We start from the raw sequence: 115,343 nt of genomic DNA on the forward strand, positions 1-115,343 counted from the left end.
TCTATGTCAAGGAGGGTGTCTACGGGCAGTGGTTGACGCTGGCCGGGGGCGGGCAGGTGCGGGACATCGCGGTCAGTGGTGACCGGTTCGCGTTCGTCAATTCGGCGGGGGTGTTGTACGCGAAGGACGGCCTGTACTCGTCGTGGCAGGCGGTGAACTCGGGTGGGGCGACGAAGGTCGTGCTCTCCGGAAACCGGATCGGCTGGGTGCAGGGCGGCAACTTCTACGCCAAGGACGGCATCAACGGCGGGTGGCTCACCCTGGCCGAGGGTGGGCAGGTCAGCGACGTCGCGGTCGGCGGCGACGACTGGTTCGCGTTCGTCGGCGGCGGGAACTTCTTCGCCAAGCAGGGCATCTACGCCGGGTGGCTGACGATGGCCGGCGGCGGGCAGGTCGGCGACGTCGACATCGCCACCTGACGGGCCGCGCCCGCCGAACGGGCGGTGCGGGCGAGGTCGTGCCCGCACCGCCCGGCCGTCGCGCTGCCGGCCCTCCTGCCGGGCCACCGGGGAACGCGGAGCGCCGGGCCCCGGTGTTTGCGGGCGGCCGGGATCGGAGACATTAGCCCGGTATGGCTGACAGGTGGTACTCGGAGGCGGTCGTCTACTGCCTCGACATCGACACGTACGCGGACTCCGACGGCGACGGGGTCGGCGACATCCGGGGGCTCATCGGCCGGCTGGACTACCTCGCCCGGCTGGGCGTGACCTGCCTCTGGCTGCACCCCATCCACCCGTCGCCCAACCGGGACGACGGGTACGACGCGACCGACTTCTACAACATCGACCCGCGCTTCGGCACCCTCGGCGACTTTGCGGAACTGCTGCACCAGGCGCAGAACCGCGGCATCCGGGTGATCATCGACCTGGTCGTGAACCACACGTCGAACGAGCACCCGTGGTTCCAGTCCGCCCGCTCCTCGCCGGACTCGCCGTACCGCGACTGGTACGTCTGGGCCGACCACGAGCCGAGCGACCGGCACCAGGGCATGGTCTTCCCCGGCGAGCAGCACGAGACGTGGACCTACGACCGGACCGCCAAGGCCTGGTACTACCACCGGTTCTACAAGTTCCAGCCGGACCTGAACTTCACGAACCCCGCCGTCCGCGAGGAGATCAAGAAGATCGTCTCGTTCTGGCTCCAGCTCGGCGTCTCCGGCTTCCGGATGGACGCGGTGCCGTTCATCATCGAGCTGACCGAGGCGGGCAACCCGAACTCGCCGAAGGACTTCGAGTTCCTCACCGAGCTGCGCCAGCACGTGCAGTGGCGCCGGGGCGACGCCGTCCTGCTCGCCGAGGCCAACGTCGAGCCCGACCAGCTGCCGACCTTCTTCGCCGACAGCGGCGGCTCGGGCAACCGGCTGCACATGCTCTTCGACTTCATGCTCAACGGGCGCCTGATGCTGGCCCTGGCGCGGCAGGACCCGGAGCCGATCATCGAGGCGCTGCGGGACACCCCGGCGCTGCCCGAGGGCGGGCAGTGGGCCACCTTCCTGCGCAACCACGACGAGATCGACCTCTCCCGGCTCACCGCCGAGCAGCGCAACCAGGTGTACGAGCAGTTCGGTCCCGACGAGAACATGCGCATCTACGACCGGGGCATCCGCCGCCGGCTCGCCCCGATGCTCGGCAACGACCGCCGCCGCATCGAGCTGGCGTACGCGTTGCAGTTCTCGCTGCGCGGCACGCCGGTGCTGCGCTACGGCGAGGAGATCGGCATGGGGGAGGACCTGTCGCTGCCCGGCCGGGAGGCGATCCGCACCCCGATGCAGTGGTCGTACCAGCCGAACGCCGGCTTCTCCACGGCCGACCCGGAGAAGCTGATCCGCCCGGTGATCGACAAGGGCGAGTTCTCGTACGAGAAGGTCAACGTGACCGCCCAGCGCAGCGACCAGAAGTCGCTGCTCGCCTGGTTCGAGCGGATGATCCGTACGCTGCGCGAGGCCCCCGAGGTGGGCTCGGGCTCGACCACCCACATCGACGTGGCGATGCCACCCGGCGTGCTGGCGCACCGGGCCGACGGGCGGACCGGCACGATGCTCTTCGTGCACAACCTCGGCACCACCGACGCCGAGGTGGACCTCAGCATGCTGGAGCCCGAGGCGGACCTGCCCATCGACGTCCTCGCCGACCGCAACTACGGCGACGTCGGCAAGCTCGACCGGCTCAAGGTGGCCGGCTACGGCTACCGGTGGATCCGCCTCTGCCGGGGCCGCGGCTTCTGACCCGGCCACCACGTCGACGGCCGTCCGCCCCACCCCGGCGGACGGCCGGTCACTCCCGCCAGCCGGCCAGCTCGACCCCCTTGGCGATCTCGACCCGGAAACCCATGGCGATCTCGCCGCTCTCGCCCGGCCCGAGCCGGAGCCGCCAGGTCAGCTCGCCCAGCTCGGTGCGCTCGGCCGGCGGCGGGACGAGGGTGGACTCCCGCACGACCACCGCCTCGTCCCGGGACACCGGCAGCTGGTCGCGCACCTCCACGCTCGCCGGGCGGGGCGTGTGGTTGGCCACGCTGATCCGGTACTCCACGTCCCGCCGCCGGGTCGAGCCGAGCGTGGCCCGGGTGTCGGCGCGCCGGCCCAGCTTCCGCTCCACCCGTACCCGGTCGTCGACGCCGAGCGCCAGCTCGGTCTCCTCACCGGGCGCCCACACCGGCAGCCGGGTGGCCGCGACGAAGTCGGCGCCGTGGAAGACCGCCGCCGGGCCGGGGAGCAGCGTGTGCTCCGAGGTGTTGCGGACCGTCGCGCGCAGGTGCGCCTCGGTGGCGCGGACCGGCACGGTCACGTGGTCCAGCCGGGCCGGCAGCTCCAGCACGGCGATCGTGGCCCGGTGGGCGCTGCCGTCCGCCGGTACCGCGACCGGGCGGGCCGGCCGGTAGGTGGCCGCCGTGACCCCCTGCTCGACGGTGGCCACGCTCTCGCGCATCTCGGGGCGCGGCGCGCCGGACCGGGCCACGGCCCCGGCGGGCGGACCGTCGGGCGCCGCGGGGGCCGGCATCGCGCCGAAGCTGGCCGCCCTCGGCATCGGCGGCGGCACCGGCCGGAGCCGGTCGAGATACCAGGGCGTCAGTTCGGGTACGCGGGTCGCCGCCGCCGGCCGGGCCGTCGAGAGTTCGAGTACGCACTCCGGCCAGTCCTCGCCGGTGTCCTGGCTGACCAGCCCGAACCAGGTGACGGTCATGGTGTCGTCGACCAGCCGCAGGTCGTAGGAGGGCTGCCAGCGGGCCCCGTCGACCAGGTAGCTCAGCTCCAGGTCCAGCTCGTCGTCGTCGGCGTCCACCGACACGGTCACCTCGGCGACCAGCTGGTCCGGTCTCCGCTTGCCGCGCGTGGCGTCCAGTTGCCGCTCGACGGCCGCCAGCTCCTCGGTCAGGTCGGTACGCTGCCGGGCCAGCGCGCGACGGCGGCGCTGGGAGTCCGCGAGCTGACCGGCGACCGAGTCGGCGAAGGTGGCCACGTCGGCCGGGGCGGCGTCACCGGAGGCCAGCGCGCGGGCATACGTGCCGCCGGCCCGGTCGGCCAGCCGGGTGAGGAACTGCCCCCGCTGCGCCTCGACCTCGCACGCGTCGTCGACCTCGGCCAGCGCGTCGGCAAGTTCCCGGCTCCGCTGCTCCAGCTCACGGACCTGCCCGTCGGTGCTGCGCGGCTGCCGCCACGTCGTGACGTCCACGCCGAGCACGGTGGCGGCGCCCCGCCCGCCGACCCGCAGCGAGTCCCGCCGCAGGCCCATCGGCAACGGCGCGACGCGTACGCGGTGCTCACCTGCGGCCAACCGGGTGCTGCCCCGGCGCGTGACCCGGGCGCGGTCCGGATAGACGGTGACCCCGACGACGGGTGCTTCGATCTCCACTGCCTCCACGGCGGCGAGAGTAGCCGGGCGATGCTCGTGACCGACGTCCCGCGCCGGGCCGGCGTCGGCGTACGGCTGGGTTAAGCTCCTTCGATCGAGCGTAAGTTACCGGGAGGTAGGCATGTCGGAGGAGCAGCGGGTCGCCATCGTCACGGGCGCGGCGCGGGGGATCGGGGCGACCACCGCCCGGCGGCTGGCGGCCGACGGCCTCGCGGTCGCCGTGGTCGACATCGAGGAGTCGGCGACGAAGGAGACCGTGGACGCGATCGTGGCGGCCGGCGGCCGGGCGCTCGGCGTCGGCGCGGACGTGTCCGACCGGGCCCAGGTCGAGGCGGCCGTGGCGCGGGTCGCCGCCGAGCTGGGCGCCCCGACGGTGCTGGTCAACAACGCCGGCGTGCTCCGCGACAACCTGCTGTTCAAGATGACCGACGCCGACTGGGACACGGTCATGGGCGTGCACCTGCGCGGCGCGTTCCTGTTCAGCCAGGCCGCCCAGAAGCACATGGTCGAGGCGAAGTGGGGCCGGATCGTCAACCTCTCCAGCACCTCGGCGCTGGGCAACCGGGGCCAGGCGAACTACGCCGCCGCGAAGGCCGGCCTCCAGGGCTTCACCAAGACCCTCGCCATCGAGCTGGGCCCGTTCGGGGTGACCGTCAACGCGGTCGCGCCCGGCTTCATCGTCACCGACATGACCGCCGCCACCGCCGCCCGGATGAAGGTCGACTTCGAGGCGCTCCAGAAGCACGCCGAGTCGGAGATCGCGGTACGCCGGGTCGGCCGCCCCGAGGACGTCGCGCACAGCATCTCGTTCCTGGCCAGCGAGGGCGCCTCCTTCGTCTCCGGCCAGGTGATCTACGTGGCCGGCGGCCCCAAGGACTGAGGTGTGAGGAAGGGCCCCTTCCTGACGCAATGCGTTAGGAAGGGGCCCTTTCCTTACACCTTGGGCGGCGCCCGCCGGGGTCAGGCCGCCGGGGCGGGGCGGGTGCGCCAGAGCCAGAGCAGGCCGAGCACCGGCAGGACCAGCGGGATGTAGCCGTACCCGCTGCCGAACTGCGACCAGACCGTCTCGTCGGGGAAGAGCTCCGGGTCGGCGAGACTGAGGGCCCCGACGCCGAGCACCCCGACCAGCTCCACGGCGCAGCACGCGAGGGCGACGCGCCGGCCGGCGGCGCCGGCGCGGGCCAGCCCCACCGCCGCGACGATGTAGATGGCCGCGGCGAGCGCCGAGAGCAGGTACGCCACGGGCGCCTCGTCGAACTTCGTGGCGATCTGGAGGCCCGCGCGGCTCGTCGCGGCGATCGCGAAGAGCAGGTAGACCGCGATCAGCAGCCGCCCCGGGCCGGCGTTGGTCCGCGTCGCCTCCGGGGCACGTACGTCAGCCACCCAGCACCTCCCAGGTCTGCTGGAGCCGTACGACGACCACCGGCGTGACCAGGCAGACCGCGCAGACGATCGCCGAGCCCCAGCGCGTCGGCTCCATCCGGGCCAGCACCCAGGCCAGCGGCGGCAGGCAGACCACCGTGGCGACGTACCCGAAGAAGGCTCCCGGCTCGCCCGGTCGCTCGCCGCCGCCGATGGCGACCAGCGCCACCGCCGCGAGCGCGAGCAGCGCCACCTCCAGCACGGCCAGGCCGGCGAACTGCACCCGGTCCGGTGCGCGGTGCCGCAGCGTGGCGACCAGCGCCCACGCAGCGACGAGGAGCGACAGCACGATCGAGGCGGTCGCGAGGAGCCCGTCCACCGGCGAACCCGCCGACGCCGCGCTGGTCATCGGGGTCGTCCGGGGTGTGTCTCGGTCACCGGCACAGCCTACTAACCCGCGTAGTACACCCCGTCACCCGCCGCCTCCTGTCAGGGGTCCGCCGGCGGTCCGTCCCGGCTCCCGGTGGTCCGACGGCGTCGGGCCGGTGGGCGTGGGAGCGTGTTCCGCCGAGGCGGCAACGAATGTCGCCAGAGGACAGTGGGGTACCCCTATTGACCCCTACTCGCGGGTAAGCGGAATGTCGCGGACCGTTATTCTCGGGCCATCGTCGCCACACTCGGACGGCACGTTCGTCTGACGGAGAGGATCGCCATGTCGCTGCCCACCATCCCCCCGGCGCTGAGCGTGGTGATGCCGACCTACCAGGATCCGCAGTGCCTCGCGCTGACCCTGCGGGCGCTGACCCGGCAGACGCTGCCGCCGGAGCGCTTCGAAGTGATCGTGGTCCGGGACGGTGGATCGTCCGACGGGTACGCCGAGGCCCTCGCCGAAGGCGCCGGCCTCCGCCTGCGCGTGGTGGAACTCCCCCGGCGCAAGGGCCGCTCCACCGCCCGCAACGAGGGGGCGCGGGCTGCCACCGCACCCCTGCTCGTCTTCCTCGACGCCGACTCGTGGGCCGTGCCCGACCTGTTGGAGAGGCACCTGGCGTGGCACGACACGCCCGGCAACGCGGCGGTGCTGATCGGCCGGCGGGACGAGATCGGCCTCGCGGACCTCCCGGCCGTGCTGGCCGGCGAGTCGGACACGATCGCGCGTGCCTTCCCGCACGGTGGCGACCTGCGGTTCGCGACGGGACTCCCGGACGACGGCGGCGACTGGCTGCGGGCCGGCTGGGTGATCGCCTACACGCACAACATCTCGCTCTCCACCGCGCTCTTCACGAAGGTCGGTGGCTACCGCGAGGCGTTCGGTCTCAGCTACGGCGTGGAGGACGTCGAGCTGTTCTACCGCGTGGACCGGAGCCTGCCGGACGGCGTCAACTTCGGCTACGACGACGAGGCCCGGGTCGTCCACCTGCCGCACCACAAGAACATCACCCGCAACTGGATGGAGATGAAGGCCAACTTCCAGCAGGCGGCCAGGTTGTACCCCTGCCTCGAATGGGAGTTTCTCACCGCGGTCATGGGGTACGAGGCGATCCGGCGGATCCTGTACTACCGGTCGCTCGTCGACGAGTGCGTCGAGCACTCGGCCTGCGCCATCGGACCCGCCGTCGCGCGCCTCGCCGGCAAGTTGCGGGGACCCAAGGCGCTCTGGATCGGCACCGGCCGCGCCGAGGCGAGGCTGCCCGCCTCGGCCCTCACCTACGACTACTCCGCTCCCGTCGGGCCGGCCAACTTCCACCTGCTCGGCGTGGCCCCACCCATGCCGGCGGGCAGCATGGACGCGGTGGTCAGCGTCGACTTCTGGCGGTACCTGCTGTGGCCGGAGCTCTGCCAGTTCATCTCCGCCTCGGTGCAGCTGGCCGGCGAGGTCCACCTGGTCGCCACCGCCGACGCGACACCGGGGATGTGCGCCGCCGACCCGCAGACGCTGGACTACCTGCGCCAGGCACAGGCCGCCGAGTACGTGGCCGAGCTGCGCGCGGTCGAGGGGCTCGGTGACGTGTTGACGCTACGGGCCCGCCAGCCCGTGGCCGGCGTCACGCGCCGGGTGCCCGGCCAGGTTCCCGCCCGGGCACGACCCACGGCACAGGCGCCGGGGCGTCCCCCGGCGAGGTAGCAGATCGACGGTGCGGCCGGGCCCGACGTGCGGGCCCCGGCTCGCTGCACCGTGCCCGGATCCGTCGCTACAGCCGGAAAGGCGAGCATCTTGCGCGTACTGTTGTCGACCCTCGGGTCGCGTGGCGACGTCCAACCACTGGTGGCGCTGGCATCGCGGTTGACAGCTCTCGGTCTGCAGGTTCGCCTCTGCGCCCCACCGGACTTCGCCCGGTGGGTGGCCACCTTCAAGATCCCCTTCGTGCCCGTCGGTCCGCCCTGGCGCAGGTCGGCGGCGCCCAGGCCGCGGGCCGCCGTACCCCGCCCGTCGCCGGCGCAGGTGCGTCAGCTGGCGGAGTCCTCCATCGGCATCCAGTTCGAGGTGTTGTCGGCGGCGGCCCGGGACTGCGACGCCGTCGTCGCGTCGACCGGCCTCCAGATCGCCGCCCGCACCGTGGCGGAGAAGCGGGGCATACCGTACGTCTTCACGGCATTCTGCCCGGCGGCCCTTCCCTCGCCGCACCACGCTCCGCTGCCGCTGCCCGCCCTCGGGGAGGTGCCCGCGCCCGCGTCGGCCGACAACGGCGAGCTGTGGGCCGCCAACCAGCGGCACGTCAACGACACCTTCGGCGCGCCGCTCAACGCGCTCCGGGCGACGATCGGACTGGGTCCGGTCGAGGACGTCAGCGCCCACATCCACACCGACCAACCGTGGCTGGCGGTCGACCGGACGCTGGCGCCCTGGCCGGACGCCGCCGACCGGACCGTCTACCAACCGGGCGCCTGGCTCCTGCCGGACGAGCGGGCGCTGCCGCCCGAGTTGGCGACCTTCCTGGACGCGAGCGACGAGCCGTGCGTCTACGTGGGATTCGGCAGTGTCGCCGCACCCCCCGGCCTGCTGGAGACGGCCGTCAAGGCGGTGCGCGCGGTCGGCTGCCGACTGGTCGTCTCCCGGGGCTGGGCGCCCCTCTCGCTGGCCGTCCGGGCGCCCGACTGCCTGGTCGTCGGCGAGGTGAACCAGCAGGAGCTGTTCAAGCGGGTGGCCGCGGTGGTCCACCACGGCGGCTCGGGCACCACGACCACGGCCGCGCGGGCCGGGACGCCGCAGGTCGTCATCCCGCAGGTCTACGACCAGCACTACTTCGCGCGACGCGTGTCCGCACTCGGCATCGGCGGCGCGCACTCCGGCGCGGTACCGACCGTCGAGTCGCTGACCGCGGCTCTCAGCGCCGCACTGCGGCCCGAGGTGGCCGCCCGCGCCCGGGCGTTCGCCGCCGCCATCAGCACCGACGGAGCCCAGCTCGCCGCGGAACGGTTGACCACCACCCTGCGGAGCTGAGGCACGCGACCTTCAGGATCGCCGTCCGGACAGGAGGAGACCCGACGCGACGGCATGTCACCGGCGGATGGTCCGCGACGACCCAGCGGCGGGGGTGGGCACGTGCCGGCCGGGCGGCACGGGGAAGGGAGCGGCGCGCGGCCGAATCAGCCGCCACCTGACCACCGCGCGGGCGCGCCGACGACATCAGGCACAGGGTCCGGTGTGGCGTATGGCCACGGGTACCGTGGTGTGACGCGACGACGGTGGAGGTGCTCGTGGTGCGGTTCGGGTTGTTCGGCACCGGTCACTGGGCGGCCGAGACGCACGCCGCCGCGCTGCACGCGCACCCGGGGGTCGCGTTCGCGGGCGTGTGGGGCCGGGACCCGCGCAAGGCCGCGGCCCTGGCCGAGCGCTACGGAGTGCCGGCGTTCGACGACGTCGACGCGCTCATCGACGCCTGCGACGCGGTCGCCGTGGCTCTCCCGCCGGACGTCCAGGCCGGCATCGCGGTCCGCGCGGCCACCGCCGGCCGGCACCTGCTGCTGGACAAGCCGCTCGCGTTGAGCGTCGCCGAGGCCGACCGGGTGGTCGACGCCGCACAGGCGGCGGGCGTCGCCTCGGTGGTCTTCTTCACCGGCCGCTACCGGCCGGACATCGCCGCCTTTCTCGCCTCGACGGCCGCCGTCGGCGGGTGGCACACCGCCAAGGCGATCCGGTTCGCCTCCATCTTCCGGCCCGGCAGCCCCTACGGGGCCTCGCCCTGGCGCCGGGAGCACGGCGCGCTGTGGGACATCGGCCCGCACGCGCTGTCGCTCGTCCTGCCGGTGCTCGGCCGGGTCACCCGCGTCGCCGCGATGGACGGGCCGCGTGGGCTCGTCCACCTGCTCCTCACCCACGACGGGGGCGCGACCAGCACGGTGTCGCTGACCCTGGACGCCCCGCAGGAGGCGGTGAGCCAGGAGTTCGTCTTCTACGGCGAGCACGGCGTCGAGACCGTGCCGGCCGGCGAGGGCGACGCGGCGACCGCCCTCGGGGTGGCGATCGACCAGTTGCTGGAGGAGATCGGCTCGGGCACCCGGGACCACCGCTGCGACGTGCGCTTCGGCCGCGAGGTCGTGGCCGTGCTCGCCGCCGCCGAGACCGCCCGCGCCGAGGGCCGCACCGTCGACCTGCCGGGCTGAGCTCAGGCCAGCGTGTTCAGGGCCTCGCTCAGCTCGGCGGGGGAGTCGAACTCCTCCGCCGGCAGGGCCCGGAGCGTCTGGAGCATCGCCGTGCTGACCCCGTTCTCCTGGCCCCAGCGGACCAGGTCCTCCCGGGAGACCGGGTAGTCGAGCCCGGCCAGGTACTCCTGCAACTGCACGCCGGTGACGGTCATGTCGGCGGCCTACCCGCTCAGCCCGCCGGCACACGCCCGCCGATCGACGTTCGGCGGTTTGCCCCGGCGGCGCGCCGGGTAGCCGCCGGCATGCTGGTTCAGCGGCTCGGCGCGCCGAGCGACTTCGACCCGTTGCTGGAGCGCGTCCGGGACGCCCGGATCGTGATGATCGGCGAGGCGACGCACGGCAACTACGACTACTACCGTCTGCGCGAACAGCTCACCCGCCGGCTGATCGCCGAGTGCGGGTTCTCCTTCGTGGCCGTGGAGGGGGACTGGCCCGACTGCGACCGGGTGCACCGCTCGGTGACCGCCGCCCCGGGCGGGGCCGCCGACCCGCGCGTCGCGCTGGAGCGCTTCGAGCGCTGGCCGACCTGGATGTGGGCGAACGCCGAGGTGGCCCGCTTCTGCTCCTGGCTGCGGGCGTGGAACGTGGAGCGGCCCCAGGACGCCCGGGCCGGCTTCCACGGCCTGGACGTCTACAGCCTGTGGGAGTCCATGCAGGCGATCTTCGACTACCTCGGCGAGGAGGACCCGGGATCGCTGGAGGCGGCACAGGACGCGTACCGCTGCTTCGAGCCGTACGGCAAGCGGGTCGAGGAGTACGGCATGGCGAGCCGGTTCGTCTCCGCCCGCTGCGAGGAGGAGGTCGTGCGACTGCTGGCGCGTACCCGCGAACAGGCCGTCGCGGACGGCCCGGACAGCTTCTCGGCCTGGCAGAACGCGGAGGTGGTGGCCGGCGCGGAGCGCTACTACCGGTCGATGGTGGGCGGCGGGCCGGAGTCGTGGAACATCCGGGACACGCACATGACGGACACCCTGGACCGGCTGCTGGAGCGCTACGGCCCGGGCGCGCGGGGCGTCGTCTGGGCGCACAACACGCACGTCGGCGACGCCCGGGCCACCGACATGGCCGCCGACGGGATGGTCAACATCGGCCAGTTGGCCCGCGAGCGGCACGGCGCCGACGAGGTGGTCCTGGTCGGCTTCGGCGGCTACCGGGGCACGGTGATCGCCGCGCCCCGCTGGGGTTCGCCGGCCGAGGCGATGGTGGTGCCGCCGGCCCGCCCCGGCTCGGTCGAGCACCGGCTGCACGAGCTGATGCCCGAGCGGGCCGTGCTGGTCTTCGGCGGCGACGACCAGCCCGGCTGGGTCACCGGAACCGCCGACCACCGGGCGATCGGGGTGGTCTACGACCCGTCCTTCGAGTCGTGGGGCAACTACGTGCCGACCCGCCTGGGGGAGCGCTACGACGCCCTGATCTGGTGCGACGAGACCACGGCCCTGCACCCCCTCCCGGCCCTCACCACCCCGGGCGAGATGGAGACCTACCCGGCCGGCGTCTGACCCGGGCCCACCCAGGTCCCGGCGATCATGCAGTCGTGGTGCCCGTTCCAACCGGGCTCGCCGGTTGTGCGGGGCACCACGACTGCATGATCGACTCAAGGTGGTGACGCAGCGCGATGCGCATCTGCACAACACGCGGGAGAGCGGTGGGGTGGGTCAGGGGTGGGCGGGGGACTTCTCGTCCAGGTGGGCGCGGAGGCCCTCGCCCTCGATGTCGACGTTGGGCAGGATCTTGTCCAGCCAGCGGGGGAGCCACCAGGCCCGCTTGCCGAGCAGCGACATCACGGCCGGCACGATGGTCATCCGGACCACGAACGCGTCGATGGCGACGCCGATGGCGAGCGCGAAGCCCATCGACTTGATGACCGGGTCGTCGAGGAAGACGAAGCCGCCGAACACCGAGATCATGATCAGCGCGGCGGCGGTCACCACCCGGGCACCGTGCCCCATCCCGTTGATGGTCGCCTGCTGCGCGGTGTCGCCGTGCACGAAGTCCTCCCGCATCCGGGAGACCAGGAAGACCTCGTAGTCCATCGCGAGGCCGAACAGGATGCCGATCAGCAGGATCGGCAGGAAACTGACCAGCGGGCCGGGCGTGTCCAGGCCGACCAGGTCGGCGAGGTGGCCCTGCTGGAACACCGCCACGGTGATGCCGAAGGTGGCGGCGACGGTGAGCAGGAAGCCCAGCGCGGCCTTGACCGGCACCAGCAGCGAGCGGAAGACCAGCATCAGCAGCAGCACCGACAGCCCCACCACCAGCAGCAGGTACACCGGCAGCGCGTCGGAGAGCTTCTCGGAGACGTCGATGCCGATCGCGGTCGCCCCGGTCAGCAGCACGTCGACGTCGGGGAACCCGCCCACCTCCGCGCGGACGTCGTTGACCAGGGTCTCGGTGGCCTCGTCGGTCGGGCCGGTCTTCGGCACCACCCCGAGCAGCGCGGTGCGGCCGTCCGGGCTGAGCTGCGGCGGGGCCACCGCGAGGACGTTCTCGGTGCGCTGGATCAGCGCGGTGACCTGCGGAATGGCGGCCGAGGTCGCCTGCGGGGTGTCACCGGCGACCACCACCGCGAGCCGGCCGGTGAAGCCGGGCCCGAAGCCCTCGGTGATCACGTCATTCGACTCCCGGGCGGCCGAGCCGACCGGCGCGGTGCCCGCGTCCGGCAGCGCCAGCCGCATGTCGGGCGCGGGCAGGGCGAGCAGCCCCAACCCGATCAGCCCGACCAGGATGACCGGCACCCGGAACCGGGTGACGAGGCGCGCCCAGCGGAACCCGAAGCCCGACCGGTCCTCGGCGGGCGGAGTGACCGCGTCGGCGGCGTCGCCCGCCCGGTCGTCCGCGGCCGGCGCCGTCGAGCGCAGCTTGCGGGGCAGCACCCGGCGGCCGGCGAAGCCGAGCAGGGCCGGCTGGAGAGTGATCGCAACCAGCACCGCGATGGTGACCGTGCCGGCGGCGGCCAGACCCATCACCGTCAGGAACGGGATGTTCACCACGGCCAGCCCGGCCAGCGCGATGACGACGGTGGCGCCGGCGAAGACCACGGCCGAGCCGGCCGTGCCGACCGCGCGGCCCACCGCCTCGTCCGGTGGCAGCCCCTCCATCAGGTTCTGCCGGTAGCGGGAGGTGATGAAGAGCGAGTAGTCGATGCCGACCGCGAGGCCGAGCATCAGGGCGAGGATCGGCGCGGTGCTGCTCAGGTCGACCACGCTGCTGATCGCGAACAGACCCGCCATGCCGACGCCCACGCCGATCAGCGCGTTGAGCATCGTCATCCCGGCCGCCACCAGCGAACCGAAGGTGACCACCAGGACGATCGCGGCGACCGCCACGCCGATGGCCTCAGTCGAGCCGACCTCCGGCACGCTGCTGAGCACCTCGCCGCCGGGCGCGACCTCCCAGCCCTGGGCCTCGGCCCGCTCGCCGACCTTCTCGTACGCGTCGCGCTGGGCGTCGGTCACCTCGTCGGCGCCGGTGGCGAACTGGACCTGGACCAGCGCGTACCGGCCGTCGGGGGAGACCGCTCCCACCTGGAACGGATCGACGGCGCCGACGACGCCGGGCAGCGTGGCGGCCTCCTGGGTGAGTTCCTTCACCACGGCCTGCCCCTGCGGGCTGGCGAGTGCGCCGTCGGCCGGCGCCTTGAGCGCGATCGTGCCGGTCGCGCCGCTCGCCGCCGGGAACTGCTCGGCGAGCAGGTCCAGGGCGCGCTGCGACTCGGTGCCGGGCATGGTGAAGTTGTCGGCTATCGGGCCGCGCAGGGTCGCGGCGGCGAGGCCGAGACCGACGAGTACGACGAGCCAGATCGCCGCGACGAGTCGCCGCCGGCGCATCGAGCCCCGGCCGAGCCGGTAGAGCAGGGTGGCCATGAGTTCCTTGTCCTCGGTCGTGGATGGTTGGGTGGGAATCAGTCGACGGGCTCCAGTGCCCGCCGGGCGAGCGCCAGCAGGGCGGCGCGCAGCTCCTCGTCGGGTACGTCGGCGAACTCCCCGCAGGTCTCGGAGATGCCGGCGAGCAGCACCAGCGCCACGATCCGGGCGGACGGGCGTTCCGGGTGCCCGGCGAGCGCGTCGACCAGTCGCTCGGACATCCGCTGGATGTGTGCGAAGGCGGGCTGCTTGAGCAGCTCCGGGAACTCGCCCCGGAGCAGGGCGATCTCGCGGCGGAAACGGACCGCGAGGTCGACGAAGCCCTCGGCGGCGACCCGTTGGGCGTCCGCGCCGCGATGCGCGCGGATCCGCTCGTCGAGCGCCTGGAGGACGTCGATCGCCGGGGCCATCAGCTCGGTGAGGATGGCCTCCTTGTTGGCGAAGTGGTAGAGCACCGCCGCCTTGGAGCAGCCCACCTCGCGGGCGATGTCCTGCAACGAGGTGCCCCGGTAGCCGGTCGTCGCGAAGCGTCGGGCCGCCGCCGCAAGGATCTCGTCGTGCGTCTCCGGAACCATCCGCGCCATGCCGGCCCACCTCCCCGACCAGCATGCCTGACCGATCGGTCAGACCCTGACCGATCGGTCAGATGAAGGGCGTGGCGTTCCCCACACGCGGCGGGGGTTTACCCCTGCGGGCCGGGCGGAAGGTCCCCGTCGTGCGCCCGGTCGTACCTGGCCCGGGCGTCGGCGATCGCGCTGCGGTGCCGTTCCGCCCAGTGGGTCAGGGCCACCAGCGACTCGTGGAGTTCCAGCGCGATCGGGGTGGCGGTGTACTCCACCTTCGGCGGGACGGTCGGGTGGACCTTCCGGTGCAGCAGCCCGTCGCGCTCCAGGTTGCGCAGGGTCAGGGTGAGCATCCGCCGGCTGATCCCCTCCACGCGGCGTTCCAGCTCCGTGAAGCGCACCGGGCCCTGGGAGGCGGCCACGAGGATGCCGATGCTCCACTTGCCGCCCACCCGGTCGAGCACCTCGCGGACCGTGCAGGCCGTGGCCTGGCCGGGGGCGGAGGACCCGTCGACCGCCCCGCACCCCTCGGACGCCCGCCCGCCGGTACCGTCGCTGTTTCCCTGCGGCACGCCCATGCCTCCTCACGCTCCGCCCTCATGGTCACAGAGGGTGTTCCCCGCCGACAAACCGCGTCGCCCGTGCGTCGTCGGCGGCGGAAGCGGCAAGGTCCGTCGACACGGAACGGGGCTGCGCCCCGGGCGCCGGTCCGCCGAGAATCGCCGTATGACCGACGACCTCGCCGTCCGGGCGGCGGCGCTGCGCACGCTGCACCGGCCCGGTGACCCGCTGATCCTGCCCAACGCCTGGGACGCCAGCTCCGCCCGCCAGGTCGCTGCCGCCGGCTTCCCGGCCGTGGCCACCAGCAGCAGCGCCGTCGCCGAGGCGCTCGGCCACGCCGACGGCGAGGCCACCCCGCCGGGGGAGATGTTCGCCGCCGTGGCCCGCCTCGCCCGCGCCGTCGCCGTCCCCGTCACCGCCGACCTGGAGCGGGGGTACGGGCTGCGCCCCGCCGAGCTGGTGGAGCGCCTGCTCGACGCCGGTGCGGTCGGGCTCAACCTGGAGGACTCCGACCCGCGTACCGGCCGGTCGGTCGACGCCGGTGCGCAGGCCGACCTGCTCGCCGAGGTCCGGGCGGCGGCCGACGCGGCCGGGGTGCCGGTGGTGCTCAACGCCCGCATCGACGTCTTCCTCGCCGGCGGCGGCGAGCCCGCGGCCCTGCTCCCGGAGGCGGTCCGGCGGGCCACCCGCTACCTCGCGGCCGGCGCGGACTGCGTCTACCCGATCCTGCTCGCCGACCCGGCGATCCTGTCCGAGCTGGTGGCGGCCGTGCCCGGGGCGGTGAACGCGCTCGCCCGCCCCGGCGCCCCCACGGTGCCGGAGCTGGCCGCGCTCGGGGTGGCCCGGGTCAGCTACGGCGGGGGCCTGTACGCCGCCGCCCGCGGGCACACGCAGCGGATGCTCGACGTCGTCCGGGCCGGCGGCGATCCGTTCGCGGCGGTTCGCCCCGCCGCGTCCGGTTGACCGTTGGCCCCCGGGCCGCGAAGGTGGTCGGATGAGTGGCGCTGACGAGACCCGGGACGGGGTGTCGCTGACCAACCTCGACCAGCCGTTGTTCGACGGCGCCGACGCGACCAAGCGGGACCTGGTCGACTACCTCGACGCGGTGCACGAGCGGATCCTGCCGCAGCTGCGCGGCCGGCCGCTGTCGGTCATCCGGGTCCGGCCGGGGCAGCCGCCGTTCATGCAGAAGAACCTGCCGAAGTACACGCCGGACTGGGTGGCCCGCACCCCGGTCTGGGCCGAGGCGTCGCACCGCGAGATCTCGTACGCGCTCTGCGACGACCGGCGTACCCTGCTCTGGTTCGCCAACCAGCGCGCGGTGGAGTACCACCCCACCCTGGCCACGGTCGACGACCTGCACCGCCCCACCCACCTGGTGCTGGACCTCGATCCGCCGGAGGGGGACTCCTTCGCGCTGGCGGTCGCCGCGGCACTGCTGGTCCGGCAGGCGCTCGCCGACGCGGGGCTCGCCGGCGCGGTCAAGACCAGCGGGGCCAAGGGCGTGCACGTCTTCGTGCCGGTCGCGGAGGGCGCCACGGTGGAGGACATGGCCGCCGCGACCCGGGCGGTGGCGGCCCGCGCCGAACGACTCGATCCGGCGCTGGCCACCACCGCCTTCATCCGCGAGGACCGGGGCGGCAGGGTGTTCGTCGACTCGACCCGGGCCGGCGGGGCGACCGTGGTGGCCGCCTACAGTCCCCGGCTGCGGCCGGGCGTGCCGGTCTCCTTCCCGGTCGACTGGGCCGACCTGGGCGACGTGACCCCGGCCGACTTCACCATCCGCACCGCCCCGGCGCTGACCGCCGGACGCGACCCCTGGGCCGAGCGGCTGCCCGCGCCGCAGCGGCTCCCGGCGGACCTGGTCGCGGAGGGGCACACCATCCCGGTGGCCCGGGTGCAGGCCATGCACGAGGGCAAGCGCCGGGCCCGCGCCCGCCGCGCCGCCGGCTGACGTACGCGCGCCAGCCCCGCCCGTCACCGTCGGCCCTGCCGGTGTCGCCACCGTCGGCCCTGCCGATGCCCGTCACCGTCGCCGTCGCTCGTCCCGTCGTCCGTCGCTCATCGTCTGTCGCCCGTCGCCCGTCCGGGCTACGTCGGGAGGCGACGGCCGGCCGCGCGGACGGGCGACCGGCCCGCACCGCCGTACGTCCACAGGCGACCCCGCCTTCACGCCGTCGGACGGCAGACGGGCCGCGGCGGCCGACCTAGCGTCGACGACGACCCAGCGGACGGCGCCGGGACGGCCCGGCCGACGGCGCCGGGACGGCGCCGACGGATCGGCAGGAGGACCCATGACCCGTGACAGGCTCACCTGGACGGTGCTCGTCGTTCTGGTGTGGACGGCGATGATGTCGTTCGGCGGCGTCGCCGCCGAGACCGTGATGCTCTACCCGAACATCTTCGGGGACCCGCCGGCGTCGCTGGACCGGGCCCGCGAGTTCCTGGTGGCGGGCGGCCCGAGTGACTACTTCCCGCCGCTCGGCGCGACCGTCGTGCTCGCCTGCCTCGCCGCGGCGGTGCTGACCTGGCGCGACCGCCGGCTGCGCTGGTGGGTCGCCGGCGCGGCCGTGGTCTTCGTCGCCTGCGAGTTCCTGTTCTCCGTGTTCTTCTTCTGGCCGCGCAACGAGATCATGTTCGTCGACCCGGTCGGCACGCACTCACCGGAGTACCTGCGGCAGGTCGCGGCCGAGTTCGTCGCCGGGCACCGGGTGCGTCTGGTGGGCGGGGCGGTGACCGCCGCGCTGGCGTTCGTCGCGCTGCTGCGCTGGGCGGGGCGGCCCGGCACGGACCCGGCCGACCGGGCGGGACGGCGCGCCACGGCGCCGGCCGACCAGGTGGCGTGACCCCGGGCCTGCAAGGAAACGAACATTTCTCCGGCGATGTTGACGATCTCCTGCGGATCTCGGCGAGATGTGCAGGAGATCGCTGGTTCGGCGGTCGTGGCCCATGCCACACTTCCCGGCATTTCCCGCGCCCGTCGGAAGGACCGCACCCATGCCATCGCCGACCGCCAACGAACCCGCCCGTCTCCCGATGGACCGCCGCCGTCTGCTCGGCCTGGGCGTCGGCGCGGTCACCGCAGCGGCCACCGGCGCCACGGTCGGCGCCGCGCCCGCGACCGCCGGCCGGCCCGCACCCCGAACCGGTGGGCCCTGGTCGCCGGGGTTCGCGCTGCTGGGCGACACGCAGATCGACGTGGACCTGCCCGAGCGGACCGAGGGCGTGCGCTGGACGTACGAGCAGATCGCCGCCCGGAACCCGGAGATCGTGTGCCACGTCGGGGACATCGTCGAGCACGGCTCCGTGGCCGAGTACGACACCTACCTCGACACCATCCCGGCGGCGCTGCGACCCCGGATCCGGCACGTGCCGGGCAACCACGACTGGCGGTGGGACAGCACGGCCGGCGAACGGTACGGGTCGCTGTTCGGGCCGAGCCGGTACTCGTTCGACCACGACGGCCTGCACTTCGTCGCGCTGGACCCGAGCCACCTGCTCCAGGAGCCGGGCGGGTTCGGCGAGTCCGGCATCCGGTGGCTGACCCGCGACCTGGACCGGGTGCCGCGCGGCGTGCCGATCGTCATGCTCTGCCACTTCCCGTTCGGCGGCGACAACTACTACGTCTCCGACCAGGAGCGGCTGCTGCGGCTGCTCGACCGCTACGACGTACGGGCCATGTTCGCCGGGCACGTGCACGCCGAGCAGGTGCAACGCTTCAACGGGGTGACCCAGTTGGCGGTCGACGACACCCGCGGCTCGGCGATCTACTACTGGGTGCAGCGCACCGACGGGCCCGACGGTGAGGTGCTGAAGGTCACGGCCGTGCAGCGGGCCGCCGACGGCAGCGCCGAGTCCCGCGCGGTGCTGGACATCCCGATCGCCGGCCCGCGTACCGCCGCCGCGCAGCGACCCCAGGCGGTCTCGCTCGACCCGGCGGGCGCCGCGCTGGCGGTGTCCGTGCGGCTCGCCCCGCACGCCCGCACCGCCAACGTGAAGGCCCAGCTCTATCCGCAGCACACCTACGGGCTCAAGGACGACGGCCAGTGGCGCAACCTGGCCCCCGACGGGGCCGGCCGCCGCTACACCGGCGGGCTGGACCTCACGTCGCTCCCGCCCGGCGAGCACCGGATGACCGTACGGGTCACCGACGCCGACGGCGCATGGCACGAGCAGACCCGCACCTTCGCCCTCCCCGACAACGCCCGGCGGCTGCGCTGGAGCGAGCAGCTCGGTGCGCCGGTGCAGGCCGGCCTGGCGGCCCGGGACGGCCTGCTGGTCGCGGCGACCACCGGCGGGAACGTCCTCGGCGCCCGGCCCACCCGCCGGGGACTGTCCCGCCGATGGCAGACGCGGATCGGCGCGGTGTACGGCCGGCCGGCGTTCGCTCCCGACGGCGGGACCGTCTACGTCCCCTCCGACGACCACCGCCTGCACGCCCTCGACGCGGCCACCGGCCGGCGCCGGTTCACCCACGACGCCGGTGCCCCGGTGCTCGGCAGCCCGCTGGTCACCACGGTCGACGGTCGTACCGTCGTGGTGATCTCCGCCGGCGAGACCCGGCAGGCCGTCGACGCGCGCACGGGCGACCCGGTGTGGCGGGTGGCCGGGAAGGGCATGTTCGCCGGGCGCGCCGCCAGCGACGGCACCCGGGTCTACGCCGGCGCAGGCGACGGCAACGTGTACGCCCACGACGCCCGCACCGGTGCCATTCTCTGGTCCTTCTCCACCACTACCCGCACCACCGCCTACAGCCGTCTCATTTACGGCCCCTGGGCGGACAACCTGGAGGTGCTGCCCACCGGGCTGGTCCTCGTGTCCACCGTGGCCAGCGCGTTCGCGCTGGACCCCGCGACCGGGGAGCCCCGCTGGTCGGTGGCCGGCTCCTACGTCTACGCCCCGAAGCTCGTGCTGGACGGCGGCGACGTGCTGATGTTCGACGACGGCGGTCGCACCGCCTCCCGGGTGGACCCGGCCACCGGCCAGGCCCGCTGGACAGCCGGGCTGGGCGCCCGCCCGGTCAGCACCGGCGCGGCGATCCACGACGGCGTCGCGTGGACCCCGACGACCACGGGACTGCTGGTCGGGCTCGACGTGGCCACCGGGGCCGTCCGCTCCCGGTTGCAACTGACGACCAGCGCCTACTGCTACAGCCCGCCGGTCGTCATCGGCGACCTGCTGCTGGTCGGCGACCAGGACGGTTTCCTGCACGGCCTCGCCGCCGACTGACCCCGTGGCGGTGCGGCACCGCCGTCTCCTCGATGCGGTGCCGCCCGCCCGCACTGCTTCCGGCCGGTGTCCGCGCGGACGGCGGCTGTGGGCGCGACGGCGGTCCGGGTGACGCGCCACCCGGGCCGCAGCAGTACGTGACCACGGCGACCTGGGTGCGCGGGCCGGGCCGGCTGGGTGGTCGGTGTTCGCGCGCGGGACGGGGTGCCGGACGGGCTCGAACGGCGTGCGTCGAAGGCCACCCGCGTCGCTGCCGGGAACGGCCTCGCCGCAGCCCTGGTACACGGAAACGCCCGACGACACCTGTCGTCGGGCGTTTGTGTGGTCGTCTTCGTTCGAAGATCGACGGAGGGAACAGTCAACGTCGGATGAGCGATGCGTTGACTGGGTGTGGTGTGGTGCCCCCGGCAGGATTCGAACCTGCGCCCCCGCCTCCGGAGGGCGGTGCTCTATCCCCTGAGCTACGGGGGCTCAGCGACTGGAGAAGACTAGCAAACGTCTCCGCGGAACGCCGAATCGGTATCCGGTGCGCGCCCTCGTGTCGCCCGCCCTGCTGGTGCCGGTCGCCGGAGGGCCGGTGACGGGTGCCGCCCCGTTCCACCTGCGTCGAATGTTGCTGCCGGGAAGTCCTCCGGCCGGCACGAGTGGAACCTCACGGGTGTCTCCGGGCGCCGGATGCACCCCTGACGTTCCACTCGCCGGTGCCGCTGGCTGGTGCGGCCAACTGGTGCCGTCCGTCGGTACGGTTGGCCGTGTCGCCGGGTGGTGTCGCCGGCCGTTGGGGCTGGGTGGTGTTGCCGGCCGAGGTGGCGGGCTGGTGCGACCGGCCGGCTGGGAGCGGTCAAGGAAGTGCCGGGCGGTGTGGGCCGGTCGCCATTGGGGCGGGCGCGGGGGTCAGGCGGCGACGGCGCGGCCGCAGCTCGGCAGCGGGTGCAGCACGATGCGGCGGGGCAGGCGTCGGGGCCACTCGTTGCGGGGCCAGGAGCCGTCGACGATCAGGTGCACGGTCCGCTGCTCCTCGCCGCTGAGCCGCAGCACGAAGTCGCGCGGCAGCGGCGGGTCGACCGACGGGGTAGTGATCATGAAGCGCACCCGGCCTCGGGAGGAGACGGCGGAGATGACGTCCGCCGCCGGCATCGTGCCCCGCAGGCGTACGCGGCCGATCCAGTAGACCTCGGCGAGGTGTTCCTGCGCCGTCCGGGTGATGGCGGGGTACTCGCTGCGCACCCAGCGTTCCACCGCGCCGACGCAGAGGCCACAGGCCCTTTCCCGGGGCTCCCGGGGGCCCAGCCCCCAGGCCCGCAGGTACGCACCCACCGCCCCGGCGTCCATGGACGGCTCGAAGCGGTGCTGGATGAGTGTGTGCAGGCTCTGCCGCGTCCACAGCTCCTCGTCCAGGCCCAGCTCGTCGGGATGGACGCCCCGCAGGACGTCGATGAGTTCGAGCTCCTGTTCGCGGCTGAGCGTTCCCGGCTCGCCCTGCCGCTGTCCGCGACGGACGGCTGCCACCGCCCCGTCACCGCCGATGGTGTGGCGCCGGCACCAGCTGGTGACCGAACGCCGCGCGTCTCTCAGTGCAACCCCCACGTCCTGCGCAACGAGCCCGAATCGCAACTGGTCACGATATGTGTGGAGAAAACTCTCTTAGTGTCGCAATAGGGTAGATCGTTCACGATGCCGCTTACCGCGCAAAGCGGACAGAGGCGTGGGGTGGTCGTGTCGCTGAGGGGACGTCGGGATGGCGAGAGGTCCGCGTCGGCCGGACGAAGCGGCGGCGACGCGGACCTCTCGATCGGGCGACGTGCGGTGGGGGCGGGGTCAGCCGCCCAGCCGCTTCAGCGCGTTCTGGAGATTGGTGAGGTCGTTGCGCTGGGTGTTCTTCATGGTCTGCGCGGTCCTGACGACGTCGGGCTCGTCGCTGACGTCGAGGATGCCGTCGATCATGTGGATGCCGCCCAGGTGGTGCTTGATCATCAGTTGCAGGAAGAGGACGTCCAGCTCCCGGCCCTCGGCCGCGTGCAGCTTCGCCATCTCCTCGGGGGTGGCCATGCCCGGCATGAGGCCGTTCCTGACCAGGCCGGAGCCGTCGGACATCCACGACATCGGCGGCTCGCTGCCCGCCGGGTCGAGCCCCCACGAGCGCAGCCACGTGTGCATGGTGCCGATCTCGCCCTGCTGTGAGGTGGCGATGTCGCCGCCGATGCTGCGGACCTCCGGGTCGCTGCCCTCGTCGAAGGCGATCAGGCCCATCTCCACCGCCTGCGCGTGGTGGGTCAGCATGTCCCGGGCGAAGCCCGCCTCCGCCGAGGCGTCGCCCGGCCGGGTGAGCCTGGGGGTCAGCATGCCACCGGCGTACCCGAGGAGCAGCCCGACCACGACGGCCAGGGCCAGCGCGGCGGTGCCCCAGCGGGCCGGCGACCGCCGCTCCTCCGGAGCCGGGCTGGCCGGCTCGCTGGTCGCGGTCATGGTCGGGATGCTCATCGCTCTCCTCAGCCCTGCGGCATCTGCTGGGCGTCGTCGCGCGGCTTGGTGCCGGTGGCGGTGATGCCCTGGCTGCACAGCGCGGTCGGCCCCTCGATCGAGGCGTTGACCCGCAGCGTCTTGATGAACTCGTCGATGCGGCCGTCGTCGGCGTTGTCGACCTTGAGCTGGTAGCCCCACGCCTGGAGCGAGATCGGCTTGTCCAGCCCCTCGAACGGGCTGAGCATCAGCTTCTCCTTGCCCCGCACCTTGTCGGCGAGCTTCGTCACCTGGTCGGCGGGCAGGTCCGGGCGGTAGGTGATCCAGACCGTGCCGTGCTCCAGGCTGTGCACCGCGTGCTCGTTGGCGATCTGGGCGGGGTAGACGTCACCCATGCAGTTCTGCCAGGCCGCGTTGTGCGGGCCGGCCACCGGCGGGAGCACCGTGTAGGTGAGGGGCCCCGTCTTGTGGTTGCCGCCGGACACGAGGTCCTTGTCCTTCTCGCGGTAGTTGACGATGCCGTCGATCGCGTCCGCCCGGTCCTCCCAGGGCTTGGCGCCCTGGAACGTCGCCCAGGCGCCGTAGCCGATGATCGCCACGGCCAGCACACCCACGGCGACGAAGAGCGCGATCGGCCCCCACGAGCGGCCCTGGCTGACCTTCACCGGGGCGATGGGCTTGCGGCCCTTGCCCCCGGCGCCGGGGCGGGTGCCCGTCGGCTTGCCGGATCCGGCCTTGGCGCTGGTGGAACCGGTCTTCGCGCCGGTGGAACCGGGCTTGGCGCCGCCGGACCCGGTCTTGGCGCCTGCTGCCGGCCGGCCCGCTGCCGGCTTCTTGCCGGTGCTGACCACGTTCGGGCGCCGCTCGGGGCCGCCACCCGGTGTGCTGATGCTCATCGTGCCTCGTCAGGTCGGTCGGTCAGGGGATCCGGCGGGCCGGTCTCACACACTGGGTCGCCGCCGCGGGTGCCGAGTCTACCCCCGATAACATGGATCAGTGACTCCCGCAGAACTCGCCGAGGTCGTCCTATCCGCAGCCCACGCCGTCTTCACCGAGCGTGGCCTGGATCGCTCCGCCCTGCCGGAGCGGACGGCGGTCGAGCGACCTCGCAGCCCCGAGCACGGCGACTACGCCTCCACGCTGGCCCTCCAGCTCAGCAAGAAGGTGGGCGTCCCGCCGCGCGAGCTGGCCACGGCCCTCGCCGAGCAGCTCGGCCGGGCCCCGGGGGTCAAGTCGGTGGAGATCGCCGGCCCCGGCTTCCTCAACATCCGGCTCGACGCGGCCGCCGCCGGCCAGCTCGCCCGCACGATCGTCGAGGCGGGCGAGGCGTACGGGCGCAGCGACCGGCTCGCCGGGCAGCGGATGAACCTGGAGTTCGTCTCGGCGAACCCGACCGGCCCGGTGCACATCGGCGGCGTCCGCTGGGCGGCCGTCGGCGACGCGCTGAGCCGGCTCCTGCGCGCCACCGGCGCCGAGGTCGGGACGGAATACTACTTCAACGACGCGGGCTCCCAGATCGACCGGTTCGCCCGGTCGCTGCTCGCCGCCGCGAAGGGCGAGCCGGCCCCCGAGGACGGGTACGCCGGGGCGTACATCACCGAGATCGCCGACGCCGTCCGGGGCGTCCGCCCCGACGTGCTGGAGCTGGACGACGCCGCCGCCCAGGAGGTTTTCCGGGTCGAGGGCGTGCAGCTCATGTTCGCCGAGATCAAGTCCTCGCTGCGCGGCTTCGGGGTGGAGTTCGACACCTACTTCAACGAGAAGGACCTGCACGACCGGGGCGAGCTGGACCTGGCCCTCCAGCGGCTGCGCGACCAGGGCCACCTCTACGAGTCGGACGGCGCGACCTGGCTGCGCACCACCGACTTCGGCGACGACAAGGACCGGGTGCTGCGCAAGTCCAACGGCGAGTGGACCTACTTCGCCGCCGACTGCGCCTACTACCTGGACAAGCGGGAGCGCGGCTTCGACCGCGTCGTGATCATGCTGGGCGCCGACCACCACGGCTACATCGGCCGGATGAAGGCGATGGCCGCCTGCTTCGGCGACGACCCGGAGCGCAACCTGGAGATCCTGATCGGCCAGCTGGTCAACCTGGTCCGCGACGGCGCCCCGGTCCGGATGAGCAAGCGGGCCGGCACGGTGGTGACCCTGGAGGACCTGGTCGACGCGATCGGCGTGGACGCCTCCCGCTACGCGCTCGCCCGCTACTCCAGCGACTCCCCGATCGACATCGACGTCGAGCTGTGGACCCGGGCCACCCGCGACAACCCGGTCTACTACGTGCAGTACGTGGCGGCCCGGACGGCCAGCGTGGGCCGCAACGCCGCCGAGGTGGGGCTGACCCGGGGCGACGCCGAGGCGTTCCGCCCCGACCTGCTCGGCCACGAGAAGGAGAACGAGCTGCTCAAGGCGCTCGCCGAGTTCCCCGCCGTGGTCGCTGCGGCGGCCGAGCTGCGCGGCCCGCACCGGGTGGCCCGCTACCTGGAGGAGCTGGCCGGGGCCTACCACCGGTTCTACGACGAGTGCCGGATCCTGCCGCGCGGCGACGAGGAGACCACCGACCTGCACCGGGCCCGGCTCTGGCTCAACGACGCCACCCGCACCGTGATCGCCAACGGCCTGCGCCTGCTGGGCGTCTCGGCCCCGGAAAGGATGTAGATCGCTGATGCGTGCTCACGAGGCCGGTGCGCTGCACGGTGACATCGGCAGCCGGGGGCCGTCCTGGCTACGTACCCCGGTCGACGTCAACGCCCTGGTGCCGCAGCTGTGGCCGCGCAACGTCGCCCGCGACGGCGACGGCGTGCTCACCGTGGCCGGCCTCGGCGTCCGCGACCTCGCGGCCGAGTTCGGCACCCCGGTCTACGTCCTCGACGAGGACGACCTGCGGTCCCGGGCCCGGGACTTCCGCACCGCCTTCGACGGCGTCGACGTCTACTACGCCGGCAAGGCGTTCCTCTGCCGGGCCGTGGTCCGGATGATCGCCGAGGAGGGCCTGCACCTCGACGTGTGCACCGGCGGCGAGCTGGCCACCGCGCTGTCGGCCGGGATGCCGCCCGAGCGGATCGGCTTCCACGGCAACAACAAGTCGGTGACCGAGCTGACCCGGGCGCTCGACGCCGGGGTCGGCCGGATCATCCTCGACTCGTTCGACGAGATCGGCCGCCTCACCGCGCTCGCCCGCGAGCGGGGCGTCCGCCCCCGGGTGCTGATCCGGGTCACGGTCGGCGTCGAGGCGCACACCCACGAGTTCATCGCCACCGCGCACGAGGACCAGAAGTTCGGCTTCTCCCTCGCGGGCGGGGCGGCGGCCGAGGCGGCCTTCCGGGTGCTCGACGAGGGCGTCCTGGAGCTGCGCGGCCTGCACTCGCACATCGGCTCGCAGATCTTCGACGCCAGCGGCTTCGAGGTCTCCGCCCGCCGGGTGCTCGGCCTCCAGGCGCAGATCCGCGACGCGCGCGGGGTGGAGCTGCCCGAGCTGGACCTCGGCGGTGGCTTCGGCATCGCGTACACGACCCAGGACGACCCGGCCGCCCCGCAGGACCTCGCGAAGCGGCTGCGCCGGATCGTCGAGGCCGAGTGCGCCGCCGAACGGCTGGCGGTCCCGCACCTGTCGATCGAGCCGGGCCGGGCGATCGTCGGGCCGGCCGTGTTCACCCTCTACGAGGTCGGCACGGTCAAGGACGTCGATGGGATCCGGACGTACGTGAGCGTCGACGGCGGGATGAGCGACAACATCCGCACCGCGCTCTACGACGCGTCCTACTCCGCGACGCTGGCGTCCCGGGCGTCGACCGCCGAGCCGATGCTCGCCCGCGTGGTGGGAAAGCATTGTGAGTCCGGGGACATCGTGGTGAAGGATGAATTCCTGCCCGCCGACGTGCAGCCCGGAGATCTTGTCGCGGTGCCGGGCACCGGTGCCTACTGCCGGAGCATGGCCAGCAACTACAACCACGTGCCCCGCCCCCCGGTGGTCGCGGTGCGCGACGGCCAGGCGCGCCTGATCGTCCGGCGGGAGACCGAAGAGGACCTGCTGGCATTGGACGTGGGATGACATCACCTGTGCGCCTGGCACTGCTCGGCTGCGGCACGGTCGGTAGCGAGGTGGTCCGGCTGCTGCACGAGCAGGCGGCCGACCTCGCCGCCCGGATCGGCGCCCCGCTGGAGATCGCCGGCATCGCCGTACGCCGTCTCGGCCGCGACCGGGGCGACCTGCCCGTCGACCCGACCCTGTTCACCACCGACGCGCTCGGCCTGATCAAGCGCGACGACGTGGACGTGGTCGTCGAGGTGGTCGGCGGCATCGAGCCGGCGCGGGGCTGGCTGGTGGAGGCGCTGCGGGCCGGCAAGAGCGTGGTCACGGCCAACAAGGCGCTGCTCGCCGAGGACGGCGCCGCCCTGCACGACGCGGCGGCCGAGGGCGGCGGCGACCTCTACTACGAGGCGTCCGTGGCGGGGGCGATCCCGCTGCTGCGCCCGCTGCGCGAGTCGCTGCACGGCGACCGGATCAACCGGGTCACCGGCATCGTCAACGGCACCACCAACTTCATCCTCTCCGCCATGGACGCCACCGGCGCCGGCTTCGCGGAGGCGCTGGAGGAGGCCACCGAGCTGGGCTACGCCGAGGCCGACCCGACCGCCGACGTGGAGGGCTTCGACGCGGCGGCCAAGGCGGCCATCCTCGCCTCGCTGGCCTTCCACACCCGGGTCGGCGCGGCCGACGTGCACCGCGAGGGCATCACCGAGGTCACGGCGGCCGACGTGGCCAGCGCCAAGGCGATGGGGTGCACCATCAAGCTGCTCTGCATCGCCGCCCGGGGCGCCGACGCCGCCGGGCGGGAGACGGTCAGCGTGCGGGTGCACCCGGCGATGATCCCGCTGGGCCACCCGCTGGCCAGCGTCGGCGACGCGTTCAACGCGGTCTTCGTCGAGGCCGAGGCGGCCGGGCCGCTGATGTTCTACGGCCGGGGCGCGGGCGGCGCGCCGACGGCCAGCGCGGTGCTGGGCGACGTGGTGGCGGTCTCCCGTAACCGGCTCGCCGGGGTGCGGTCGGCCAGCGAGAGCGCGTACGCCGACCTGCCGGTGCGGCCCATGGGGGAGGCGCTGACCCGTTACCACATCAGCCTCGACGTGGCCGATCGGCCGGGTGTGCTGGAGGCGGTGGCCGGCGTGTTCGCCCGGCACGACGTGTCGATCGCCACCGTGCGGCAGGGCCCGGCGGGCGGCGGCGCGGCCGGCCGGGGCGAGGACGCCGACCTGGTCATCGTCACCCACGTGGCGCCGGACGCGGCGCTCGGCGCCACCGTGCGGGAGCTGCGCGGGCTGGACATCGTCCGCTCCGTGGCGAGCGTGCTGCGGGTCGAGGGCGGGCTCTGAGCGGTCCGCCCGCAGGGCCCGGTGACGCGCGCCGGACCGCCGGCGGTGCGGGCCGGGCGGACCGGGGTCCGTCCGCCGCCCCCGGCCGGCGGGGCGAGCGCTTCCGCGTCTCGCCTGATGGTTAACTGCGGGTGCGCCGGCGGGCACACGGCGAGACTGGTCCAGGCTGGAGGCGTGCCCGACTCGGCGGGACGGTAGAGGCGAGGGAGAACGACATGTGGCGGGGTCTGATCGACGCGTACCGGGACCGGCTGCCGGTCACCGACGCCACCCCGGTCGTGACCCTGCACGAGGGGAACACGCCGCTGCTGCCCGCGCCGGTGCTCTCCGCCCGGCTCGGCTGCGACGTGCACCTGAAGGTGGAGGGCGCCAACCCGACCGGCTCGTTCAAGGACCGGGGCATGACCCTCGCGGTCTCCAAGGCGGTCGAGGCCGGCAACAAGGCGATCATCTGCGCCTCCACCGGCAACACCAGCGCCTCCGCGGCGGCGTACGCGGCCCGCGCCGGCCTGACCTGCGCGGTGCTCGTGCCGCAGGGCAAGATCGCGCTGGGCAAGCTGGCCCAGGCGCTCGTGCACGGGGCGAAGCTGCTCCAGGTCACCGGCAACTTCGACGACTGCCTGTCGCTGGCCGCCAAGCTCGCGCAGGACTACCCGGTCGCCCTGGTCAACTCGGTCAACATCGACCGGCTGCACGGCCAGAAGACGGCCGCGTTCGAGATCGTCGAGGCGTTGGGCGACGCGCCCGACATCCACTGCCTCCCGGTCGGCAACGCCGGCAACGTCTCCGCCTACTGGATGGGCTACTCGGAGGAGCTGCGGGACGGCAACGCCACCCGGGCCCCGAAGATGTACGGCTTCCAGGCCGCCGGCGCCGCCCCGATCGTCACCGGGGAGGTGGTCCGCGAGCCGTCCACGATCGCCACCGCCATCCGGATCGGCAACCCGGCGAGCTGGACCAGGGCGCTCGACGCCCGGGACTCCTCGGGCGGGCTGATCGCCGCCGTCACCGACCGGGAGATCCTGGCCGCGTACCGGCTGCTGGCCCGCGAGGTCGGGGTCTTCGTCGAGCTGGGCAGCGCGGCCAGCGTGGCCGGCCTGCTCCAGCAGGCCGCCGCCGGTCGGGTCCCGGCCGGCTCGACGGTGGTCTGCACGGTCACCGGCCACGGCCTGAAGGACCCGGAGTGGGCTATCTCCACCGCGCCCGTGCCCACCACCATCGCCAACGACCCGCTGGCCGCCGCCCGCTGCCTCGACCTCGCCTGAGCCGCCAGCGGATCGTCCTCGCCTGAGCCGCCGGCGGATCCGCCTTGCCTGAGCCGCTGCCGGATCGGCGCCGGTGGAGTCGACGGGAGGAAAACCGGGGCGGCGCAGGCGAGTCCTGTGCATCGGACTGGGGCAGGGGCGAGCGGGGCCGGTCGGGCCGGGTGGGGGAGAATCCGTACCCCCGCCAATCGCCTTTTTCAGGAGTGAGTCACGCCGATGTCGCTGCTCGCCAGATTCAGCCTCGCCAACCGAGGGCTGATCGCCCTCATCGCGGTGGTGACCACGCTGTTCGGGGCGTTCGCCGTACCGTCACTGAAGCAGCAACTCCTGCCGTCGCTGGAGTTCCCGGCGGCCTTCATCGTGGCGGTCTACCCCGGCGCCGGGCCCGAGGTCGTCGAGTCGCAGGTCACCGAGCCGATCGAGAACGCCCTCCAGGGCATCCCCGGGCTGGACCAGGTCACCTCGACCTCCCGCGAGGGCTCCACGACCGTCCAGGTCCAGTACGAGTTCGGCACCGACCTGGACGACGTGGTCAACAAGATGCAGACCGCGCTCAACCGGATCGACGCGCAGCTGCCCGAGGGAGTCGACCCGCAGGTCATCGCCGGCAGCACCGACGACCTGCCCGCGGTGGTGCTCGCCGCCTCCGGCGGTGACGACCAGCGCGTCCTCGCGGAGAAGCTGCGCGCCACGGTGGTGCCCGAGCTGGAGGCGATCGAGGGGGTGCGTACGGTCGACCTCACCGGCGCCCGCGACGACGTCGTGGTGGTCACCCCGGATCCGGCCAAGCTGGCGGCGGCGAAGCTCCAGCCGACCGCCCTCGGCGCGGCGTTGAAGACCAACGGCGTGACGGTGCCGGCCGGCGCGGTGACCGACGGCACCCGCGCGCTCCCGGTACAGGTCGGCACCCGGCTCGCCACGCTGGACGACCTCCGGGGCGTCGTGGTCGCGCCGGCGACGGGCCGGGCGGCCCCGGTCCGCCTCGGCGACGTGGCCACCGTCGAGCAGCAGCTCGCCCCGGCCACCGCGATCACCCGCACCAACGGCAAGGACAGCCTGGGCATCGCGGTCACCGCCTCCCCGGACGGCAACGCGGTGGAGATCTCCCACGAGATCCGGGACCGCCTCGCCGACCTGCGGGAGGCCTCCGGCGCCGAGCTGACCGTCGTCTTCGACCAGGCGCCCTTCGTCGAGAAGTCGATCGAGAGCCTGACCACCGAGGGCCTGCTGGGCCTGGTCATGGCCGTCATCGTCATCCTGGTCTTCCTGCTGTCGGTCCGCTCCACCGTGGTCACCGCGGTCTCCATCCCGCTCTCGGTGGTGGTCGCCCTGATCGCCCTCTGGATCGGCGACTACTCGCTCAACCTGCTCACCCTCGGCGCGCTCACCATCGCGGTCGGCCGGGTGGTCGACGACTCGATCGTCGTGCTGGAGAACATCAAGAGACACCTGGAGTACGGCGAGCCGAAGCGGCAGGCGATCCTCGCCGCCGTCCGCGAGGTGGCCGGCGCGGTGACCGCGTCCACCCTCACCACGGTCGCCGTCTTCGCGCCGATCGCCCTGGTGGGCGGCTTCGTCGGGCAGCTCTTCGCGCCGTTCGCGATCACCGTGACGGTGGCCCTGCTCGCCTCGCTGCTGGTCTCGCTGACCGTCATCCCGGTGCTCGCGTACTGGTTCCTGAAGCCGCCGAGCGGCACGGCGGACGACGCCGCGGTGCGCCGGGCGGCCGAGGAGAAGGAGCTGCGCAACCCGTTGCAGCGGGCGTACCTGCCGGTGATCGGGTTCGCCACCCGCAAGCGGGCCACCCGGTGGATCACGCTGGGGCTCGGCGTGCTCGTGCTGTTCGGCACCTTCGGCCTGTCCCGCCAGCTGGAGACCAACTTCATCGACGACTCCGGCCAGGACACCCTGAGCATCACCCAGGAGCTGCCGGCGGGCACCGGCCTGCTCGGCACCGACGCGGCGGCCAAGCAGATCGAGGCGGTGCTGGAGCGCACCGAGGACGTCGAGACGTACCAGGTCACGGCGGGCGGCGGGGACAACCCGTTCGGCGGCGGCGGCAACAACGTCGCCAACTGGTCGCTGGCCCTCGGTGACGGGACCGACGCCCAGGAGATGCGGGAGAAGCTGCGCCGGGAGTTCGACGCGCTGGGCCCGGCCGTCGGTGAGGTCAGCTTCGGCGCCGGCCAGGGCGGGGCGGCGGCCAACCAGATCGAGGTGGTCGTCCAGGGCACCGACCCGGAGGCGCTGACCCGGGCCGCCGAGGAGGTCCGGTCGGCGATGGCCGGGCTGGCGGGCGTCGAGGACGTCTCCACCAGCCTCGCCACGCGGGTGCCGCGCGTCGACGTCACCGTCGACCGGGTCGCCGCCGGCCGGGTCGGGCTCACCGAGGCCGCCGTCGGCCAGGTGGTGGCCCAGGCGTTCCGTGGTTCGCCCCTGGGGCAGGTCACGCTCGACGACGGGCAGCGGGACGTGGTGCTGCGGTTCGCGGGCAAGCCGCCGACCACGGTGGAGGAACTGCGCGCGATGCGGGTCGGGCCGGTGAAGCTCGACGACATCGCCGACGTCACCCAGACCGAGGGCCCGCAGCAGGTGAGCCGGATCGACGGCGAGCGCAGCGTCTCCGTCACCGGTACGGCCACCGGCTCGAACCTCGGCGCCATCACGCAGGAGTTGCAGAAGAAGCTGGACGGCATCGACGTGCCGGGGGCGACCTTCGCCATCGGCGGCGTCAGCGCCGACCAGGAGGAGGCCTTCGCCGACCTGGGCCTGGCCGTGCTCGCCGCCATCGCGATCGTCTTCCTGATCATGGTGGCGACGTTCCGGAGCCTGGTCCAGGCGCTGATCCTGCTGATCTCCATCCCGTTCGCGGCGACCGGCGCGATCGGCCTGCTGCTGGCCACCGGCACCCCGATGGGTGTGCCGGCGCTGATCGGCGTGCTCATGCTGGTCGGCATCGTGGTGACAAACGCGATCGTGCTGCTGGATCTCGTCAACCAGTACCGGGCCCAGGGCATGGGGGTCCAGGAGGCGGTGGTCGAGGGCGGCCGGCGCCGGCTGCGGCCGATCCTGATGACGGCGATCGCCACCATCTTCGCGCTGCTGCCGATGGCGCTCGGCCTCACCGGGGAGGGCGGCTTCATCTCCAAGCCGCTGGCGATCGTGGTGATCGGCGGGCTGCTCAGCTCGACGCTGCTCACCCTGATCCTGGTGCCGACGCTCTACGCCATGGCGGAGAACACCAAGGAGTCGTTCCGTGTCCGCCGGGCCCGCCGCTCCGGCGGGGTGGCCCCGGCCACCGGCACGGGCGACGGCGACCCGGCCGGCGACGACGGTGGGACGCCCGCCGCCGAGCCGGTCCCGGTGCCCGCCGCGGGTGCCCCGTCCACCGCCGGCACGGAGGCCACCGACGCCCCGGCGTCCCGGCCTACGCCGTCGGGCGCGCTGGTGGACGGCACCGACCAGTTCGAGGTGCTGCGGCTGCCGAAGAGCCGCACGTCCCCGCTGCCGCCGGCCGAGTAACGGCAGTGCGCGAACACCCCCGACGGGTCCCCACCCGCCGGGGGTGTTCGCGTTCGGTCAGGTACCCGCCGTACGCCCGGCCCGCCGGTCACCGCCCGGTAGGGTCCCGGACGTGCCGTCCACCGTCTCGGTCCTCACCCGCAACCGCAACTTCCGTAATCTGTTCCTCGCGGAGCTGGTGGTCTTCGGCGCCGACTGGTTCGTCATGGTGCCGCTGCTGGTGCTGCTGCCGGACCTGACCGGCAGCGGCGTGTGGGGCGCGCTGGTGCTCGCCGTCGACACCGGGATCGTGGCGCTGCTGCTGCCGTACACGGGCACGATCGCGGACCGGTTCGACCGGCGCAAGATCATGATCATTTCGAACGTCGCGGCCCTGCTCGGCGTGCTGCTGCTGCTCGGCGTCCGCAGCGCGGGGACCGCCTGGCTGGCGATGGCCGGGATCGGCGTGGTGGCGGTCGCCAAGGCGTTCTACTCCCCGGCGGCCCAGGCGGCCCTGCCCAACGTGCTCGACCCCGACGAGCTGGCCGCCGGCAACGCCGTCGCGGGGTCGGCCTGGGGCACCATGACCGTCGTCGGCGCCTCCCTGGGTGGCGTGCTCAGCGCCGCTGTCGGCCCGTACGCCTGCTTCTGGGTGGCGGCGGTGGGCCTGGTGGTCGCCGCGGGCCTGGCCACGCTGATCCGCCGGCCGTTGCAGGCGCCCCGCGACGCGGAGCTGCCCGTGCAGCGGACCTGGCCGGCGATCCGGGAGGCGCTGGGCTACATCGGGCACCGGCCGAGGGTGCTGGCGCTGGTCACCGTGAAGTCGGCGGTGGGCCTCGGCAACGGCGTGCTGACGGTGTTCCCGCTGCTTGCGGCCGTGTACGGCGTGGGCCCCGTCGGCACCGGGCTGCTCTTCGCGGTCCGCGGGGCGGGGGCGCTCGTCGGGCCGATCCTGATGCGCCGGGTGCTGACCAACCGCGCCTGGCTGCTGCCCGGGCTGGCGCTGTCGATGTCCCTCTACGGCCTGGCCTACCTCGGCACCTCGGTCGCCAACTGGTTCCCGCTGGTGCTGGCCCTGGTCTTCGTCGCCCACTTCGCCGGCGGCAGCAACTGGGTGATGTCGAACTTCGCCCTGCAAGGGGAGGTGCCGGACCGGCTGCGGGGCCGCGTCTTCGCCACCGACATGATGCTGGCGACCCTCGCCGTCTCGGTCAGCCAGCTCGCCGTGGCCGCGGTGGTGGACACCGTGGACGAGCGGGTGGTGCTGGCCAGCTGCGGCCTGGTCACGGTGGTCTACGCGGTCGGCTGGCGGATCGCCACCCGCCGGCTCTCGCTCACGGACCCGGCCGCGCAACCGGCCCCGAGCGCCGCCCGCTGACCCGCCCGGCGGTCAGGGTTGGTCCGTCCCGGCGCCCGTCGGCGCGTCCGGCCGGGAACGACCGCCCCACTGCGCCGGCACGTCGCCCCCGCCCCCCACGGTCCATCCCGGCTCGGCCGGCGGCACCGGCTGGGCGGCGGGCACCGGCGCGGTGGTCGGCACCGGCCCGCCGCCGGCGAGCGGTCGTCCGCCGAACGGGCCGGCCGCCGCGCCGCCCGCCCGCCGCCCGACCAGCACCGCCGCGATCAGCAGACCCGTCCCGATCGGGTACGCCAGGGCCTGCACTCCGCCGTAGGCCAGGTTCATGAGCCGGAAGTTCGAGTAGCCCCAGTCGAAACTGAACGCGCGGGGCAGCAGCAGGGTCCAGGCCACGCTGAGCAGTGCGCTGACCAGCAGCACAGCGAGCCCGGACAGCGCCAGCAGCCGGGGCTTGCGGGGCAGCCGCCCCCCGGCCGTCGCGGCCAGTACGAGCCCGACCAGCAGCACCAGCACCGAGGGCGCCTCGAAGACGACCGCCGTCGCCAGGTACCCGAATTCGCGCATTCCCGCCTCCAGCCGCCGTCGGTCGGGCCAGGCTAGCGGACCGGTGGTGCCACCACCGTCCGGTGACGAGGCCGTCCGGCCCGGTCCCATCCGGCGGGCAGCGCTCCGCCCGGTCGGTGTGCAGCCCTACCATGAGCCCGTGCCGACGAACTTCATCTCCGGCCCGGTCCGGGTCCGGGTCCCCGCCACCAGCGCCAACCTGGGGCCGGGGTTCGACGCCCTGGGGCTCGCCCTGGCGCTGCACGACGACGTGGCCGCCGAGGTGACGGCGGGGGGCGTCACGGTGAGCGTGGCCGGGCAGGGCGCCGGGGAGTTGCCGGCCGACGACCGGCACCTGGTCGTCCGCGCCATGCGGGCGGCCTTCGACGGGCTCGGCGGGCAGCCGCCCGGGCTGGCGGTGGAGTGCGTCAACCGCATCCCCCAGGCCCGTGGGCTGGGCTCCTCGTCCGCGGCGATCGTCGCCGGCGTGCTGCTGGCCCGTGCGCTGGTCACCGACGGCGAGACCCGGCTCGACGACGCCGCCGCGTTGCGCCTCGCCGCCGAGATCGAGGGCCATCCGGACAACGTGGCGCCGTGCCTGCTCGGCGGCTTCACCCTGGCCTGGACGGAGCCCTCCGGCGCCAGGGCGGTGTCGCTGCCGGTCGCCGACGGCGTACGACCGACGGTCTTCGTGCCGGCGGAACGCGGCCTGACGGCCACCGCGCGGGCCGCGCTGCCGGCCACCGTGCCCCACGGCGACGCGGCGCTGAACGCGGGCCGCGCCGCGCTGCTGGTGCACGCGCTGACCGCCGACCCGGGTCTGCTGCTGCCAGCCACGGTCGACCGGCTGCACCAGGACTACCGCGCCGACGGCATGCCGGGCAGCGCTGCCCTGGTGAAAGCGCTGCGTGAGGCCGGTGTGGCCGCCGTGATCAGTGGTGCGGGCCCGACCGTCCTGGCCCTGACCGGCCCGCCCGAGGGCTTCGACCCGGGAACAGGCTGGGAGGTCTGGCGGTTGGATCCAGACGGGCGCGGAGCACAGGTTGCCCGGGGTAGACTGGGACACGCAGAGCGGGACCCTGTTGCCGCAGGTCGGAAGAGTTGATTACGCTCTAGACTTAGCACAGCCGCGAAGCATGCGATCTCCCTGCGGGTCGGCGCACCCCCGAAGCTTTCGGCGGTCAGCCCGTCACCCCTGCCTAGGCCCACGCCGCACCGCAGTCTTCACAGGTCGCCGCAGACGGCGAGACCTGCTCACCGACCTTCGGTGAGTCGGGAAACCGACCGGCTGCTGTGTCACAGACTCCCGCGACGCGTCCATGCGAGGCGGGTGCACCGAGGCCGCCCGGCCACCTTGTTTTCGACTCCGGGCAGTCCCGGCCTATCGAGGGAAGGAATCCATTGAGCGACACCACCGACGTGACGTCGGATGTTTCCAACGTCGCTGGCGATGCCACCACCGCCGCCGCCCCCGCCCGTCGTCGGCGCAGCGGCACCGGCCTGTCGGCGATGCTGCTGCCGGAGCTGCAGAGCCTGGCCGCGTCGCTCGGCATCTCGGGCACGGCCCGCATGCGTAAGGGCGAGCTGATCAGCGCGATCTCCGAGCGGCAGGGCGGCGCCACCGCCGGGACCCCTCGACCGCGGGCCGAGGCCGCTGCCGCTCCCGCCCGTGAAGAGGCCCGCGCCGAGGTCCGCGAGAGCGCCGAGCGGCCGGCGGCCGGGCGGCGTACCGCGGAGCAGGCTCCGACGGAGCCGGCGGCGGCCGAGGCCGAGCCCCGTGGCCGGACCCGGCGCAGCCGGGCCGCCACCTCCGAGGCGCGGGCCGCGGAGGCCCGTCCGGCGGAGGTCCGTGAGGCGGAGGCTCGTGGGGCGGAGGCCGTCCGTCCGACGGAGGTTCGTCCGGCGGAGACGCGCGCGGACGAGGCCGAGGCCGGCGAGCGTGCCGACCGTGGCCGTGAGCGCGGCGACCGTGCCGAACGGGGCGAGCGTGCGGAGCGGGGCGAGCGTGCCGAGCGCGGCGACCGTGCCGAGCGCGGCGACCGCAACGAGCGCGGTGACCGCGCTGAGCGGAGTGACCGTGCCGAGCGTGCGGAGCGGAGTGACCGTGCCGAGCGTGCGGAGCGGAGTGACCGCGGCGAGCGCGGTGACCGTGCCGAGCGGGGCGACCGCAACGAGCGGGGCGACCGCGGCGAGCGTGCGGAGCGCGGTGACCGCAACGAGCGGGGCGAGCGTGCCGATCGGGGCGACCGTGACCGCAACGAGCGCGGCGACCGGGGCCAGCGCGTCGAGCGTGACAACGACGGCGACGACGACGAGAGCGGCGGCCGGCGTGGCCGGCGCAGCCGGTTCCGGGACCGCCGCCGTGGCCGTGGTGAGCGCGCCGAGGGCGGCGACGGTGGCCGCGATGGTGGCCGCGACGGCGGGCGCGAGCCGCAGGTCGGCGAGGACGACGTGCTCGTCCCGGTGGCCGGCATCATCGACGTGCTCGACAACTACGCGTTCGTACGGACCACCGGCTACCTGGCCGGCCCGAACGACGTCTACGTCTCCATGTCGCAGATCAAGAAGTACGGCCTGCGGCGTGGCGACGCCATCACCGGTGCGGTGCGCGCCTCGCGCGACGGCGAGCAGCGGCGGGACAAGTACAACCCGCTGGTGCGGCTGGACACCATCAACGGGATGGAGCCGGACGAGGCGAAGCGCCGGCCGGAGTTCTACAAGCTCACCCCGCTCTACCCGCAGGAGCGCCTGCGGCTGGAGACCGAGCCGCACATCCTCACCACCCGGGTCATCGACCTGGTCATGCCGCTCGGCAAGGGCCAGCGCGCGCTGATCGTGTCGCCGCCTAAGGCGGGTAAGACGATGGTGCTCCAGGCCATCGCGAACGCGATCACGCACAACAACCCGGAGTGCCACCTGATGGTGGTGCTGGTGGACGAGCGGCCCGAAGAGGTCACCGACATGCAGCGGTCGGTGAAGGGCGAGGTCATCGCGGCGACGTTCGACCGTCCGCCGCAGGACCACACCACGGTGGCCGAGCTGGCGATCGAGCGGGCGAAGCGCCTGGTCGAGTTGGGCCACGACGTGGTCGTGCTGCTCGACTCGGTGACCCGCCTCGGTCGGTCGTACAACCTGGCGGCGCCGGCCAGCGGCCGGATCATGTCGGGTGGTATCGACTCCACCGCGCTCTACCCGCCGAAGCGCTTCCTGGGTGCGGCCCGCAACATCGAGAACGGCGGCTCGCTGACCATCCTCGCCACCGCGCTGGTGGAGACCGGGTCCATGGCGGACACGGTCATCTTCGAGGAGTTCAAGGGCACCGGCAACGCGGAGCTGAAGCTGGACCGGAAGATCGCCGACAAGCGCATCTTCCCGGCCATCGACATCCACCCGTCCGGCACGCGCAAGGAGGAGATCCTGCTCGCGCCGGAGGAACTGGCCATCATCCACAAGCTCCGGAAGGTCCTGCACTCGCTGGACTCGCAGGCGGCGCTGGACCTGCTGCTGGACAAGCTCAAGCAGACCCGCACCAACATCGAGTTCCTGATGCAGATCGCCAAGTCGACGCCAGGGGAGTGATCCTCCCCGGGTGAGACAGCGAGAAGGGCACGGCCACGAGGCCGTGCCCTTCTCGCGTCCCCGCCCGTCGGTGTCGTGGCTTCGATGCCGCATGCCGGGCGTTGGGTGCCCGGCGTCGCGTGCCGCGTGCCGGGCGTCTGGTGCTGCCTACCGCACACGGGCAGCCGGGCGTTCCACCTTGCCAGCTCGCGTCCGTGACGATCAGTAACCTCCGCATCGGAGAGCCCTCGTTGTGACTCTACGTGACTAAATTTGGGTGCGTGCAGAGCTTGCCGCCCCGGCGTTCGCTGCCGATGGCCCGTGACCAGGTAATTCGTCGGGGGGTGTGATCCGACCGCACCATCCTCCAGTTCCCCTTTGCTCTGCATCCACATAGGCACCGCTTACATGGCGTGTCCGGTGCGGATATGGATGCAGAGCAAAGGGGACGGAGCGAGGGGTGGGGCGGCGCGGAGTCGACCACTCTCCGTGACCGAATGTGGGTGGCCGTGCGGCCCCGGGCGCACGCCGCAGGGCGGCCCCGAGCGCACGCGCGGTGTGGGTGGCCGTGGACCCCGAGCGCACGTCGCGGCGTGGCCCCCGAGCCCGCGCTGCGCGGATCGTGGGGTGCGGCGGTGAGGTCCGTGGGTGCAGCGGCGGGGCGCGCGGATGCGGCACGTGCTGCCGGCAATGGCGGAGACGACCGGCGGCAGGGTGGAGTTTTCCTTCGCTTTAGCCGGCAGGTATTGAAACTTCTATTCACCGTCCGGTTGACTGTCGCCCATGCGTACCCGCAGACGATCCGCCCGGCTCGCAGGCGTCCTGCTGCTGACGCCGCTGCTCACCCTGGCCGGCACTGTGCCGGCGAACGCCGGTGCGCCCGCCCCGGCCACCGACCCGTCCCTCACCGTCGCCGAGGACGCACCGCGCGCCTCCTCGTACTCCGCGGGCTCCGTGACGCTCGCCGGCGACCCGGCCGCGAGCATGTCGGCCACCGCGGCCCCGACCGGCGTCGAGCCGGCCGGCGGGCTGGAGACGGCGAAGACCACCCGCCCGGTCGCCCCGGGCCTGAATCTGACCTCCTTCGACCGGTACGACGCCGACGGCTGGCTGCGCGCGGACGCGCTGACCGCCGACCTCACCGGCGGTCTCACCGTGGACTACGTCAACTCCGGCGCGGTCAGCCGGGCCGAGCCGCTGCGCGGCGCCGTCGACGCGGCCCGTGCGGTCGCCGCAGTCAACGGCGACTTCTTCGACATCAACAATTCCGGTGCCGCCCAGGGCGTCGGCGTCCGCGACGGCCAGCTGGTCCAGTCCGCGGTCAGCGGGCACCGCAACGCCGTCGCGATCACCACCGAGGGGCTCGGCCGGGTCATCGAGGTGAACTTCGACGGCACCGCGACCCTGCCGACCGGTCCGGTGACGCTGACCCAGTTCAACAACATGATCCAGGCGAACGGGATCGGCGTGTTCACCGCGCTCTGGGGGTCGTACACCCGGCAACGTGCGGTCGAGGGCGCCGCCCGCGTCACGGAGGTCACGGTGGTCGACGGCCGCGTCGCCACCGTCGCCGGCACGGCCGGAAGCGGGGCGGTCCCGGCCGGGACCACCGTGCTGCTCGGCCGCGACGCCGGCGCGGACGCCCTCGCCGGGCTGCGCCCCGGCGACGCGGTGACCGTCGCCTACCGGCCCAAGCCGGCCGACGGCAGCAACCTGCACGCGGCCGTCGGCGGCGGCAACGTGCTGGTCCGCGACGGGGTGGTGCAGAGCATCGCCGACGCGTCGCTGGCCCCGCGCACGTCCGTCGGCTTCTCCGCCGACGGCCGGCGCATGATCATGCTCACGGTGGACGGCCGGCAGGTCGACAGCCGGGGCGTCACCCAGACCGAGATGGGCCGCATGATGGCCGAGCTCGGCGCGCACCACGCGCTCAACCTCGACGGCGGCGGCTCCTCGACGCTGCTTGCCCGGGAACCGGGCGCGGCGGCCGTGCAGGTGGAGAACAGCCCGTCCGACGGCAGCGAGCGGGCCGTGCCCAACGGCCTGGCCATCTACGCGCCCAAGGGCAGCGGCCGGCTCACCGGGTACTGGCTGGAGACCGCCAGCGACCCGACCACCGCCCCCGGCGTCGCGCCGGTGCGCGGCGGCCGGCCCGACCGCGTCTTCCCCGGCCTGACCCGCCAGCTCACCGCCGCCGGCCACGACGAGACGTACGGCCCGGCGGCCGGCGCGCCGACGTGGCGGGCCAACCCGGCGGTGCACGGCGTCGTCGACGGCAAGGGCCGCTTCCGGGCCCTCCTGCCCGGAAGCACCACGGTCACCGCCTCGCGGGGCGCGGCCCGTGGCACCCTCGACCTGACCGTGCTCGGGCCGCTGGCCCGGATCGACTCCACGGTGGAGCGGGTCGGCCTGACCGGCGCGCAGGGCAGCGCGCTGTTCGGCGTCGTCGGCTACGACGCCGAGGGCAACACCGCCCCCATCGAGCCGGCCGACCTGAAGCTCGACTACGACAAGGACCTGCTGAAGATCGCCCCGACCGTCGACGGCAACCTCGCCGTCACCGCCCTGCGGGACACCGGCTCGGCGCTGGTCACCGTCCACGTCGGCCGGAGCAGCACCGTCCTGCCGGTCACCGTCGGGCTGACCGACGTGCCGGTGGCCGGCTTCGACGACGCGGCGGCCTGGAAGTTCAGCCAGGCGCGGGCCAGCGGCGCGGTCGCGCCCGCGCCGGGCCGCACCGGCACGGGCCTGAAGATGACGTACGACTTCAGCCAGTCCACCGGCACCCGGGCCGCGTACGCGGACCCGCCCGCCTGGATCGCGGTGCCCGGCCAGCCGCAGGCGTTCGGCATGTGGATCCACGGCAACGGCACGGGCGAGTGGCCCAGCCTGCACCTGCACGACGCGCAGGACACCCAGCACGTGCTGCGCGGCCCGCTGATCACCTGGACGGGCTGGAAGTACGTCGAGTTCGCCGTCCCCGCCGGGGTGCAGTACCCGGTGCGGATCCGCCGGTTCTACGTGGCGGAGACCAACGCCGCCGCGCAGTACCGCAGCGAGGTCATCATCGACGACCTGGTGGCGAAGGTGCCGCCGACGGTCGACGTGCCGGCCGAGAAGCCGCGTACCGACCGGGTGGTGCTGCGCAACGGCACGGTGGACGGGGCGCCCTGGCGCTTCGCCGTCCTGTCCGACGCGCAGTTCGTCGCGGCGAACCCGGACAGCGACCTGGTCGCCCAGGCCCGCCGTACGCTCCGCGAGGTCAAGGCCGCGAAGCCGGACTTCCTGGTGATCAACGGCGACTTCGTGGACACCGCCTACCCGGCCGACTTCGCGCTCGCCAAGCGGCTGTTGGACGAGGAACTCGGCGGCGAGGTGCCGTACTACTACGTGCCCGGCAACCACGAGATCATGGGCGCCCCGATCGCCAACTTCCGGGCCGCCTTCGGCGACACCGAGCGCACCTTCGACCACAAGGGCACCCGGTTCGTCACGCTCAACTCGTCGACGGGCTCGCTGCGCGGCGGCGGCTTCGACCAGGTACGGATGCTGCGCGAGGCGCTCGACTCGGCGACCGGTGACCCGGCCGTCAACTCGGTGGTCGTGCTGCACCACCATCCGCCGCGCGACCCCAGCCCGGCCAAGGCCAGCCAGCTCGGCGACCGGAAGGAGGCGGCCCTGCTGGAGCAGTGGTTGGCCGACTTCCAGCACCGCACCGGCAAGGGCGCCGCGTTCGTCGGCGGGCACGTCGGCACCTTCCACGCCGACCGGGTCGACGGGGTGCCGTACCTGATCAACGGCAACTCGGGCAAGAACCCCTCCACCCCTGCCGACCAGGGCGGCTTCACCGGGTGGACCGAGTTCGGGGTGGACCCGGTGAGCCCGGCCGAGGCCGACCGGGCCCGGCGCAACCCCCTCGTCGAGGGCCCGCGCTGGGTCGCCGCCGAGACGCACGCGCACGTCGACGCGCTCACGCTGACCGCCCCGGCCAGCGTGGCGGTCGGTGCCCCGGCGACGGTCACCGCCACGGTGACCCAGCCCGGCGGGCGTACGGTGCCGGTGGCGGCGCCGGTGAGCGCGGACTGGTCCGCCTCGCCCAACGTGCACGTCGGCTCGATCCTCGGGCTGAAGCCCTGGCACGTGGCCCGCTTCGACCCGGCCACCGGCAAGCTCACCGCCCTGCGCCCCGGCGCGCAGGTCAAGCTGGCCGTCGCGGTCAACGGCGCGCGGGCGGAGGCGACCGTCACCCTGACGGCCGCCGCCGCGGCCCCCGCCGCCTGAGGTGTAAGGAAGGGCACCTTCCTATCGCCCAGGCGATAGGAAGGTGCCCTTCCTTACACCCGCGAGCGCTCAGAAGTCGCCCTCGGCGACCTGGAAGACGGTGAGGCCGAGGGCGCGCCACATCCGCACCACCTGCTGGCGGTCGTCGAAGACGCCGACCACCCGGTAGCGGTCCGCGATCTCGCGCTCGTAGATCTCCCGCTTGACCACGGAGTCCTTCCGGTTGTCGCCGACGGCGCGCAGGTGCAGCCCGAGGTAGGGGACCCGGACGTGTCGGGCCAGCCACGCCTCGGTGGCGGCGCGGGCGGTGGCGTCCCGGCCCGAGCAGAACACCACCCCGTACCCGGCGGCGTGCATCGCCCGGACCGCCGCGATCACCGCCGGGTTGGGCTCGTCCTCGGCGACCCGGGTCATGTCGTACGGGCTGCGCGAGACGTTCAGCGCGACCGTGCCGTCGATGTCGACAAGCACGATCTCCGGCGGCTCGGTCGACGGGGCGTGCACCGTGGCGGGCCGCCCCGTCCGGGCCTGCGGCACGGGCAGCGGCAGCGTACGACCCTCCAGGTAGCGCTCGTACAGCCGGCGGATCCACGCCTCGCCGACCCGGTCGGCCTCGGGGCGGGCGGCGTCGCGGCGCAGGCACTCCGCGAGCGGCACGTCGGTGAAGTCGTGCACCTCGAACCCGGCGCCGTGCCGGGCGGCCAGGTCGGCCCAGTCGCGCAGGGTCCGCGAGCGCAGGTTGGTGTCGTCGACGCAGACGTCGGCGCGGGCCCGCAGCAGCGCCTCGACCTGGGCCCGCTGCACGACGGTGACCTGCCACTCCGCCCACTGGGTGAACAGCCGCTCGCCGTGCAGCATGCGGCGCAGGTCGTCGCGGTTCACGCGGACCACGGAGGGCTGGAGGGTCTGGGCGAACGTGGTCTTGCCGGAGGCGGGCAGCCCCCGGGTGGCGATCAGGCGGGCCATCGGCTCCTCCGTGTCGTACGTCGTCGGCGGTCCCGCCGTCCGCGCCGCGTGCCCCGGGCGGGGCACGACGCCGACGCCGGCCGTGCCGGGACGAATGCCCGGCCAGACGTCGGGAATGCGGGAGGTGGGGCGTGCGTTGTCGATGCCGGACCAGCCGTGCGGCCCGACTGCCGGGTCGGCGTACGCCCATGGCACACTGGTCAATCGGCCACCGGTTCCGGTTCACGCCCGAGCCCGTCGCGCGCCGCGACGGACACCGACGGCGACCCGGCGACCATCCACGAGAGGACCGAGGCGAGATGAAGTCCAACATCCACCCGGAGTACGTGACCACCGAGGTCAGCTGCTCCTGCGGTAACACGTTCACCACCCGCAGCACCGCCAAGGGCGGCTCGATCCACGTCGAGACCTGCAGCGCCTGCCACCCGTTCTACACCGGCAAGCAGCGCGTCCTGGACACCGCGGGCCGGGTGGCGAAGTTCCAGCAGAAGTACGCCAAGGTTCAGGCCAAGAAGGCCAAGTAGCTCCTCGTTCGGCGCCCGCGTCCGGTTTCGTGCCGGACGCGGGCGCCGTCCGTATTCCCCCTGGTCCTGCCCCGTCCCCGTCGAAGGAGCCTCCCCCGCATGAGCAGCGAGCGCCTGGCCGCCCTCCTCGACGAGTACGCCGAGCTGGAGAAGCGGCTGGCGGACCCGGCCATCCACGCCGACCAGGGCACTGCCCGCCGGGTCGGCCGCCGGTACGCCGAGCTGGTTCCGCTGCACAAGGCGGCCGGGGAGCTGGAGCAGGCCCGCGCCGACCTGGCCGCCGCCCGGGAGCTGGTCGCCGAGGACGCGTCCTTCGCCGCCGAGGCCGAGTCGATCGCGGAGAGCCTGCCGGCGCTGGAGCAGCGGCTGGCGGAACTGCTGATCCCGCGCGACCCGCACGACGCCAAGGACGTGATCGTCGAGATCAAGGCGGGCGAGGGCGGCGAGGAGTCCGCCCTGTTCGCCGGTGACCTGCTGCGGATGTACACCCGCTACGCCGAGCGGCGCGGCTGGCTCACCGAGGTGCTAGACGCCCAGGACTCGGACCTGGGCGGGGTGAAGGACGTCTCGCTGGCGATCAAGACCAAGGGCGTGCCCGAGGGCGGCAACGGCGTCTGGTCCCGGCTCAAGTGGGAGGGCGGCGTGCACCGGGTGCAGCGCGTACCGGTCACCGAGTCGCAGGGCCGCATCCACACGAGCGCCGCCGGGGTGCTGGTGCTGCCGGAGGCCGAGGACGTCGACGTCACCATCGACCCGAACGAGCTGCGCATCGACGTGTTCCGCTCGTCGGGCCCCGGCGGCCAGTCGGTGAACACCACCGACTCGGCGGTACGGATCACGCACGTGCCGACCGGCATCGTGGTCTCCTGCCAGAACGAGAAGTCCCAGTTGCAGAACCGGGAGCAGGCGATGCGGATCCTGCGCGCCCGGCTGCTGGCGGCGGCCCAGGAGCAGGCCGACGCGGCCGCCTCGGACGCCCGCAAGGCGCAGGTGCGCACCGTGGACCGTTCCGAGCGGATCCGCACGTACAACTTCCCGCAGAACCGGATCACCGACCACCGGATCGGCTACACCGCGTACAACCTGGACCTGGCGCTCGCCGGTGACCTGGACGGGGTTCTCGACGCCCTCGCCGAGGCCGACCGCGCCGCCCGCCTGGCCGGCGACACCGAGCTGACCCGCCGCTGACCCCCGGGGCCCGACGGGGCGGCCGGGGTCAGGAGGCGCGCGGGCGGGTCTTCGCCGCCAGCATCGCGCGGTCGGCGGCCTCGAACGCGGTGCCGAGGGCGTCGCGCAGGCCCGGGCCGGTGGCGCCCACCTCGGCGAAGCCGACGCTGACCCCGACCGGCGTGCCGGGGACCAGCGACTCCCAGTCCTCGGTGCGCACCGCGGCGTCGATGCGGCGGCCCACCTCGGCCGCCTCGGTCATCCCGGCTCCGGGCAGCACCACCACGAACTCGTCCCCGCCGTAGCGGGCCACGAAGTCGCCCCGGCGCATCACCCGGTTGATCACCCCGGCGATGCGCTGGAGCACCAGGTCGCCGGAGTGGTGCCCGTGCCGGGTGTTGACGGCCTTGAAGCCGTCCAGGTCGCAGACGCCGATCACCACCCGGTCGCCGTGGGCGACCAGGGTGGCGATGTAGCGCTCCAGCCGCCGCCGGTTGGGCAGCCCGGTCAGCGGGTCGGTCAACGCCTCGCCCTCGAAGCGGGCCGCCTCGCGGCGCATCTCCTCGTGGTCGATGCGGGCGGCGATGCCGTCGATGTAGACGTCGCGGAGCCGGTCGTTGCGCTGGGCGGCCAGCCGGAACGCCAGCCGGTCGGCCCGGTGCGCGCCCGCGTGGTCGCCGGCGCGGGCCAGGGCGATGCTGCGCAGCCGGGCCGGTTCGGCCGCGCCCAGCGTCTCCGTGGAGACCTGGACGGTGTCCAGCCGGGTGACTGCCTCGATCGGCCGTCCCTCGGCGACGGCCAGGCAGACCTGGCCGAGCTGGCGCATGTCGCGGGCGCGGGCGCTGTCGCCACCGTGGCCGAGCAGCCGGGCCGGGCCGGCCTGCGGGTCGACGTCCCACCGGTCGCCGAGGGCCGCCCGCCGGGCGGCGGCGTAGCCGTACGCGGCCAGGCTGCTGGGGCGCAGCTTCCCGGCCCGCCCGCTGCCCAGGAACCGGTCCAGGTCGGCGGCGACGTCGCGCAGCACCCGCAGGCAGCCGTCGCTGTCGCCGTTGTGGTCCAAGGCGACGGCGTTGCGCAGTCGGATCCCGGGGGCGGCGAAGGTCTCCTCCGGGATCTCGGCGGCGCTGCCGAGCTGCCGCGCCCGTTCGATGGCGCCGAGGGCGTAGCCGTGGAAGCTGAGGTACGAGTAGGCCATCGCCAGGTCGTGCCAGCCCCACGCGGTGTCCCGGTCGGCGTCCGCCACGGCGCCCAACGCCCGGGCGGCCTTCACCAGGTGGGTGACGCAGCGGTCCAGCGCGCCCTGGTGGTGCGCGGCGAGGGCGGCCAGCGCGTTGAGGTGCCCGAGCAGGTAGGGCTCGGCGAGGTCGCGGACGGCGGTGGAGGCCTCCTCGACGGCCCGGGTGTACTCCGCCGTCCGCCCGAGGTTGATCACCGCGGAGAGGCGTTGCACCAGGGCGTCGGCCCGCGCGTACGGGTCGGTGGTGGTGGCGACGACCCGGTCGAGGATCGCGTACGCCTCGGCGGAGCGGCTGGACTCCTGGAGGGCCCGCGCCCGCGTCAGGGCGTCAACCTGGTCGGTGACCCGGTCGAGCCAACCCACCGCGACCTCCTGTCGGTGTGCGTCCGGACGCATCCGCTCGTGATGTCCAGCGCGACGCCCCATGATTATCTCGTGACCACCGTGCCGCAACACCCGTCCGAAGGGACGAGACGGCAGCGCCCTTCCGTGGCGTTGGCCCGGGCGTCCCGGGCCCTCGCCGACGCCGGTATCGCCTCGCCCCGCGCCGAGGCGGAGCAGTTGGCCGCGTACGTGCTGGCGGTGCCCCGGGGGCGGCTGGCGCTGGCCGACGACCTCACGGCCGACCAGCTCGACCGGTTCGACGAGCTGGTCGCGCGGCGGGCCGGGCGGGAACCGTTGCAGCATCTCACGGGCAGCGCCGGCTTCCGGCACCTGGAACTGGCCGTCGGGCCGGGCGTCTTCGTGCCCCGGCCCGAGACGGAGCTGCTCGCCGGCTGGGGGATCGCGCAGGGCCGACGCCTCGGCGCCGCGCTGGTGGTGGACCTGTGCAGCGGCTCGGGGGCGATCGCCCTCTCGGTGGCCCAGGAGCTGCCGGCGGCCCGGGTGGTGGCGGTGGAACGGTCGGCGGCAGCGCTGCCCTGGCTGCGGCGCAACGCGGCGGCCCGCGCCGAGGCGGGGGACCGGCCGATCGAGGTGGTGGCGGCGGACGTCACCGCCGCCGACCTGCTCGCCGACCTGGTGGGCCGGGTCGACGTGCTGCTCTGCAACCCGCCGTACGTGCCGTCGGGGGTGGCCGTACCCCCGGAGGTGGGCCGGCACGATCCGGCGAACGCGGTCTTCGGCGGTGGGGACGGCCTGGCGGTGATCCGCCCGGTGATCGCGCGGGCGGCGGCGCTGCTGCGCCCGGGTGGCGTCTTGGGCGTGGAGCACGACGACACGCACGGCACGGTGGTGCCCGACCTGCTCGCCGCGGACGGCCGGTTCGAGGCGGTCGCCGACCACCCGGACCTGACCGGACGGCCCCGCTTCGCGACCGCGTCCCGCCGGGCGGACGGCCAGCACGCCGCCGTCGCCGCGACGTGGCAGACTGACTCCTCGTGATGCTCTACGACTGCCGGTCGCCCGCCGACCGGGACCGCGGCATCGCCGCTGCCATCGAGGCGGTCAAGAACGGCGAGCTGGTCGTCCTGCCGACCGACACGGTCTACGGGATCGGCGCGGACGCGTTCACCCCTTACGCGGTCAAGGCCCTGCTGGACGCCAAGGGTGGCCGTCAGGTGCCGCCGCCCGTGCTGATCGGCTCCCGGCACACCCTCGACGGCCTGGTCTACTCGCTGCCCCAGGCGGCCCGGGACCTCGTCGAGGCGTTCTGGCCCGGGGCGCTGACCATCATCGTGACGCACTCGCCCAGCCTGCGCTGGGACCTCGGCGACTCCTCCGGGACGGTGGCGGTGCGGATGCCGCTGCACCCGGTGGCGCTGGAGGTGCTGCGCGAGACCGGCCCGATGGCGGTCGCCTCGGCCAACAAGACCGGCCAGCCGGCCGCCCTCACCGCCGAGGAGGCCCGCGACCAGCTCTCCTACTCGGTGCGGGCCTACCTGGAGGCCGGGCCCTGCCCGGACCCGGTGCCGAGCACGATCGTGGACCTCACCGGCGAGGTGCCGCAGGTCCTCCGCCAGGGCGCCGTCGGGTTGGAGAAGCTCCGCGACGTGGTGCCCGACATCCTCGTCGGCCAGGGGGTCTGAGTGCCTCCGTTCACCGTGCTGCACGTGTGCATGGGCAACATCTGCCGCTCCCCGATGGCCGAGCGGCTGCTGGCCCTCGCCGTCCGGGAACGGCTCGCCCGCCGCGAGGTCGACCCGGCGCGCGCCGACGAGCTGCTGCACAGCCACAGCGCCGGCACCGGTGGCTGGCACGCCGGCGAGGAGATGAACCCGCCGGCGTCACGCCAGGTGACCTCCCGGGGCGGCAGCGTCGCCGGCTTCGCCGCGCGCAAGCTGCGGTCGGACCACATCGACGCCGCCGACCTCGTCCTCACCGCCACCGCCGACCAGCAGGAGTACGTGGTGGCGCTGCGCCCCGACGCCGAGTCGCGCACGTTCGTGCTGGGCGAGTTCGGCCGGCTGCTCGCCGGCGTGGACGCCGCCGCGCTGCCGGCGGCCGGGGCGACCCCCGACGCGGTGTACGCGCGCGGCGTGGCCCTGGTGGAGGCCGCCCACGCCGCCCGGCTGGGCACCACCTCGCTGCCCACCGACGATCTCGACGATCCGTGGGGGCGCGGCGACCAGTGCTTCAGCCGGGTCGCCGACGAGATCGAGGAGAGCGTCCACCCCCTCGCCGCGGTGCTGCTGCCGTAACCCGCCCGGGTTACCCGCCCGCGTGAGTTTCCTGCGGGTTTGGGGGAAAGGGGCGGTCCAGAGGGGCTTTCGGGTCATTCTGAGTGGGTCCTGACCGGCTCCTGCGGGGAGAGCTGATGACCCGGGCACGCCTCGACAAAGTGTTCACCGTGCTGCTCGCCGGCTCGCTGGCCGGGCTGGCGCTCGCGGTGGCGGCCCTCCCGGCCGCGCTGGTCTTCGGGATCGGGTTCTCGGCGCTCGCCGCGCCGTACTCGGAGTTGCCGAACACGCTGCGCACGCCGCCCACGCCCCAGCGCTCGAACCTCTACGCCAACGACGGCAAGACGCTGATCACCTCCTTCTACCAGGAGGACCGGGTGGACGTGCCGCTGGCCGAGGTGGCGCCGGTGATGCGGCAGGCGGTCATCGCCGCCGAGGACACCCGGTTCCACGAGCACAGCGGGGTCGACCTGCGCGGCGTGGCGCGGGCCTTCACCGTGAACCGGGGGGCCGGGGAGACCCGGCAGGGCGCGTCCACGCTGACCATGCAGTACGTCCGCAACGTGCTCAGCAACGACCCCCGGCTGAGCGAGCGGCAGCGCGCCGCCGCCACCGAGCTCAGCACCGCGCGCAAGATCCAGGAGATGCGGTACGCGCTGGCCCTGGAGCGGGAGCTGAGCAAGGACGAGATCCTCGCCCGCTACCTGAACATCGCCTACTTCGGCGCTGGCGCGTACGGGGTGGGCGCCGCGAGCCGCCGCTACTTCTCGAAGCCGCCGGCGGACCTCACCCTGGCCGAGGCGGCGCTGCTGGCCGGCCTGGTCCGCTCCCCGCACACCGACGACCCGATCAACGGCGACGCGGACGCGGCGGTCGCCCGCCGGGCGTACGTGCTGGACCGGCTGGTGGAGTCCGGGCAGGTCCCGGCCGAGGCGGCGGACCGGGCCAGGGCGGAGCAGTTGAAGCTGCGCCCCAGCCAGACGCCGAACGACTGCACGGCGGTGCCGGCGGAGCACAACGACTGGGGCTTCTTCTGCGACTGGTTCACCCGCTGGTGGAACGCCCAGCCGGCGTTCGGCGCGACGGTCGACGAGCGGCAGCTCACGCTGCGCCGGGGCGGGTTCTCCATCGTCTCCTCGCTCGACCCGGCGGTGCAGCGCGCCACCACCGAGCAGGTGCGCCGGATCTACTCTGTGGACGACCGCCGGGCGGCGCCGACGGCGGTGGTCCAGCCCGGCACGGGCCGGGTCCTCGCGATGGCGGTGAACCGCAACTACGGCGTGGCCGCCAACCCGGCCGGGCAGAAGAACCACCCGAACACGGTCAACCAGCTGGTCGCCGGGGGCGGGGCGATCGAGGGCTACCAGGCCGGTTCCACGTTCAAGGTCTTCACGATGCTGGCCGCGCTGGAGTCCGGGCTGCCGCTGAGCACCGAGTTCGACGCGCCGGAGCGGATCGTGACCGACTACTCGGCGAGCGGGGCGGCGAGCTGCGACGGGTACTGGTGCCCGCGCAACGCCAGCGACCGGATGGACGGCCGGCACACCATGTGGACGGCCTTCGGCGAGTCGGTCAACACGTACTTCGCCTGGCTGACCGAGCGGGTCGGCGCGGACCGGGTGGTGGAGATGGCCGAGCGGCTCGGCATCGTCTTCCGTGCCGAGGACGACGCGCGGCTGGCCCGCCACGGCGCGCGCGAGTGGGGGCCGTTCACCCTCGGGGTATCCGCCACCACCCCGCTCGACCTGGCCGGCGCGTACGCCGCCGTGGCGGCCGAGGGCTCGTGGTGCGCGCCGCTGCCGGTCGTCTCGATCAACGACGCGGCCGGCCGGCCGATGGCCGCCGCACGGCCGCACTGCCGCCAGGCGGTGGACGCGGACGTGGCCCGGGCGGCGGCGGACGCGGCCCGCTGCCCCGTGGGCGACCAGTCCATGTACCGGGAGTGCAGCCTCGGCACCGCCGAGGGGCTGCGTCAGCAGCTCGGGCGGCCGGTGGCGGGCAAGACGGGCAGCTCGGACGGGTACGCGACGGAGACCGTCGTCGCCTTCACCCCGCAGCTCGCGATCGCCTCGATCGCCGCGAACCCCGACGACCCGCGCGACGCGGTGGGCCAGCGGGTGCAGGGGCAGATGGTCGAGGCGGTGGGGGAGGTGCTCGCCTTCGCGCTGCGCGACGAGCCGGTGCGCGACTTCGTGCCGCCCAGCGAGACGACCGCATTCCGGCTCACCGACTCCCGCGCCGGCAACTGAGACCGGCGGGCCGCAGGGGTGCGGGCGGCTCAGCGACGCAGGAACGCGGCGGCGGGCCGGCGGGCCGACTGCTCGGCCTGGCGGGCGATGTTGCGGGCCATCCCGCCGAAGACCACCGCGTGGAAGGGCGCCACCGCCCCCCAGTACGCGTGCCCGGGCAGCCCGCGTGGCAGGAACACCGCCCGCTGCTGGTAGCGGCTGCCGCCGCCATCCATCCGGAACACCCGCATCTCCAGCCAGGCCCGGCCCGGCAGCCGCATCTCGGCGCGCAGCCGCAGCAGCTCGCCGGGCACGATCTCCTCCACCCGCCAGAAGTCCAGCGCCTCGCCGACCTGGAGGCGGTGCGGGTCGCGCCGGCCCCGGCGCAGCCCCACGCCGCCGATCAGCCGGTCCAGCCAGCCGCGGACCGACCAGGCCAGCGGGAACGAGTACCAGCCGTGCTCCCCGCCGACGCCCTCGACGACCCGCCACAGCTCCTCCGGCGGTGCGTGCACCGCCCGTTCGCGGACGTCGGTGTAGGCGGTCCCGCCGGACCACTCCGGGTCGCTGGGCAGCGGCTCGGCCGGCGCGTCGGGGCCGCTCGCGGTCGACCAGCGGGTCTCCACCTCGCCGTCGCGGACCTTCGCCAGGGCCGCCGCGACCGCCTGGTCGAAGCCGGTCAGCCCCTCCGGCGGGTCGGGCACGTACGCGGCGATGTCGTGCTCGTGGGCGACGGCCTCGTGGACCAGGCTCTCCACCAGCGGTCGGGCGATCGCGTTCGGCACCGGCGTGACGAGCCCGACCCAGTGCGAGGAGAGCGACGGCGTCAGCGGTCGCACGGGCACGATCGTCCGCCGGCGCAGTCCGGCCACCCGCGCGTACCGCTGCATCATGTCCTGGAAGGTGAGGATGTCCGGCCCGCCGATGTCGAAGGCGCGGTTGACCTCCGGCGGCAGGTGCGCGCAGCCGGCCAGGTAGCGCAGCACGTCCCGGACGGCGATCGGCTGGATCCGGTTGCGGACCCAGCGGGGGGTGACCATGGCCGGCAGGCGCTCGGTCAGGTAGCGCAGCATCTCGAACGAGGCCGACCCGGACCCGATGATCACCGCGGCCCGCAGCACCGCCGTCGGCACGCCGCTGTCGAGCAGGATCCGTCCCACCTCGGCCCGGGAGCGCAGGTGCGCCGACGGGACCTCCCGGTCCGCCGCCGGCTCCGGCCCGCCCAGGTAGACGATCCGGCGTACGCCGGCGGCGCGCGCGGCCTCGGCGAACCGGGTGGCGGCCTCCCGGTCGGCGGCCTCGAAGCCGGCCTGGCCGAGCGAGTGCACCAGGTAGTAGGCGACGTCCACGCCCTCGAACGCGGCGGGCAGCGTCTCCGGCCCGCGCAGGTCGCCCTCGACGATCTCCGTCCGTGCCGCCCAGGGCACGTCCCGCAGCCGTCCCGCCTTGCGGGCGAGGCAGCGCACCGTGTGCCCCTCGGCCAGCAGCCGGGGCGCCAGCCGCCCGCCGATGTAACCCGTCGCTCCGGTGACCAGGCATCTCACGGTCTCCAGTGTGCGGCCCAATAGACTCTGGCGCTGTGGCTACTGAGACGAGCACCTTCTGGGGGCCGGACTTCGACCAGCTCCGCGCGACCGACCCGGAGATCGCCGGGGTGGTGCTCGGCGAGCTGGACCGGCTCCGGGGCGGCCTGCAACTGATCGCCAGCGAGAACCTCACCTCGCCGGCGGTGCTGGCCGCGCTCGGCTCGACACTGACCAACAAGTACGCCGAGGGCTACCCGGGCCGGCGCTACTACGGCGGCTGCGCCGAGGTCGACCGGGCCGAGGAGATCGGCATCGCGCGGGCGAAGGAGCTCTTCGGCGCGGAGCACGCCAACCTCCAGCCGCACTCGGGGGCGAGCGCCAACCTGGCCGCGTACGCGGCGCTGGTCCAGCCGGGCGACACGGTGCTCGCCATGGACCTGCCGCACGGCGGCCACCTCACCCACGGCAGCCGGGTCAACTTCTCCGGCAAGTGGTTCCACACGGTCGGCTACACCGTCCGGCGCGACACCGAGCTGATCGACTACGACGAGGTACGCGACCTGGCCCTCGCGCACCGGCCCAAGATGATCATCTGTGGGGCGACGGCGTACCCGCGGTTGATCGACTTCGCGCGGTTCCGTGAGATCGCCGACGAGGTCGGGGCGTACCTGATGGTCGACGCCGCGCACTTCATCGGGCTGGTCGCCGGGAAGGCCGTCCCGTCGCCGGTGCCGCACGCCGACGTCGTCTGCCTCACCACGCACAAGGTGCTGCGCGGGCCGCGCGGCGGCATGATCCTGTGCCGGGAGTCGCTGGCCCAGCGCATCGACAAGGCGGTCTTCCCGTTCACCCAGGGCGGCCCGCTGATGCACGTCGTCGCCGCCAAGGCGGTCGCGCTGCGCGAGGCCGCCCAGCCCGAGTTCCGGGCCTACACCGAGCGCGTGGTGGCGAACGCGCGGGCGCTCGCCGCCGGGCTGGCCGACGAGGGGATGCGCCCGGTCTCCGGGGGCACCGACACCCACCTCGCCCTGGTCGACCTGCGCGAGGTCGGGGTCACCGGCGCGGACGCCGAGGCGCGCTGCGACGCCGCCGGCATCACCCTGAACAAGAACGCGGTTCCGTACGACCCGCAGAAGCCGATGGTCGCCTCGGGCATCCGGGTGGGCACCCCGAGCGTGACCACCCAGGGCATGCGCGAGCCGGAGATGCGGCAGGTCGCCTCGCTGATCGCCCGCGCCGTGCGCACCGATCCGGCCGCCCCCGGGGGCGCCGACACCCTCGCCGGGCTCGCCGGCGAGGTCGCCGAGCTGGTCGCCGCCTTCCCGGCGTACCCCCGATGAGCGAGCCGCGCGCGGGCGAGCCGGGTGCCATCCGGTCCCGGCTGCCGCACCTGCGCCTGCCGCTGCTGGCCTGTGCGGTGCTCGCGCTGGTCGGGGTCCCGGCCGCGGCGGTGCTGCGGGGCGGCACCGGCGCGGCCGGCGTGGCCGCCGGGATCGCGCTGGTCGTCGTCAGCTACCTGGTTTCGGGTCTCTCGGTGGCCTGGGCCGACGCCGTCAACCCTCGGATGATCATGTCGGTGGGGCTGGTCACCTACGCCACGAAGATCGTGGTGCTCGGGGTGGCGATGGCCGCCGTGGCGGCCACCGGCTGGCCCGGTCTGCCGGACATGGGGGTGGCCATCATCGCGGCCGTGGTGGTCTGGACGGGCGCCCACCTGGGCTGGGCCCTGCGTACGCCGCTGCCCACATTCGAGCGACGCGGTGAGTGAGCGTTCTGTCGGATCTGCGTCCGGCATTTCGGGCTGCCGCGGCGGGCCGCACGGGAGTAACCTGACCAACGACTTTCGCGCCCGCGCCATGGCCCGCACGCTGTTCGCAGTGTGGGGGGTGCCGCACACTCCCGCGCGCCCCTGCTGATATTGTTCGCCACGTCATGGCCGAAGACCCACACCCCCGCAGGTCCGACGACCCTTCGTCGGAAGGCGCGGCAGGTGCCGTTCTGGGCTACCTACTCGCCGGCATCGTGGTGTGGGGCTTCCTCGGGTGGTTGGCGGAGCGTTTTCTCGATCTGCGAACCGGCGTCGGGGTCGCCCTCGGCATGATCTTCGGCGCGGCCGGAGCGATTTACCTGATCATGAAGAGGCTCAGTGCTTGAGTGCCGGCACGCGCGGGTCTGTCGAGTGCGGAGGATGACACGGTGAGTGGACAGCTCGTCGCCGCCGAGGGGCTTCCCTGGCCCCCCAGCGTCGGAGATTTCTACCCGCCGGACGTGGCTGGCCCCTGGGTCACCAAGTTCGGGATCATGGTCTGGCTCGCGGTCGCGTTGCTGATCATCTTCTTCATGCTCGCCTACCGGAAGCCCAAGCTGGTCCCCGGCAAGGCCCAGTGGTACGCGGAGTCGGTCTACGGCCTGGTCCGGGACAACATCGCCCGCGAGCAGATGGGCAACGCGGGCATCCGCTTCGCGCCCTACTTCACGGTGCTGTTCAGCTTCATCGTGCTGACCAACCTCTTCGCCATCGTGCCCGGGTTGCAGATCTCGCCGAACTCGCACATCGCGTTCCCCATCGTGCTTGCCGCGATCTCCTACGTGATGTACCTCTACATCGGCGCCCGCAAGCACGGTCTCGGCAAGTACCTCAAGATGAGCCTGATCATCCCGAACGTGCCGTGGCCCATGCACATCCTGCTGATCCCGATCGAGTTCATGCAGACGTTCATCGTCCGGCCCGTCACGCTGGCCCTGCGGCTCTTCGCGAACCTGTTCGCCGGCCACCTGCTGCTGCTGGTCTTCACCATCGGCGGCTTCGTGATGCTCAACTCGAGCAGCCTGTTCATCCAGGTGACCTCGGTCTTCTCCTTCCTGATGGCGATCGTGATGGCCTTCTTCGAGGTGCTGGTCGCCGTCCTGCAGGCCTACGTCTTCGTCACGCTGAGCGCGAACTACATCGGAAGTTCGCTCGCCGACGAGCACTGATCGGGCTCGGCGGGCCACCCGGCCCGACCAAGCTTCTGGTACCGACCCGCGTACGCGTGAGACCTCACGCGTCGAACAGGAGGAATACCCGCAATGACTGTTCTTGCCGAGATCGGCGGTAGCGTCAACACCATCGGCTACGGCCTCGCCGCCATCGGCCCCGGTATCGGTGTCGCCCTGGTCTTCGCGGCCTACATCCAGTCGAGCGCGCGCCAGCCGGAGTCCGCCGGCTACAACCGCACCTGGCTGATCCTGGGCTTCGCCCTCGTCGAGGCGCTCGCGCTGTTCGGCCTGGTGCTCGCCTTCGCCGTCGGCGGCTGACGAGAGTTCTCTCCCGACCCGGAGGTCTGACATGTTCATCGCCGCAGAAGGTGTGGAGCACAACCCGATCCTGCCCATCTGGCAGGAGATGGTCGTCGGGACCATCGCCTTCGCCCTGCTCTGCTTCGTCCTGCTGAAGTTCGTCATGCCCCGCATGGAGGCGATGTACCAGGCGCGGGTCGACGCGATCGAGGGTGGGCTCAAGCGGGCCGAGGCCGCCCAGGCCGAAGCGAACCAGGTGCTCGAGCAGTACCGGGCCCAGCTCGCCGAGGTGCGTACCGAGGCGGCCCGGATCCGGGACGACGCCCGGGCCGACGCCGAGGGCATCCGCCAGGACATCCTCGCCAAGGCGCGGGAGGAGTCCGACCGGATCATCGCCGCGGGCAAGGAGCAGCTCGCCGCCGAGCGCGCCACCATCGTGCGTGAGCTGCGCACCGAGGTCGGCACGATCGCGGTCGACCTGGCCAGCAAGATCGTCGGGGAGTCCCTCGCCGACGAGGCGCGCCGCAAGGGCACCGTCGACCGGTTCCTGAGCAACCTCGAGAGCGCGGGGGCCCGCTGATGCAGGCCGCCAGCCGGGAGTCGTACAAGGTCGCGGCCGAGCGCCTCGACACGTACGTCCGCGGTGCGGAGCCGTCGGCGGTGGCCACCACCGCCGACGCCATCCTCTCCGTCGCCAACCTGCTGCGGCGCGAGCCGCGGCTGCGCCGGGCACTCTCCGACCCGGCCCGCACCGGTGCCGACCGTGCCGGGCTGCTCGGCGAGCTGCTGCGCGGCAAGGTCGACGCCGAGGCGCTGGACCTGATCGCCTCGCTGGTCGCCGGCCGCTGGTCGGCGCCCTCGGAGCTGCTCGACGCCGCCGAGCGGCTGGGCGTCGACGCTCTCCTGGCGGGCGCCGACTCCGCGGGCGAGCTGGGCGAGGTCGAGGACGAGCTGTTCCGCTTCGGGCAGGTCGTCGCCGGTTCGCCGGGGCTGTCCAGCGCGCTCTCCGACCCGACCGTCCCGGCCGAGCGGCGGGCCACGCTGGTCGACCAGCTGCTCGCCGGCAAGGCCCGGCCGGTCACCGGCTACCTCGTCGGGGTCGCGCTCGCCGGGTTCGGTGGACGCAACTTCGCCGGGGCGCTCACCCGGCTGGTCGAGCTGGCCGCCGACCGGCGGGACCGGCAGGTGGCGTACGTGACCGCCGCGGCCCCGTTGAGTGAAGAGGACGAGCGCCGGCTGGGCGCCAGTCTCTCCGCGATATACGGTCGGGAGGTCTCCGTCAAGCAGACGGTGGACCCCTCGGTTCTCGGTGGCGTGAGCGTACGGGTCGGTTCCGACCTGTACGACGGCACCGTCCTGCGCCGCCTCAACGAGAGCCGCAACGCGCTCGCGAAGCGCTGAGGCGGCACCACCGCTCAGCGCCTGTGACATAGACGCCATTCGGACCGGTCGGTACTAGGTATCCCGGGCCCCTGATACTTAAGGAAGCAGAGGATGGCCGAGCTGACCATCTCGACGGAGGAGATCCGCGGCGCCCTGGAGCGCTACGTCTCCTCCTACTCGTCCGAACTCTCCCGCGAGGAGGTCGGCACCGTCGCCGACACCGGCGACGGCATCGCCCACGTCGAGGGCCTCCCCTCGACCATGACCAACGAGCTCCTGGAGTTCGAGGACGGCACGCTGGGTGTGGCGCTGAACCTCGACGTCCGGGAGATCGGTGTCGTCGTTCTCGGTGACTCCGCCAAGCTCGAAGAGGGGCAGCGCGTCAAGCGCACCGGCCGGGTGCTCTCCGTGCCGGTCGGCGACGCCTTCCTCGGCCGCGTGGTCAACGCGCTCGGCCAGCCGATCGACGGGCTCGGTGACATCGCCAACGAGGGCTTCCGCGAGCTGGAGCTCCAGGCCCCGAACGTGATGGCCCGGCAGTCGGTCGACGAGCCGCTGCAGACCGGCCTCAAGGCCGTCGACGCCATGACCCCGATCGGCCGTGGCCAGCGTCAGCTGATCATCGGCGACCGGAAGACCGGCAAGACCACCGTCGCGCTGGACACCATCCTCAACCAGCGGGACAACTGGCGCTCCGGCGACCCGAAGAAGCAGGTCCGCTGCATCTACGTCGCCATCGGCCAGAAGGCCTCCACGATCGCCTCGATCAAGGGCGTCCTGGAGGAGGCGGGCGCGATGGAGTACACCACCATCGTCGCCTCCCCGGCCTCCGACCCGGCCGGCTTCAAGTACCTCGCCCCCTACACCGGCTCGTCCATCGGGCAGCACTGGATGTACGGCGGCAAGCACGTCCTCATCGTCTTCGACGACCTGAGCAAGCAGGCCGAGGCGTACCGCGCCGTGTCCCTGCTGCTGCGTCGCCCGCCGGGCCGCGAGGCGTACCCGGGCGACGTCTTCTACCTGCACTCCCGCCTGCTGGAGCGCTGCGCGAAGCTCTCCGACGAGCTGGGCGGCGGCTCGATGACCGGCCTGCCGATCATCGAGACGAAGGCCAACGACATCTCGGCCTTCATCCCGACCAACGTCATCTCCATCACCGACGGTCAGATCTTCCTCGAGACCGACCTGTTCAACCAGGGCGTCCGGCCGGCGATCAACGTCGGCACCTCGGTCTCCCGGGTCGGCGGCGCCGCGCAGGTGAAGCCGATGAAGAAGGTCGCCGGTTCGCTGCGGCTCAACCTGGCCCAGTTCCGCGAGCTGGAGGCGTTCGCCGCCTTCGCCTCCGACCTGGACAAGACCTCGCGCGCCCAGCTGGACCGCGGTTCCCGCCTGGTCGAGCTGCTCAAGCAGGCGAACTACTCGCCGTTCCCGGTGCAGGAGCAGGTCGTCTCGGTCTGGGCCGGCACCGAGGGCAAGCTGGACGACATCCCGGTCGGCGAGATCCGTCGCTTCGAGTCGGAGTTCCTCCAGTACCTCCGGCACAAGCACGAGGGTGTCCTGGCGAGCATCGCCGACCACCAGTGGAACGACGACATCATCGGCTCCCTGGACGCCGCCATCGCCGACTTCAAGCAGGTCTTCCTCGGCAAGGAGGACGAGCGGCGGATCAACGACGCGCCGGCCGCCCCGCTGGAGGGCGAGCAGGACCGCGAGACGGTGAGCCGCTTCCGTGACGGCACGGGCGACCGCCCGGCCGAGAACCGGTAAGGGCTGATTCATGGCGGCCCAGGTTCGCGTTCTTCGTCAGCGGATCCGCTCGGCGAAGGGGATGAAGAAGATCACCAAGGCGATGGAGCTCGTGGCGACGAGCCGCATCGCCAAGGCCCAGGCCCGGGTGGCGGCGTCCCTGCCGTACGCCCAGGCGGTCACCGGCGTGCTCACGGCGCTGGCGTCCAACGCGCGGATCGACCACCCGCTGCTCACCCCGCGCGAGCGGGTGCGGCGGGCGGGCGTCCTGCTGGTCACCTCCGACCGCGGCCTCGCCGGCGGCTACAGCTCCAACGCCATCAAGAAGGCCGAGTCGCTCATCGCCCGGCTGCGCGCCGACGGCAAGGAGCCGGTGCTCTACGTCATCGGCCGCAAGGGTGTCGGGTTCTTCCGGTTCCGTGACCGGCCGATCGAGGCCAACTGGACCGGGTTCTCGGAGCAGCCGACCTTCGCCGACGCCCGCGCCGTGGGCGAGACGCTGATCAAGGCGTTCACCGCCGGCGCGGACGACGTCGACGGCGGCGCCGGTGCGGACGGGGTGCTCGGCGTGGACGAGCTGCACATCGTCTACACGGAGTTCCACTCCCTGATGACCCAGACCCCGGTCACCCGGATCATGGGCCCCATGCAGGTGGAGGACCGGCCCCGGTCCGAGGGCGCGCTGCCGGCCTACGAGTTCGAGCCGGACGCGGAGGCGCTGCTCGACGCGCTGCTGCCGAAGTACATCAACACGCGGATCTACGCGGCGTTGCTGGAGTCGGCGGCGAGCGAGTCGGCGGCCCGTCGGCGGGCGATGAAGAGCGCCACCGACAACGCCGAAGAGATGATCGAGAAGTACACGCGCGAGATGAACTCGGCCCGCCAGGCCGGGATCACCCAGGAGATCAGCGAGATCGTCGGCGGCGCTAACGCGCTGGCCGCGTCGGGAAGTGAAGTGTGATGACTGCCCCAGTAGAGACCAAGACGGCCACGGGTCGCGTGGTCCGGGTCATCGGCCCGGTCGTCGACGCCGAGTTCCCGCGCGACGCCATGCCCGCCCTGTTCAACGCCCTGCACGTGGACGTGACGCTCTCCGGCGGCGAGAAGACGCTGACCCTGGAGGTCGCCCAGCACCTGGGTGACAACATGGTCCGCGCCATCTCGATGCAGCCGACCGACGGCCTGGTCCGTGGCACCGAGGTGCGCGACACCGGCTCGCCGATCACCGTTCCGGTGGGCGACACGGTCAAGGGCCACGTGTTCAACGCGATCGGCGAGTGCCTCAACCTCACCGAGGGCGAGACGCTCCAGCCCGACGACCACTGGGGCATCCACCGCAAGGCCCCGGCCTTCGCGGACCTGGAGCCGAAGACCGAGATGCTGGAGACCGGCATCAAGGTCATCGACCTGCTCGCCCCGTACGTCAAGGGTGGCAAGATCGGCCTGTTCGGCGGTGCCGGCGTCGGCAAGACGGTGCTCATCCAGGAGATGATCACCCGTGTGGCCCGGAACTTCGGTGGTACCTCGGTCTTCGCCGGCGTGGGTGAGCGCACCCGCGAGGGCAACGACCTCATCGCCGAGATGACCGAGTCCGGCGTCATCGACAAGACCGCGCTGGTCTACGGCCAGATGGACGAGCCGCCGGGCACCCGGCTGCGGGTCGCCCTGTCGGCGCTGACCATGGCGGAGTACTTCCGCGACGTGAAGAAGCAGGAGGTGCTGCTCTTCATCGACAACATCTTCCGCTTCACCCAGGCCGGCTCCGAGGTCTCCACCCTGCTCGGCCGTATGCCGAGCGCGGTGGGCTACCAGCCGACCCTGGCCGACGAGATGGGCGAGCTCCAGGAGCGGATCACCTCCGTCCGGGGCCAGGCCATCACCTCGATGCAGGCGATCTACGTGCCGGCGGACGACTACACCGACCCCGCCCCGGCCACCACGTTCGCCCACCTCGACGCGACCACCAACCTGGAGCGGTCGATCTCCGACAAGGGCATCTACCCGGCCGTGGACCCGCTGGCGTCCTCGTCCCGGATCCTCGCCCCGGAGTTCGTCGGCGCCGAGCACTTCGCGGTCGCCACCGAGGTGAAGCGGATCCTGCAGAAGTACAAGGACCTGCAGGACATCATCGCCATCCTCGGTATCGAGGAGCTCTCCGAGGAAGACAAGATCACCGTGCAGCGCGCGCGGCGCATCGAGCGCTTCCTGTCGCAGAACACCTACGCGGCGGAGCAGTTCACCGGCGTGCCGGGCTCGACGGTCCCGATCCAGGAGACCATCGAGGCCTTCCGGAAGATCAGCGAGGGCGAGTACGACCACTTCCCCGAGCAGGCCTTCTTCATGTGCGGCGGTCTCGAGGACCTGGAGCGCAAGGCAGCCGAGCTCATGAAGAGCTGACCTGTCGATCCTGACGAAGGGCCGCCCCGGTAACGCCGGGGCGGCCCTTCGTCCGTTTTGGGATCCGCTGGACGTCGCTGGCCGGTTCCGCGCGGTCGGCGATCATGCCATACGCGAGGTACCGTCGATCCGCCCACCCACCACGTGGGCGTCGATCCGCAACGAATCGGCCGCATGCGCCCGTCTCCTGATCGTGGGCGTGACGAACGGAGATGATCGTGGGTAAGGCCGACAAGGGCGGCGGCAAGTCGTCCAGGTGGTCGGGGGTGCCGCGCTGGGCCCGGGTCTGCACCGTGTTCGGTGCCGTCCTGATGCTGCTCAGCGGGGCCGTGCTGGTCGGTGCCGAGGCGCTGATGGCCCGTTACGAGGGCGCCGTCGGCAAGGCCGACCTCTTCGGCGACCAGGCCGCCGGGGCGAAGGAGCGCAAGAGCGACATCAAGGGGCCGCTCAACATCCTGCTGGTGGGCATCGACCCGCGCAACCCGGAGATGCCGCCGTTGGCCGACTCGGTCATGGTGCTGCACGTGCCGGCGGAGATGGACCGGGCCTACCTCTTCTCCATGCCGCGCGACCTCATCGTGGAGATCCCCGAGTTCAGCCGGGCGGAGTTCAACGGCGGCACCGACCGGCTCAACGCGGCGATGTCGTACGGCAGCCGGGTGCCCGGCGGCAACCCGGACGCGGCCCGCGGCTTCGAGCTGCTGGCGACGACGGTGCAGAACGTCACCGGCATCACGCGCTTCGACGCCGGCGCGATCATCAACTTCAACGGCTTCAAGCAGATCGTCGACGCGATGGGCGGCGTCGACATGTACATCGAGCGCGAGGTGCGCTCCGAGCACCGCGAGCCGGACGGCAAGCACCGCAAGGGCAACCCGAACGGCGAGGGCTACGTCGGCCCGCAGGCGGTCTACAAGAAGGGCAACCAGCACCTCAGCGGCTGGCAGGCGCTCGACTACGTCCGCCAGCGCTACCCGAAGAACGGCGTCCCGGACGGTGACTACGGGCGGCAGCGGCACCAGCAGCAGTTCGTCAAGGCCATGGCCGGTCAGGCGCTCAGCGCCGACGTGGTCACCAACCCGGTCAAGCTGGACCGGGTGCTGCGCGCGGCCGGACAGTCGCTGATCTTCAGTGGCCGGGGCCACGGCGTGGTCGACTTCGGCCTGGCGCTCAAGGACATCCGCCCGGAGACGATCCAGATGATCAAGTTGCCGGGTGGCTCGGTCATCCAGAACGGCGAGTACCGGGGCGAGAAGTTCCAGCCCGCCGTGGACGACTTCTTCGCCGCGCTGCGCAAGGGGCAGCTCGACGCGTTCCTGGTGGAGCATCCCGACTTCCAGAACAAGGCGAAGTAGCCGTGGCGCAGGTCTCGCCACCCGCGTTGGGGGCGGGTCCGCGGCACGACTAGACTTTCGACAATCCGCCGCCGCAGCAAGGAGACAGCGTGGCAAAGCAGCTTCACGTCGAGCTCGTAGCCGTCGAGGAGAAGGTCTGGTCCGGCGAGGCCGAGATGGTCGTCGCCCGCACGACCGAGGGCGAGCTGGGTGTGCTGGCGGGGCACGCGCCCCTGCTCGGCCAGCTTGCCGAGCCCGGCGAGGTGCGCATCAAGCTTCCCGGCGGCGAGCAGGTCTCCTACGAGGTGGCCGGCGGCTTCCTGTCGGTGACCGCCGAGGGCGTCACCGTCCTGGCCGAGAGCGCCACCCCGGTCTCCGCCGCGCAGAGCCGCTGAGCCGAAACGTCGATGGAGATCGTCGAGGGGATCGGAATCGGCGTCGCCGTCATCCTCGGCGCACTTCTGATCCTCTTCGCCCGGCGAGCCGTCGTCACCCGTAGCGGTGGCATCATCCGGCTCGGCGTCCGGACCTCCACGATGCTCGACGGCCGAGGCTGGTCTCCCGGCTTCGGCCGCTTCGTCGGCGACGAACTCCGCTGGTACCGGCTGTTCAGCTTCGCCATCCGGCCCGCCCGGGTGCTCTCCCGCGAGGGGCTTGCCGTCGAGCGACGGCGGCTGCCCGAGGGGCAGGAGCGCCTGTCGATGCCCGCCGACTGGGTCATCCTCCGCTGTACGAGTGACCACGCCCCGGTGGAGATCGCCATGGCCCGGTCCACCGTCACCGGATTCCTCTCCTGGCTCGAGGCCGGCCCTCCGGGGGCGGTCTCGCCGCGTCTGGCCTCCCAGGACTGGCCCGCCGCCTGACGTCCCCTCGTGCTTGGGGTTTCGCCGGAGATCACTTCCACTTCCGCTCGGCGGCTGCGGTACCCCGGACACCGAAGGCAGCGGCACCATCCGCCTGTTCGGCGGATCGACCACGACGGTGTCTCCGGGGAGTCCGCTCGCGGAGGGGTCAAGCCTGACCGCCCGGAGCGAGTGGGCTCCCCGGAGACACCCCACCGCGAGGAGCGGGGGCTCCTCACCGCGAGTGGGGACGGCTCAGCGGTTGCCGCCCGGCACCCATAGCACATCTCCGTCCGGATTTGCCGTTCTTGACAGGATAAAGAGCAGATCCGATAGCCGGTTGAGATACTTTGCCGGGAGCGAGCTGGTCCGCTCGGGGTCGTGCGCGACCAGGGCCCACGCCGCCCGCTCGGCGCGTCGGGCGACCGTCCGCGCCACGTGCAGCAGCGCCGCACCCGCGGTGCCGCCGGGGAGGATGAAGGAGTCGAGCTTGCTCAGGCGTGCGTTGTACTCGTCGCACCAGCCCTCCAGGCGCTCGACGTACGCCTCGGTGACCCGCAGCGGCGGGTACTTCGGGTCGGGTTCGACCGGGGTGGCCAGGTCGGCGCCCACGTCGAACATGTCGTTCTGGATCGACGCCAGGACGGCCCGCAGCTCCTCGTCGAGCTGTCCCAGGGCGAGCGCCACGCCGATCGCGGCGTTGCACTCGTCGACGTCCGCGTACGCGGAGATGCGCGGATCGGTCTTCGGCACCTGCTCGTTGTTGCTCAGCCTGGTCATGCCGGCATCGCCGGCCTTGGTGTAGATGCGCGTGAGGTGGACGGCCATGACGCACAGCCTACGGATACCGGACCTGACGATCCCGGAGCGGCCGGGCGGCACCGCCGTCCGAGCGGCCGGGGGCCCCGGCGACGCCGGTGACCCGGCGGTCCACGACCTCGACGTCATCCGGGTGCGCGGCGACGCGCGCCTGGCCGGCTCGGTGCACGTCGTGGGCGCCAAGAACTCGGCGCTGAAGCTGATGGCCGCCGCGTTGCTCGCGCCGGGCCGCAGCGTCATCACCAACGTGCCGCGCATCACCGACATCGCGATCATGGGCGAGGTGCTCCGCCGGCTCGGCTGCGGCGTCCGGTTCGACGCCGACGACCCGGTCGACCCCATGGTCGCGTACGGCGGGGTGGCCCGGTCCCGGTCGGTCGTCATCGACGTGCCCGAGCAGCCCGGCGCCGAGGCGGACTACGACCTCGTACGCCGGCTGCGCGCCTCGATCTGCGTGCTGGGTCCGCTGCTGGCCCGCCGGGGACACGTGCGGGTGGCCCACCCGGGCGGCGACGCCATCGGCTCGCGGGGCCTGGACATGCACGTCTCCGGGCTGACCCGGATGGGCGCCGAGATATCCGGGGAGCACGGCTTCGTGATCGCGTCGGCGCCGCACGGGCTGCACGGCGCGGAGATCGTGCTCGACTTCCCCAGCGTCGGGGCGACCGAGAACCTGGTCATGGCGGCGGTGCTGGCCCGGGGGCCGAGCGTCATCGACAACGCCGCCCGGGAGCCGGAGATCGTCGACATCTGCACGATGCTGAACCAGATGGGCGCCCGGATCTCTGGCGCCGGCACCTCCACCCTGCACATCGAGGGGGTGCCGGGGCTGCGGCCGGTGCGGCACGCGACGGTGGGGGACCGGATCGTCGCCGGTACCTGGGCGTTCGGCGCGGCGATGACCCGGGGGGACGTCACCGTGACCGGGGTGGAGCCGGCGTTCCTGGAGGTCGCACTCGACAAGCTGGTCTCCGCAGGGGGCCTGGTGGAGACCCGGGGCGACGCGTTCCGGATCCGGATGGACGACCGGCCGAAGGCGGTGGACGTCGTGACGCTGCCGTACCCGGGCTTCGCCACCGACCTGCTGCCGATGGCGATCGGGCTGGCGGCGGTCAGCGACGGGGCCTCCCTGATCACCGAGAACATCTTCGACGGCCGGTTCATGTTCGCCAACGAGATGATGCGGCTGGGCGCGGACATCAAGACCGACGGTCACCACGCGGTGGTCCGGGGCCGGGACCGGCTCTCCGGCGCGCCCGTGCGCGCCACCGACATCCGGGCCGGCGCCGGGTTGATCATCGCCGGGCTCTGCGCCGAGGGGGTCACCGAGGTCTCCCACGTGCACCACGTGGACCGGGGCTACCCGGACTTCGCAGCCGACCTGCGCGCCCTCGGGGTCGAGGTGGAGCGGGGCACCGCACCGGAGGAACCGGACCTGAGCATCTGAGCCTGCCCGAGCGGCAGCTCGCCCTCCGGGGCCAACGGCCCACGCCGGGGCCGCGCACGTGGGAGGGCGTGGGCCGGCCCCTGGAGGGCCCACCCCGCCCAGCCGCCTTAGCATCCGTTCAGGCTCGCCGACTAGGGTGCTGACAGACACTCAATCAGGCGAGGGAGAAGCAGATGGCGGGTCGACTCGCGGTCGTCGGGGCCGGGCTGATGGGCTCGGGCATCGCCCAGGTGGCGGCGCAGGCGGGCTGGCAGGTGACGCTGCGGGACCTGGACGACGCTGCCACCGGGCGGGGCATGGACGGCATCCGGAAGTCGCTGACCAAGTTCGCCGAGAAGGGCAAGATCGAGGCGTCCGAGGTCGAGGCGGCGCTGGGCCGGATCACCCCCACCACCGACCTGGAGGCGGCGGCCGACGCGGACATCGTGGTCGAGGCGGTCTTCGAACGGCTGGAGATCAAGCACGAGGTGTTCCGCGCGCTGGACAAGATCTGCAAGGCCGACGCAGTGCTCGCGACCAACACCTCGGCCATCCCGGTGACGCAGATCGCCGCGGTGACCGAGCGCCCGGAGGCGGTCGTCGGCACCCACTTCTTCTCGCCGGTGCCGATGATGAAGCTCTGTGAGCTGGTGCGCGGCTACAAGACCAGCGACGAGACCCTGGCCACGGCCAAGTCGTTCGCCGAGGAGATCGGCAAGACGGTCGTGGTGGTCAACCGGGACATCGCGGGCTTCGTCACCACCCGGCTGATCGCGGCCCTGGTCGTCGAGGCGGTCAAGCTCGTCGAGTCGGGCGTGGTGTCGGCCGAGGACCTGGACACCGCCTGCCGCCTCGGCTTCGGTCACGCCATGGGCCCGCTGGCCACCACGGACCTGACCGGCGTGGACGTGCTGCTGCACGCCTCGAAGAACATCTACACCGACACGGCGGACGAGAAGTTCTTCCCGCCGGAGCTGCTCCAGCGCATGGTCACCGCCGGCGACCTCGGGCGCAAGAGCGGCAAGGGCTTCTACACGTACTGACGGGCGGCCGGGGCGCGACGTCCCCCAGGCCGCTCAGCGGACCGCCTCCACCGGCGCGGGGGCGGTCCGCCGCAGCCCGGCGGTGAGCATCAGCGTGGCCGCCAGCGCCGCCGTGGCGAGCAGCGCGGCGGCCCAGCCCGCCGGGACAAGGTCCGCGACCGTGCCGGCGAGCACGGCACACAGCGCCTGCGCGGCCATCATCCCGTTGTGGTGCAGGCCCAGCACCTGGCCCCGGAACTCGGTGGGTGAGTGGGCGATCAGGCGCTCCTGCAACGGCAGCCCGGCGGCGAAGCCCACCGAGGCGACGACCGCGACCAGCATGGCCAGCGGCAGCGCGGGCGACAGCGCGAAGGCCACATAGGGCAGGGCGAGCAGCAGCCGCAGGGCGGGGACCAGGCGGTCGCGCCGGGCCGGGGGCAGGAACCGTCCCACCAGGACGTCGCCCGCCAGCATGCCGAGGGCCGCGGCGGCGTAGAGGAAGCCGGCCCGATCCCCGGCGTACGGCACGAACAGCGCCTCGCAGCCGACGACCAGGCCGGGCGGCAGCCACAGGTTGAGCAGGAGCGAGCGTCGGCCGGGATCCGTCCACAGTTCCCGGTTCACCCGGAGCGTGCGCCCGACCGTCGTCCGGGCGGTGGTCCGGGCCGGGCGCTCCGAGATCCCGAACCACCCGACTGCCGCCGCCACCGCCCGCAGCACCGCCGCGAGCAGGAACACCTCGTACGGGTCCAGCCAGAACAACAGGACGCCGCCCAGCCCGAAGCCGGCGATCTGCATCGCCCCGACGCTCGTGTTCATGGTCGACCTGCCCAGCACGTAGGCGTCGGTCGGCAGGATGTCGGTGAGCAGCGCCCACCGGGCCCCGCCCGTGATCGAGCCGACGTACGCGCCGGTGAAGATGATCGCGAACCGGGCCCACAGCGGCAGGCCGGGCACCGCCTGGAGTGCCGCTCCGGCGGCGACCAGCACGGCGGCGAAGGTCAGCGCCCGGCGGGGCGGCAGGCTGTCCGCGGCCGACAGCAACGTCAGGCTGCCGAGCACGCCGGCGAGCGGTGCGCCGAACATGCTCAGTGCGGTGAGCAGCGCCGAGCCGGTCGACGCGTAGGTCAGCGAGCCCAGCGCCAGCGCCGACGTCGTGTGGGCCGCGATTCCCGCGCAGTTCGCCAGGAACAGGTTGCGGAACTCCCGGACCGCGAACAGGTCTGCGTACGTTCTCACGGGCCCGATCGTGTGCGGTGCCGGGTGGATCTCCTAGAGTTACGTCTGGAGGCGAAACATGGCCGTCTGGCAGGTGCCGTCGGATCTCCTCGCGCGCAGCCGTTTCACGGTCTCGCCGATGGTCGACACGGTCGCCGCGCTGCGTGCGCTGCACGACCCGCGTAACCCGTGGCAGCGGGCCTGGCGGGAGCCGCACGTCGCGGCGTTCCGGCGGATGCTGGCCGGTCGGCCGGTGGTCCGGGCGCTGCTGCCCGCGTCGTTCCACCCCCGGTGGACCGCCGACTTCCTCACCGTCGCGCCCGCCGCACCGGAACCGACGTTCGCGGCGGAGCTGGCGGCCGTCGGGCGGTTGTCCGACGAGCGGATCCGGGCCGACCTGCGCGCCACCCGCCCGGAGCCGCTCGCCGCCGAGCTGCTGGCGAACGGTCTCACCGGGCAGGTGGTGGAGCTGCTCGACTGGGTCTGGACGCGCACCGTCGAGCCGGAGTGGCCGGAGCGGGAACGCCGGCTCCGGGCGGACATCGTGGCCCGCACCGCCGCGTTGAGCGCGGGCGGCTGGGCCGGGGTGTTCGCCGACCTCAACCGCAACGTGTGCTGGCTGGGCGACGGTCGGCTCCAGGTCAACGACTACCCGGAGCCGCCGCTGTCGCTGGACGAGGCCGAGCAGTTGGTCTTCCTCCCGGCGCACTGCCGTCGCGGCTGGGTGGTCTGGGACAGGCCGACCCGGTTCGGGATGGTGTACCCGGTGCACGGCATCCTCGTCGATCCCACCTCACCGGCACCCGACGGGCTCGCCCGGCTGATCGGCGCGAACCGGGCCCACATCCTGGCCCGGCTGGACACGCCGCTGAGCACCTCGCAACTCGTGGCGGTGACCGGGCTCTCCCTCGGCACGGTGGGCGACCACCTGCGGGTGCTGCTGGACGCGGGCGCCGTCGGCAAGCGGCGGTCCGGGCGCGAGGTGCTCTACTGGCGTACGCCGCTCGGCGTCGCCCTCACGTCGTCCACGCGTTAGCAGGGGGCCCTTCCTCTACCGGAGACGTTAACGGCGGCCCTTCCTTGCACCTCAGCCGTCGCGCTTGGTCGTCCAGCGGAACGTGGTCAGGCAGAGCACCAGGCCGATCACGCACCACGCGACGAGGACCAGGGCGACCCGGTCCAGCTCGAACGAGCCGCCCGGCTCGCGGGCGCCGAAGCCGTCCGGCAGGAAGACCGAGCGCAGGCCCTGGCACATCCACTTCAGCGGGAAGAGCGCCGCCACCTGCTGCATCCAGGTCGGCAGCTCGGTGAAGACGAAGAACACCCCGGAGATGAACTGGAGCACCAGCGCGACCGGGGTGACCACCGCCGAGCCGCTGCGGGCGGTGCGGGCCAGCGACGAGATGGCGATGCCGCACAACGTGCAGGCGGTGACGCCGAGCACCGACACCCAGCCGAAGGTTAGCCACTTCGCGGCGGTCCCGGGCAGCTCCAGGTCGAACAGCGCCACCGAGACCGCGAGCAGCAGGACGGTCTCGGCGATGCCGATCGCCACGACCATGATCACCTTGCCGGCGAACCAGACCCACTTCGGCATCGGCGTGCCCCGGTAGCGCTTGAGCACCCCCCGGTCCCGCTCGATCGGGATCCAGATGCCCAGGTTCTGGAAGCTCACCGTCATCAGGCCCGTGGCGATCATGCCGGTGATGAAGTACTGCGTGTAGCTGACCCCGGGGGCGATCTCGTCGTTGAAGATCGCCGCGAAGATCAGGATCATGATGACCGGGAAGCCCATCGTGAAGACGACGGACTCCCGGCTGCGCAGGAACTGGGTGATCTCCAGCCGGCTCTGCCGCAGGCTGAGGGCGACCGGACCGGGTCGCCGGGCCGGTGCCGTGGTGGCCGGCGCGGCCGGCTTCGTCGTGGTGGTCATCGGTGTCCGATCATGCGCAGGTAGATGTCCTCCAGGGTCGGCCGGGTCACCGTCAGGCCCGGTACCTCGCCGCCGAAGCGCGCCGCCAGCTCCGCCACCAGCGCCGTCGGCGTCGCGCTCTCCGCCGTCTCCCGCGCCCCCTCCGGCGTACGCCAGGAGACCGTCGCCAGGGCCTCGCGCCGGTTGCCGAGCTGGTCGGGCGTGGCCACCTCGACCACCCGGCCGCCCGCGATGACGCCGACCCGGTCGGCGAGGGACTCCGCCTCGTCGAGGTAGTGGGTGGTGAGCACGATGGTGGTGCCGGCGGCGGCCAGGTCGCGGATCAGCTCCCAGAACTCCCGGCGCGCCTCCGGGTCGAAGCCCGTGGTCGGCTCGTCCAGGAAGAGCAGCTCGGGGCGGCCCACGATGCCGAGCGCGACGTCGAGCCGGCGCTTCTGCCCGCCGGAGAGGGTGTGCGTACGCGCCTTTGCCTTGCCGGCCAGCCCCACCCGCTCGACGACCTTGTCGGGGTCGTCCGCGTCGGCGTAGAAGCCGGCGAAGTGGCGCACCACCTCGGCGACCGTCAGCTCGTCGAACTCGCCCGTGCCCTGGAGCACGATGCCCACCCGGGAGCGCCAGTCGGCGGCCGGACGGGCCGGGTCGCTGCCGAGGACGCTCACCTCGCCGGCGTCGCGCCGCCGGTAGCCCTCCAGGATCTCCACGGTGGTCGTCTTGCCGGCGCCGTTGGGGCCGAGGAGGGCGAAGACCTCGCCGCGGTGGACGTCGAGATCCACGCCCGCCACGGCGACGTTGTCCCCGTACGCCTTGCGCAGTCCCCGGACGGAGATCGCCAGCTCGTCATGCATGCGTCAAGTGTGCGACCTGGCCGCGGCGGCGGACCGGCCGGGGTGTGGTGGTCGCGCCCATGTCGGGCGCTTCGCACCCGGGTTTCCGCTCCATGGAGCTGTGTGGTTTTCCACAGCTCTGGTGACTGAACGGTAACTTAGACTCCCGCCATGGACGAGAAGGCTCTCCCCGGCCGGCTGCCCGAGCGCGACCGCCCCTGGGTGATGCGCACCTACGCCGGGCACAGCTCGGCCGCGGCGACCAATGCGCTCTTCCGCCGCAACCTGGCGAAGGGGCAGACCGGCCTGTCGGTCGCCTTCGATCTGCCGACGCAGACCGGCTACGACCCCGACCACGAACTCGCCGCTGGCGAGGTGGGCCGGGTCGGTGTGCCGGTGGCGCACCTCGGCGACATGCGGGCCCTCTTCGACGGCATCCCGCTGGCCGACATGAACACGTCCATGACCATCAACGCGCCGGCGATGTGGCTGCTCGCCCTCTACGGCACGGTCGGCGCCGAGCAGGGCGCGGAGCTGGCCCGCTGCGCCGGCACCACGCAGAACGACATCATCAAGGAGTACCTCTCCCGGGGCACCCACATCTTTCCGCCGGCCGCGTCGCTGCGGCTGACCGCCGACGTCGTCGCGTACACGCTGCGCGAGATGCCGCGCTGGAACCCGGTGAACATCTGCTCGTACCACCTCCAGGAGGCCGGCGCGACACCGGTGCAGGAGGTCGGCTTCGCGCTCTCCACCGCCGTCGCGGTGCTCGACGCGGTCCGCGACTCGGGGCAGGTGCCCGCCGAGCGGATGGGCGACGTCGTGCAGCGGATCTCCTTCTTCGTCAACGCCGGGGTGCGCTTCGTCGAGGAGATCGCCAAGATGCGGGCCTTCGGCGCGCTCTGGGACGAGATCACCCGCGAGCGCTACGGCGTGGAGAACCCGAAGCAGCGGCGGTTCCGCTACGGCGTGCAGGTCAACTCGCTGGGCCTGACCGAGGCGCAGCCGGAGAACAACATCCAGCGCATCGTGCTGGAGATGCTCGGCGTCACCCTCTCCCGGGACGCCCGCGCCCGCGCCGTGCAGCTGCCCGCCTGGAACGAGGCGCTCGGCCTGCCCCGGCCGTGGGACCAGCAGTGGTCGCTGCGCATGCAGCAGGTGCTCGCGTACGAGTCGGACCTGCTGGAGTACCCGGACCTGTTCGAGGGTTCGCACGTGATGACGGCGCTGGTCGAGGAGATCGTCACCGGGGCCCGGGTCGAGTTGGAGAAGGTGCTGGAGATGGGCGGCGTCGTCGCGGCCGTCGAGACCGGCTACCTCAAGAGCGCGCTGGTCGCCTCGCTGGCCGAGCGGCGCCGCCGGATGGAGTCCGGCGCCGACGTGGTGGTCGGCGTCAACCGGTTCACCGAGACCGAGCCGTCGCCGCTGACCGCCGCCGGCGCCGAGTCCGTCGAGCAGGTCGACCCGGCCGTCGAGGCGGCGGCCACTGAAGCCGTACGCCGGTGGCGATCCGGGCGGGACGACGCGGCCGTCGACGCGGCGCTGGCCCGGCTGCGCGCGGACGCCGCGACCACGACGAACCTGATGCCGGCGACGCTGGAGTGCGTGCGGGCCGGGGTGACCACCGGCGAGTGGGCGGGCGCGCTGCGCCAGGTCTTCGGCGAGTACCGGGCGCCCACCGGCCTGACCGGCGCCGCCGGGGCCGGCGGGGACGCCACCCTGGCCGCCGTCCGGGCGCGCGTCGCCGCCACCGCCCGCGAGCTGGGCAGCGGCCGGCTGCGGCTGCTCGTCGGCAAGCCCGGCCTCGACGGGCACTCCAACGGCGCGGAGCAGATCGCGGTACGCGCCCGCGACGCCGGCTTCGAGGTGGTCTACCAGGGCATCCGGCTGACCGCCGGGCAGATCGTCGCCGCCGCCGTCGAGGAGGACGTGGACCTGGTCGGCCTCTCGGTCCTCTCCGGCTCGCACCTGGCGGCGGTACCGGCGGTGCTGGACGGCCTGCGCGCCGCCGGCCGGCCGGACCTGCCGGTGGTGGTCGGCGGGATCATCCCCGCCAACGACGCGGAGCAGCTCCGCGCCGCCGGGGTGGCCCGGGTCTTCACGCCGAAGGACTTCGCCCTGACCGGGATCATCGACGACCTGGTCACCGTGGTCCGGGAGGCCAACGGCCTGCGCTGAAAGGAAGGGTCCCTTGTTAACGCTTAGCGTTAACAAGGGACCCTTCCTTTCGCTTCGAGGCGGTCAGCGGCTGACGTAGGTCATGCAGTCGGCCATGTCGTTGTCGGGTCCGACCTTGATCGCCGGCGCGTGGCACTCCAGCTGCTCGTTGTGCTGGCAGTCCGCGCGCTGGCAGGCGCCCACCTGCGCGGTCATGCCGCCGTCGACCCCGCCACGGACCGCCGGCATCTCGACGAAGGTGTGGCAGTGCGCGTGGTCCGGGCTGCCGATGGTGATGGCGAAGGCGTGGCAGTCGTTGGTGTGGTTGTACGAGCACGCCGCCACGACACATTCCTGGACGCGGGGCATCTCCACTGCTGCGGTCATGGTGACCTCCTATAGAGTCGTGCCCCGATTTTAGGCTTTTGTGGGTTTTGTCGAGCCTGGTTCAGCTCACTCCGAGGACCTCCGACAGCGGGGCCGGCTCGAGGCCGCGCTCGGCCAGCCCGGCCAGGATGTGCGGCAGCGCCTCGTCCGTCATCGGCGCGTTCGCCTCCGTCACGTGCAGGACGATCACGGATCCCGGACGCACCCCGTCCAGCGAGGCACGGACCACCGGCCGCCACGACTTCGCGAACGGGTCACCGCTGACCACGTCGCCGTCCACCACCGTCACCCCCAGCGGCGCCAGCGCGGCCAGCGACTTCCTGTCGTGGCACAGCCCGGGGAAGCGGAAGTACCGGGTCTGCCGACCCCCGTACGCGGCCACCACGTCGAACGTACGGGCCACGTCGGCCGTCATCTCCCGCTCCGCGATGCGGGGCAGGCCGTAGCAGTCCGGGGTGAAGGCCAGGTGCCCGTACGTGTGGTTGGCCAGCTCGAAGCGCGGGTTCGCGGCGAGTCGGCGGGTCACGTCCGGGTACTGCTCCACCCACTTGCCGGTGAGGAAGAAGGTGGCCGGCACCCGCTCCCGTTCCAGCAGGTCGATGATCTTCAGGTTCGCGTACGACCGCACCGCGCCGCTGCGCAGCTGGTACCGCATCGCGTCCGTCATGTCGGCGTCGAAGGTGAGCGCCACCTTGTTCCCCGTACGCGGCCCGTGGTCGACGACGGGCGGCCTGGTCCCGACCGGGGTCGCGCCGGGAACCGTCGCCGCGGGCGCGGCGGGGCCCGTGGTCTCGGCCCCGGCGGGGGCCGTGGCCTCCGGGGCGGCCGTGGCCGTGGACGCGGCGGGGGCCGTGGCCCCCGGGGTGGCCGGGGCGCGATCCGTTGCCGCGATGCGGACGATGCCGGCGTCGGCCGGCGCGCGCAGCGGGCTTGGGAGGACGAGGAGAGCCGCGGCGGCGACGACGGCGGTGAGGGTCGCGACGAGCGGAACGCGGGGGATCTTCACGTGCACCGGGAGATGATGTCAGCGCCTGACGTTTCCTGCGTGCCCACTCTCGACCACACCCGCTGCGAAACCCGCCCCGGCCCCCCGTCAGGCGGGTCGATCATGCAGTTGTGGTGGGCGTCGTGCCCTAATTGCACCGTATGCGGAGCGCCACAACTGCATGATCGACGCCGGCCTGCCCGGTCGCGAGGGGGATCTTGGTGTCGCTCGGGGATCATGCCTGTTTTTCGGGTTGAACGTCGGCGTTGTCGTCTGGAAGGCGGGATGGGGGTGGTGTCCGGTTTGGGGGTGTGATCGGGGGCATCGTGGGGTCGGAATCGTGGCGGGGGTGGGGTCGTTACACCCTGCGTACGACCGAGCAAGACCACGCCGCCCCACGGTTGGCGGGCCCCCGGAATGATGGCGGGCCGGTGGTCGTTACACATGGTCCGGCCGACGTGAGGGCAGCCCCCGCCCCGCGAAACGGGTCCTTCCGACCGGTGCAGGTCGGACATGCGGCCGACGGCTGATCTGATCTTCCTCCGGCCGATTCGCCGGAGATCCCCCGAGTTCATGGGCGCCGGACGGTGCTTGCACCCGCGTAGCCGATCCCCCTCGGTGTGGGTGCCAACCCCCGAATGGAGCATCTGCGATGAACACGATCATTCGTAACAGCGTTCTCGGTATCGCCGGTCTGGCGTTTGCCGGTGGTGTGGCCGCCGGCCCGATGACCGACACCCACACCAACGCCCCGACCGTGGACACCACGGCTGTCGCCGTCGCGGTCACGGCGGACAAGCCGGACATGGGCAAGCTGGTGCCGCATGGGGTGCAGGGTGCGCAGTCGCACGTCGACCTGTCCGACGAGCAGGTCGCCAACGTCAAGGCCATCATCGCCGCGACGAAGAAGGCCGGCATGGACGAGCGGGCCGCGGTGGTGTCGATCGCGACCGCGTTGCAGGAGTCGAAGTTGGAGAACCTGGGTCATCTGGGTGACCGCAACGACCACGACTCGCAGGGCCTGTTCCAGCAGCGTCCGTCCTCGGGTTGGGGCACGGTGGAGCAGATCACCGACCCGGAGTACTCGACGACGGCGTTCCTGAAGGGCCTGAAGCAGGTCGACGGGTGGCAGGACATGCCCCTGACCAAGGCCGCCCAGACCGTGCAGGTCTCGGCCTACCCGGACCACTACGCCCAGTGGGAGCAGATGGCCGCCGACCTGGTCGCCGAGCACTGGAACAGCTGACAGCAGTAGCCCGATCGCCGCTGGCCGGCACCCCAACCGGGGTGCCGGCCAGCGGCATGTCCGGATGCGTCAGACGCGGAAGCCGGCGGCCCGCGCCGCCTGACGCTCCCGGCGGCGGTCGGAGCGGCGGCGCACGAACCAGAAGACGAAGGCGACCAGCCCGAGCAGGAACGCCAGCACCAGCACCGGCAGGATGATCGCCACCACCGACATGGCCACGCTGGTGGCATCCTCGGCGGTGCTGGCCACGGGTGCGCCGACGCCGGCCGTGGTCGCGTTGATGACCGGTCGGGCGGCGGACTTCAACAGGTGTACGCCGAGGGCGATCACCACCCCGGCGACCACGGGGACCCACTGGTTGGACGAGAAGAAGGTGCCCGGGTCGCTGACCGTCACCGTCTCCGAGGACGAGCCGGCGCCGAACGCCAGGCCGCCGGCGGTCGGCCGGACCACGGTCTGCACGACGTCGTTGACGTGGTCGACCACCGGGACCTTGTCGGCGACGACCTCGACCACCAGCAGCACCGCCAGGATCGCGATCACCCAGCCGTTGCCCAACCACTGCCAGCCTCCGGGCAGGTCGATCAGGCTGGTGTAGCGGGCCAGGAGACCCATGGTGAGCAGGGGGATGTACGCGTTCAGCCCCGCCGAGGCGGCGAGACCGGTACCGGTGAGAACTTCGAGCACCGTCTCAGCATCGCACCGGCGCGCCAGTGCCGCTCGGTGGCGCGGGCCGGGGTCTCGGCTACCCTCGTCGGGTGCGGTTGGTCATTGCGAAGTGCTCGGTGGACTACGTCGGACGGCTCTCGGCCCACCTGCCGCCGGCCACCCGGTTGCTCATGGTGAAGGCGGACGGGTCGGTGTCGATCCACGCCGACGACCGGGCGTACAAGCCGTTGAACTGGATGAGCCCGCCCTGCCGGTTGGAGGAGGCCCCCGGCGTCTGGCGGGTCGTCAACAAGGCGGGGGAGGAGCTGCGGATCACCCTGGAGGAGATCTTCCAGGACACCTCGTACGAGCTGGGCGTCGATCCGGGCCTGCGCAAGGACGGCGTGGAGGCGCATCTCCAGGAGCTGCTGGCGGCCAACCCGGAAGCGCTCGGCGAGGGGTTCACGCTGGTCCGCCGGGAGTACATGACGGCGATCGGCCCGGTCGACCTGCTCTGTCGGGACGCCAACCAGGGCGCCGTGGCCGTGGAGGTGAAGCGGCGCGGCGAGATCGACGGCGTGGAGCAGCTCACCCGGTACCTGGAGCTGATGAACCGCGACCCGCTGCTCGCGCCGGTCGCCGGGGTCTTCGCGGCACAGGAGATCAAGCCGCAGGCCCGGGTGCTCGCCACGGACCGGGGCATCCGCTGCGTCGTCGTCAACTACGACAAGCTGCGCGGCATCGAGCGCGACGAGCTCACCCTGTTCTGACGGACCGCCCTCGCGGCACTGCGGGGGAGCTTGCCGCCGATCCGACCGGTGGCCAGGACCAGCCGGAGGCCGGGCCCGCCGCGACGTCAACGGGGCGGCTCCGGCGGGCCGTCCGCGCGGACGGCGATCAGGGACTTGGGCAGGCCGGCCACCCGCTCGACGAGGATCCGCGAGTCGGGGAAGTAGTGCCGCATCTGCGAGCGGTCCAGCAACTCCGTCCAGAGCACCTGGTGGATGGCGGCCTCGTGGCTGCGGGTCGGCTTGTGTCCGAGCGGCCAGCGGCGGGCGAACGCGGTCCGCAGCCGCACGGGGAGGAACTGCATCCCCGGCGCGATCCAGTGCGGCTCGATGGGGAAGTAGCGGTAGGGCGTCTGCACCCAGTGCCGGTCGCCGAGGTTGCGCACGGCGTCGGCGAAGCGCAGCCGCCGCTCGTGCCCGCCGACGTGCTCCAGCACCGAGTTGGAGAAGACCAGGTCGTAGCGGCGCGCGGTGATCCGGGCCGGCAGGTCGCAGGCGTCGGCCCGGTCGACCTCCGCCCACTCCGGGATGTCCGTGGGCGGTCGCTCCAGGTTGACCACGTGTACGCGCGCCGGCCGCACGTCGGCCCGGCTCCAGGTGCCGAGCCGGCCACCCAGGTCGACGACGTGCATCTTCTCCAGGTCAGGGAACGTCCGGACCAGCCAGTCGGCGCGGCGACGCCGCTGCCGGGCACTCCACGACCGGTCACTGTCGACGAGGTGGAAGCGCAATCGATGGGGGCGCATTTAACGCAATGTACCGCTCCCACCACGTTGGACACATGTGAGGGTGTTCATGATCGGTTATCCGACAGTCACCTGCCGTACATGACCTTGATGGCCTTGACGAGTCGCGTGACGTCGGCCGGCGTCCGTTCGAAGGTCGTCGAGGGCAGCAGCGACCGGGCCCGCCGCCGGGTGATGGCCTTGGCGCGGCTGAACTCGCGCAGCCCGTCCTCGCCGTGGATGCGCCCGAAGCCGGAGTCGCCGACGCCGCCGAACGGCAGGGTGGACATCCCGGCGAAGGTCAGCGCCGAGTTCACCGACGCCATGCCCGAGCGCAGCCGCCGGGCGATCGCCACCGCGCGCCGCCGGCCGAAGACCGAACCCCCCAGGCCGTACGACAGGGCGTTGGCGCGGGCGACGGCCTCGTCGGCGTCGCGGACCCGGTTGATGGTCAGCGTGGGCCCGAACGTCTCCTCGCGTACGGCGGCGGAGTCCTCCGGGACGTCCACCAGCACGGTCGGCCGCACGTACGGCGGCTGCACCGCGTCCGCGCCGCCGAGCACGGCCCGGCCGCCCCGGGCCAGCGCGTCGTCGATGTGCCGGCGGATCACGTCGACCTGGCTCGGCATGGTGATCGGGCCGATGTCCGCGTCGTCCGGGCCGACGGTCAACCGGCCGGCCCGCTCGACGACCTTTCCGACGAAGGCGTCGAAGACCGGCTCGACCGCGTAGACCCGTTCGATGCCGATGCAGGTCTGGCCGGCGTTGGTCAGCGCGCCCCAGACGCACGCCTCGGCGGCGGCGTCCAGGTCGGCGTCGGAGTCGACGATCATCGCGTCCTTGCCGCCCGCCTCCAGCAGCACCGGCGTCAGCGACTCGGCGCAGGCCGCCATCACCTTCCGGGCGGTGGCCGACGAGCCGGTGAAGGCCACCTTGTCCACCCCGGAGCGGCAGAGCGCCGCCCCCACGTCGCCGAGCCCGTGCACCGCGGTGAACACCGGCTGCTCCGGCACCACCTCGGCGAACGTGTCGACCAGCCACTGCCCGACGACGGGGGTGTACTCGCTGGGCTTCAGCACCACCGCGTTCCCCGCCGCCAGCGCGTACGCGGCGGAGCCGATCGGGGTGAAGACGGGGTAGTTCCACGGGCCGATCACGCCGACGACGCCGTACGGCTGGTATTCGAGGTGGGCGGAGAACTCGGCCAGGACGAGCCGCGAGCGGACCCGACGGGGGCCCAGCACGCGGCCGGCGTTGCGGGCCGCCCAGTCGATGTGCTCGACGGCGCTGACGAGTTCGACGACGGCGTCGGCGACCGGCTTGCCGCCCTCGACGTGCACCAGCTCGGCGATCTCCTCGATCCGCCGGGCGAGCAGGGTGCGCCAGCGCAGCAGCCGCTCCCTGCGCCCGCCGAAGCCGAGCCCGGCCCACCACTCGCCGGCCGCTCGGGCCCGCTCGACGGCCCGCCCGACGTCCTCGGCGGTGGCGACCGGCAGGCGTCCGGCCTCCGCGCCGGTCGCCGGGCTCGTCGACACCAGCCGACCGTCCTCGATGACCGGGGTACCCGGGACACGCACAGCCGTCATGGCGGAAGTCTAGACCTGAGAATTACTCGCCGGTAGGGCCGCGACGGCTCGGTCCCGCCGGTCGGACCGGGCGCGGGACGGCGGAACGGGGTGGACGGCGGTCGGCCGGACTTGTGATGATTCTTCCGCCGGAGGGCGCCGAATCGCCGAACGCGAGGTGTCCGGCCGGGGACGCGGAGGTGACCATGCGGCGGTGGAGGCGACTACCGTGTGATGGCAGGCTGACGCGCGGGGTGACCGCGCGGGGTGGAGGCTGACATTCCATGGAGGACCATCCGGAACTGAGACCGTTGTTGACGGTGGCCGGTGGGGCGATGCGGGGGCTGAGCGTCCGGGTGGGCCCTGAGCGGCAGGTCATCGGCCGGGGGTCGACCGCCGACATCGTGGTGCACGACGCCCACCTGAGCCGCCGGCACGCCGAGGTCTGGCTCACGGGCGAGGGGGCGGCCCTGGCGGATCTGGGTTCCACCAACGGCACCTGGCTGAACGACCGGCGGATCACCGGCGTGGAGCGGCTGGCCGACGGGGACGTGATCCGGCTCGGCCGCACCGAGCTGCGCGTCTTCGACCCGGGCGTGGCGCGGACCGACCCGGTGGGCTTCAGCTTCGGCGAGCCGCGCCGGGACCGCCGCCCGACCCTGCCGCTGCCGATCGCGGCGCAGGCCGCACCGGCCGTCGACGCGGTGTCGCCGGTGGCGCTTCCGGCGGGGTCGTCCGCGCCGTCCTGATCGGCGCCGACGGCGGATGCCGGCGCACACCTCCGGGCCGGGGAAGGTGGCGGGCCGGCCCATGGACGCGTCCGGCGCCATCGTGGCAGCATCCGGCGGATGGAGACCGGACAGCGGCAGGTGTCGGCGAACGGCATCACCCAGGCGGTGCGGGTGGCCGGGCCGCCGGACGGCGTTCCCGTACTGCTGATCCACGGCAACTGCTCGTCGGCGGCCTTCTGGGAGCCGCTCGTGCGGCGACTGCCGGCCACCCTCCGGGTGGTCGCGCCCGACCTGCGCGGCTACGGGCTGACCGACACCGTCGGAGTGGACGCGACACGGGGTCTCAGCGACTTCGCCGACGACGTCGCCGCGCTGCTCGACGACCCGTCCCTCTTCGCGCCCGGCGCGCGGCCGGTGGTGGTCGGCCACTCCCTCGGTGGCGGGGTGGCCATGCGACTGCTGGTCGACCATCCCGACCGGGTGGGCGCGCTGCTGCTCGCCGCTCCGGTCTCGCCGTACGGCTACGGCGGCACCCGGGACGTGGCGGGCACGCCGACCACCCCCGACTTCGCCGGCACCGGCGGCGGCACCGCCAACGGGGACTTCGTCAGGCGGCTGGCCGCCGGCGACCGGGGCGCGGACAGCCCGGCCAGTCCGCGCGCCGTGCTGCGGGCCACCTACGTGGCGGACCCGGCCTCGCTCGGCGACGACGAGGAGCTGCTGCTGGACAGCCTCCTCTCCACCGCGACCGGTGACGACAACTACCCCGGTACGGCGGTGGCCTCGGCGAACTGGCCCGGCACCGCCCCGGGACGGCGCGGCGTGCTCAACGCCCTCTCCCCGGCGCACTTCCGGATCGCCGACGAACTGGTCGCCGTGGCCGGGAAGCCGCCGGTCACCTGGATCCGCGGGGACGCCGACGTGATCGTCTCGGACACCGCGATGATGGACCTGGCCCACCTGGGCTCGCTGGGCGTGGTGCCCGGCTGGCCGGGAGAGGCGGCCTGCCCGGCGCAGCCGATGGTGGCGCAGACCCGGGCGGTGCTGGAGCGTTACGCGGCGGCCGGCGGGGCGTACCGCGAGGTGCTGCTGCCCGGCTGCGGGCACAGCCCGCACCTGGAACGGCCGGCCGAGTTCGTCGCCGAACTGCTGAGGCTGACCGACGCGGTGACCTGAACGACACGGTGGCCTGACCGACACGGTGCTGACCGACGGGTGAGCCCGACCGACCGCGGCCCGACCCGCCCGGCCGGACGGCGCGCGCAGCCCCGCTGGGCTCGTGAAATTTCCCACGGCGCCTCGACAACGCAACGTCACGTGGCAGACTCGCGCGCATAACCTTAATGGTCGTTAACGCGGCTGTGCGGAGCATCGAGGAGGCTGGTCGTGGCGCGTGATTTCACCAGCGTGGGCGTTGTGGGTCTGGGCACCATGGGTGCCGGCATCGTCGAGGTATTCGCGCGCAACGGGGTCGACGTCGTCGCGGTGGAGGTCTCCGAGGACGCGCTGGAACGCGGCCGGGCCATCCTCACCGGGTCGACGGACCGGGCCGTGGCCAAGGGCAAGCTCGCCGAGGCCGACCGGGACGCGCTGCTGAGCCGCGTACGGTTCGCCGTCGGGCTGGACGCGCTGCACACGGTGGACCTGGTCATCGAGGCGGTGCCCGAGCACCTGGACCTCAAGCAGCGGATCTTCGCCGAGCTGGACCGGGTCTGCAAGCCCGAGGCGATCCTGGCCACCAACACCTCGTCGCTGAGCGTCACCGAGATCTCCGTCGCCACCAGCCGTCCCAACCAGGTGATCGGCATCCACTTCTTCAATCCCGCCCCGGTGATGAAGCTGGTCGAGGTGGTCCGGACGGTGGTCACCTCCGCCGACGTGGTCGCCGACGTGGAGGCGCTCTGCAAGCGGCTCGGCAAGGTCGACGTCACCATCAGCGACCGGGCCGGCTTCATCGCCAACGCGCTGCTCTTCGGCTACCTCAACCACGCCGTCGGGATGTTCGAGGCGCACTACGCCACCCGCGAGGACATCGACGCGGCCATGAAGCTCGGCTGCGGCCTGCCCATGGGCCCGCTGGCGCTGATGGACCTGATCGGCCTGGACACCGCGTACGAGATCCTCGACACCATGTACCGGCGCGGTGGGCGGGACCGCCGGCACGCCCCGGTGCCGCTGATCAAGCAGATGGTCACCGCCGGGCTGCTCGGCCGCAAGTCCGGCCGGGGCTTCTACACCTACGAGCGGCCGGGTTCCCCGGTCGTCGTACCCGACGAGCAGACGCCCGTGGCGGCGGAGGCCGCGCTCGCCGGCGCCGCCGCGATCGCGAAGGTCGGCGTCGTCGGGTCCGGGACGATGGCCACCGGCATCATCGAGGTCTTCGCGAAGGCCGGCTACGAGGTCGTCTCGGTGACCCGGGGCGCGGAGAAGTCCGCCAAGGTCTTCGAGGCGGTCAGGACCTCGCTCAACAAGGGCGTGGTGCGCGGCAAGCTCAGCGAGGCGGACCGGGACGCGGCGCTCGGCCGGATCAACTGGTCGGCCACCCTGGACCACCTCGCCGACGTCGACCTCGTCGTCGAGGCCGTGGTCGAGGAGCTGAGCGTCAAGAAGGCCCTCTTCGCCAGCCTCGACGAGATCTGCAAGCCGGGCGTCGTGCTCGCCACCACCACCTCATCACTGCCGGTGATCGACGTCGCGATGGCCACCCAGCGGCCCGCCGACGTGATCGGGCTGCACTTCTTCAACCCGGCGCCGCTCATGCCGCTGGTGGAGGTCGTGGAGACCATCCGCACCTCGACGGAGACCACCGCCACCGCCCGCGCGGTCTGCGCCGCGCTGGGCAAGACGGGCGTGGTCTGCGGCGACCGGTCCGGCTTCATCGTCAACGCGCTGCTCTTCCCGTACCTCAACGACGCCGTGAAGATGCTGGAGGCGAGCTACTCCACCGCCGACGACATCGACCACGCCATGAAGCTGGGCTGCGGCTACCCGATGGGCCCGTTCGAGCTGCTCGACGTGGTCGGCCTGGACGTCTCGCTGGCCATCCAGCGGGAGCTCTACCTGGAGCTGCGGGAGCCGGGCTTCGCGCCCGCGCCGCTGCTGGAGCACCTCGTCACGGCCGGCTACCTGGGGCGCAAGAGCGGCCGGGGCTTCCGCGACCACACCCGTCGCTGACCCGGTCAACACCGCCCGCCGGTGACGGCGTCTGCATGGTGTGACCTTCGAGGAGTACGTCGGCAGCCGAGGCCCCGCCCTGATGCGGCTGGCCCGGCTGCTGACGGGCGACGAGCACCGGGCCGAGGACCTCACCCAGGACGTCCTGACCCGCGCCTACGTGCACTGGCGGAGGATCGCCCGGGTGGACCGGCCGGACGTGTACGTGCGCCGGATGCTGGTCAACGCCAACAACTCCTGGTGGCGTCGGCGGACGAACCGGGAGCTGGCCACCGCCGACTTCGCGGAACGGCCCCAGCACGGCGACCTCGGCGGCGAGACGGCCGACCGGGACGCCATGTGGCGGCTCATCCTCGGGCTGCCGGACCGCCAGCGGGCGGTGCTCGTGCTGCGCTACTACGAGGACCTCGACGACGCGACCATCGCCCAGATCCTCGGCTGCTCGCCGGTCACCGTCCGCACCCATGCCATGCGTGCGCTCAAGAACCTCCGGGAGCGCCACGGCGTCCCGGCGACGAACGGGAGCCAGCTGTGACCGACCTCGACGAACGGATCGTACGGACGCTGCGGGAACGCGCCGGGGGAACGGTCGACACCGACCGGCTCGCCGCCCGTGCCGTCGCCGGGGGACGGGTCCGCCGCCGTCGTCGCCGGGCCGGCGCGGGCGCCGCGCTGGGCGTGGCGGCGGTGCTCGGGTTCACCGTCGCCACCGGCGCCGGCCTGCCGGAGCGGGTACGCCCGCCGGACGCCGCCGCGCCGCACGCCGCCACCGCCGCGCCGCCCCGGCTGGAGAACGTCCCCGGCGCGGCCGCCCGGCCCGACCTGGTCGGCACGGATCCGCAGGTACTGCACTTCGGATTCGACCCGGCCCGCGCCCGCTACCTGGGCTGGCACGTCGGATCCGGCGTGGAGAGCGCCCGCGTCGACGTCGGCGGCGGCCGGCCGGTGACCGTCGAGCTGGCCCGTTCCGCCGTCGTGCTGCGGGAGCACCCGGTCGAAGGGCTGCCGCCGGGGGCCACCGGGAAGACGGGCGGGGCGGCCTTCGACGGCACCGACCGCCCGCACCGGGAGGGCGGCGCCACGCCCACCTGGATCCGGCTCTGGCAACCGGCCCCCGGCCTGTACGCCCGGGCCACCGTTTCCGCCGTGACCGCCCAGGAGATCGAGGTGGCGGTCGGCGCCATCCGCTTGGGCGAGGCGCGCCGCTGCGTCGCGCCGGTGCGGCTGACCGCGCTGCCCGCCGGTGCCCGGCTGGACCAGTGCACCGTCGACGCGGGCTCCTTCCCCGCCACCTTGCACGTGTCGCTGGTGGTGTACGGGCCCGGGGAAGCGCAGACGCGTGTCGCGTTCGACTACGCGCGCTCGATGGTCACCGGCCGTACTGCGGGCAACCGGACGATCGGGGGCCGGGCCGCCTACCTCTACCCGCGGGGCGACCAGTTGGAGCTGCTCGGCATCCCGAAGGCCCACCTGATAGTCGATTTCAGCTGGTCGCACGGGGACTTCACCGAGGCGGACGCCGCTGTCCTGCTGGGCGGGGCGCAGGTGGCCGCCGATCCCGGTGACCCGCGGACCTGGGACTGACCAGCGGCGGGGCCGCCCCGCCCACCCGCGGGCCGGTCTCGCCGCCGGACCGTACGCTTGGCAAGCGTGAGCCCCCGTCGCAACCGACCCCGCCGCGATGACGCCGCGCACCTCGACTCCGACCGGGCCCGGCAGGGCGTCGCCTCGGTGCAGCAGTGGCGCGACGGCGACTGGCAGGTACGCGGCATCAGCGGCGGCGCCTCCACCAAGACGTACCGCTGTCCGGGCTGTGACCAGGAGATCCGGCCCGGGGTGGCGCACCTGGTGGCGTGGCCGGCGGACGGGCGGGGCGACCTGACCGACCGGCGGCACTGGCACAGCGGGTGCTGGCGGGCCCGGGACCGGCGCGGGCCGGTCGTCCAGCGCGGTCGCGGTGCTCCCCGCTACGGCTGAGCGATCTGGATCACGCTGTTTCCGCCCCGCCCGGCGGTTCCCGGCCGCACCGGCGAGACTGGTGGGGTGAGCACACCGATCCGCGCGTCCTCCATCCTGCCCGGGCACCGCGAGGACATCGAGCTGCACACCGCGGACGATCTGCGGCTGGTCGGCGAGTTGGCCCGGCCGCTGGACCGTGCGCCGGTGGGCACCCTCGTCTGCCTGCACCCGCTGCCGACGCACGGCGGGATGATGGACAGCCACGTGTTCCGCAAGGCGGCGTGGCGGCTGCCGGCCCTGGCCGACCTGGCGGTGCTCCGCTTCAACACGCGGGGGACCAGCAGCATGCGCGGCACCAGCGAGGGGGCCTTCGACAACGCGGTCGGCGAGCGCTTCGACGTCGCCGCCGCCATCGAGTACGCCGAGTTCCACGAGCTGCCGAACGTCTGGCTGCTCGGCTGGTCGTTCGGCACGGACCTGGCCCTCAAGTACGGCTGCGACCCGGCCGTCGTCGGGGCGATCCTGCTCTCCCCGCCGCTGCGCTTCTCCGCCCCGGCCGACCTGGAGCACTGGACGGAGTCCGGCAAGCCGCTGACCGCGCTGGTGCCCGAGTTCGACGACTACCTGCGCCCCGACGAGGCCCGGGAGCGCTTCGCGGCGGTGCCGCAGGCCGAGGTGGTCGGGGTGCCCGGGGCGAAGCACCTCTGGGTCGGCGACGCCGAGACCGTGCTGGACGAGGTGGTCCGCCGGGTCAACCCGGCCGCCGCCGTGCCGCTGCCGACCACCTGGGACGGCCCGATGGAGACCGGCGACGTCAGCGCGTACGCCGACCGCACGGTGGCCTCCTTCGCGGACCGCCCGGTGCCCGGCCCGCCCGCCGGCCAGGCCGGCTGACCCGACCGGGTCAGCGGGACTCCTGCCGGGGCAGGACCACCTCCCGCAGGATGAGCTGGAGCGCGGCCACCGCCGGGATCGCGATCAGCGCGCCCACCACGCCCAGCAGGGAGACCCCGAGCAGGGCGGCCACCAGGGCGGCCACCTCGTTGACCGACACCGACCGGCGCATGATCTTCGGATAGATCAGGTAGTTCTCCACCTGCTGGTAGATCAGGAAGAACACCGCACAGGCGATGCCGACCGGCAGGTCCGTGGCGAACCCGACCAGGCTGACGATCACCGCGCCGAGGGTCGCGCCGATCTGCGGGATGAGGTCCGTCACCGCGACCACCACGGCCAGCGCGAACGGGTACGGCAGGTCGACGATCAACGCGAAGACGAAGGTGGACACCCCGGCCAGCACCGCGATGCTGAGCGCGCCGACCATGTACGCGCCCACCTTGGTCAGGATCTCGTCCCCGATCAGCCGTACCCGCTCCCGGCGCGAGCGGGGCACCAGCGAGTAGCCCAGGTCGCGGAGCCGGTCGAAGTAGGCCAGGAAGTAGATGGTCAACACCAGCACGGTCAGCCCCCGGAAGACCGTGCCGAAGATCAGTTGGGCGCCACCGAGCACCCCGCCGAGGGCCTGACCGACCGTGTCCGCGTTCGCCGCGCTCTGCACCCGCTCCATCAGGTCGTACCGCTCCACCAGGTCGTTGACCGTCTCGTTGCGGCGCAACGACTCCAGGTAGCTCGGCAGTTGGTCGATGAACTGCCCGGTCTGCGTGACGATCGGCGGCACCAGGGCGAACAGGCCACCGCAGAGCAGCAGCACGACCGTCAGCGCGACCACCGCCACGGCGAGCCCGTGCGGCAGCCCCCAGGACCGCAACCGGACCACCGCGGGGTGCAGGCCGACGGCCAGGAAGAGCGCGATGACCACCAGGACCAGGATGCCGGCGGCGTTGCGCAGGCCCAGATAGAGGGCGTACGCGAGCAGCACCCCGGCCGCTCCGGTGAAGCCGACCAGGAAGCTGCTGCGCTTAAGCGGCCGCCCCGGCGTACCGAACCGGCTCGACCCGTTCTCCGCCTGCTCGCGGTCGCCCGTCGTGCCCGTGGTGCCCGTCGTGTCTTTCGTGCCCGTGGTGCCTGTCGGCCGGTCGGCGTGTTCGGGCGCGGTGGAGTGCTCCGGCTTCCGGTTCCTGTCGCCCGGTGCCGGGGCGCGGTCGGGCTCCCGGTCGCCGCTCGACGCCATCGGTCCGTCGTCCGCCATCGGACCTCCCTGGATCGATACCCGTGGGACGGCCCGACCCATGGCTCACGTCGGCGAATCCCACCCGGGAGCGTACGCCGCAGCCCCGACCGTGCCACCCGCCCGAGCCGTGCCACCGGGACCAGCCAACGCGACCCCTCCACGCACCCTCCGGGTGTGGGCAGGACCGAAGTCCTGAGATCTTGGTACGGCAGAGCCCCTATGGGGGCCCGATCCTGCCAAGATCTGCCCGACGACCCGGGTTGTCGGGCGGTGGAGCGGGCAGGGGTCAGTCCTTTTCGACGACGACCTTGCTCGGCTTGGCGCTGCGCTCGTCGGTGGTCGGCTTCGCCGGGCGCTTGCCGTTCTCGCCGGTGCTGGTGATCTTGGTCGGGGTGGCGCCCCGACCTCCCTCGCCGGGCACCGCCGCCACGGTCGGCTCCCCGTCCACGCCGGCACTGGCCGTACCCCCGTCGACGGTGGTCACGGTGGCCTTGCCGTTGGCCGGCTGCCCGGCGTCGGCCGGCTCGATCCGGCCCTTCGCCGGCTGGCCGGCGTCCTCCGGCTCCACCTTGCCGGCGGCGGGCTTCCCGTCCGGGGAGGACGGGGGCGCGGCGGGGCCCGTCGCCCCGCCCGCGACCGGGGCCTTGTCCGCGGAGCTCGCACCCGCTGGGGTTCTGCCCGCCGTGCCCGCTCCCACCGGGGCCGTGCCCGCCTCAGTCGGGGCCGCTTCCGTCGGGTCCGTGCCCGCGCCCGTCGCACCCGCCGTGGCCGCGCCCGCGCCCGCCGGAATCCTGTCCGCCTTGTCCGTGCCCGCGCCCGTCGGGGTCTTGTCGGCCGAGGGCTTGTCCGTGTCGGGGCGGGGCCTGCCGCCGTTCGCCGTGGCCGGCTTGCCGTCCGCCACCACCGGGGCGGCGGCGCCGTCCGTACCGCCCGGCAGGTCGGCCGCGGCGAGCCGACCCAACCGCAGCTCCGCCACCTGCCGCTGGAGCTCGTCGGACTCCTGCCGGGACTTCCAGGTCTCCTGCCGCAGGTCGGCCAGCTCCTGCTGGGCCTGGGCGATCTCCAGCATCACCTGGGCGAGCTGCTGACGGCTGGCGGCGGCCTCCTGCTGCGTGGCGGCGAGGTGCTGCTGGGTCGTCGCCAGATGCTGCTGCGTCGTGGCCGCGTACTCCTCGAACTGCCGCCGCGACGTCGCCACGTGCTCGTCGGCCTTGCGGCGCTTGTCGGCCGCCTCCGACTCGGCCCGGCCGAGCAGCGCCGCGGCCTCCTCCTCGGCCTGCCGGCGCATCGTCAGCGCGTCCTGCTCGGCGGCCTGGCGGACGGCGGCGGCACCCTGCTCGATCTCGTTCTTCCGGGCGGTGTGCTCCGCCTCCAGCGTGGCGCGGCGCGACTCGAAGCCGGACTCCAGCTCGTCGTGCCGGCTCGTGTGCTGCTTCTCCAGCTCGGCGAGCCGGGTCTTGTACTGCTTCTCCAGCTCGTCGCGGCGCTTGGTGAACTCCTGCTCGGCAGCCGCGCGGCGCTGGGTCAGCTCGCGGTCCGCGGCCTCGCGCCGGCTGTTGACCTCCTGCTCGACCCCGGCCCGCCAGGCGCCCAGCTCCTGCTGCGTCTGGGCCCGGGCGTGCTGCACGTACGCCTCGGTCTCGCTGCGCATCCGCTGCACGTACGCCTCGGTCTCGGCGCGGTTGCGCTTGGCCGTCTCGGCCGCCTGGGTGGTGAGCCGCTCGGCCTCCTGGCGGGCCTTCTCGCGGGTGGCCCGGCTGGCGCTCGCGGAGTCATCGATGATCTGCTTGGCGTCCCGCTGCGCCTTGGCGTGGGTGGCCCGGCCCGCCTCGGTGGCCTGGTCGACCAGGCGCTTGGACTCCTGCTGGGCCTTGGCGTGCACCTCCTTGGCGGCCTCGCGCAGCTGGGTGGCCTCCTGCTGGGCCTTGGCGTGCACCTCCTTGGCGGCCTCGCGCAGCTTGGTCGCCTCCTGCTGCGCCCGCTGGTGGATCTCCTTGGCCGCGTCCCGCAGCTGGGTGGCCTCCTGTTGGGCCTTCGCGAGCGCCTCCTGGGCGGCCTTGCGCAGCCGGGCGGCCTCGTCCTTGGCGGTCCGGACGGCGGCGTCCGCCTCGGCCTTGCGGGCCGCGGTGTGCCGCTCCTCCTCCGTCCGGCGGGCGGCCAGCGCGATCTCGAAATCCTTGAGCGCGGTGGCGGCCTGCTCGCGGGCCTCGTCGACGATGTGCTCGGCGGCGGCCCGGCGAGCCTCGATCTCCTCGTTGGCGGAGGCCAGGATCGCGTCGGCCTGCTCCTCGGCGATGGTGAGGATCTGCTCCACCCGCGGGCCCAGGTGCCGGTAGGAGACGTTCTCCAGCGCCCCGGACGACTTGCGCGCCTGGGCGAGGTCACGTTGGAGGACCTCGACCTGGCCGGCCAGCTTGTGGATCTGTGTGTAGGCCTGTTCCCGCTCGGCCGCCAGGGCCGCGATCTCGTGCTCCGCGCGAGCGACGTACCGGTCGACCTGTCGTTTCTCGTACCCCCGCAGAGCGGACTCGAAGCTGGGCTCCGTGGTCACATCCCCGCCGAGAGCGAACAGTTCCTCGCCGTGCGACATGCCCCCATCCTCACACGCCTCCAGTCCGGCTGGGGCGATACGGACGCCCCGGATAGGACCTACTTCACTGCCGACACGCCCGGGCAATTCGCTCGGCGGGAAAAAGCGTACGGCGCGGGGCGCACCGGTCACCCGGTGTCACCCCGCGCCGTGGAATCATGCCCCGGTCGGGTGGGTCGGTCGGGTCAGTTGGCGGTCTCCGCGGCCACCCGCTCGTCGGCGTTGTCGGCCTTCTTCGCCTCCGGCTTGGCCGGCGCGGCTGGCGGCGTGGCGGGCACGCCCGGCACGATGCCGGCGAGGCCGGAGAGCATCTGGCCGAGCTGCGAGGTGACGGCGTCCTTCTGTCGGGTGAGGTCCTCGACCTCGCGGCGGGCCGCCTGCGTGGTCAGCTCGGCCTCGGTGCGCGCCTCGGTGAGCAGGCGCTTCGACTCGGCCTTCGCCTCGGTGAGCGTCTTGTCGGCCAGCGCCTTGGCCTTGTCGACCGTCTCGTTGGCGGTGCGCTCCGACTCGACCCGGCGGGCCTCGGCGCGCTGCTCGATCTCCTTGGCCCGCTCCTGCGCGGCGTGGGCCCGCTGCTCGGCCTCGCTGACCAGCTTCTGGGTCTGGGCCACCTGCGCGGCGTGCCGCTCGGACTCCTCGCGCTCGGCCTTCTCCCGGCGCTCGGCCAGCTGGAGCTCCAGGGCCTGGAGGTCCTTGTCGCGCTTGTCGCGGGCGTCGGTGAGCAGCTTGGTCGCCTCGGCGCGCTTCTCCTCGGCCTCGCGGGCCGCCTTCGCCCGCTGCTGGGTGATCTCACGCTCGGCGGTGGCCCGCAGGGTGGCGACCTCGCGCTCGACGGTGGACTTCAGCTCGGCGACCTCGTGGGCGGTGACCGTGCGCAGCTGCTTGGTCTCCCGGTCGGCGTCGGCGCGCAGCGTGTCGGCCTCGCGCCGGGCCTGGACGCGGACCTCGGCGGCCTCGCGCTCGGCGGCGGTGCGGACGCTGCCCGCCTCCCGCTCGGCGTTGGCCTTCATGGCCGCCGCCTCGGCGCGTGCCTTGTCGGTGATCTCGCGCGCCTCGAGGCGGGCGGCGGAGAGGATGCCCTCCGACTCGCGCTTGGCCTCGTTGCGGTGGTCGTTGGCCTGCTCCTCGGCCAGCCGCAGGATCTGCTCGACGCGGGTGCCGAGACCGGAGAGGGTGGGCCGGCTGTTCTCCTCGAGCTGCTTGTTGGTGTCGGCGAGCTTCTGCTCCAGCGCGCTCATCCGCTGCTCGGCCTGGCGGAGCCGTCGCTGGGCGTCGTTCATCCGCTGCTCGGCCTCGGCGCGGGCCTGCTCGGACTGGGTCAGCGCGGCCGTCATCCGGCCGATGAAGTCATCGACCTGATGGGTGTTGTAGCCGCGCAGGCCAACGGTGAAATCGGGCTGCGAGTTCGCGTTATCGAAGAACGCAAGAGGGGAGGACTGCTGGGGCATTGGGACATACTCGCAGACCCCCCAGGGTGCTTCGCAAGAGCGGTGCCGAGCTTTCGTGTCCTCATTACATGGTCAACTGCGGGTCCCCCGAGGACCGGGCGGATCGCCGATCTTGGCAGGTCCCGGGCGGGTCGGACGGCACGGAGCGTGACAGGGGAGAGGGCACGGAGCGTGACATGGAAAAGGGCCGCAGGAGTACCCCGCGGCCCTTTGTCGCGTCATGGTCGGCATCGCTCGAATGAGCGTCCGGCACTAGGCGGAAAGGCAATCGCCGTTCACCGCAATGGTCGACGGCGCCTCGTCCCTCGGGTCAGTGGCCGCGGAACCGGTTGATCGCGTCCTCGTGCCGGGAGCGCAGCTCGCGGTCGCGTACGCCGAGGCCGTCCGTCGGGGCCAGGCAGCGGACGCCGACCTTGCCCTGGTGCGCGTTGCGGTGCACCTCGTACGCGGCCTGGCCGGTCTGCTCCAGCGCGTAGGTCCTCGACACGGTGGGGTGGACCTTGCCCAGCGCCACGAGCCGGTTGGCCTCCCACGCCTCGCGGTAGTTGGCGAAGTGGCTGCCGATGATCCGCTTCAGGTGCATCCACAGGTAGCGGTTGTCGTACTGGTGCAGGTAGCCGCTGGTGGAGGCGCAGGTGACGATGGTGCCGCCCTTCTTGGCCACGTAGACGCTGGCGCCGAAGGTCTCCCGGCCGGGGTGCTCGAAGACGATGTCCGGGTCGTCGCCGCCGGTCAGCTCGCGGATGCGCTCGCCGAAGCGACGCCACTCGTCCTGGTCCTGGGTCTGCTCGTCCTTCCAGAAGCGGAAGCCCTCGGCGGTGCGGTCGATCACCAGCTCGGCGCCCATCTTCCGGCACAGCTCCGCCTTCTCCGGCGAGGAGACGACGCAGACCGGGATCGCGCCGCCGTTGAGCGCCATCTGGGTGGCGTAGCCGCCGAGGCCGCCGGAGGCGCCCCAGATCAGCACCACGTCGCCCTGCTTCATGTTCGCCCCGTGGTGCGACACCAGCTGCCGGTACGCCGTCGAGTTGACCAGCCCCGGGCTGGCCGCCTCCTCCCAGCTCAGGTGGCGCGGCTTGGGCATCAGCTGGTTGGCCTTGACCACGCACAGCTCGGCCAGGCCGCCGAAGTTGGTCTCGAAGCCCCAGATCCGCTGCTGCGGATCCAGCATGGTGTCGTCGTGCCCGGCCGCGTCCTCCAGCTCCACGGAGAGGCAGTGCGCGACGACCTCGTCGCCGGCCTTCCACTTCGTCACCCCGGGCCCGGTGCGCAGCACCACGCCGGCGGCGTCGGAGCCCACCACGTGGTACGGCAGGTCGTGCCGGCGGGTCAGCTCGGAGAGCCGGCCGTAGCGCTGGAGGAACTTGAAGGTCGGCAGCGGCTCGAAGATGCTGGTCCAGACCGTGTTGTAGTTGATCGCGCTCGCCATCACCGCGACCAGCGCCTCGCCCGGGCCCAGCTCCGGCGTCGGCACCTCCTGCACGTGCAGCGCCTTGCGCGGGTCCTTGTCCCGGGTGGCCAGGCCGTCGAACATCCGGGTCTCGTCGGCGCGCACCACCACGCCGCGGTACGTCTCGGGTACCGGCAGGCCGGCGATCCCGGCGAGCTCCCGTGCGGGTTGGTCGGATCCCTCCGCCGCCATGATCGCTTCGAGGATGTCCTGCACGTCGACCTCCCGTTCGTCCGCACCCCGCCCACGCGGGCCTGGGTGCTGCCATCGTCGGCGTCGGTGCGGCCCACCACCATGTCGGCATCCGACACATCCGGTACCGGCCGCGCTCCTGTGGGGCGGGACGTTACTGAACAGTAGGTAGGGCCGGAAGTCCTCTGTGAAAAACTGCATTGGCCGATGCGTGGAGGTGCCCGGGCGGCGGTGGAACCACGCACCAGCGTGCTCGCAGGGGCCTCCGGCCCCTCTCCCACCAGCCGGGGAGCGGCCTCCGGCCCCTTTCCCGTCAGTCGGAGGAGTGGCCTCCGGCCCCCGCCCGGTCGGCGGGAGCCGGAGGTGGGGGATCAGTGCCCGCCGGCGGGCTCGACGAGTTCGACCAGCACCCCGCCGGCGTCCTTCGGGTGGACGAAGTTGACCCGCGAGTTGGCGGTGCCGCGCTTCGGGGTGTCGTAGAGCAGCTTCACGCCCCGCTCGCGCAGCTTCGCGCAGGCGGCGTCGATGTCCTCGACGGTGTACGCCACCTGCTGCACGCCCGGGCCCTTCTTGTCGAGGAACTTGGCGATGGTCGACTCCGGGGTCAGCGGGGCGAGCAACTGCACGCAGCCGCCCGCGGCGTCCGGGCCGACGGCCAGCATCGCCTCGCGTACGCCCTGCTCGGCGTTCACCTCGGTGTGCACGCAGCGCATCCCGAAGGTGCGCTGGTAGAAGTCGATCGCGGCGTCCAGGTCGGCGACGGCGACCCCGACGTGGTCGATGCGGCGCAGGCCGATGTCTGTGACATAGTCGGCAGCGGTCTCGACGGGGGAGTTCTCAGCCATGGCGCTAGTCTGACCGAACAATCGTTAAGGCGTACAGGTCGGCACCCCCTCGGAGGCAGGCATGGCTTCGGTGATCGTCAGCGGCGCGCGGACCCCGATGGGGCGCCTGCTGGGCAACCTCAAGGACCTCCCCGCGACCAGGCTCGGCGGCATCGCGATCAAGGCGGCGCTCGAGCGGGCCGGCGTCGCCCCCGAGCAGGTCCAGTACGTGATCATGGGGCAGGTGCTCCAGGCCGGCGCCGGACAGATCCCGGCCCGCCAGGCGGCGGTCGAGGCCGGCATCCCGATGTCCGTGCCGGCGCTGACCGTCAACAAGGTCTGCCTCTCCGGCCTGGACGCGATCGCCCTGGCCGACCAGCTGATCCGCGCCGGCGAGTTCGACGTCGTCGTCGCCGGCGGCATGGAGTCCATGACCAACGCCCCGCACCTGCTGCTCGGCCAGCGCGGCGGCTACAAGTACGGCGACGTGGTGGTCAAGGACCACATGGCGCTCGACGGGCTCACCGACGCCTGGGACAGCTGCGCGATGGGCGAGTCCACGGAGCGGCACAACGGGCGGCACGGCATCTCCCGCGAGGAGCAGGACGCGTTCGCCGCGACCAGCCACCAGCGGGCCGCCGCCGCGCAGAAGAACGGCCACTTCGCCGACGAGATCACCCCGGTGGTCATCCCGCAGCGCAAGGGCGACCCGCTGGTGATCAGCGAGGACGAGGGGATCCGCCCGGACACCACCGTCGAGTCGCTGGCGAAGCTGCGCCCGGCGTTCGCCAAGGACGGCACCATCACCGCCGGCAGCGCCTCGCCGATCTCCGACGGCGCCGCCGCGGTGGTCGTCATGAGCAAGGCCAAGGCCAAGGAGCTGGGGCTGTCCTGGCTGGCCGAGATCGGCGCGCACGGCAACGTCGCGGGCCCGGACAACTCCCTGCACTCGCAGCCGTCCAACGCGATCCAGCACGCCCTCAAGAAGGGCGGCCTCGGCATCGAGGACCTGGACCTCATCGAGATCAACGAGGCGTTCGCCCAGGTGGGCATCCAGTCCACCCGTGACCTCGGGATCAGCCCGGACAAGGTCAACGTCAACGGCGGGGCGATCGCGCTGGGCCACCCGATCGGCATGTCCGGCGCCCGGCTGGTGCTCACCCTCGCGCTGGAGCTCAAGCGCCGGGGCGGCGGCACGGGCGCCGCGGCGCTCTGCGGCGGCGGCGGCCAGGGCGACGCGCTGATCATCCACGTCCCGGCCCCCGGCGAGAGCGGTCACTGACCGCCGGCCGGCCGATCCCGTAGAGGCAGCACAGTGAGCGAGATCGTCGACAACGTCCCGGCGGCGGGCGCACCCCCGGTGCGCCGCAGCCGGGACGTGCCGATGCTGGTCGAGCGGGCCCGCGCGGGCGATCCGCGAGCGGTGGCCCGGCTGATCACCCTGGTCGAGTCGGGCGACGAGACGCTGCCGCGGATCGCGGCGGCCCTCGCGCCGTACGCCGGCCAGGCCCAGGTGGTCGGGCTGACCGGCTCGCCCGGGGTGGGCAAGTCGACCACCACCAACGAGCTGGTCCGGGCGCTGCGCGCCCGCGGCCACCGGGTGGGCGTGCTGGCCATCGACCCGTCCAGCCCGTTCACGGGCGGGGCGATCCTCGGCGACCGGGTCCGGATGCAGGACCACGCCACCGACCCGGGCGTCTACATCCGGTCGATGTCGAGCCGGGGCCACCTGGGCGGGCTGTCGGCAGCCACGCCGCAGGCGGTGCGGGTGCTGGAGGGCGCCGGCTGCGACGTCGTGCTGGTGGAGACCGTGGGCGTCGGGCAGGCCGAGGTGGAGGTCGCCTCGCTGGCCGACACCACGCTGGTGCTGCTCGCCCCGGGCATGGGCGACGCGATCCAGGCGGTCAAGGCCGGCATCCTGGAGATCGCCGACGTCTTCGTGGTCAATAAGGCCGACCGGGACGGCGCCGACGCCACCTACCGCGACATCCAGGGCATGATCGCCCTGGGCGAGCGCGGCCCGGGCGACTGGCGGCCGCAGGTGGTGCGGGCGATCGCCTCCCGGGGCGAGGGGATCGACGACATCGCCGCCGCCATCGACAAGCACCGTGCCTGGCTGGTCGAGCACGGCGAGCTGCGTCGCCGCCAGGAGGCGCGGGCCGCCGCCGAGGTCGAGGCGATCGCGCTGGGCGTGCTCCGCGCCCGGATCGGTTCCCTGCGCGACGGTACGGAGCTGCCGGCGCTCGCCGCGAAGGTGGCCGAGGGTGTCCTCGACCCGTACGCGGCGGCCGACGAACTGCTCTCCCAACTCGGCTCCTGAGGGGCCCGTCGAGCTAGTACGCTCGCACCGCTCCACGGTCGGCGTGGGGCGGTGCGCGGCGGAGTGGGGAGACGATGGGCGACGAGGCGACGCAGGAGCTGTCGGTGACGCCGGACGCGGTGCCGGGCGGGACGACGCTCGTCTCCGACGAGGTGGTGGAGAAGATCGCGGTGGCCGCCGCGCGGTCCGTGCCCGGGGTGGTCGAGCTGGGCGGGGACGTGGCCCGGTTCTTCAACGCGGTGCTCGACAAGGTCGGGCTCGACCAGGTTGGCGACGCCCGGCGCGGCTGCTCGGCCCACGTCACGAACGGCGCGGCGGTGGTCAACCTGGTCATCGTGATCGAGGCCGGCCGCGCGGTGCCGCAGGTGACCGCCGAGGTCCGGGCGCAGGTCGCCGAGGCGGTCGAGGCGTACGGGCTGCGGGTCGACGAGGTCAACATCAGGGTCGACGACGTGGCCCTGGGCGGTCCCGCCGCGCCCGTCGCGTGACGCGTCCGGCGGCTCAGGTTACCTGCCGGTACGAACTTACTTAGCGATCGTTCAGGTCTGGGCTCTACACTCGCAGTGCAGTCGAGGACTCGAGGAGGAGCCCCGCCGATGAACGCCGACGAGATCGCCGCCGGACGGGCGCGCTGGCAGGCCCGCTACGACGCCGCGCGCAAGCGGGACGCCGACTTCACCACGCTCTCCGGGATGCCCGTCGACCCGGTCTACGGGCCGCCGGAGGGCGTGGCCTACCCGGGCTTCGAGCGCATCGGCTGGCCGGGCGAGTACCCGTACACCCGGGGCCTCTACCCGACCGGCTACCGCGGGCGGACCTGGACGATCCGGCAGTTCGCCGGGTTCGGCAACGCCCAGCAGACCAACGAGCGCTACAAGATGATCCTGGGCGCCGGCGGCGGCGGTCTCTCCGTCGCCTTCGACATGCCCACGCTGATGGGCCGGGACTCCGACGACCCGCAGGCGCTCGGCGAGGTGGGCCACTGCGGCGTCGCCATCGACACGGCCGCCGACATGGAGGCCCTCTTCGACGGCATCGACCTGGCCGGGGTCACCACGTCGATGACCATCTCCGGGCCGGCGGTGCCGGTGTTCTGCATGTACCTGGTGGCCGCCGAGCGGCAGGGCGCCGACCTGTCCACGCTGGACGGCACGTTGCAGACGGACATCTTCAAGGAGTACATCGCGCAGAAGGAGTGGCTCTTCGACCCGGAGCCGCACCTGCGCCTGATCGGCGACCTGATGGAGTACTGCGCCCGGGAGATCCCGCGCTACAAGCCGCTCTCGGTCTCCGGCTACCACATCCGCGAGGCCGGCTCGACCGCCGCGCAGGAGTTGGCGTACACCCTCGCCGACGGGTTCGGCTACGTCGAGCTGGGGCTCTCCCGAGGGCTCGACGTCAACGTCTTCGCGCCCGGCCTGAGCTTCTTCTTCGACTCGCACGTCGACTTCTTCGAGGAGATCGCCAAGTTCCGGGCCGCCCGTCGCATCTGGGCCCGCTGGCTGCGCGACGTCTACGGCGCGACTAGTGAGAAGGCGCTCTGGCTGCGGTTCCACACGCAGACCGCCGGGGTGTCGCTGACCGCCCAGCAGCCGGTCAACAACGTGGTGCGTACCGCCGTGGAGGCGCTCGCGGCGGTGCTCGGCGGCACCAACTCGCTGCACACCAACGCCCTGGACGAGACCCTGGCGCTGCCCACCGACGAGTCCGCCGAGATCGCCCTGCGTACCCAGCAGGTGCTGATGGAGGAGACCGGGGTGACCAACGTGGCGGACCCGCTGGGTGGGTCCTGGTACGTCGAGGCGCTCACCGACAAGATCGAGGCCGAGGCGGAGGAGATCTTCGCCCGGATCCGGCAGCTCGGCGGGGAGGGTCCGCACCGCATCGGCCCGATGACCTCCGGCATCCTGCGCGGCATCGAGGACGGCTGGTTCACCGGCCACATCGCCGAGTCCGCCTTCGTCTACCAGCAGGCGCTGGAGAAGGGCGACAAGCGGATCGTCGGGGTCAACTGCCACACCGGCACGGTCGCCAAGGACCTGGAGATCCTGCGCATCTCGCACGAGGTGGAGCTGGAGCAGCGCCGGGTGCTGGCCGAGCGGAAGGCCGGCCGCGACGAGGCCGTCGTCAAGGCCGCCATCGAGCGGATGGTCGCCGTCGGCCGGACCGACGGCAACATGATCCCGGCCATGCTGGACGCTGTCCGCGCGGAGGCCACCCTCGGCGAGATCTGCGACGCCCTGCGCGCCGAGTGGGGCGTCTACCGCGAACCCGCCCGCTTCTGACCCCGTCCCCCTCGACCCCGCGAACCCGCTCCACCGCGATCCCGCACCCCGTGTCCCGGCAGCCGCCGCACAGCCCTCGTACCGAGGACCGGAGGTGCGGGATCGCGCCATGCCGGGCGGGAGGTCGGGAGGGGTGCGGGGACGGGGTGGGGAAGGGCGGGAGCAGCCGTGACAGTCGCAACTGTCGCCGTCGCGGTTGATCTGAGTTCCGTGGGTCGCGTGCGAGACTAGGTAACCATGAGCGACCCACGGATCACCTCGTCGATCTTCACCCGCGGCGCGGTCGACCTCAGCGCGCTGCGCACCCCCGCACCGGCCCCTGCCCGCCCCGCCACCCCGGCACAGTCCGCCCCCTCCGCCGATTTCCCCGGCGCCGCCGGTGGCGGCGTCGCCGTCATCGACGTGAGCGAGGCGACATTCCAGTCCGAGGTTCTCGAGCGCTCGCTCACCACACCGGTGATCGTGGACTTCTGGGCCGAGTGGTGCGAGCCGTGCAAGCAGCTGAGCCCCGTGCTGGAGCGGCTGGCCGCCGAGGGCGGCGGCGCCTGGGTGCTCGCCAAGGTCGACGTGGACGCCAACCCCCGGATCGCCCAGATGTTCCGGGTGCAGGGCATCCCGATGGTCTACGCGGTGGTCGGCGGCCAGCCGATCGACGCCTTCTCCGGCGTGGTGCCCGAGGCGCAGCTGCGGCAGTGGATCCAGGCGGTGCTCAAGGCCGGTGGCGTGAGCGTCGCCGAGCCGGAGGACCCGCGCCTCGACGAGGCCGACGACGCACTGATGAGCGGCGACCTCGACGCGGCCGAGCAGGCGTACCGCAAGATCCTCGCGGAGTCGCCCGCGGACGCCGCGGCGGAGGCGGGCCTCGCCCAGGTCGGGCTCGCCCGCCGGGTGGCCGGGGCCGACCCGGGCGCGGCGGTCGCCGCCGCCCAGGCGAACCCTGACGACGTCGAGGCCCAGCTCCTGGCCGCCGACATCGAGGTGCTCAGCGGTCAGGCCGAGGCGGCGTACGCCCGCCTGGTGGGCCTGGTCCGCCGCACCGCCGGTGAGGAGCGGGAGAGGGTACGCCAGCACCTGGTCAGCCTCTTCACGGTCGCCGGGCCGGAGGATCCTGCGGTCGCCGCGGCGCGCCGGGCCCTGGCCAGCGCCCTGTTCTGAGCACCACGCCCTGCTTGTGAGTACGTAGCACGCCAGCGCGGGCCGGCGTTCCGGCCGGCCCGCCCGACACCTCGAGGACGGGAGCCCATGATGCGCCGGATCGCCGTCCTCGACGCGCCCAGCAACCTCGGCCTGCGCCCACCCACGTCCACCTCGGTCCCCGGCTGCGGCAAGGCCCCGGGCGCGCTGCGCGACCAGGGGCTGCTCGCGCGGCTACGGGCCCGCGACGCGGGCTGCCTCACCGCGCCCCGCTACGACCCCGGCGACTGGCGACCGGGTGACGGGGTCTGCCACGCCCGCGAGATCGCCGACTACTCGGTGGCGCTCGCGGAGCGGATCGGCGCCATCATCGACCGCAGCGAGTTCCCGCTGGTGCTCGGCGGCGACTGCTCCATCCTGCTCGGTTCGGCACTGGCCATGCACCGGCTCGGCGAGGCGGTCGGCGGGCGCATCGGGCTGGTCTTCGTCGACGGCCACTCCGACTTCCGGCACCCCGGCAACGCCTCCTACGTGGGCGCGGCGGCCGGCGAGGACCTCGCGCTGGTCACCGGGCGGGGACAGGCCGACCTGGCCGCCATCGAGGGACGCCGGCCGTACTTCCGGGACATCGACGTGGTGGTGCTCGGCATCCGGGCGCAGGACGAGTACCGCCTGGACCTCCAGGCCGCCGGGATCACCACCCGGCCGGTGCCGGCGCTGCGCGCCGAGGGCGCCGCGCGTACCGCACAGTGGGCGCACGAGCAGCTCGCCGACTGCGCCGGCTACTGGGTGCACATCGACGTGGACGTGCTGGACCCGGCCGTGATGCCGGCGGTCGACGCCCCCGACCCGGGCGGGATCGCCTTCGCCGAGCTGGAGATCCTGCTTGCCGGTCTCGTCGACACCCCGCACTGCCTCGGCGTCGAGCTGACCGTCTTCGACCCTGACTACGACCCGGACGGCGCGTACGCGGCCGAGATCGTCAATACCGTGGTGGCCGGGCTGCGCCCGGTCTCGGCGCCGACGGCATCGCCGCCCCGACTGCTGCCGGGCCCGTCGGCGTCCGCCGCCCCGTCCGCGCCGTCACGCTCTGCCGCCCCCACCAGGCCCTCCGCCCCCACCACGCCCTCCGCGTCCGTCGCGCCGCGCGTGCCGTCGCCGTCTGCCGCCCCCGGCGTGCCGTCTACCGCTGCCGTTTCGCCCGGGCCGTCCACCGTGTCGTCCGGGCTGTCTGCGGTGTCGTCCGGACCGTCTGCGGTGCCTGCTGGGCTGTCTGCGGTGTCGTCGGCGTCTGCAAGCTCGGTCGTGCCCTCCGCGCGGCGGAGCAACGGTCGTCCCGAGGTGCCGACCATGCCTCCGCCGGCCTCCGCCCCGGCGCTCGTTTCCGCCCCCATACCACGCAGCGACGGCGACGACCGGCACCCGGGCGGCGCCGAGGAGGGTGCCGAGGACGGTCCGCCAGCCCCGCTCCGGCCGCTCGGGCCGGTGGCCCCGGTTGCCGCCTCCGACGGTCCCGCCGAGCCGGAACCCGTCGGCCCGCCCGCCTCCGCAGGCCCGGGCCTGCTGCGCCGGGCACCGCTCGCGGACCTCGACCCGGGCGACCCGCTGCCCGCGCCCGAGGATGGCACCTCGCCATCCGCCGCCGGTATCGCCTGACCCCCTGTCGAGCTGCCCCATCTGTGCGCCCACCTGCCCGGCCCCGTAACGGTGGGGCGGCTGGGACCGGTGCGCCTGCCGAGTCCGGTCGCGGAGGCTGGTGGCGCCCGAGATGACGGGTGGAACGTCGCGGCTTTGACGTCCATGACGTCCAGATCATCCATGCTCGCTTCGTGGCGGCAGGCATCGGCGACGGCAACGGCGACGTGTAGTTGTGGCTGCCCTCGGCGTCCCAGCCGGCCGCGCAAAGGGCCGGTCGCCGCAACGGGAGCCCCACCTGCGTGACGGACGACGCCGACCAGGACGTGACCGCGTGAACTGCGAAGCGGTGGTGCCGACGGGTGCCCGACACCGCCGGTTCCGGTTGCGGGCGGTTCCGGGTGCGCGAAGGGTGCCGAGTGCGCGGCGGGTGCCGGGGTGGAGGGTGCAGGCGGCGCCGGTGGGGCTGGTCAGCGGGAAAGGGCGCGGAGGAAGCGTTCGGCGGCGGGGACGGCGGTGGCGGTGCTGGCTCCGCCCTTCTCGACGAAGACCGCGAACGCGACGTCACCCTGCCAGCCGACGAACCAGGCGTGCGTGTGCGCGGGGTTGTCGTCGTACTCGGCGGTGCCCGTCTTGCCGTGCACCGGCGCGCCCGGCACGTCCCGCAGCGCGCTGCCGGTGCCGGCCGTGACCACCTCCCGCATCATCGCCCGAACTCCCTCGACCGACTCCGGCTTGAGCTGCGGGCCGGGGGCGGCGGGCTGGGCCGGGGCAGGGTCGAGGACCAGCTTCGGCTGCTCGAAGCGGCCTCGGGCGACCGCCGCGGTGGCCGACGCCATGGCCAGCGGGCTGACCAGCGTGGTGCCCTGGCCGATGGCGGCGGCGGCCTGCTCGGTCGCTCCGCCGTTCGCCGAGACCTTGCCGGTGAAGCCGTCGAGGCCGACGTCCCACTGCCCCTCCAGCCCGAGGGAACGGCCGGTCACGGCCAGTCCGTCGGGGCCGAGCTTCGGCGCCAGCGCGGCGAACGCGGTGTTGCAGGACTTGGCGAAGTCGGTGCGGAAGGGCACCGGCCCCAGCACGAAGTTGTCGGAGTTCTTGAACGGCCTGCCGTCGACGGTGAACGTCTTCGGGCAGTCCACCGTCGCGTCCGGCGTGACCGCGCCCCGGTCGAGCAGGCCGAGCGCGCTGACCATCTTGAAGGTGGAGCCCGGCGGGACCTGGGCGGTGAAGGCCAGGTTCTCCCCGGCCGCGCCGGGACCGTTGGCCGCGGCGAGCACCGCGCCGTCGCTGATCCGCACCGCCACCAGCGCCGCCCGGCGCTTCTCGCCGCGCAGGGCGGTGTCGGCCGCGTTCTGCGTGGCCACGTCGAGCGTGGTCTTGACCGGCTGCCCCGGCTTCGGCTCGCTGCGGAACACCTCGGTGCCGGTGGGCACCAGCGTGCCGTCCGGGCCGGGGCGCTCGGTGATCACGGTCAGCCCCGGCGCGCCGCGTAGCCGCTCGTCGTGGTGGCCCTGGAGGCCCCCGTGGCCGACCAGGTCGCCGGCCTGGTAGCGGTCGGGGTGCTGGGCGAGGTCGTCGGCCTGGGCCGGGTCGACGGAGCCGAGCACCGCCCGGGCGAACTCGCGGGTGGGGGCCAGGTCGAGCTTGTCGCTGCGGAACTTGGTGCCCGGCAGGTCGTAGATGCGTGGTTTGATCTGCCGGTACGCCTCCTCGCGCAGGGTCACCACCTCGACGAACGCGCCCGGATCCGCGTCGTCGAGCCGCTTGCGCAGCCCGGATAGGTCCACCGGCGGGGTGATCGCGGGTCGGATCGCCCGGAAGGCCGCGTCCAGCCTCCGGGTCAGGCCCGCAAGGTCCGTGACCTCGCCCGGTTGGAGCCCGACCCGCACCACGGGCCGGGGCGCCACGATCGGCTGGCCGGCGGCGTCGAGCACCGCGGCCCGGGAGGCGGTGTCGCGACGTAGCCCGAGCCGGTCGCCCCGGGTGAGCTGCTCCTGCACCACCTGCGGCTCCCAGATGACCCGCCACTCGTCGCCGCCGCGGGTGAGCCGCACCGGGCGCTCGTACGCCCAACGGGTCCCGCCCGGGAGGGCCCAGTCGACCTTGACCACCGCGGCCGCGACGTCCTTGGTCACCTTCGCCTCGCCCCGGCGGGTCAGCGTCGGCGGCGTGGCCGCCAGCTCGCCGGAGAGCTCCTTGAGCTCGCGGGCGACGTCGGCCGCCGGCACCTTGGTGCCGGTCGGGTCGATGAAGCCGACGGCCTGGAGGTCGCCCGAGCGCCAGCCGGCCAGGAACGCGTCGACGCTGCGCTCCGGTCCGTCACCGCCCGAGCACGCGGTGAGGGCACCGGCTGCGAGCGCGGTCGCGGCGAGCAGCGCCAGCGGCGGGCGGAGCCGGTTGCGGCGGGGTCGGCGGGGGTACGACAGGCGCATGGAAGCGGATCTCCGATCTCGGAACTGCCCTGCACGCTAGTACGGCGGCGCCGTCCGCACCGTCCCCCCGCACCGGGACGTGCGGAAAGAGAGCCGCTGCCCGGGTGATGAACGACTGGTGGCGGGGTACTCCCGAACCGGCCAACCTCGTACCCGCAACGGGTGAAAGGACGAAGTCCGGAACCGGACGTCCGCACTGTGGTCCGCCGAGCAAGGGGCGGAACGGCAGGGCCTAGGCTGGGCGGCAGAGTGACCCACAATGCGGTGGGTCGAGGGGAGTGGCACCGATGGACCGGCGTCCGGCGATCAAACCGGGACCCGACCTCCGGCAGGATGACACCGGCCGGGACGACAGCTTCGATTCGGCGACCGACGGGGACGGCTTCGGCCGGCTCGACACAGGAGTGACCGGGATGACCGGTTCGAGTATCGACACCCTCCACGATCTGGGCCTGCCCGTCGACGCGCTGGCCGACGACGTGGAGGACAACGAGCTCGACGAGCCTGTTCCCAACGTGGAGCGCCTGGTCGCCCAGGCGGTCGCGCTCGCCGGCGACGACCACGACGCGGCGACCCTGGTCAGCCGCTTCTGGCGGTTCGCGCCGGACGAGGAGCTGATCGGCTTCACCGCCGAGGAGATGCTGGAGGCGGCCCGCGCGCACCGCGACCTCGCCGAGCAGCGCGTACCGGGCGAGTTGAAGCTGCGCATCCACGAGCCCGACGCCGAGCAGCACCACTCCGTCATCGAGATCGTCACCGACGACATGCCGTTCCTGGTCGACTCGGTGACCGCCCTGCTCAACTCGCACCACCTGGACGTGCACCTGCTGGTCCACCCGCTGGTGGTGGTCCGGCGCGAGCCGCTGGGCCGGCTGGTCGAGGTCTCCGCCGACGTCGAGCCCGACGACGCCATCGCCGGCGACCTGGTCGAGAGCTGGATGCACATCGAGATCGACCCGGTACGCGACGCCGCCGAGCGGGACCGGCTGCGCCGGGAGCTCCAGCGGGTGCTCACCGACGTGCGGGAGGCGGTGGAGGACTGGCCGAAGATGCGCCAGCGCGCCCTCGCCCTCGCCGACGAGCTGGCCGCCGCGCGGACGTCGGACAACCGGCCGCCGGTGCCGGAGAAGGACATCACGGACTCGGTGGAGCTGCTCCGCTGGCTCGCCCACGACCACTTCACGTTCCTGGGCTACCGGGAGTACCGGCTGGTCGACACCGGCGAGTCGGGTGCCGCAGACGGGGAACGGGGCAGCGGCCAGGCACTGGAGGCGGTGCTCGGCACCGGGCTGGGCATCCTGCGCCAGGACTCCCCGGAGGCGCGGCCGCTGTCGTCGATGACGCCCGAGGCGCACGACAAGGTCACCGAGAAGCGGCTGCTGATCATCACCAAGGCGAACTCGCGGGCCACCGTGCACCGCTCCGCCTACCTCGACTACATCGGCTTCAAGATCTTCAACGAGGCCGGCGAGGTGATCGGCGAGCGGCGCTTCCTGGGGCTGTTCTCGACGGCCGCGTACCGGACCAGCGTGCAGGAGCTGCCGGTGGTCCGCCGCAAGGTGGCCGAGGTGCTGGACCGCTCCGGCCTGAGCCAGCGCAGCCACTCCGGCAAGGACCTGCTCCAGATCCTGGAGACCTACCCGCGCGACGAGCTGTTCCAGATCAAGACCGAGGACCTCTACCACGCGGTCATCGGGGTACTGCGGATGGCCGGCCGCCGGCAGCTGCGGGTGTTCCTGCGCCGGGACGCGTACGGGCGGTTCATCTCCTGCCTGATCTACCTGCCCCGGGACCGGTTTACCACCCAGAACCGCCTGCGGATGCAGGACATCCTGCTGCGCGAGCTGAACGGCGTCGGGGTCGACTACACGACCCGCGTCACCGAGTCGATGCTCGCCCGGGTGCACTTCATCGTCCGGACCGACCCGAGCCGGACCCCGGGCGACATCGACGCCGACCTGCTCGCCGAGGAGCTGGCCGACGCGACCCGGCTCTGGGACGACGACTACCGGCTGGTGCTGGAGCGCAAGCTCGGCGACGAGCAGGCCAAGCACCTGTTCACCCGCTACGCCGACGCCTTCCCGGAGGGTTACAAGGACGGCCACACGCCGTACGAGGCCATGAAGGACCTGGCGAAGCTGGAGCTGCTGGAGGAGCCCGGCCAGCTGGAGATGCACCTCTTCCGCAAGCAGCTCGCGCCGCGGGCCGGCGGGCGGGGGCCGGACGTCGACGAGGCGATGGACGTCCGCTTCAAGGTCTACCGCTACGGCGAGCCGATGATGCTCTCCGCCGTGCTGCCGGTGCTGCACTCGCTCGGCGTCAAGGTGGTCGACGAGCACCCGCACGAGGTGGACCGGATCGACGGTCGGGTCTACCTCTACGACTTCGGGCTGCGGCTGCCGGAGGTCCACCAGGAGCTGTCCGAGGTGCGCCCGCACGTGGAGAACGCCTTCGCGGCGGCGTGGCGGGGCGAGGCCGAGGTGGACGGCTTCAACGAGCTGGTGCTGCGCGCCGGCCTCACCTGGCGGCAGGTCGTGGTGCTGCGCGCGTACGCGAAGTACCTGCGCCAGGCCGGCACGGTCTTCTCCCAGGAATACATGGAGCAGACCTTCATCGCGTACCCGAGGATCGCCGCCCTGCTGGTGGAGTTGTTCGAGGTGCGGTTCGCGCCCGGCGGGGACGGCCACGAGCAGCGGCAGCAGCGCAGCGTCGAGCTGGTGGGCGACATCCGGGCCGCGCTGGACGACGTCGCCAGCCTCGACCAGGACCGGATCCTGCGCGCCTACCTGACGATGATCCAGGCCACCCTGCGCACCAGCTTCTACCAGAAGCGCACCGACGGGCGGCCGAAGTCGTACGTGGCGCTCAAGCTGGACCCGCAGGCGATTCCGGACCTGCCGGCGCCGCGGCCGAAGTTCGAGATCTTCGTCTACTCGCCGCGCTTCGAGGGCGTGCACCTGCGGTTCGGGCCGGTGGCCCGGGGCGGGCTGCGCTGGTCCGACCGCCGGGAGGACTTCCGCACCGAGGTGCTCGGCCTGGTCAAGGCGCAGATGGTGAAGAACGCCGTCATCGTGCCGGTGGGCGCCAAGGGCGGCTTCGTGCTCAAGCAGAAGCCGGGGGACCGCGACGAGGCGGTCGTCTGCTACAAGGAGTTCATCTCGGCGTTGCTGGACGTCACGGACAACATCGTCAGCGGCGAGATCGTGCCGCCGGAGGACGTGGTCCGGCACGACGGCGACGACCCGTACATGGTGGTCGCGGCGGACAAGGGCACGGCGACGTTCTCGGACATCGCCAACGAGATCTCCACGGCGCACCAGTTCTGGCTCGGCGACGCGTTCGCCTCCGGCGGCTCGGCCGGCTACGACCACAAGAAGATGGGCATCACCGCCCGGGGCGCCTGGGAGTCGGTGAAGCGGCACTTCCGCGAGATGGGTCACGACACCCAGACCCAGGACTTCACCGTGGTCGGTGTCGGCGACATGTCCGGCGACGTGTTCGGCAACGGGATGCTGCTGTCGGAGCACATCCGGCTGGTGGCCGCGTTCGACCACCGGCACATCTTCCTCGACCCCGACCCGGACGCCGCCACCTCGTACGCGGAGCGGAAGCGGCTGTTCGACCTGCCCCGCTCGTCGTGGGAGGACTACGACCGGGGACTGATCTCGGCCGGCGGCGGGGTGTACCCGCGTACCGCCAAGTCGGTGCCGGTCTCGCCGCAGGTCCGCGCGGTGCTGGGCCTGGGCGACGACGTCACGCAGATGTCGCCGCAGGAGCTGATGAAGGCGATCCTGACGGCGCCGGTCGACCTGTTCTGGAACGGCGGCATCGGCACGTACGTGAAGGCCTCCAGCCAGACCAACGCGGAGGTGGGCGACAAGTCCAACGACGCGATCCGGGTGGACGGCAGGAACCTGCGGTGCCGGGTGGCCGGCGAGGGCGGCAACCTGGGCTGGACCCAGCTCGGCCGCATCGAGTACGCGCAGACCGGCGGCCGGATCTACACGGACTTCATCGACAACGCGGCCGGGGTGGACTGCTCCGACCACGAGGTGAACATCAAGATCCTGCTGAACACGGCGGTCGCCGACGGCGCGTTGACGGTCCCCGAGCGGGACGAGCTGCTCGCCGCGATGACCGACGAGGTCGCCGAGCTGGTGCTGCGGGACAACTACGACCAGGCCCGGGCGATCAACAACGCGCAGGCGCAGGCCGCCTCGCTGCTGCCGGTGCACCGGCGGATGATCACCGATCTGGAGCGCTCGGGGGCGCTGGACCGGTCCCTGGAGGCGCTGCCGCCGGACGACGAGATGGCGGTGCGGACCGAGTCCGGGCTGACCGCGCCGGAGTTCGCGGTGCTGCTCGCGTACGTCAAGATCGTCCTTGAGACGGAGATCCTGGCGGAGGGGCTCGCGGACGAGGAGTGGACGACCGAGGTCCTGGTCAACTACTTCCCGACGCCCATGCGTGAGCGGTTCGCCGACCGGATGGGCCAGCACCGGCTGCGCCGGGACATCGTGACGACGGTGCTGGTCAACGAGGCGATCAACCGGGGCGGCATCTCGTTCGTCTTCCGGGTGGTCGAGGAGACGGCCGCCTCGGCGGCGGACGTGATCCGGGCGTACGTGGTGGTCCGCGAGGTGTTCGGGCTGCGCGCGCTGTGGGACGCGGTGGAGGCCCTGGACAACAGGATCGACCCCGAGTTGCAGACCAGCGTCTACCTGGACACCCGGCGCCTGCTCGACCGGGCGGTGCGGTGGCTGGTGACCAACCGCCGTTCGCCGATCGACGTGCCGGCGGAGATCGCCCGGCTGCGCGACGGGGTGGCCCAGCTCCTGCCCGACCTGGAGGAGCGCTTCTACGGCAGCGAGCGGGACTCCCTCGCGGCGCACATCGACTCGCTCACCGAGCGGGGACTGCCGCGTGACCTGGCCGAGCAGGCGACCCGGCTGATGTACAGCTTCGGCCTGCTCGACGTGGTGGAGACCGCGGCGAGCAGCGGGCGGGACGTGGGCGAGGTGGCCCCGGTCTACTTCGTGCTCTCCGACCGGTTCCGGGTCGACTCGCTGCTGTCGAAGATCTCCCTGCTGCCACGTGAGGACCGCTGGCAGACGCTGGCCCGGATGGCGCTGCGCTACGACCTGTACGCCGCGCTGGCCGCGCTGACCGCGGAGGTGCTCGACTCCACCGCCGGCACCCTGTCGCCGCAGGAGCGGGTGCTCCAGTGGGAGCAGTCGAACGCCACGTCGATCCATCGCGCCGAGCGGGCGATGGGCGAGTTCGACGAGTCCCGGGCGGATCTCGCCGCACTGTCGGTGCTGCTGCGCCAGATCCGCACCCTGGTGCGGACCTCCGCCGCCGCCTGACGCGTACGACACGCGGCCCGGCCGGTCGGGAGACCGGCCGGGCCGCGTCGTGTCCCCCGGTGGAGGCTGCCGCGCGGTTGCCGGCTCACGCCGGCATGGAGGCGAAGACGACCACGTTGTCGGGGTAGCTGCCAGCGGCCTGGTCGAAGGTCCCGCCGCAGGTCACCACGCGCAGGCCGGGCCGGTCGCTGGGGCCGTAGACCTGCTCGGTCGGGAACTCCGTCTTCGGGTACGCCTTGACCGACTCGACGGTGAAGGTGGCCTGCTGCCCGTCCTCCCGGGTGACGGTGATGGTGTCGCCCGGTTGCAGGGCACCGAGGGAGAAGAAGACCGCCGGCCCGATCGCCGCGGAGTCGACGTGCCCGACGATGACCGCGTTGCCGATCTCACCCGGGCTCGGCCCCGGCTCGTACCAGCCGGCCAGCTGCGCCTGCTCCAGCGGGGGTACCTGGACGGTGCCGTCCGGGTTGGTGCCGAGCGACATGATCGAGGCGTCGACCCCGATCCGGGGGATGGCGATCGTGGTGGGGGCGGAGCGTGCCAGGCCCGTGCCGGCGACGTCCGGGTCCGCGTCGGGGTTCGGCACGTCGGCGTCCGCCGGCCCGGTGCTGGCGGGCGCCGCCAGGGGCTGCGGGGGGCGGGGCGCGGGCGCGGTCTTGACCGAGGCGCCGATCAGACCGGCGCCGACCATGGCGACCACGACGACGACGGCCGCACCGGCGGCGCGCCACGGTTTCCCGTGACGGCCGCCGGCCGGTGTCGCCGTCATGTCAGACGAAGGACTCATCGGTCCGACGCCGGCGCATCAGCACGAGGCCGCCCAGGGCCGCCGCGCCGATCAGGCTCGCCCCACCGGCGGCCAGGCCCCGGTCGGTGCCGGCGCCGACGCCACCGTCACCACCGTCGACCCCACCGCGCGGCAGCACGACCAGTTCGCCCTCGCCGCAGGAGCCCTTGAGCTCGTAGCGGCCCGGCTTGGCGTCCTCGGAGACCTCGGCCTCGCCGTAGTAGATGAAGTCCCGCTTGTGCTCCCAGCGGCCCTCGTCCTTGCCATGGCGGTTGCCCTCGGACTCCTCGTCCGACCAGCCGCCGTGGTGGCCCTTCCGGTCGTACTCGTCCGAGCCGTTGCTGTCCGAGCCGTACCCGTCGTGGTCCTTGCGGTCCTCGCGGTCGTACTCGTCCGAGCCGTTGCTGCCCGAGCCGTACTTGTCCTCGTGGCCCTTGTCGCGGCCCTCACGGTCGCCCTTGTCGTGGCCCTTGTCGCGGCCCTCGCGGTCGCCCTCGGCGTCCTGGCCGTGCTCGTAGCCCTTCCAGTCGCGGTCGTCACCGGCGGCGTCGGCGGCGCCGCCACCCTGGCCGCCGGCGGGCGGCTGACCACCGTTGGCCGGCGGCTGACCACCGTTGGCCGGCGGCTGCGGCTGGCTGGTGTCGGTGGCCGTCGGCTGCGGCTTGGGGCTCTCGCCCCTGCCGTGGTCGTCCTTGCCGTTGTCGTCCTTGCCGTGGTCGTCCTTGCCGTGGTCGCGGCCCTTGTCCTCGTGCTCCCTGCCCTTGTCGTGGTCGCGGGAGTCCTCCTCCCCGCCACGCCAGTCGGTGCGGCCCTGGACCGGCTTGAGCTTGACCTTGCCGGTGACCTTCGACCACACGAAGGCGTGCTCCTGCCGGTCCGGGCAGACCTCGATCAGCTTGACCGTGTCGCCCGCCTTGACGACGTGCGGCTTGGCGTAGACCTTGCCCTCGTCCTGGTGGCCGTCCGCGAACGCGATCCCCGGCGTGAACACGAGCAAGGAGGCGCCACCGAGGGCCGCGCCAGCAACGACCTTCCCGAGCATCTTGTTTGCCATGACCTGCGTCACTCCATCCCTGTTGTCCTGAGCCCGGCGACAACCGAGCTACGGACGACGTTAGACCGTTTCACGACCTATGCAGGGAAAGATTCGTGTTTTGATATTTCAGCGAGGTAAGCGCGCTAGGAGCGCTACGCCGCTTTGGCGGCATGTCGGACCCGGTCGGGTGGTTCCCGCCCTCCTGGCGCCGTGAGTGCCGGTCGCACGGCTCGTGTCGCGAGGTCCTTCCCGTCCGGTCCCCGTCCGCCCCGCGGGCACCAGCGGCCCCCTTCGGACCCTCGCGCCACATCGAGGCATTGCCATGGAAGCGCTCCCATGCAAGAATCGCTGCACGCGGTTCGGGGAGCCACACCGCGCAGGTAGGAGTCGAGGGCACCGGTCCGCCGGACGACCTCCCGCCTCCCGGCCGGCCCATCGTCGCCGGTCGGACCACCACCAAACGCCCGTCCGGGTCGGGCACCCCCGAAGAACCCGTGGTACCGGCGGACGTCCGCGCAGGACGCCCAACGGGCCTTATCGCCGGGCCGTTCGCGGATCCGGTCTCGCCCAAGGAGATCAGTGGCATGAATGTGTGGAGAAGGCTGTCCGGCCCCCGCCGGGCCCTCGCGCTCGGTGGCGCGGGCGCTCTGGTCGCGGGCGGACTGGTGACCCTGCCGGTCACCGTGGCGCACGCCGCCACCCAGTGCGACGTGTCGTACACGACAAGCGACTGGCAGGGCGGGTTCACCGCCTCCGTCAACATCAAGAACACCGGCGACGCCCTCAACGGCTGGACGCTGGGCTTCACTTTCCCCGACGGCAACCAGCGGGTACAGCAGGGCTGGTCGGCCCGCTGGTCGCAGAGCGGCCGGAACGTCACCGCGCAGAACGAGTCCTACAACGGGGCGGTGGCCAGCGGCGCCACGGTGAGCCTCGGCTTCAACGGCGCCTGGAGCGGCAGCAACCCGAAGCCGACGTCGTTCACGCTCAACGGCGTGACCTGCAACGGTGGCACCCCGCCCACCACGACCCCGCCGACGACGACGCCCCCCACGACGCCGCCGCCGACCACCCCGCCGCCCACCACCCCGCCGCCCACCACGCCGCCCCCCGGGCAGCGGGTGGACAACCCGTACCTGAACGCCAAGGGGTACGTGAACCCGGAGTGGAAGGCCAAGGCCGAGTCCGTGCCCGGCGGCAGCCGGGTGTCGAACAACCCGACCGCCGTCTGGATCGACCGGATCGCCGCCATCAACGGCACCCCGGACAGCAGCTCCAACGGCGCGATGGGCGTCCGCGAGCACCTGAACAAGGCGCTCGAGCAGGGGGCGAACTACATCCAGTTCGTCATCTACAACCTGCCCGGTCGCGACTGCGCCGCGCTGGCCTCCAACGGTGAGCTCCAGGCTCACGAGCTGCCCCGCTACAAGGCCGAGTACATCGACCCGATCGCCGCGATCCAGGCCGACCCGAAGTACGCCAGCCTGCGGATCGTCAACATCATCGAGATCGACTCGCTGCCGAACCTGGTGACCAACACCTCCGGCAACCCCGGTGGCACCGCGATGTGCGACACGGTGAAGGCCAACGGCGCCTACGTCAACGGCGTCGGGTACGCCCTGTCGAAGCTGGGCGCGATCGGCAACGTCTACAACTACATCGACGCCGCCCACCACGGCTGGATCGGCTGGGACAGCAACTTCAGCCCGACCGCGCAGATCCTGAAGGACGCCGCCGTCGCCTCCGGCAGCACGGTGAACAACGTGCACGGCTTCATCGTCAACACCGCCAACTACTCGGCGCTGCGTGAGCCGTACATCAAGATCACCGACAACGTCAACGGCACCAGCGTGCGGCAGTCGAAGTGGATCGACTGGAACTTCTACGTGGACGAGCTCTCGTTCGCCCAGGCGTTCCGCAACGAGCTCGTCGCCAAGGGCTTCGACTCGAAGATCGGCATGCTGATCGACACGTCCCGCAACGGCTGGGGCGGGACGGCCCGGCCCACCGGCCCGGGCGCGACGACCAGCGTGGACACGTACGTCAACGGCGGTCGGGTGGACCGTCGGATCCACGCCGGCAACTGGTGCAACCAGGCCGGGGCCGGCCTGGGCGAGCGCCCGAAGGCCGCGCCGGAGCCGGGCATCGACGCCTACGTCTGGGTGAAGCCCCCGGGCGAGTCGGACGGCTCCAGCAAGGAGATCCCGAACAACGAGGGCAAGGGCTTCGACCGGATGTGCGACCCGACCTACACCGGCAACGCCCGCAACGGCAACAGCATGAGCGGCGCCCTGCCGGACGCCCCGATCTCGGGCGCCTGGTTCCCGGCGCAGTTCACGCAGCTCATGCAGAACGCGTACCCGGCGCTCTGAGACTGGAGCCCACCCGCCGCTGGCAGTAGGTGAGGCGCTCCAGCGGCAGGTTCCCCGGGCCCCCGGTCCGACCGTCCGACGGTCGGGCCGGGGGCCCCTCGCGTACGCCGGTCAGGGCACCGTCTTCTCGATCGCCGCGCGGCCCAGCTCGGCCAGGTCCCGGCGGGCCCGCTCGACGTTCTCCGGCGTGATGTCCTGCCCCCGGGCCGCGACCAGGTCCTCCGGCTCCCAGGGCTGCTCCGCCCCGGTGCGGATGTCGTCCGGGGCCGCGCCCGTGCCGGTGCCGGTCGCGCCGGTGCCGGCGGCGTACGGGTCGCCGATCAGCTCGTCGCCGCCCGACCGGTCCCCGGTGAACGACGGAGTGTCGCGGTCGGTGCCGCCGCCGGTCCTCAGCTGCGGGATGCCGGTGTCGTCCTCGACCGCCGCGGCCACCTCCGGGCTCTCCTCCAGCGGTCGGTCACGGTCACGATCCGTCATGTCGCTGCCCTCCTGTCGCCAGGTGGTCTCCTGATCCTGCTCGCGTACCCGGCGGGGCGGTGCCCATGCGGGTGCCAGCGGGGCGGCTCAGCGCTCCTCGTCGGAGGTCTCCGGCGGTTCGACCGGATTGCGCCACTGCCAGAGCAGCATCAGCACGCCGAAGGCGAGCATGCCGAGACCCGCCCAGAGGTTGATCCGGATCCCCTGCGCCTTCTGCACGGCGGAGTCGCCGTCGAAGACGCCGATCAGGGTGACGATCGCCCCGTACGCGGTGAAGAGGCCACCGATCACCCGGCGGATGTCGAACAGCCTGGCGGCGGCCGACCGGCGGCGGGCCTCCTCGGTGGCCTCGACCGACCGGTCGTGCCCGTGCGGGTTGAGGTTTTCCATGCTCATGGCCGAGCGCCCCTTCCTAGAAGAACGGCACGTAGAGGAGGAGGGACAGCGTCACCGCGATCAGGCCGAGCAGCACCGGGGAGCGCCACCAGACGGCGTCCCCGGTCAGCACGTCGCCCTGCACGTCGACGGCGCCCATGCCGTAGACCAGCCCGCGCAGGTCCTCGTCCTGCTTCTTCGCGGTGAACGGGGTGACGACAGCGGCGACGACGGCTGCCGTGACGAACGCGATGCCGGCGCCCCAGAAGCTCTCCTCCAGGTCGGAGTTGAAGTGCACCACCCCGGCCTTGTAGAGCAGGTAGGTGGCCAGCGCCGCCAGGGTGCCCAGCAGCAGGGAGAGGAAGCCGGCCGCCGCGCTCATCCGCCGCCAGAACATGCCGATGATGAAGGTGGCGAACAGCGGCGCGTTGAACAGCGAGAACAGCGCCTGGATGTAGTTCATGATGTTGCTGAACCCGGCGGCGATGAACGCCGTGCCGATGCCGACCAGCACGCCGCCGACCGTCGCCCACCGGCCGATGCGGATGTAGTAGTCGTCGGGGCGGTCCCGGCGCACGTACTGCTGCCAGATGTCGTAGGTGAACACGGTGTTGAAGCCGCTCACGTTCGCCGCCATGCCGGCCATGAACGACGCGACCAGGCCGGTCACCGCGATCCCGAGCACGCCGTTGGGCAGCAGGTCACGCATCAGCAGCGGGATGGCGTTGTTGTAGACCAGGTCGCCGCTCTCCGCGCCGAGCCCCTGCACCGTCACCAGGGCGACCAGGCCGGGGATGACCGTGACCACCGGGATGAGCAGCTTCGGGTACGCGGCGATGATCGGCGTCCGCCGGGCGGCGCTCATGTTCTTGGCCGACAGCGCGCGCTGCACCTCGGCGAAGTTGGTCGTCCAGTAGCCGAAGGAGAGCACGAAGCCGAGCCCGAAGACGATGCCGATCCAGTGCGCGCCGAGCGGGTTGTCGGTGCCGCCCGTGTCCTGCCAGGTGTGCAGCCCCGCCTCGCCCAGCTTGGACTCGCGCACCGCGTCCATCAGGCCGGACACCCCGCCCACCTTGACCAGTCCCAGGATCGTGATCGGCAGCAGGCCCGCGATGATCACGAAGAACTGGAGCACCTCGTTGTAGATCGCCCCGGAGAGCCCACCCACGGTGATGTACGCCAGCACGATCAGCGCGCCGACCACGATGGCGACCCAGAGCGGCC

93 protein-coding genes, 1 tRNA gene and 1 pseudogene (1 of these 95 only partly in view) are annotated in these 115,343 nt (G+C 72.9%); 60 read left to right on the forward strand and 35 right to left on the reverse strand.

Annotated features, from left to right (window positions below; translation table 11 throughout):
• Both EV374_RS32395 and EV374_RS02760 read left to right on the forward strand, forming a co-directional pair.
• On the forward strand, positions 1 to 419 hold a 419-nt coding region (locus EV374_RS32395; protein ID WP_165947704.1), incomplete at its 5' end, for a hypothetical protein.
• Between the two features lie 152 nt (positions 420 to 571).
• Positions 572 to 2,224 carry an alpha-amylase family protein gene (locus EV374_RS02760; protein ID WP_132231158.1) on the forward strand — a complete coding sequence of 551 codons (1,653 nt, stop codon included), beginning with the start codon at positions 572 to 574 and terminating at the stop codon, positions 2,222 to 2,224.
• A gap of 49 nt (positions 2,225 to 2,273) precedes the next feature.
• Here EV374_RS02760 and EV374_RS02765 read toward each other — a convergent pair whose 3' ends face one another.
• Complete coding sequence (locus EV374_RS02765) at positions 2,274 to 3,857, reverse strand: DUF4139 domain-containing protein (protein ID WP_132231159.1); 1,584 nt, start codon at positions 3,855 to 3,857, stop codon at positions 2,274 to 2,276.
• A 112-nt stretch (positions 3,858 to 3,969) separates the two neighbouring features.
• Between EV374_RS02765 and fabG the strand changes: the two genes are divergently transcribed.
• Positions 3,970 to 4,728 (forward strand): 3-oxoacyl-ACP reductase FabG, encoded by a 759-nt coding sequence (gene fabG, locus EV374_RS02770; RefSeq protein WP_132231160.1) that lies wholly within the window; start codon positions 3,970 to 3,972, stop codon positions 4,726 to 4,728.
• Between the two features lie 80 nt (positions 4,729 to 4,808).
• On the opposite strand, the gene EV374_RS02775 is transcribed toward fabG, so the two are convergent.
• Both EV374_RS02775 and EV374_RS02780 read right to left on the reverse strand, forming a co-directional pair.
• The gene (locus EV374_RS02775) at positions 4,809 to 5,231 is read right to left on the reverse strand and encodes a hypothetical protein (protein ID WP_132231161.1); all 423 of its coding nucleotides are present in this window, start codon (positions 5,229 to 5,231) and stop codon (positions 4,809 to 4,811) included.
• A complete protein-coding gene (locus EV374_RS02780) occupies positions 5,224 to 5,619 on the reverse strand; it encodes a hypothetical protein (RefSeq protein WP_132231162.1) in 396 nt (131 codons plus the stop codon). The genes EV374_RS02775 and EV374_RS02780 overlap by 8 nt, the downstream gene beginning before the upstream one ends.
• A 303-nt stretch (positions 5,620 to 5,922) precedes the next feature.
• On the opposite strand from EV374_RS02780, the gene EV374_RS02785 reads away from it, so the two are divergent.
• From EV374_RS02785 to EV374_RS02795, 3 genes are all read left to right on the forward strand, one after another.
• Complete coding sequence (locus EV374_RS02785) at positions 5,923 to 7,332, forward strand: glycosyltransferase family 2 protein (RefSeq protein ID WP_132231163.1); 1,410 nt, start codon at positions 5,923 to 5,925, stop codon at positions 7,330 to 7,332.
• A gap of 90 nt (positions 7,333 to 7,422) precedes the next feature.
• Complete coding sequence (locus EV374_RS02790) at positions 7,423 to 8,649, forward strand: glycosyltransferase (RefSeq protein ID WP_132231164.1); 1,227 nt, start codon at positions 7,423 to 7,425, stop codon at positions 8,647 to 8,649.
• 257 nt (positions 8,650 to 8,906) lie between these two features.
• The gene (locus EV374_RS02795) at positions 8,907 to 9,812 is read left to right on the forward strand and encodes a Gfo/Idh/MocA family protein (RefSeq protein WP_207913850.1); all 906 of its coding nucleotides are present in this window, start codon (positions 8,907 to 8,909) and stop codon (positions 9,810 to 9,812) included.
• Between the two features lie 2 nt (positions 9,813 to 9,814).
• Here the strand turns inward: EV374_RS02795 and EV374_RS02800 are convergent, their stop codons facing one another.
• Positions 9,815 to 10,006: a DUF2795 domain-containing protein gene (locus tag EV374_RS02800; protein WP_132231166.1), complete on the reverse strand. Its 192-nt coding sequence runs from the start codon at positions 10,004 to 10,006 to the stop codon at positions 9,815 to 9,817.
• 90 nt (positions 10,007 to 10,096) lie between these two features.
• On the opposite strand from EV374_RS02800, the gene EV374_RS02805 reads away from it, so the two are divergent.
• Entirely contained in the window at positions 10,097 to 11,353 is a 1,257-nt protein-coding gene (locus tag EV374_RS02805) for an erythromycin esterase family protein (protein ID WP_132231167.1), read from the forward strand.
• Between the two features lie 156 nt (positions 11,354 to 11,509).
• Here EV374_RS02805 and EV374_RS02810 read toward each other — a convergent pair whose 3' ends face one another.
• The 3 genes from EV374_RS02810 to EV374_RS02820 all read right to left on the reverse strand — a co-directional run bounded on the left by EV374_RS02810 (position 11,510) and on the right by EV374_RS02820 (position 14,852).
• Positions 11,510 to 13,717, reverse strand: a complete 2,208-nt coding sequence (locus EV374_RS02810) for an MMPL family transporter (RefSeq protein WP_132231168.1) — start codon at positions 13,715 to 13,717, stop codon at positions 11,510 to 11,512.
• 38 nt (positions 13,718 to 13,755) lie between these two features.
• Positions 13,756 to 14,301 carry a TetR/AcrR family transcriptional regulator gene (locus EV374_RS02815; protein ID WP_132231169.1) on the reverse strand — a complete coding sequence of 182 codons (546 nt, stop codon included), beginning with the start codon at positions 14,299 to 14,301 and terminating at the stop codon, positions 13,756 to 13,758.
• 98 nt (positions 14,302 to 14,399) lie between these two features.
• A complete protein-coding gene (locus EV374_RS02820) occupies positions 14,400 to 14,852 on the reverse strand; it encodes a winged helix-turn-helix transcriptional regulator (RefSeq protein WP_486485538.1) in 453 nt (150 codons plus the stop codon).
• Between the two features lie 154 nt (positions 14,853 to 15,006).
• Between EV374_RS02820 and EV374_RS02825 the strand changes: the two genes are divergently transcribed.
• The 4 genes from EV374_RS02825 (at position 15,007) to EV374_RS02840 (ending at position 20,070) form a co-directional block, all read left to right on the forward strand.
• Positions 15,007 to 15,804: an isocitrate lyase/PEP mutase family protein gene (locus EV374_RS02825; protein ID WP_132231171.1), complete on the forward strand. Its 798-nt coding sequence runs from the start codon at positions 15,007 to 15,009 to the stop codon at positions 15,802 to 15,804.
• Positions 15,805 to 15,835: 31 nt separating this feature from the next.
• On the forward strand, positions 15,836 to 16,795 hold the full coding sequence (ligD, locus tag EV374_RS02830; protein ID WP_132231172.1) for a non-homologous end-joining DNA ligase: 960 nt from the start codon (positions 15,836 to 15,838) through the stop codon (positions 16,793 to 16,795).
• 340 nt (positions 16,796 to 17,135) lie between these two features.
• A complete protein-coding gene (locus tag EV374_RS02835; protein ID WP_132231173.1) occupies positions 17,136 to 17,687 on the forward strand; it encodes an anthrone oxygenase family protein in 552 nt (183 codons plus the stop codon).
• Between the two features lie 151 nt (positions 17,688 to 17,838).
• Complete coding sequence (locus EV374_RS02840) at positions 17,839 to 20,070, forward strand: outer membrane protein assembly factor BamB family protein (protein WP_165947705.1); 2,232 nt, start codon at positions 17,839 to 17,841, stop codon at positions 20,068 to 20,070.
• A gap of 396 nt (positions 20,071 to 20,466) precedes the next feature.
• Here the strand turns inward: EV374_RS02840 and EV374_RS02845 are convergent.
• The 4 genes from EV374_RS02845 to EV374_RS02860 form a co-directional block, all read right to left on the reverse strand.
• Positions 20,467 to 20,541 (reverse strand) — tRNA-Arg (locus tag EV374_RS02845).
• Between the two features lie 423 nt (positions 20,542 to 20,964).
• Positions 20,965 to 21,657: a winged helix-turn-helix domain-containing protein gene (locus EV374_RS02850; protein ID WP_132231388.1), complete on the reverse strand. Its 693-nt coding sequence runs from the start codon at positions 21,655 to 21,657 to the stop codon at positions 20,965 to 20,967.
• A 231-nt stretch (positions 21,658 to 21,888) separates the two neighbouring features.
• Positions 21,889 to 22,551, reverse strand: coding sequence for a DUF305 domain-containing protein (locus tag EV374_RS02855; RefSeq protein ID WP_132231175.1), 663 nt, complete (start codon positions 22,549 to 22,551; stop codon positions 21,889 to 21,891).
• 8 nt (positions 22,552 to 22,559) lie between these two features.
• A complete protein-coding gene (locus tag EV374_RS02860) occupies positions 22,560 to 23,426 on the reverse strand; it encodes a thioredoxin-like domain-containing protein (RefSeq protein WP_132231176.1) in 867 nt (288 codons plus the stop codon).
• A 100-nt stretch (positions 23,427 to 23,526) separates the two neighbouring features.
• Between EV374_RS02860 and argS the strand changes: the two genes are divergently transcribed.
• From argS to EV374_RS02890, 6 genes are all read left to right on the forward strand, one after another.
• Positions 23,527 to 25,191, forward strand: coding sequence for an arginine--tRNA ligase (gene argS, locus EV374_RS02865; RefSeq protein ID WP_132231177.1), 1,665 nt, complete (start codon positions 23,527 to 23,529; stop codon positions 25,189 to 25,191).
• 7 nt (positions 25,192 to 25,198) lie between these two features.
• Complete coding sequence (gene lysA, locus EV374_RS02870) at positions 25,199 to 26,584, forward strand: diaminopimelate decarboxylase (protein WP_132231178.1); 1,386 nt, start codon at positions 25,199 to 25,201, stop codon at positions 26,582 to 26,584.
• A gap of 8 nt (positions 26,585 to 26,592) precedes the next feature.
• Positions 26,593 to 27,906: a homoserine dehydrogenase gene (locus EV374_RS02875; RefSeq protein WP_207913857.1), complete on the forward strand. Its 1,314-nt coding sequence runs from the start codon at positions 26,593 to 26,595 to the stop codon at positions 27,904 to 27,906.
• 215 nt (positions 27,907 to 28,121) lie between these two features.
• Positions 28,122 to 29,171 (forward strand): threonine synthase, encoded by a 1,050-nt coding sequence (thrC, locus tag EV374_RS02880; protein WP_132231180.1) that lies wholly within the window; start codon positions 28,122 to 28,124, stop codon positions 29,169 to 29,171.
• A 216-nt stretch (positions 29,172 to 29,387) separates the two neighbouring features.
• The gene (locus tag EV374_RS02885) at positions 29,388 to 32,693 is read left to right on the forward strand and encodes an efflux RND transporter permease subunit (RefSeq protein ID WP_132231181.1); all 3,306 of its coding nucleotides are present in this window, start codon (positions 29,388 to 29,390) and stop codon (positions 32,691 to 32,693) included.
• A gap of 112 nt (positions 32,694 to 32,805) precedes the next feature.
• Entirely contained in the window at positions 32,806 to 34,050 is a 1,245-nt protein-coding gene (locus EV374_RS02890) for an MFS transporter (protein WP_132231182.1), read from the forward strand.
• 12 nt (positions 34,051 to 34,062) lie between these two features.
• Here EV374_RS02890 and EV374_RS02895 read toward each other — a convergent pair whose 3' ends face one another.
• The gene (locus EV374_RS02895) at positions 34,063 to 34,593 is read right to left on the reverse strand and encodes a hypothetical protein (protein WP_132231183.1); all 531 of its coding nucleotides are present in this window, start codon (positions 34,591 to 34,593) and stop codon (positions 34,063 to 34,065) included.
• Positions 34,594 to 34,732: 139 nt separating this feature from the next.
• On the opposite strand from EV374_RS02895, the gene thrB reads away from it, so the two are divergent.
• From thrB to EV374_RS02910, 3 genes are all read left to right on the forward strand, one after another.
• Positions 34,733 to 35,677, forward strand: coding sequence for a homoserine kinase (thrB, locus tag EV374_RS02900; protein WP_132231184.1), 945 nt, complete (start codon positions 34,733 to 34,735; stop codon positions 35,675 to 35,677).
• A gap of 296 nt (positions 35,678 to 35,973) precedes the next feature.
• Complete coding sequence (gene rho / locus EV374_RS02905; RefSeq protein ID WP_132231185.1) at positions 35,974 to 38,151, forward strand: transcription termination factor Rho; 2,178 nt, start codon at positions 35,974 to 35,976, stop codon at positions 38,149 to 38,151.
• Positions 38,152 to 38,913: 762 nt separating this feature from the next.
• On the forward strand, positions 38,914 to 42,411 hold the full coding sequence (locus tag EV374_RS02910; protein ID WP_132231186.1) for a phosphodiester glycosidase family protein: 3,498 nt from the start codon (positions 38,914 to 38,916) through the stop codon (positions 42,409 to 42,411).
• A gap of 69 nt (positions 42,412 to 42,480) precedes the next feature.
• Here the strand turns inward: EV374_RS02910 and EV374_RS02915 are convergent, their stop codons facing one another.
• A complete protein-coding gene (locus EV374_RS02915) occupies positions 42,481 to 43,377 on the reverse strand; it encodes a phosphatase domain-containing protein (RefSeq protein WP_132231187.1) in 897 nt (298 codons plus the stop codon).
• 299 nt (positions 43,378 to 43,676) lie between these two features.
• Between EV374_RS02915 and rpmE the strand changes: the two genes are divergently transcribed.
• The gene (gene rpmE, locus EV374_RS02920) at positions 43,677 to 43,901 is read left to right on the forward strand and encodes a 50S ribosomal protein L31 (RefSeq protein WP_088998650.1); all 225 of its coding nucleotides are present in this window, start codon (positions 43,677 to 43,679) and stop codon (positions 43,899 to 43,901) included.
• A gap of 99 nt (positions 43,902 to 44,000) precedes the next feature.
• On the forward strand, positions 44,001 to 45,089 hold the full coding sequence (gene prfA, locus EV374_RS02925; RefSeq protein ID WP_132231188.1) for a peptide chain release factor 1: 1,089 nt from the start codon (positions 44,001 to 44,003) through the stop codon (positions 45,087 to 45,089).
• Between the two features lie 28 nt (positions 45,090 to 45,117).
• Here the strand turns inward: prfA and EV374_RS02930 are convergent, their stop codons facing one another.
• Positions 45,118 to 46,668, reverse strand: coding sequence for a GGDEF domain-containing protein (locus tag EV374_RS02930; protein WP_132231189.1), 1,551 nt, complete (start codon positions 46,666 to 46,668; stop codon positions 45,118 to 45,120).
• 81 nt (positions 46,669 to 46,749) lie between these two features.
• On the opposite strand from EV374_RS02930, the gene prmC reads away from it, so the two are divergent.
• From prmC to EV374_RS02950, 4 genes are all read left to right on the forward strand, one after another.
• Positions 46,750 to 47,688, forward strand: coding sequence for a peptide chain release factor N(5)-glutamine methyltransferase (gene prmC / locus EV374_RS02935; RefSeq protein WP_132231390.1), 939 nt, complete (start codon positions 46,750 to 46,752; stop codon positions 47,686 to 47,688).
• The gene (locus EV374_RS02940) at positions 47,688 to 48,332 is read left to right on the forward strand and encodes an L-threonylcarbamoyladenylate synthase (RefSeq protein ID WP_132231392.1); all 645 of its coding nucleotides are present in this window, start codon (positions 47,688 to 47,690) and stop codon (positions 48,330 to 48,332) included. Before prmC ends, EV374_RS02940 begins: the two co-directional genes overlap by 1 nt.
• Positions 48,333 to 48,944 (forward strand): arsenate reductase/protein-tyrosine-phosphatase family protein, encoded by a 612-nt coding sequence (locus EV374_RS02945; RefSeq protein WP_132231190.1) that lies wholly within the window; start codon positions 48,333 to 48,335, stop codon positions 48,942 to 48,944.
• Between the two features lie 116 nt (positions 48,945 to 49,060).
• A complete protein-coding gene (locus EV374_RS02950; RefSeq protein WP_132231191.1) occupies positions 49,061 to 51,172 on the forward strand; it encodes a transglycosylase domain-containing protein in 2,112 nt (703 codons plus the stop codon).
• 29 nt (positions 51,173 to 51,201) lie between these two features.
• Here the strand turns inward: EV374_RS02950 and EV374_RS02955 are convergent, their stop codons facing one another.
• On the reverse strand, positions 51,202 to 52,695 hold the full coding sequence (locus EV374_RS02955; RefSeq protein WP_132231192.1) for an SDR family oxidoreductase: 1,494 nt from the start codon (positions 52,693 to 52,695) through the stop codon (positions 51,202 to 51,204).
• Between the two features lie 35 nt (positions 52,696 to 52,730).
• Between EV374_RS02955 and EV374_RS02960 the strand changes: the two genes are divergently transcribed.
• The 13 genes from EV374_RS02960 to EV374_RS03020 all read left to right on the forward strand — a co-directional run bounded on the left by EV374_RS02960 (position 52,731) and on the right by EV374_RS03020 (position 63,679).
• Positions 52,731 to 54,017, forward strand: a complete 1,287-nt coding sequence (locus EV374_RS02960; RefSeq protein ID WP_207913822.1) for a serine hydroxymethyltransferase — start codon at positions 52,731 to 52,733, stop codon at positions 54,015 to 54,017.
• The gene (locus tag EV374_RS02965) at positions 54,014 to 54,445 is read left to right on the forward strand and encodes a hypothetical protein (RefSeq protein WP_132231194.1); all 432 of its coding nucleotides are present in this window, start codon (positions 54,014 to 54,016) and stop codon (positions 54,443 to 54,445) included. The genes EV374_RS02960 and EV374_RS02965 overlap by 4 nt, the downstream gene beginning before the upstream one ends.
• 164 nt (positions 54,446 to 54,609) lie before the next feature.
• Complete coding sequence (locus EV374_RS02970; protein WP_132231195.1) at positions 54,610 to 54,831, forward strand: hypothetical protein; 222 nt, start codon at positions 54,610 to 54,612, stop codon at positions 54,829 to 54,831.
• Complete coding sequence (atpB, locus tag EV374_RS02975; RefSeq protein ID WP_132231196.1) at positions 54,832 to 55,653, forward strand: F0F1 ATP synthase subunit A; 822 nt, start codon at positions 54,832 to 54,834, stop codon at positions 55,651 to 55,653.
• A 93-nt stretch (positions 55,654 to 55,746) separates the two neighbouring features.
• Complete coding sequence (atpE, locus tag EV374_RS02980; protein WP_088998660.1) at positions 55,747 to 55,974, forward strand: ATP synthase F0 subunit C; 228 nt, start codon at positions 55,747 to 55,749, stop codon at positions 55,972 to 55,974.
• Positions 55,975 to 56,005: 31 nt separating this feature from the next.
• The gene (locus EV374_RS02985) at positions 56,006 to 56,536 is read left to right on the forward strand and encodes a F0F1 ATP synthase subunit B (protein WP_088998661.1); all 531 of its coding nucleotides are present in this window, start codon (positions 56,006 to 56,008) and stop codon (positions 56,534 to 56,536) included.
• Positions 56,536 to 57,357: a F0F1 ATP synthase subunit delta gene (locus tag EV374_RS02990; protein WP_132231198.1), complete on the forward strand. Its 822-nt coding sequence runs from the start codon at positions 56,536 to 56,538 to the stop codon at positions 57,355 to 57,357. The genes EV374_RS02985 and EV374_RS02990 overlap by 1 nt, the downstream gene beginning before the upstream one ends.
• Positions 57,358 to 57,450: 93 nt before the next feature.
• Positions 57,451 to 59,106, forward strand: coding sequence for a F0F1 ATP synthase subunit alpha (gene atpA, locus EV374_RS02995; protein ID WP_132231200.1), 1,656 nt, complete (start codon positions 57,451 to 57,453; stop codon positions 59,104 to 59,106).
• Between the two features lie 10 nt (positions 59,107 to 59,116).
• Positions 59,117 to 60,046: a F0F1 ATP synthase subunit gamma gene (locus EV374_RS03000; protein WP_132231202.1), complete on the forward strand. Its 930-nt coding sequence runs from the start codon at positions 59,117 to 59,119 to the stop codon at positions 60,044 to 60,046.
• Complete coding sequence (atpD, locus tag EV374_RS03005; RefSeq protein ID WP_132231204.1) at positions 60,046 to 61,482, forward strand: F0F1 ATP synthase subunit beta; 1,437 nt, start codon at positions 60,046 to 60,048, stop codon at positions 61,480 to 61,482. The genes EV374_RS03000 and atpD overlap by 1 nt, the downstream gene beginning before the upstream one ends.
• A gap of 212 nt (positions 61,483 to 61,694) precedes the next feature.
• The gene (locus EV374_RS03010; protein WP_132231206.1) at positions 61,695 to 62,837 is read left to right on the forward strand and encodes an LCP family glycopolymer transferase; all 1,143 of its coding nucleotides are present in this window, start codon (positions 61,695 to 61,697) and stop codon (positions 62,835 to 62,837) included.
• 89 nt (positions 62,838 to 62,926) lie between these two features.
• On the forward strand, positions 62,927 to 63,211 hold the full coding sequence (locus EV374_RS03015) for a F0F1 ATP synthase subunit epsilon (RefSeq protein WP_132231208.1): 285 nt from the start codon (positions 62,927 to 62,929) through the stop codon (positions 63,209 to 63,211).
• A gap of 12 nt (positions 63,212 to 63,223) precedes the next feature.
• Positions 63,224 to 63,679 (forward strand): DUF2550 domain-containing protein, encoded by a 456-nt coding sequence (locus tag EV374_RS03020; RefSeq protein ID WP_132231210.1) that lies wholly within the window; start codon positions 63,224 to 63,226, stop codon positions 63,677 to 63,679.
• 234 nt (positions 63,680 to 63,913) lie between these two features.
• Here the strand turns inward: EV374_RS03020 and EV374_RS03025 are convergent, their stop codons facing one another.
• Positions 63,914 to 64,486, reverse strand: coding sequence for a cob(I)yrinic acid a,c-diamide adenosyltransferase (locus tag EV374_RS03025; RefSeq protein WP_132231212.1), 573 nt, complete (start codon positions 64,484 to 64,486; stop codon positions 63,914 to 63,916).
• Between EV374_RS03025 and murA the strand changes: the two genes are divergently transcribed.
• Both murA and EV374_RS03035 read left to right on the forward strand, forming a co-directional pair.
• Positions 64,485 to 65,924, forward strand: a complete 1,440-nt coding sequence (gene murA / locus EV374_RS03030) for a UDP-N-acetylglucosamine 1-carboxyvinyltransferase (protein WP_132231214.1) — start codon at positions 64,485 to 64,487, stop codon at positions 65,922 to 65,924. The two genes, EV374_RS03025 and murA, sit on opposite strands and share 2 nt — an antisense overlap.
• A gap of 173 nt (positions 65,925 to 66,097) precedes the next feature.
• Positions 66,098 to 66,946, forward strand: coding sequence for a 3-hydroxyacyl-CoA dehydrogenase family protein (locus tag EV374_RS03035; RefSeq protein ID WP_132231216.1), 849 nt, complete (start codon positions 66,098 to 66,100; stop codon positions 66,944 to 66,946).
• A 33-nt stretch (positions 66,947 to 66,979) separates the two neighbouring features.
• Here EV374_RS03035 and EV374_RS03040 read toward each other — a convergent pair whose 3' ends face one another.
• Positions 66,980 to 68,164 carry an MFS transporter gene (locus EV374_RS03040; protein WP_132231218.1) on the reverse strand — a complete coding sequence of 395 codons (1,185 nt, stop codon included), beginning with the start codon at positions 68,162 to 68,164 and terminating at the stop codon, positions 66,980 to 66,982.
• A gap of 58 nt (positions 68,165 to 68,222) precedes the next feature.
• On the opposite strand from EV374_RS03040, the gene EV374_RS03045 reads away from it, so the two are divergent.
• Positions 68,223 to 69,179: a helix-turn-helix domain-containing protein gene (locus tag EV374_RS03045; protein WP_132231220.1), complete on the forward strand. Its 957-nt coding sequence runs from the start codon at positions 68,223 to 68,225 to the stop codon at positions 69,177 to 69,179.
• A 51-nt stretch (positions 69,180 to 69,230) separates the two neighbouring features.
• Here EV374_RS03045 and EV374_RS03050 read toward each other — a convergent pair whose 3' ends face one another.
• Both EV374_RS03050 and EV374_RS03055 read right to left on the reverse strand, forming a co-directional pair.
• A complete protein-coding gene (locus EV374_RS03050) occupies positions 69,231 to 70,076 on the reverse strand; it encodes an ABC transporter permease (RefSeq protein ID WP_132231222.1) in 846 nt (281 codons plus the stop codon).
• Positions 70,073 to 70,921 (reverse strand): ABC transporter ATP-binding protein, encoded by an 849-nt coding sequence (locus EV374_RS03055; RefSeq protein ID WP_132231224.1) that lies wholly within the window; start codon positions 70,919 to 70,921, stop codon positions 70,073 to 70,075. Before EV374_RS03055 ends, EV374_RS03050 begins: the two co-directional genes overlap by 4 nt.
• A gap of 150 nt (positions 70,922 to 71,071) precedes the next feature.
• Here EV374_RS03055 and EV374_RS03060 point away from each other — a divergent pair, with 150 nt between their 5' ends.
• Entirely contained in the window at positions 71,072 to 73,078 is a 2,007-nt protein-coding gene (locus EV374_RS03060; RefSeq protein ID WP_132231226.1) for a protein meaA, read from the forward strand.
• A 63-nt stretch (positions 73,079 to 73,141) separates the two neighbouring features.
• On the opposite strand, the gene EV374_RS03065 is transcribed toward EV374_RS03060, so the two are convergent.
• Both EV374_RS03065 and EV374_RS03070 read right to left on the reverse strand, forming a co-directional pair.
• On the reverse strand, positions 73,142 to 73,444 hold the full coding sequence (locus EV374_RS03065) for a DUF1540 domain-containing protein (protein WP_132231228.1): 303 nt from the start codon (positions 73,442 to 73,444) through the stop codon (positions 73,142 to 73,144).
• Positions 73,445 to 73,505: 61 nt separating this feature from the next.
• A complete protein-coding gene (locus EV374_RS03070) occupies positions 73,506 to 74,456 on the reverse strand; it encodes a polysaccharide deacetylase family protein (protein WP_486485539.1) in 951 nt (316 codons plus the stop codon).
• A 625-nt stretch (positions 74,457 to 75,081) separates the two neighbouring features.
• On the opposite strand from EV374_RS03070, the gene EV374_RS03080 reads away from it, so the two are divergent.
• A complete protein-coding gene (locus EV374_RS03080; protein ID WP_132231232.1) occupies positions 75,082 to 75,675 on the forward strand; it encodes a hypothetical protein in 594 nt (197 codons plus the stop codon).
• A gap of 69 nt (positions 75,676 to 75,744) precedes the next feature.
• On the opposite strand, the gene EV374_RS03085 is transcribed toward EV374_RS03080, so the two are convergent.
• Positions 75,745 to 76,362, reverse strand: coding sequence for a DUF4126 domain-containing protein (locus tag EV374_RS03085; RefSeq protein ID WP_132231234.1), 618 nt, complete (start codon positions 76,360 to 76,362; stop codon positions 75,745 to 75,747).
• A 71-nt stretch (positions 76,363 to 76,433) separates the two neighbouring features.
• Here EV374_RS03085 and nucS point away from each other — a divergent pair, with 71 nt between their 5' ends.
• Positions 76,434 to 77,093: an endonuclease NucS gene (gene nucS, locus EV374_RS03090; RefSeq protein WP_132231236.1), complete on the forward strand. Its 660-nt coding sequence runs from the start codon at positions 76,434 to 76,436 to the stop codon at positions 77,091 to 77,093.
• A gap of 86 nt (positions 77,094 to 77,179) precedes the next feature.
• Here nucS and EV374_RS03095 read toward each other — a convergent pair whose 3' ends face one another.
• Complete coding sequence (locus EV374_RS03095) at positions 77,180 to 77,857, reverse strand: methyltransferase domain-containing protein (RefSeq protein ID WP_132231238.1); 678 nt, start codon at positions 77,855 to 77,857, stop codon at positions 77,180 to 77,182.
• A 68-nt stretch (positions 77,858 to 77,925) separates the two neighbouring features.
• Positions 77,926 to 79,422 carry an aldehyde dehydrogenase family protein gene (locus tag EV374_RS03100; protein WP_132231240.1) on the reverse strand — a complete coding sequence of 499 codons (1,497 nt, stop codon included), beginning with the start codon at positions 79,420 to 79,422 and terminating at the stop codon, positions 77,926 to 77,928.
• Between the two features lie 263 nt (positions 79,423 to 79,685).
• On the opposite strand from EV374_RS03100, the gene EV374_RS03105 reads away from it, so the two are divergent.
• The 7 genes from EV374_RS03105 (at position 79,686) to EV374_RS03135 (ending at position 86,159) form a co-directional block, all read left to right on the forward strand.
• Positions 79,686 to 80,150 carry an FHA domain-containing protein gene (locus EV374_RS03105; RefSeq protein WP_132231242.1) on the forward strand — a complete coding sequence of 155 codons (465 nt, stop codon included), beginning with the start codon at positions 79,686 to 79,688 and terminating at the stop codon, positions 80,148 to 80,150.
• 99 nt (positions 80,151 to 80,249) lie between these two features.
• Positions 80,250 to 81,308 (forward strand): alpha/beta fold hydrolase, encoded by a 1,059-nt coding sequence (locus EV374_RS03110; protein ID WP_132231244.1) that lies wholly within the window; start codon positions 80,250 to 80,252, stop codon positions 81,306 to 81,308.
• A gap of 210 nt (positions 81,309 to 81,518) precedes the next feature.
• Positions 81,519 to 83,306, forward strand: a complete 1,788-nt coding sequence (locus tag EV374_RS03115) for a 3-hydroxybutyryl-CoA dehydrogenase (RefSeq protein ID WP_132231246.1) — start codon at positions 81,519 to 81,521, stop codon at positions 83,304 to 83,306.
• A gap of 40 nt (positions 83,307 to 83,346) precedes the next feature.
• On the forward strand, positions 83,347 to 83,841 hold the full coding sequence (locus EV374_RS03120) for a SigE family RNA polymerase sigma factor (protein WP_132231248.1): 495 nt from the start codon (positions 83,347 to 83,349) through the stop codon (positions 83,839 to 83,841).
• On the forward strand, positions 83,838 to 84,890 hold the full coding sequence (locus EV374_RS03125; protein ID WP_132231250.1) for a hypothetical protein: 1,053 nt from the start codon (positions 83,838 to 83,840) through the stop codon (positions 84,888 to 84,890). Before EV374_RS03120 ends, EV374_RS03125 begins: the two co-directional genes overlap by 4 nt.
• A gap of 66 nt (positions 84,891 to 84,956) precedes the next feature.
• A complete protein-coding gene (locus tag EV374_RS03130; RefSeq protein ID WP_172896372.1) occupies positions 84,957 to 85,283 on the forward strand; it encodes a hypothetical protein in 327 nt (108 codons plus the stop codon).
• 66 nt (positions 85,284 to 85,349) lie between these two features.
• Complete coding sequence (locus tag EV374_RS03135) at positions 85,350 to 86,159, forward strand: alpha/beta hydrolase family protein (protein ID WP_132231252.1); 810 nt, start codon at positions 85,350 to 85,352, stop codon at positions 86,157 to 86,159.
• A 10-nt stretch (positions 86,160 to 86,169) separates the two neighbouring features.
• On the opposite strand, the gene EV374_RS03140 is transcribed toward EV374_RS03135, so the two are convergent.
• From EV374_RS03140 to mce, 5 genes are all read right to left on the reverse strand, one after another.
• The gene (locus tag EV374_RS03140) at positions 86,170 to 87,456 is read right to left on the reverse strand and encodes an AI-2E family transporter (protein WP_486485540.1); all 1,287 of its coding nucleotides are present in this window, start codon (positions 87,454 to 87,456) and stop codon (positions 86,170 to 86,172) included.
• A 226-nt stretch (positions 87,457 to 87,682) separates the two neighbouring features.
• Positions 87,683 to 89,986 carry a hypothetical protein gene (locus tag EV374_RS03145; RefSeq protein ID WP_132231254.1) on the reverse strand — a complete coding sequence of 768 codons (2,304 nt, stop codon included), beginning with the start codon at positions 89,984 to 89,986 and terminating at the stop codon, positions 87,683 to 87,685.
• 185 nt (positions 89,987 to 90,171) lie between these two features.
• Positions 90,172 to 91,434, reverse strand: a complete 1,263-nt coding sequence (locus EV374_RS03150) for a coiled-coil domain-containing protein (protein ID WP_132231256.1) — start codon at positions 91,432 to 91,434, stop codon at positions 90,172 to 90,174.
• 310 nt (positions 91,435 to 91,744) lie between these two features.
• Positions 91,745 to 93,100, reverse strand: coding sequence for a crotonyl-CoA carboxylase/reductase (ccrA, locus tag EV374_RS03155; protein WP_132231258.1), 1,356 nt, complete (start codon positions 93,098 to 93,100; stop codon positions 91,745 to 91,747).
• 347 nt (positions 93,101 to 93,447) lie between these two features.
• Positions 93,448 to 93,921, reverse strand: a complete 474-nt coding sequence (gene mce, locus EV374_RS03160; protein WP_132231260.1) for a methylmalonyl-CoA epimerase — start codon at positions 93,919 to 93,921, stop codon at positions 93,448 to 93,450.
• Between the two features lie 61 nt (positions 93,922 to 93,982).
• On the opposite strand from mce, the gene EV374_RS03165 reads away from it, so the two are divergent.
• The 6 genes and pseudogenes from EV374_RS03165 to EV374_RS03190 all read left to right on the forward strand — a co-directional run.
• A complete protein-coding gene (locus EV374_RS03165; RefSeq protein WP_132231262.1) occupies positions 93,983 to 95,182 on the forward strand; it encodes an acetyl-CoA C-acetyltransferase in 1,200 nt (399 codons plus the stop codon).
• Positions 95,183 to 95,284: 102 nt separating this feature from the next.
• Entirely contained in the window at positions 95,285 to 96,220 is a 936-nt protein-coding gene (gene meaB, locus EV374_RS03170) for a methylmalonyl Co-A mutase-associated GTPase MeaB (protein WP_486485547.1), read from the forward strand.
• Positions 96,221 to 96,294: 74 nt separating this feature from the next.
• Complete coding sequence (locus EV374_RS03175; RefSeq protein ID WP_132231266.1) at positions 96,295 to 96,708, forward strand: Asp23/Gls24 family envelope stress response protein; 414 nt, start codon at positions 96,295 to 96,297, stop codon at positions 96,706 to 96,708.
• A gap of 108 nt (positions 96,709 to 96,816) precedes the next feature.
• Positions 96,817 to 98,505, forward strand: coding sequence for a coenzyme B12-dependent isobutyryl-CoA mutase large subunit (icmA, locus tag EV374_RS03180; RefSeq protein ID WP_132231268.1), 1,689 nt, complete (start codon positions 96,817 to 96,819; stop codon positions 98,503 to 98,505).
• A gap of 237 nt (positions 98,506 to 98,742) precedes the next feature.
• Positions 98,743 to 99,660: a tetratricopeptide repeat protein gene (locus EV374_RS03185; RefSeq protein WP_132231270.1), complete on the forward strand. Its 918-nt coding sequence runs from the start codon at positions 98,743 to 98,745 to the stop codon at positions 99,658 to 99,660.
• 87 nt (positions 99,661 to 99,747) lie between these two features.
• Positions 99,748 to 100,890 (forward strand): annotated as a pseudogene (locus EV374_RS03190) (arginase family protein); the annotation flags it as partial.
• Between the two features lie 854 nt (positions 100,891 to 101,744).
• Here the strand turns inward: EV374_RS03190 and EV374_RS03195 are convergent.
• On the reverse strand, positions 101,745 to 103,706 hold the full coding sequence (locus EV374_RS03195) for a penicillin-binding transpeptidase domain-containing protein (protein WP_132231274.1): 1,962 nt from the start codon (positions 103,704 to 103,706) through the stop codon (positions 101,745 to 101,747).
• Between the two features lie 287 nt (positions 103,707 to 103,993).
• Between EV374_RS03195 and EV374_RS03200 the strand changes: the two genes are divergently transcribed.
• On the forward strand, positions 103,994 to 109,072 hold the full coding sequence (locus tag EV374_RS03200; RefSeq protein ID WP_132231276.1) for an NAD-glutamate dehydrogenase: 5,079 nt from the start codon (positions 103,994 to 103,996) through the stop codon (positions 109,070 to 109,072).
• An 85-nt stretch (positions 109,073 to 109,157) separates the two neighbouring features.
• Here the strand turns inward: EV374_RS03200 and EV374_RS03205 are convergent, their stop codons facing one another.
• Both EV374_RS03205 and EV374_RS03210 read right to left on the reverse strand, forming a co-directional pair.
• Complete coding sequence (locus tag EV374_RS03205) at positions 109,158 to 109,841, reverse strand: class F sortase (protein ID WP_132231278.1); 684 nt, start codon at positions 109,839 to 109,841, stop codon at positions 109,158 to 109,160.
• Position 109,842: 1 nt separating this feature from the next.
• Entirely contained in the window at positions 109,843 to 110,913 is a 1,071-nt protein-coding gene (locus EV374_RS03210) for a putative sodium/potassium/calcium exchanger (RefSeq protein ID WP_132231280.1), read from the reverse strand.
• A gap of 566 nt (positions 110,914 to 111,479) precedes the next feature.
• On the opposite strand from EV374_RS03210, the gene EV374_RS03215 reads away from it, so the two are divergent.
• The gene (locus EV374_RS03215; RefSeq protein ID WP_132231282.1) at positions 111,480 to 113,267 is read left to right on the forward strand and encodes a glycoside hydrolase family 6 protein; all 1,788 of its coding nucleotides are present in this window, start codon (positions 111,480 to 111,482) and stop codon (positions 113,265 to 113,267) included.
• A gap of 111 nt (positions 113,268 to 113,378) precedes the next feature.
• Here EV374_RS03215 and EV374_RS03220 read toward each other — a convergent pair whose 3' ends face one another.
• The 3 genes from EV374_RS03220 to EV374_RS03230 all read right to left on the reverse strand — a co-directional run.
• Entirely contained in the window at positions 113,379 to 113,744 is a 366-nt protein-coding gene (locus EV374_RS03220) for a hypothetical protein (protein WP_132231284.1), read from the reverse strand.
• An 87-nt stretch (positions 113,745 to 113,831) separates the two neighbouring features.
• Complete coding sequence (locus EV374_RS03225; RefSeq protein WP_132231286.1) at positions 113,832 to 114,140, reverse strand: hypothetical protein; 309 nt, start codon at positions 114,138 to 114,140, stop codon at positions 113,832 to 113,834.
• 16 nt (positions 114,141 to 114,156) lie between these two features.
• Positions 114,157 to 115,343: the 3' portion of a sodium:solute symporter family protein gene (locus EV374_RS03230; RefSeq protein WP_132231288.1), read on the reverse strand. 472 nt of this gene lie beyond the right edge of the window; only the last 1,187 of its 1,659 coding nucleotides appear in the window; its start codon lies beyond the right edge, outside the window; the stop codon is at positions 114,157 to 114,159.

This window comes from Micromonospora sp. CNZ303, assembly GCF_004345505.1.

Coding starts and splice junctions, on each gene's coding strand:
- EV374_RS02760 (WP_132231158.1), top strand. CDS start 572: ATGGCTGACAGGTGGTACTCGGAGGCGGTCGTCTACTGCCTCGACATC.
- fabG (WP_132231160.1), top strand. CDS start 3,970: ATGTCGGAGGAGCAGCGGGTCGCCATCGTCACGGGCGCGGCGCGGGGG.
- EV374_RS02780 (WP_132231162.1), bottom strand. CDS start 5,619: ATGACCAGCGCGGCGTCGGCGGGTTCGCCGGTGGACGGGCTCCTCGCG.
- EV374_RS02785 (WP_132231163.1), top strand. CDS start 5,923: ATGTCGCTGCCCACCATCCCCCCGGCGCTGAGCGTGGTGATGCCGACC.
- EV374_RS02800 (WP_132231166.1), bottom strand. CDS start 10,006: ATGACCGTCACCGGCGTGCAGTTGCAGGAGTACCTGGCCGGGCTCGAC.
- EV374_RS02805 (WP_132231167.1), top strand. CDS start 10,097: ATGCTGGTTCAGCGGCTCGGCGCGCCGAGCGACTTCGACCCGTTGCTG.
- EV374_RS02810 (WP_132231168.1), bottom strand. CDS start 13,717: ATGGCCACCCTGCTCTACCGGCTCGGCCGGGGCTCGATGCGCCGGCGG.
- EV374_RS02815 (WP_132231169.1), bottom strand. CDS start 14,301: ATGGCGCGGATGGTTCCGGAGACGCACGACGAGATCCTTGCGGCGGCG.
- EV374_RS02825 (WP_132231171.1), top strand. CDS start 15,007: ATGACCGACGACCTCGCCGTCCGGGCGGCGGCGCTGCGCACGCTGCAC.
- ligD (WP_132231172.1), top strand. CDS start 15,836: ATGAGTGGCGCTGACGAGACCCGGGACGGGGTGTCGCTGACCAACCTC.
- EV374_RS02835 (WP_132231173.1), top strand. CDS start 17,136: ATGACCCGTGACAGGCTCACCTGGACGGTGCTCGTCGTTCTGGTGTGG.
- EV374_RS02840 (WP_165947705.1), top strand. CDS start 17,839: ATGCCATCGCCGACCGCCAACGAACCCGCCCGTCTCCCGATGGACCGC.
- EV374_RS02855 (WP_132231175.1), bottom strand. CDS start 22,551: ATGAGCATCCCGACCATGACCGCGACCAGCGAGCCGGCCAGCCCGGCT.
- EV374_RS02860 (WP_132231176.1), bottom strand. CDS start 23,426: ATGAGCATCAGCACACCGGGTGGCGGCCCCGAGCGGCGCCCGAACGTG.
- lysA (WP_132231178.1), top strand. CDS start 25,199: ATGCGTGCTCACGAGGCCGGTGCGCTGCACGGTGACATCGGCAGCCGG.
- thrC (WP_132231180.1), top strand. CDS start 28,122: ATGTGGCGGGGTCTGATCGACGCGTACCGGGACCGGCTGCCGGTCACC.
- EV374_RS02885 (WP_132231181.1), top strand. CDS start 29,388: ATGTCGCTGCTCGCCAGATTCAGCCTCGCCAACCGAGGGCTGATCGCC.
- EV374_RS02895 (WP_132231183.1), bottom strand. CDS start 34,593: ATGCGCGAATTCGGGTACCTGGCGACGGCGGTCGTCTTCGAGGCGCCC.
- EV374_RS02910 (WP_132231186.1), top strand. CDS start 38,914: ATGCGTACCCGCAGACGATCCGCCCGGCTCGCAGGCGTCCTGCTGCTG.
- EV374_RS02915 (WP_132231187.1), bottom strand. CDS start 43,377: ATGGCCCGCCTGATCGCCACCCGGGGGCTGCCCGCCTCCGGCAAGACC.
- rpmE (WP_088998650.1), top strand. CDS start 43,677: ATGAAGTCCAACATCCACCCGGAGTACGTGACCACCGAGGTCAGCTGC.
- prfA (WP_132231188.1), top strand. CDS start 44,001: ATGAGCAGCGAGCGCCTGGCCGCCCTCCTCGACGAGTACGCCGAGCTG.
- EV374_RS02940 (WP_132231392.1), top strand. CDS start 47,688: ATGCTCTACGACTGCCGGTCGCCCGCCGACCGGGACCGCGGCATCGCC.
- EV374_RS02950 (WP_132231191.1), top strand. CDS start 49,061: ATGACCCGGGCACGCCTCGACAAAGTGTTCACCGTGCTGCTCGCCGGC.
- EV374_RS02965 (WP_132231194.1), top strand. CDS start 54,014: ATGAGCGAGCCGCGCGCGGGCGAGCCGGGTGCCATCCGGTCCCGGCTG.
- EV374_RS02970 (WP_132231195.1), top strand. CDS start 54,610: ATGGCCGAAGACCCACACCCCCGCAGGTCCGACGACCCTTCGTCGGAA.
- atpE (WP_088998660.1), top strand. CDS start 55,747: ATGACTGTTCTTGCCGAGATCGGCGGTAGCGTCAACACCATCGGCTAC.
- EV374_RS02985 (WP_088998661.1), top strand. CDS start 56,006: ATGTTCATCGCCGCAGAAGGTGTGGAGCACAACCCGATCCTGCCCATC.
- EV374_RS02990 (WP_132231198.1), top strand. CDS start 56,536: ATGCAGGCCGCCAGCCGGGAGTCGTACAAGGTCGCGGCCGAGCGCCTC.
- atpA (WP_132231200.1), top strand. CDS start 57,451: ATGGCCGAGCTGACCATCTCGACGGAGGAGATCCGCGGCGCCCTGGAG.
- EV374_RS03000 (WP_132231202.1), top strand. CDS start 59,117: ATGGCGGCCCAGGTTCGCGTTCTTCGTCAGCGGATCCGCTCGGCGAAG.
- atpD (WP_132231204.1), top strand. CDS start 60,046: ATGACTGCCCCAGTAGAGACCAAGACGGCCACGGGTCGCGTGGTCCGG.
- EV374_RS03010 (WP_132231206.1), top strand. CDS start 61,695: ATGATCGTGGGTAAGGCCGACAAGGGCGGCGGCAAGTCGTCCAGGTGG.
- EV374_RS03020 (WP_132231210.1), top strand. CDS start 63,224: ATGGAGATCGTCGAGGGGATCGGAATCGGCGTCGCCGTCATCCTCGGC.
- murA (WP_132231214.1), top strand. CDS start 64,485: ATGACGCACAGCCTACGGATACCGGACCTGACGATCCCGGAGCGGCCG.
- EV374_RS03025 (WP_132231212.1), bottom strand. CDS start 64,486: ATGGCCGTCCACCTCACGCGCATCTACACCAAGGCCGGCGATGCCGGC.
- EV374_RS03035 (WP_132231216.1), top strand. CDS start 66,098: ATGGCGGGTCGACTCGCGGTCGTCGGGGCCGGGCTGATGGGCTCGGGC.
- EV374_RS03045 (WP_132231220.1), top strand. CDS start 68,223: ATGGCCGTCTGGCAGGTGCCGTCGGATCTCCTCGCGCGCAGCCGTTTC.
- EV374_RS03050 (WP_132231222.1), bottom strand. CDS start 70,076: ATGACCACCACGACGAAGCCGGCCGCGCCGGCCACCACGGCACCGGCC.
- EV374_RS03055 (WP_132231224.1), bottom strand. CDS start 70,921: ATGCATGACGAGCTGGCGATCTCCGTCCGGGGACTGCGCAAGGCGTAC.
- EV374_RS03060 (WP_132231226.1), top strand. CDS start 71,072: ATGGACGAGAAGGCTCTCCCCGGCCGGCTGCCCGAGCGCGACCGCCCC.
- EV374_RS03065 (WP_132231228.1), bottom strand. CDS start 73,444: ATGACCGCAGCAGTGGAGATGCCCCGCGTCCAGGAATGTGTCGTGGCG.
- EV374_RS03080 (WP_132231232.1), top strand. CDS start 75,082: ATGAACACGATCATTCGTAACAGCGTTCTCGGTATCGCCGGTCTGGCG.
- EV374_RS03095 (WP_132231238.1), bottom strand. CDS start 77,857: ATGCGCCCCCATCGATTGCGCTTCCACCTCGTCGACAGTGACCGGTCG.
- EV374_RS03100 (WP_132231240.1), bottom strand. CDS start 79,422: ATGACGGCTGTGCGTGTCCCGGGTACCCCGGTCATCGAGGACGGTCGG.
- EV374_RS03105 (WP_132231242.1), top strand. CDS start 79,686: ATGGAGGACCATCCGGAACTGAGACCGTTGTTGACGGTGGCCGGTGGG.
- EV374_RS03110 (WP_132231244.1), top strand. CDS start 80,250: ATGGAGACCGGACAGCGGCAGGTGTCGGCGAACGGCATCACCCAGGCG.
- EV374_RS03140 (WP_486485540.1), bottom strand. CDS start 87,456: ATGGGTCGGGCCGTCCCACGGGTATCGATCCAGGGAGGTCCGATGGCG.
- EV374_RS03145 (WP_132231254.1), bottom strand. CDS start 89,986: ATGTCGCACGGCGAGGAACTGTTCGCTCTCGGCGGGGATGTGACCACG.
- EV374_RS03150 (WP_132231256.1), bottom strand. CDS start 91,434: ATGCCCCAGCAGTCCTCCCCTCTTGCGTTCTTCGATAACGCGAACTCG.
- mce (WP_132231260.1), bottom strand. CDS start 93,921: ATGGCTGAGAACTCCCCCGTCGAGACCGCTGCCGACTATGTCACAGAC.
- EV374_RS03165 (WP_132231262.1), top strand. CDS start 93,983: ATGGCTTCGGTGATCGTCAGCGGCGCGCGGACCCCGATGGGGCGCCTG.
- meaB (WP_486485547.1), top strand. CDS start 95,285: ATGCTGGTCGAGCGGGCCCGCGCGGGCGATCCGCGAGCGGTGGCCCGG.
- EV374_RS03175 (WP_132231266.1), top strand. CDS start 96,295: ATGGGCGACGAGGCGACGCAGGAGCTGTCGGTGACGCCGGACGCGGTG.
- icmA (WP_132231268.1), top strand. CDS start 96,817: ATGAACGCCGACGAGATCGCCGCCGGACGGGCGCGCTGGCAGGCCCGC.
- EV374_RS03185 (WP_132231270.1), top strand. CDS start 98,743: ATGAGCGACCCACGGATCACCTCGTCGATCTTCACCCGCGGCGCGGTC.
- EV374_RS03195 (WP_132231274.1), bottom strand. CDS start 103,706: ATGCGCCTGTCGTACCCCCGCCGACCCCGCCGCAACCGGCTCCGCCCG.
- EV374_RS03200 (WP_132231276.1), top strand. CDS start 103,994: ATGGACCGGCGTCCGGCGATCAAACCGGGACCCGACCTCCGGCAGGAT.
- EV374_RS03205 (WP_132231278.1), bottom strand. CDS start 109,841: ATGACGGCGACACCGGCCGGCGGCCGTCACGGGAAACCGTGGCGCGCC.
- EV374_RS03210 (WP_132231280.1), bottom strand. CDS start 110,913: ATGGCAAACAAGATGCTCGGGAAGGTCGTTGCTGGCGCGGCCCTCGGT.
- EV374_RS03215 (WP_132231282.1), top strand. CDS start 111,480: ATGAATGTGTGGAGAAGGCTGTCCGGCCCCCGCCGGGCCCTCGCGCTC.
- EV374_RS03220 (WP_132231284.1), bottom strand. CDS start 113,744: ATGACGGATCGTGACCGTGACCGACCGCTGGAGGAGAGCCCGGAGGTG.
- EV374_RS03225 (WP_132231286.1), bottom strand. CDS start 114,140: ATGAGCATGGAAAACCTCAACCCGCACGGGCACGACCGGTCGGTCGAG.